Source organism: Solidesulfovibrio alcoholivorans DSM 5433 (assembly GCF_000702665.1).
Classification (GTDB): domain Bacteria; phylum Desulfobacterota; class Desulfovibrionia; order Desulfovibrionales; family Desulfovibrionaceae; genus Solidesulfovibrio; species Solidesulfovibrio alcoholivorans.
Genome location: NZ_JNJA01000004.1, coordinates 1 through 111,404 on the forward strand (window position 1 = coordinate 1; position 111,404 = coordinate 111,404).

Consider the following 111,404-nt stretch of genomic DNA (forward strand, 5'->3'; position numbering starts at 1 on the left):
TTTTTTATTTTAATAAAGTGAAAATCAATGCGGATACCACGGATACCATGCTTTTGTGTGGGGTCCGTATTTTCACCAATAACTGCAAGGGCGCGGGTGCCATGGATACCAAGAATACCATTTTTTTAAATTAAGCAATAAAATAATTATATAAAACAAATTTTGATATTGGAATTGAAAAACTGGCATCCGTGGTATCCATGGCATCCGCAGCCTTATTGCAATTGATTATTCCCCACCCACCCTGGTGTAGTAGCAAAAATTTGGGGTCCGCATCAACAAAAAAAATAAGTTCATGCCAAAACTCAAACTTAAACTATAAAATTTGTTTTACCTCAAAAAAATTAAAGGTATAATGAGTGAAAACCACAACAAATGATCGCAATCCGATACTAGTCTGCCTTATCCGTCATTTGTTTGCATTTTTTGAAATTAATTAAAGGAGGATACTTTATGTCCACAATTGATGATGATTGTTTTGAAGGTCTTATTGAGTTTAGAGTGTTTTTCGATGATGAGGAATTATTTTGTAAATTTTTACACCACTGTATCCAATTCTCAATGGATAATAATGTTGACCATGTGTTTGTTAATGAAGATGGTCGGTTTGTTGCAATTGAATATTCAAAAAATTGCCCAATTTATATCGACGATTTCGACAACAACAATGAAGCTACAAATTGATTTTGTAGTTACTTTGAATCTTGTAGATATTACTGATACTTGTTGAACGATATTTTGCCATTGGTTTTGATATTTCTACTTGATACAGTTTGTATACTATACACTTTAAAAATGTGTCATTGCAAATAAAACCGGCAATGACACATTTTATTTGCTATTTTTCTAATGCAATAATTTTATTCAGATATCGATGACATTGTGTCACACTCCATTTTCCTTCTCCGGTGAATGTTTTGATTCCTATCTTATTCAAATAGTTTGCCATTTTATTTAAAGTAAATTTAGATTCTCTCATCATTGTAAAAATCGGTTGTAATTTTTTAACAAATTCAGTTGATTCTTCTTGTCTTTTTTTGTTGGTTAAACCGATCCTTGGATTCCCAAGTTTTTTACCATTCTTTCGAGCGCGTTCTAATCCCATTTTTATTCTAGAGCTCATTAGTTCTGTTTCAAATTGGGCTATACTGCCAACAATGTTAAGAATTAACCCTGTTATCATTTTGTTTTCATTCGTCAAATGTATGTTTTGTTTTATACATATTAACTCTACTTTTTTCTTTAGTAAAGCTTCAATGATTTCTTGAGTATCCAACATTTTTCTGCTTAAACGAGAAATCTCCGTACAAACTAGCACATCGCCCGTTTTCACTTCATCTAGCAAATTCCAAATTCCTCTCACTCCTAAATCTTTTTTAGCTGATATTTCGAAGGCAATTTCTTTGTATTTAGTAATTTTATTTTTATTGAACCAATCTGCTAAACACAACCTTTGAGTTTCCAAATCTTGCCCACGATTTTTGGTGCTCACCCTCATATATCCATAGTACATCGCTATTTTCCTTCTGATTTTAACATACCACATCAAGTGATTGTGTGTGTAAAAATAATTACAAAAAATATTTTCCCGGAAGTAAACTAAATTTTTAAAAATTTCAGTTGGATTGAATTTTAAAAATATATTTTTGGGATTTGCATCCCTGCCTTAGTGGCTTTTTTAAACAAACATTTTCGGTGGGCTGAAATATAAATTTATAACTTTGTTTCAACTGAAACTTTTTGCCGGATTATTTTAAGGCTACACCTGCCCTTGATCCAAAAAAATCATCATGGATTCCATTTTCTTTGTTTACATTCAAATTTTGTATACTAAAATTATTAAGAAAACGCGCCCAATCTTTCATGCATATTATGTGGATAACTCTAGGAGGGGTAGGAATGAGTCAAAAGCTGTTTGTTTTAGAAAGAATTATTTTTTTTATGTTAGATAAGGTTTTATTTATATTTATCTGCCTTAATCAGATTTTATAACATTTTGTTCGCTTGATTAAGATATGACCAGCCAGGACCTTTCATGCCTTACCCATGCGGAGCTAGCTAACTTACTAAAGCTTGCCCCGGATACAGTTCGAAATATTTGGAGGGACTTCCCTCATTATTTCGTTACGCCCAAAGGTTGGAATACTCCACGGCTTGAGTCTGCTCGTTTCGACTATTTTGAAGTATTAGAGTATTGTAAGGAGAAAAGCCATGGCAATTCGCGATTACAAAGGTCCGGGGGGGAAGTATCGAGTGTACTTCAAGTTCCTGGGAAAACAGTACAGCAAAATTGTACAAACAAAAAACGAAGCAAAAGAATGGGAGGTGCTGGAGAAGAAACGGCTTGCCAAAGAAATCGTAGACCAGAAAGATTTGATGTATTCGCTGGCATCTAAATTATATCTTGATGACTGTTCAATACGCATGCAGCCTGGTACTGTGAGTGAAAAATTGTCACATTATAAGAATTTTGCATTATTTCTTAAAAATGATATTGCTGTTAAAAATGTGTCAATTGAATTAGCAAGAACATTTATTTGTACTGTACAATCTGCAAAAGGAAATAAATCTGCCAACAGAAATTTACGTAATCTTAAAGCCCTTTGGAATTGGCACAAAAGAGAAGGGCGTGTGGTACACAACCCTTGGGACAAGGTGTCCACTTTACCCGAAGAAGAGATTATAAAACAGGTGCCAACACAAGATGAAGTTTTTTCTATTTTGATGGCTGCGCAACCGTGGGAAAAAGATTACCTTCAAATGCTCCTTAAAACAGGTGCGCGTCCTGGTGAAGTTCGTCGTCTACGGTGGGATGAAGTCAATTTTGAGCGTCGCGTCATTTTTTTATGGACCAGAAAGCGTAAAGGCGGACAAAAGACTTTTCGTGCTGTGCCCATGAATGACACTTTATATGAAATTTTAAGCAGAAGATGGAAGGGAAAAGGACATGATACTCACGTATTCATTAATCCTGAAACTGGACACCCGTGGTCAAAACATAACCATCCCATCAAATATATGATGTCTAGACTTTGTGAGAAAGCCGGCATTAGAACATATGATCTTTATAGCCTTCGGCATTACGTCGCCCAACGGTTAGTTGATATGGATAAAGCGTCCCTTGGGGATATTCAAAAACTCCTTGGTCACAGACGAATGACCACGACTGACAATTACCTCAAAAGTTTAGCACCAGACCTCGCTCGGTTAGGCAGGGCACTTGAGGATGAGTTCCCGAGCGATCAAGGTGAAAGTATGCATGAACGGTATGCACAAGGAGCCGAAAAATGAAAAACCCGGGCTCCTTTCGAAGCCCGGGAATATAGGCAGCTGGCGGAGAGGGAGGGATTTGAACCCTCGAACAGGGTTTAAGCCCCGTTACCCGCTTAGCAGGCGAGCGCCTTCGGCCAACTCGGCCACCTCTCCGCAACACGGCTTGATAAACACTTGGCCCCGGCCGGTCAAGAAAAATTCCGCCATGTCGTGCACATCCTTTGCTTCTGACCCTTTACAGAGCGCCTGCCCCGCGGCTATGCTCCCCCCTCGGCATCAGCCAGCCCCCTCAAAAGGAGTCCAGGGCATGAAAAAGTTCGCGCGTATGGAGCGCCTTCCGCCATACGTCTTCGCCACCGTCAACGAACTCAAAATGCAGATGCGGCGGCGCAACGAAGACGTCATCGACCTCGGCATGGGCAACCCCGACCTGCCCACGCCCCCCCATATCGTCGAAAAACTCGTCGAAGCCGCACAGAAGGCCGTCAACCACCGCTATTCGGCATCCCGGGGCATCAAAGGCCTGCGCAACGCCATCTCCGGTTGGTACAAGCGCCGCTTCGACGTGGACATCGATCCCGAAACCGAGGCCGTCGTCACCATGGGCGCCAAGGAAGGCCTGGCCCACCTGGCCCTGGTCATGCTTTCGCCCGGCGACGTCGTTTTCGCCACGGACCCGTCCTATCCCATCCACCCCTATTCCTGCATTATCGCCGGGGCGGACGTGCGGCGCATCCCCATCAGCTGCGACCGCGATTTTATCGAGGACCTGCTCGCGGCCACCAGGCAGACCTGGCCCCAGCCCAAGCTCCTCATCATTTCCTTCCCGCACAACCCGACCACGGCCACGGTCGATGTCGCGTTCTTCCAGCGTATCGTGGATTTCGCCAAGGAACACGACATCATGGTGATCCATGACTTCGCCTACGCCGACTTCGGCTTCGACGGCTACCAGCCGCCGAGCTTTTTGCAGGCCAAGGGGGCCAAGGACGTGGGCGTCGAGTTCTTCTCGCTCACCAAAAGCTACTCCATGGCCGGTTGGCGCGTGGGGTTCTGCTGCGGCAACCCGGAGATGGTGCACGCCCTGACGCGCATCAAGAGCTATCTGGACTACGGCATCTTCCAGCCCATCCAGATCGCCGCCACCGTGGCCTTAAACGGCCCCCAGGAGTGCGTGCGCGAGATCATGGACGTTCACCAGGACCGGCGCGACGCCCTCATCGAAGGTCTCGCCCGGGCCGGCTGGGACGTGCCCGCGCCCAAGGCGACGATGTTCGTCTGGGCCAAGATTCCCGAGCCCTTCGCCCACCTCAAGTCCGTGGAGTTTTCCAAGCTGCTCCTGCGCGAAGCCGGCGTTGCCGTCTCGCCGGGACTGGGTTTCGGCCACTTCGGCGACGACCACGTCCGTTTCGCCCTGGTGGAAAACCGCCACCGCATCAACCAGGCCATGCGTGGCATTAAAAAGGTGCTTTCCGGATGAACGCCGTAAGCGACGCCCCCGTTCGTATCGGTTTGGCCGGATTCGGCACGGTCGGATCCGGCCTCGTGACCATTCTGGAGCGAAACGCCGACTGGATCAGGCGGCGTCTCGGGCGTGACCTTGTGCTTAAAAAAGTGCTGGTGCGCGACGTCTCCAAGCCGCGCGCCGTGGCCCTGCCCGAGGGCGTCGCCCTGACCGCCGATCCTGACGCTCTCGTCACCGACCCCGAGATCGACATCGTGGTTGAACTGATGGGCGGCATCGACGCGGCCTTTGCGCTCATCCACAAGGCGCTTCATGCCGGCAAGCACGTGGTCACGGCCAACAAGGCCCTGCTCGCGGAGCGCGGGCCGGAACTCTTCGCCCTGGCCGCGCAAAAGGGCCTGGGGCTTTACTACGAGGCCAGCTGCGCCGGGGCCATTCCCATTGTCGAAACGCTCAAGGAATCCCTGGCCGGCAACCGCATCAAGAGCATCATCGGCATTTTAAACGGCACGGCCAACTACATTCTCAGCAGCATGAGCGACAAGGGCCTGCCCTTTGCCGACGCGCTGCGCAAGGCCCAGGAACTGGGGTACGCCGAAGCCGATCCGACGCTCGACATCGAAGGCCTCGACGCCGCGCACAAGCTCATCCTGCTCATCCGCCTGGCCTACGGCCAGAACCTGCCGCTGTCGCGCCTGTTCGTGGAAGGCATCACCCGCGTGACCCCCGAAGACATCCGTTTCGCCGGCGAGTTCGGCTACACCATCAAGCTCATCGGGCAGGTCCACGAGGCCGGCGGCAAGCTCGTGGCCGGCGTGTGTCCCATGCTCGTGCATCAGGACTTCCTGCTGGCAAGCGTCAAAGGGGCCTACAACGCCGTGCGCGTGGAAGGCGACGCAGCCGGTTCGATCCTCCTGCACGGCCGGGGCGCGGGCGACCTGCCCACGGGCAGCGCCGTTCTGGCCGACATCATGGCCCTGTCCCGCGCCGGCATGACGCCCAACAACACCGGCTTTGTCACCGAGCCCCTGCCCGACGCCGATGTCCTCGACCTCGACGACGCCGTGTGCCCGCACTACATCCATTTCACGGTCAAGGACCAGGCCGGGGTCATGGCCGCCATCTCCAAGTCCATGGGCGTGCACGGCGTCAGCATCCGCCAGGCCGTGCAGAAGGGCGAGCCCGAGGACGGCTACGTGCCTATCGTCTTCCTCACCCACGAGGCCCCGGAACGCGCCATCCGCGGCGTTCTCGACGACGCCGCCGATATGGCGTTCATCAAACCGGGGACCGTGCATTTCAGGGTGCTGTAGGGACAAGGAAAAACAAAGAATGCCTCCGGCGGCCAGGAGGGGCCGAGGGCCCCTCCTGGACCACCCCGATAGGGGGGAGGCGAGGGCCGGCGCAAGCCGGTTTTTTTCGGGAAAGCGGAAAGTATGGACGGAAAAAGGATCGAGGTGGCCATTCTGGTCTTCCCGGATGTGGAGCTGCTCGATTTCTGCGGCCCCTACGAGGCGCTTTCCGCCTGCCGTCTCGATGAATCCCGGCGGCGGGAGGAGCCCTCGCCCTTTGCCTTGCGCCTTGTCGGGGCGACGCTTGATCCCGTGGGTTGCGCCAACGGCCCGCGATTCTTGCCCGATGTGACGCGCGCCGACTGCCCCGTGCCGGATGTGCTGCTTGTGCCAGGCGGCTGGGGCGTGCGCGCGGCGCTTGATGACGCGGCCCTCGTCGCCTGGATCGGGGAGACGGGGTGCAAGGCCGGGGTAGTCGCCGGCGTGTGCACGGGGTCCATGCTGCTCGGCAAGGCCGGTCTGCTCGAGGGCAGGCGCGCGACCACGCATTGGCGGTCCCTCGACTGGATGCGCGCCTCCTACCCGGGCGTCACGGTCGTTGCCGACGCGCACGTGGTGGAGGACGGCACGGTCCTGACGAGCGCCGGCATCAGCGCCGGCATCGACCTCGGCCTGCGCCTTGTCGCCCGCTTTTTCGGCGAACCCCTCGCCCTCGCTACGGCCCGCCACCTGGAGTATGCTCCCCCCGTCAACAACAAGCGGAGAGTCTCCCTCTCCCCCCTTTAAAAGTTTTTGAAGAGAGTCCAGAGAGAAACTTTTTTCAAAAAGTTTCTCTCTGGCCGCCGGAGGCATCTCTTGTCCAAATCCAAACTCATTTTCCTCATCGCCGACGGCATGGGCGATCTGCCGATCGAGGCTCTTCATGGGCGTACGCCCATGGAGGCGGCGGCCACGCCCGTCATGGACCGCTTGGCCCGGGAGGGCATGGTCGGGCTTTGCCGCACCGTGCCGCAGGGCATGGCCCCCGGTTCCGACGTGGCCAACATGTCCCTGCTCGGGTTCGACCCGGCCGCCCACCACACCGGGCGCGGGCCCATCGAGGCCGCGGCCCTGGGGCTCGCCCTGGCCGGCGACGACGTGGTTTTCCGGCTCAACACCGTGACGGTGAGCGAATTTTCCGACGACGGGATCATGCGCGATTATTCCGCCGGGCATATCGCCACGGCGGTGTCCACGCAGCTCGTGGAATCCCTGGAGCGGGAGTGCCTGCCCGAGGGGTATGCGCTTTTCCCGGGCGTGCAGTACCGCCACCTGCTCGTGGCCCGGGGCGCGGCGGACAAGGCCGAGGCCACGCTCGCCGTGCGTCCGCCCCACGACATCACCGACCAGGGCATCGCGCAGGACATGGCGCAGTTTCGTCGCGCGCCGGCCTTGTGGGACTTCGTACGCCGGGCCGCTACGGTGCTTGCCGGGTCCGCCAACACGAGCAAGGCTAACGCGGTCTGGCCCTGGGGCCAGGGCAGGGCGCTGACGCTTCCCGATTTCGCCGCGACCTTCGGCCTGCGCGGCGCGGTGGTTTCGGCCGTGGACCTGGTCAAGGGCCTGGGCCGGGCCGCGGGCATGGCCGTGCTGGACGTGCCCGGGGCCACGGGGCTGCTGGACACCAATTACGCGGGCAAGGTGGCGGCGGCGCTTGATTTTCTCAAGGAAGGCGATTTCGTCTTCGTCCACGTCGAAGCCCCGGACGAATGCGGCCACGGCGGCGACGCGGCGGCCAAGACCGAGGCCGTGGCCCGGTTCGACGCGCAGGTGGTCGCGCCCATGGTCGCGGCGCTCGGGGACGACGCGGCCTTCCTCATCGCCTGCGACCACCCCACGCCCATCGCCATCCGCACGCATACCGCCGATCCCGTGCCTTTTCTTTTCTGGAAGCAGGGCGTAACCCCTTCGGGCGCGGCCGCCTTCAGCGAACGGGAGGCCGCGAAAACCGGCCTTGTCGTCGCCCCGGGGCATGCACTTTTGCCAAGGGCCGCCGCCTGGGCCGGAAAGGGCGGCAACTAGGTCCGGCACATGGCGCTTTTCCTCAAACCCGAGGATTTCCCCTCGCCCGACTCCCGTTTGCGGCTGACGGTCTCCTACGGCGAGACCGACCGCATGGGCTACGCCTATTACGGGCACTATCCGCATTGGTTCGAGCGGGGGCGCGGGCATTTCATCCGCGAGCGCGGCATGAGCTACGCCGAGGTGGAAGCGCGCGGCGTGTGGCTGCCCGTGCGCGACCTGGCCGTGCGCTATTTGCGCCCGGCGCATTACGACGACGAAGTGGTGGTGCGTACGGCCGTCAGCGCCTGGGGCCGCGCCTCGATCAGCTTCGCCTACCAGCTTTACGGTCCGCCGCAGGACGGGACGCTCCTCGCCGCCGGCGAAACCCTGCACGCCTGCACGACGCCCGAGGGGCGGCCCATGGCCGTCCCGGACTGGCTGCGCGGGTTTTTTTCCGTCTAACCTTACCCCTTCCCCGCACGCATCATGTTCATCGACATCCATACGCACGCCTACCATCCGAAAATCGCGGACAAGGTCCTGGCCCAGCTTGAAGGGCATTACGGCATCCACCCCGTGGGCACGGGCCAGATCGACGACCTGCTCGCCCGGGCGACCGCCGCGGGCCTGGACAAGGTGGTGGTCCACAACGCGGCCACGGCCCCGGCGCAGGTGGTGCCGGCCAACAACTGGGCCATCCGCATCCACCGGGAAAATCCCCGCGTTATCTCCTTCGGCACGCTGCACCCGGATTTCCCGGATTTCGAGCGCGAACTCGAGCGCCTGTGGCGCAACGGCATCAAGGGCATCAAGTTCCACGCCGACTTCCAGGGCTTCCGCCTGGACGACCACCGCCTGTGGCCCATCTTCGAGGCGCTTTCCGGACGCTTCACGGTCATGCTGCACGTGGGCGACCGGCTGCCGCCCGAGGAGAACAACTCCTGTCCGGCCAAGGTCGCGGCCATCCTGCGCGATTTTCCGCATCTTACGGTCATCGCCGCGCACATGGGCGGCTACCTGCACTGGCAGTACGTGCTCGAGCATCTGGCCGGCAAGGACGTCTATATCGACACGTCGAGCACGTTGGCTTTCATCGACGACAACACGCTCTCGCGCATCGTCGCCGCCCATCCGCGCGAGCGCATCCTTTTCGGCAGCGACTATCCGCTTTTCGACCCGGGCGAGGAGATCGTCCGGCTGCGCAAGCGCTTGGCATTGCGCGATTCCCAGCTCGAAGCCCTCCTTTCCGCCGGAAGCGCACTTTTCCGATAGCAAAAATGTACATTGACTTCCCACCAGGGCTCGTGCTGGAACGGCAGAGCCCCGGCGGTTCGTTGCGGGAGGCTTTCTCCCAGCCGGGCCAAGGAGTTTGCGTATGAGCATTCGGTTGCAGATATTGTGCTCCCTTGGCGTGATGTTCCTTTTAAGCTGTGTCATGTTCGTGCCCACGTGGCGCGTCTACACGGACCAACGCGCCGACGGGGAGACCGTGGCCCTGACGAAGGTGCAGCGGGATAGCGCACACCAGATTGCCAAGGATGCCGTGGTGCAGGCGCGACGCGGCGTATCCGGCAAGGACGCCTCCGGCTGGGACGCTGCGTTTCGCCCCCGGTTCGAGGCACTGGAACGCGCCGAGGCTGTGCTGACCAAGGGCGGGGTTGTCTCCGCCGGCTCCCGTACCTTTCACATCCAGGAACCCGAGGCGGAAGCCGCTGCCCATTACGCGGACGTCAACCGCCTGATCAAGGCTTTCGCCGCCGATGTCGCGGCATTGTCGAGCAACAGCGACGATGCGGCCGTGGAGAAGGTCATGACCTCCTCCGAGGCCCTGACGGCGGCCTTGGACAAAGCGCTCGACACAGTGCTGCGGGAGGACCAGGCCGACCTCGGCAGGCTCATGCTCATCGAGGCGGTCTGTCTGGGTGTGGGCGCGGTGGTTTTCCTGCTGGTGCTGGCCGCGCTTGGCCGTACCCTCAAGCGGCCCCTCGACCGCTTGCGCGCCTTCGCGGCGGCCGTGGCCGGCGGGGATCTCAAGGCCGCGCCCGAAGGCGAGTATCCGCTCGAACTCGGGGAATTGCGCGACGCCCTGGCCCACATGGTGACGGCCCTCGAAGCGAACATGGCCGAGGCTCGCAGCAAGGGAGCCGAAGCCGAGCGGCATGCCGCCGAGGCCGATCAGGCCCTGGAAGCCGCCAAGGTGCAAGAGGCCCGCACCAACGAACTGCTCGCCACCTTGCACGATGCCGCCGGCAAGGCCCGTAATGTATCCGAATCCATGATGGACTCCTCGGGCAGCCTGTTGGCCCAGGCCGAGCAGGTGGCTGGCGGCGCCAGGCATCAGCGCGACCGCATGATCGAAACCGCCACGGCCATGGAAGAGATGAACGCCACGGTGCTCGAAGTGGCCCGCAACGCCTCCTCGGCCGCGGCCAGCGCCGACGAGGCCAAATCCAAGGCCGTCACCGGGGCCGAAGGCGTGCGTTCGGCCGTCGCCTCCATCGAGAACATCCGCCAGCGCATCCTGGAACTCCGGGAGTCCATGACGCTGCTTGGGCAAAAGGCCGACAATATCGGCCACATCATGAACGTCATTTCCGACATCGCGGACCAGACCAACCTGCTCGCGCTCAACGCCGCCATCGAGGCGGCCCGCGCCGGCGACGCCGGGCGCGGCTTCGCCGTGGTTGCCGACGAGGTCCGGAAACTCGCCGAGAAGACCATGACCGCGACCAAGGAGGTCGGCGACGCCGTGGCTTCCATCCAGGGCCAGGCCCGGGAGAATATCGCAGCCGTGGAATCCGCCGCCGCCGGCATCGAGGAGAGCACGCAGGCCGCTGCGTCCTCCGGCCGGTTCATGGACGAGATCGTCGGTATCGTCGAGGCCACGGCCTCCCAGGTCGAATCCATCGCCACCGCCTCGGAAGAGCAGTCCGCCACCTCCGAGGAGATCAACCGGGCGGTGGAAGAGGTCAACCGCATCGCCGAGGACACCGCCTCGGGCATGGAGACCGCCACGGCCGCCCTGTCCGCCCTGTCGTCCCTGGCCGAAGAGCTTGACGACGTCATCCGCCGCATGACCGGGGAGCAGGGGACCGCGCGCCGCGTGCCCGCCGCGCCCCGCGCCGTGGCTGCCGCGTCCAGGCAGCCCTTGCCGTCCGCGCGCCCGGCGGCCAGGTCGCTCCCGGCCGCTGCCCACGCCAAACCCAAGGCCAAGCCCTTGCCCGTCGCTTCCCGTCCGGCCCCGTCCAGGGCGCTGCCTGCCGCAAAGCCCGCCGCGCCCGTGTCCCGGCCCGCGGCGGCCAAGTCGGCTGCCGGCAACGGCGACCCCGCGGCCTGCTCCATCGGCAGCGCCATTTTGCAGTGGGACCAGTCCCTGGCTGTGAACATCGGCGACATCGACGAGCAGCATCAAAAGCTCGTACAGATGATCTGCGACCTGCACGAGGCCATGCGCACGGGCAAGGGCAAGGGGCAGGTGGAGTCGATCTTGCGCGAACTGGAAGAATACGCGGTGGAGCATTTCGGCTTCGAGGAAAAGCTCATGGAGAAGCACAAGTATCCCGGCTACCTCAATCACCGCAAGGAACACGAGAAGTTCGTGGACCAGGTCATCGCCTTCGGCAACGATTTCCGCGCCAACCGGGCCGCCCTGACGACGGAGGTCATGAACTTCCTCAAGAACTGGCTGGTCGGCCACATCAAGGGCACGGACAAGAAATACAGTTCCTTTTTCAACGAGCGCGGCGTGCACTGATCCGCTTGCCGCAAGCAGTTGCAAGGAAAAGCCCGGACCACTGCTCGTGATCCGGGCTTTTTTCGGGCGGCGCGGGGCCGGTTCAGCGGGGCAGGGCCTGGGGTGTTTGCCGGCGCAGGCCGTCGATCAGTGAAGCCAGGCTCGCCGCGGACTGCGAAAGCCGGTCGAGTTCCTCCTTGGCGTCATCCATGCCCTGGGCCGTCTCCTCGGACACGAGGCTGATGTCGGCCAGGGCGCGGTTGATCTCGTCGGACGCCGCGGTCTGCTGGTCCGTGGCCGTGGCGATGAGGCCGATCTCTTCCGTGGTCTTCTCGGTCATGGCCACGATCTGGCGCAGGGACTGGCCCGATTTGCCGGCCAGTTCCGTGGTTGCGGCCACGGCGGCCACGGCCGTGTCCATGCCGGCCACGTTTTCCCGCACGGCCCCGTCGATGGCGGTGACGACAGCGGCCACCTCGCCCGTGGCCTGCATGGTTTTTTCGGCGAGTTTCCGGACCTCGTCGGCGACCACGGCGAAGCCGCGCCCGGCGTCGCCGGCGCGGGCCGCCTCGATGGCGGCGTTGAGCGCGAGCAGGTTGGTCTGGTCCGCGATGTCGGAAATGACGCCCATGATGGTCGCAATGCCCTTGGCTCGCTCGCCCAGGGCGTCGAGTCCCGCCTTGAGCCCCTCGGAAAGCTCCCGCACCCGGTCGATGGAGCGCGTCACCTCGTCCGTGGCGGCAAGGCCCTCGTGCGCGCCTTCGCGCGCGGCCTGGGCGCTTGCGGCGGCGCGCCCGGCGTTTTGCGCCACTTCGAGCACCGTGGCGCTCAGTTCCTCCATGGCCGTGGCCGTGGACGTCGTGCGATCGCGCTGCCGCCCTGCGCCGTCGGAGACCAGCGCCACGCGGTCGGTCAGGGCGTTGCCGGCCCGGGCCACCACATCGGCCAGGTCCTCGAGCTGCGTGGCGGCCTCGGCCATGCCTTCGAGCCTGGCCCGCTCGGCCCGGGCTGTGGCTTCTTCGGCCTCGCGGCGGCTTTGCTCCGCTTCGGCGCTTTTGGCCTCGGCCGCTTGTTTTCCCGCTTCGATGTCGCGGAAAAGGCCGCGCAGCTTCTCGGCCATCTCGACCATGACCGCCATGACGCCGCAGTCGTGGCGCAGGGAGGCGCAGACCGTCCGGACGTTTTCGAAACGTCCGGCCGCCACTTCCCGGGCGATGTCGGCCACGGTTTCGGGTTCGCCGCCGAGCTGGCGCAGGATGCCGCGCGAGACGAACCAGGCCGTGCCAGCGCCGATGCACAGGGAGACGGCCAGCAGGAGGTATTGCAGGCGCAGGTCCGAGATCAGGGCGGTGACCACCGCGGCGACCTGGGCGTCCGTTGCCGCGAACTGGTGTTCCTTGAGCGGGTTGATGCGCTTGGCCAGGGCCGTGGTGCGGGTGTCGAAATCCTCCATCAGCACGTTGCCCGCCGCGCGGCCGTCCTTGATGTAGACCTCGGCCATGCGCACGCCGACCGCGTACATGGCATCGAAATCCGAAGCGATGGCCTCGATCTCGCGCCGCAGGGCGTCGTCGCCCCGCGCGCGGGCGACCTCCTTGAATTTGGCCACGCCGTCGCGAAAGCCCTTGGCCGCCTCCTCGGCCTCGCCGAAGCCGTCCTCCTCGCCGGTGGCCGAAACATCGGTGAGGAACTGCTGCACGTCCACGGACGCGAACTGCATGCGCGCCGCCACGTCCGCCATGGGCAGGGTCTCGTCGTGGATGCGCGCCGCCTGCTGGCGCACCGCGCTTAAGGAGGAGGAGAGCAGCAGCGTGCCCGTGGCCATGGCCGCGAGCACCAGTCCGAAGCCCAGACCGAGCCTGGCGGAGATCTTGAGTTTCATGAACGTCGCCTGCCTGTTGTAAGGGGTGTGCCTGCCCGCCGGCGACTGCTTCGATGCGGCTGGCGGATGCCGACGATTATGGATAGGGTTACAAGGAGCGAGAGGTTGCGGTCAAGAACATGGTGAAATTTGTTGCGACAGGCAGGCGCGGCGACGGGGAAGTCAGCGACATCCTCGTGCCGACCGGTGACGGAACGGTGTTCGTGCGGGCCAGGATCGCCCTGGGCCGCGTGCCGGCCGTGGTCTGCCTGCATGGCCTTGGCGACTCCCATCTGGCCTTCGAGGAGGCCTTCGAGACGCGCTATCTGGACGGGGCGAGCATCGTGACCTGGGACATGGCCGGCCATGGCGCAAGCCCGGCCGGCAGTCGCGACTATTCCATGGAGGCCAGCGCCGCGCGGCTGCGCGCCGTCATCGACCACCTGACCGCCGAGTATGGCCTGCGGCCGTCGCCGCTCATTCTCGTCGGCCATTCCGTGGGCGGCATCCCGGCCATTTATTTCTGCCGTGACGCAGCGCCCGGGGAGGTGGGACGCCTCGTCCTGGCCGAGGCGTCCGTGACCCGGTTCGGCTCCTTCGTCACGGCCCATGCCGAGGCGGCCCGGCTGTCGGGCCGGTTTGCGGAATGGTACAAGGAATTTCGCGAGCAGGTGATCTTCCGGGATTACCTGGGGCGCTATCCCTTCTGCCGCCATTACTACGCGTCGTTGCGCTTTTGCGGCGAGGAGGCGTTTTTGCAGACCGTGCTCGCCGTGCGCCGCGCAGCCAAGGCTAGGCCCGGGAAATGGAGCCACGCCGCGGGCGAGGCCCTGCTGCGCCTGTCCCTGCCCGTGGTCTACGCCCATGGCCGGGGACTCGCACCCGAGACACTGACCTTTTTGCAGGAACACGGCATCCCGACGCGCCCCTTTCCCACGGAGTGCCATTTTCTCATGCAGGCCATGACCGGCGAGTTCTACGGCCTGCTTGGCGAATGCTGCCGCGAGGCCAAGGCGTAAGCGCAGCGGAGCGCAAGGAGGGCTGTTTATGGACGCTTTCCGGTTTGTCCTGACGGACCAGGAGAAGGATTACCTCAAGAATATCGTTCGGCTGCGTATCGCGGCGCGCCTGGCCGGGCGCAAGGCGGGCCTGCCCGAGCCGCCTTCGGAGCTGCTGCGCGAACCGTACGGCGCCTTTGTCACGCTGACGCTTCGCGGCCGGCTTCGCGGCTGCATCGGCCACATCGTCGGCGATGCGCCCCTTTTCGAGACCATCGGCGAGATGGCCGAGGCCGCGGCTTTCGGCGATCCGCGCTTTCCGCCGCTGTCGCGCGAGGAATTCGAACATGTCGCCGTGGAGATTTCGGTCCTAAGCCCCCTGACGCCGTGTCCCGACCCCGCGCTCGTGACCGTGGGCCGCCATGGGCTGCTCGTGCGCCGGGGCGGCCGCTCGGGGCTGCTGTTGCCGCAGGTGCCCGTGGAGTGGGGCTGGGACCGCGAGACGTTCCTTGACCAGACCTGCCGCAAGGCCGGCATGGAGCCCGGCTGCTGGCGCGATCCGGCCACGACCTTGTTCTGGTTCGAAGCGGAAGTGTTTTAAGGGGCAGGGGAAGAGGGAGGGGAAGATGCCTCCGACGGCCAGGAGGGGGTCACCCCCTCCTGGACCTCCCGAAAGGGGGAGAAGGGGGGAGCGCGTTAGGGGGCGATGCGTTTGACGAAGAGGACGCGGTCCTCGCCGGGGCCGTCGTAGTCGCTGTGCACGGAGACGGCGCCCGCGAGCGTGTCGCCCGGTTCGATCGTGAAGCCCATGTGCGTGTGGAAGGCGATGGAATTTTTGTTCGCCGGCGAGGTGAGCAGATGCACCTCCTCGCAGCCGCGCCCGCGCACGGCGTCGTAGAAGCGGGCGTAAAGCGAGCGCGCCAGGCCCTTGCGGCGATGCTGCGGATGGACGCCCATGAAATGGACGTAGGCCTGACGCGGGTCGGTCTGGGAAACAAAGCCGATCAGGAAGGCGACGGCCGCGCCCCCTTCTTCGACGACGAAACTCGTGTCGTGGAAGTGCTTGAAAAAAAGGCGCGGCAGCATGTCCGTCATCTTGCGATTTTCTGCCCACCAGGCGTCGAGCACGGCGATGATGTCGGGATAATCCGATTCCCGCGCATGGCGCGTCCGCATGGGCGACTCCTTTTGCGCGCGTGCGCCGTTACGGCAGGGACGGGGCGCGCGTCCCCTGCGCCTGCCCCGGGTCCCGGGCGGGCAGCCGCGACAGGGCCTCGAGGTAGCGCCGCCTGCCGACGAGGAACAGGTCGTTGTGCCCGGCCCCGGGGATGAGGAGCAGCTCCTTGTCCCTGGCCGGGGAGGCGGCGAAAAGCTGCCGCGCCTCGTTTGGGTCGATGAGGTCGTCCGCCGCGCCATGGATGACGAGCGTCGGCCCGGCGTAGCGCCCGATATGCGCGAGGTTGCCGAAGCCGTCGGCCTCGGTGATGCCGTAGCGCCCCGTATCGACGCCGAGCACGCGCAGCAGCGCCAGCGTTCCGGCGAAGCCGCTTTCGATGACGAGCCCGTCGATCTCCTGCGGCCGCGACGCGGCCAGGGCCAAGGCGCAGGCGCTGCCGAGCGAGCGGCCCATGACGAGGATGCGCGGCGAGGCCAGGGCCTGCGCCAGATGCGCCTTCACGAAAGTAAAAGCCGCCAGGGCGTCGCTTTCGAGCGTCGCGGCCTGTGGCACGCCCTGCGAGCTGCCGTAGCCGCGAAATTCTGCCACCGCCAGATTGAGCCCGATGCCGGCGAGCTGCGGCGCAAGCGCGTCGTAGTCCGAGGCGATCTCGCCGTTGCCGTGAAAAAATAGCAGCGTCGGGAACGCCTTGTCGGCGAGGTGCAGGCGCACGTGCAGTGCGACGCCGTCCGGCGCGGCGGCCATGGCGTCCTCCCCGTTGCCCGCCGGGGCGCGGTCCGGGCGGGGATGGAACAGCCGCGCGGCAATCTCCGGCCTGTCCAAGGCTGTCGTATCGGCCATGAGGGCCTCCGGAACAAAAGCCAGAGCCGCGGCCAACAGCACTGCGGCCAGGGGACGCAATTCTTGGCGCATGCAGGCAACCTGCCTGCATGATTGCAAGAAAGCAAGCTGCTTGGCCATGTCGCCGTTTTCCTTCCCGATCACCGAACCGTTGCCGCACCGCCGCCGCCCGTCGCGCAATTATCCGCGTTTCGGCGTTTTCCTTTTTCGCGAAAAAGCTAGGGAGGGGAGGAGTGGAAAAGCGAAACACGGGCCCGGCCCGATGCCGGGCAATGGGAGGAATGGCCATGAAACATTTCGACGCGACGAGCGATTGCCGGTTGGCCATGAGCAGCATTGGCGTCATGCGCCGGATCGTCAGCGCCGTGCTGCTGGTGTTGTCGGGCTTGCTGTTCGTCTTCGGCGCACGCGAGATGGTTTTGCTCGGTATGATCATCGTCATGCCCGCGTCCTGGGACGAGCACGCCTTCTGGGTCCATACCTACAACCTCTTCATGGCGCTGGAATTCGTCTTCATGATCATCAAATACTTTGAGGAAAACTACCACTTCCCCTTGCGCTACATCCTCTATATCGCCGTGACTTCGGTGTGCCGGTCCATGATGGTAGATCACGGCCAGTTGGTGGCCTGCGCCGGAGCCATCGTGCTTTTGGCCATTGCGTATTGCCTGGTGACGGCGCGAAACGCCCTGGCGGCACGGTTTTTACCAGACGAGGCCACTGCGGCCTGAAACGTCGGCGGATTCCTGAAATATGGGCATTTCTTCGAGAACGATTCCTCATATTTGGGAATCACGAACCGGACGCGGGCGTCTCGGCGACTGCGTCCAGGAAAATGCGACGGTTAGCCTTGGTCTTTCTTGGCACGGTTCTGGCTTTATAAAGGGAAACGGTGCAGGGAAAACGCCGCCGGGGGCGGCTGAAACGGCAAGGGGGATGGTCATGAAGCGGTTGCTGTACGTCGTCGTCGTCGCGGCTTTGGGCGCTCTTGTGTACATTTCCGATCCGCCGGGCCTTCCGGCCGAGCAGGGTGTGGCAGGCGGAGAATCCGTCGCCACGGTCGCTTCTTCCCAGAGCGCGGTGGCGCGGCTGGCCGAAGCCGGCATGGCCATGCGCCGTCATCCCGCGCCCGCGCCCGGTGTAAACGACCCGGCGCCGCAACCGGACAAGCTTTTCGGAAAGTAGTGTGCGCTCCGGCAAGTCCGGCGCGGGTGCGGCCGCGTCGGCAGCCGCAGGGGACGTCCCATGGGCGTCCCTTTTTTATGGTCCGGCCGGGGGCGCGGCCTTGGCGTTGCAGGCGAGAAACGGGCAGAAACGCAGGGCCGCCCCGGTCAGGCGCGTCGCCTCGCCCGTACCTTCGTAGAGCGCAAGCGGCGGATCCAGGCGTAGGCCGGGTTTGCCGCCGCGGCGAGCGAGCAGGAGGAGCTGCCGGGCCGGGGTTTCGCGACGCGCGGCCACGGGCAGGAGGCGTTTGACTTCCAGGCCGGCCGCGCCGAGCGTGGCTACGATGTGTGTGAGGCGCTCGGCCAGGTGAACAAGTGCCAGCGCGCCGCCGGTGCGCAGGGCGTAGGCGGCCGCGGCGGCAAAGGCGGGCAGCCCGCCGTCGGTCGCAAACCGGGCCGCGTCGCGGCCCGGTGTCGCGGCGCGCCTCCCCGAGCCAGGGTCGCGGTAGGGCGGATTGGCCAGGACGAGGTCGAAACCCTGGGCCGGAACGAGGGGCGCGGCGCGGATGTCGCGGACGTTGCAAAGGGCGACCGCAAAACGCGCATCGAAGCCCAGACTTGCCGCATTGGCGTTTGCCGCCGCGATCATGGCCGGGTCCTTGTCCAGGCCGAGCACGGTCGTTGCCGTGTCGTTTCGGGCTAGCAGCAGCCCCAGTCCCGCCGGGCCGCAGCCCGTGCCAAGGTCGAGGACCCGCTCGCCCGGAAGCGTGGCGGCGAAGCTGGCCAGAAGGAGCGCGTCCGCGCCGAAGCGGAACCCCTCCGGGGGCTGGCGCAGGCCGCGCGGGAACAGGCGTCTGGCGTCGTCAATCGAAGCGGCGTCCATGGACTCTCCTTGCGCGCGCCGCTGGCGCGGCGCGAGCCGGCTGCGATTTTATCATGGGAAAACAAGGCTGTTGCGGCTCGGTTGTTGCATTGTCTGCCCGCACATTCCCCCGCCGGCCGGCTCGCGCCGGGCACGGTCCCGCGTTGGAAATCCGTTGTGTTTTCCGCGCGGGGATGGGATACGGAATGTAACGCCACAAAAGGAGGGGAGCATGCGAACGACGTTGCGCTGGGCCATGATTGTGTGCATCGTGTTGGTCGCCAATCTGGTCGTGGCGGACATGTGCGCTTTCGCCCAATGTCCGCCGGGCACGCACTGGTCGAACAAGTACTGGCAATGTATGCCGAACAGGAGGATGCCGCCTCCGCCGCCGCCACCCCCGCCGCTGCCGCCGCAGGGCAGAGGACACGGGTGCAACAGAAGCTACCAGAACTGCATGATGGTGTGCGCCGGCGTGCCGCAGTGCATAAATAACTGCAACGTCGGTTACAACGTCTGCCGGCAACAGCGCGGCTGGTAGCGTTTCTTCGCTGCGGCGACGCTCTTTCCGCAAACGGCCGTCGGGGTGAACGCCCCGGCGGCCGTTTGGTTATCGCTCCTGGGTCTTGCGCGCCCGCATGTTGAGCAGTTCCACCAGCAGGGAGAAGGCCATGGCGAAGTAGATGTAGCCCCGGTCGATGTGCCGGCCCAGGCCCTCGGCGACCAGGAACACGCCGATGAGGATGAGAAAGGACAGGGCGAGCATCTGCACCGTGGGATGGCGCGACACGAAGTGGCTGATGGGGTCCGCGAAAGCCATCATGACCAGCACCGCCGCAATGACCGCCGCGACCATGACGACGATGTTGCCGGACATGCCCACGGCCGTGATGACCGAGTCCAGGGAAAAGACGATGTCGAGCAGCGCGATCTGCGTCACGGCCGCGCCGAAGCCCCGGACTTTCTTGATGTGGGGCTCGCCGTCGCGCGGCGGCTCGATTTTCTCGTGAATCTCGAAGGTCGATTTGGCGATGAGGAAGAGTCCGCCCGCCAGCAGCACGATGTCGCGGCCCGTGACCACGTGGCCGAGGATGGAAAAAAGCGGCGCGGTCAGGCCCATGATCCAGGTGATGCCGAGCAGCAGCGCGATGCGCGTGCCCATGGCGAGCAGCAGGCCGATCTTGCGCGCCCTGGACTGCATTTCGGCCGGCAGGGCGTTGGAAATGATGGCGATGAAGACGATGTTGTCGATGCCAAGGACGATTTCCAGGGCGGAAAGCGTCAGGAAGGCGATCAGGTTTTCCACGGTGAAAAGTGCCATGGCGATGCTCCGTTAGGCGGTTTTGCCGCGCCGCAGCCGCCGGCGCACGAAATCCGTCAGCAGTCTGGCTTCCTCGACGCGAAATAACGAGGCCGCGCCCATGTAGGCCACGGCCCACAGCACGATGCCCGCCAGGGACAGGTACGGCCGGCCGGAGGTGGCGTATGCGCCCGCGCCCACGCCACAACTCAATATTGTGCCGATGACCGTGGTGCGGCCGGGGCGAAACCACGAACCGCCAAGTTTTTTACGCAGGACCACGCCGAGCACGGCCACGTTGACCCAGGAGGAGACGGACGTTGCCAGGGCGAGGCCCACGTGGGCCATGGAGCCCATGAGCGCCCAGCCGGTCGCGACGTAGACCACGAGGCACAGCGCGGCGGTGATGGCCGGGGTGCGGGTGTCGGCCAGGGCGAAATAGGCGGAATAGAGCGGCCGCACGCAGGCGAAGGCGGGAAGCCCCACGCCATAGGCGACAAGCGCCGCGGCCGTGGCGGCCACGGCGTGCTCGCCGAACGCGCCCCGGCCGAAGAGCACGCGCACCATGGGGTCGGCCAGGGCGATGAGCCCGGCCGCGGCCGGCAGGCAGATGAAAAGCGTCAGGCGCAGCGAGGCGTTGAGCGTATCGGTGAATTCACCGGTCTTGCCCGACGAGGCGAGCTTGGACAGGCTCGGCAAGGCCACGGTGCCCACGGCCACGCCGAAGACGCCCAGCGGAAACTGCACGAGCCGGTCGGCGTAGTAGAGGTAGGAGATGCTGCCGGTTTGCAGGTAGGAGGCGAGCAGCGTCCCGAGCACGATGTTGAGCTGGTAGACGGCCGCGCCGAAGGCCGTGGGCAGCATGAGCAGGCCCATGCGCACGACGCCCTTGTCGCGAAGGCTGAAGGGGCCGCGCCAGGTGAAGCCGAATTTGCGCATCTGCGGCTGCTGCATGAAGACCTGGCCCAGGCCGCCGATGACCACGGCCCAGGCGAGCGTGTGGGGGACGTCGAGGTGAAAGAGCCAGGCCACGCCCGCGCCGGCGATGATGATGGTGTTGAGCTCCGAGGTCGCCAGCGCCGGGGCCAGGAAGTGGCCGAAGGAATTGAGCACGCCCATGCACAGCGCCACGGCCGAGATCTCGATGATGTAGGGGAAGACGATGCGCGTGAGCTCGACCGTGAGGTCGAACAGTTTGGGGTCATCGGTGAACCCCGGGGTGATGAGCGCGGTCAGGGGCCGGGCGAAGACGATGGCGAGCGTGGTGAGGACGCCGAGGATGATGAGCAGCCAGACCATGGCCGCGCGGGGCATGGCGAAGGCGCGCGCGTCGCCTTCCTCCTCGCGCAGCTTGGTGAAGACCGGCACGAAGGCCATGGTCATGGAGCCCTCGGCGAACAGCCGGCGCATCATGTTGGGCAGGCGGTAGGCCACGTAGAAGGCGTCGGCGGCGATGCCGGCGCCGAGCACGTAGGCCAGGATCATGTCCCGGAAAAATCCGAGGATGCGGGAAAGTAGCGTCGCGCCGCCGACGATGGAGGCGTCCTTGGCGATCTGTCTTACGTGTTGCGACATGGGGAGGGAGTACTCACTTTTGGCAGCGGGGGCAAAAGGTCGAGGTCCGGCCGGCCACCTTGATGGAGACGAGGGTCCGCCCGCAGGCGGGACAGGGCTCGCCGGCCTTGCCGTAGACGGAAAATTCGTTCTGGAAGCCGCCCTCGACCCCGTCCGGCGTGCGGTAGTCGCGGATGGTGCTGCCCCCGGCGGCGATGGCCCGGGCGAGCACGGCCTGGATGGCGGCGAGGAGCGCTTCGCGTTTTTTCGGGGCGACGGCGCGGCAGGGCGTTTCGGGATGGATGCCGGCGGCGAAAAGCGACTCGTCGGCGTAGATGTTGCCGATGCCGGCAATAAGCGTCTGGTCGAGCAGCGCGGCCTTGATGCGCGTGCCGCGGCGACGAAGCGCCGCGTCAAACGCCTCGGGCGTCATGTCCCAGGGCTCGGGGCCGAGGGAGGCGTAGAAATCCCAGCCCGCCAGGGCCTCGGGAAAAAGCGCCCGGGCCGTGCCGAAGCGTCGCAGGTCGGAAAAAACCAGCGTGCTGTCATCCGAGAGCCGCACGAGCAGCCGCGCCCGCTCGGGAACCGGGGCGGCGGCCTTGGCGATGTGGAAGCGGCCCGTCATGCGCAGGTGGAAGGCCAGCAGCGCGGGCGACGCGTCCGGGGCTTCGGGGAGTGGCGACAGGTTGACGAACAGGAGCTTGGCCCGGCGCGTGACCGCGGTAATGGTGCGGCCGGTTGCGATTTTGGCGAAGGCGGCCCTGGTGCGCGGCCCGGCGAGCACCGTGGGGTCGGGCGCGTCCACGCCGAGAATGGTGCGCCCGACGAGGCCCGGCGCAAGGGCGCGGGCGATGGTTTCCACCTCGGGCAGCTCGGGCATGGGTTATTTCCCGGGCGAGGCCGGCGCGCCAAGGGGGATGGAAATATCCAGGGTCTCGCCGGCGCGGGAGACGGTCAGGCGCAACGGTTCGCCGGCCTTGGCCGCCTCGATGGCCGCGGTATGGAGCGTGGGGAGGCCCGTCGCCGCGTGCGTTCCCGCGGCGGTGACGGCGTCGCCGGCGAGCAGGCCCGCCCTGGCGGCGGGGGAGTCCGGGGCCACGGCAGTCACGAGGAGCCCGGCGTCGGGGCGGCCCTGTCCCGGGGCTTCGTGGGAAAGGGTCATGCCGAGCCGGCTTTTGTGCATGGCCGGGCAGGCGTAGAAAAATCCGGCCAGGGCCGCGTCCGGGGCGTCGCCGCCGCGGTGGGGCATGACCGTGACGATGCGCGCCTTGGGATCGTAGGCGGCAAGCCGCCTGGCGATGCCCCAGCCGCGCTCCACGTGGCCGCCGCCGGCGATGACGACCACGGGCCGGCCGGTGACGGCGCGGGCGTAGAGGGCGCGCTGCGCCATCTGCGTGTCCCACAGGCTTTGCACGGTGACGAAATCGGCGAAGCGGTCGCGCCCGGCGTCCGTTTGCGGCATAGCCGACTTGCGGCCCTCGGTCATGGCCGCTTTGGCGGCCTTTTCGAACATGGCGCTGTGGCTGGCGAAGAGTTCGCGCAACTCTTCCACCTGGGCCGGGTCCGGCGGCAGGAGTTGCCCGGGCAGCGTGGCGCGCTGCGCCGGGGGCAGGGCGTCGAGGCCCGTGCGGCCGACCGTGCGCGCCAGTCCCTGAGGGGCGTTTAAAGCGAAGACGGGGAGGCGGTATTCCCGGGCGGCCTCGAAAATCGGCGCGTAGAGCGCGAAGGGGTAGCCCCAGGTGTGTTGCCAGTCGAGCGCCCTGGGCAGGTCGGCCACGGCCAGCTTGCCGGCATGGAAGGCGTCGAGCGCCGGTTGCCGGTCGGCCGGGATCATCTCGAAGCCGACGGCCGGACGCACGCCGGCGGCGGCCAGGCGGCGCACGACGGCGGCCTGCGCCTCGTGGTCGCAGGGGTTGGGGTGCTCCTCGCCAAGGAGAATGTAGTCGGCGCGGGCGAAGTCGGCGGCAAACGCGGCCGGGGAAAGCGGCGCGCCCGAGGCGGCAAGGAGCGTCTCGGGGGAAACGGGCGCGGCCGCGTCGTGGGGCGTCTTCCCGGCGCAGCCGGGTAGCGTCGGCGCGAGCAGGGCGGCCAAAGCGAATGCGGCCAGGGCGCGGGAAATCTCCCGGCCCCGGCCGCGGCGGGTCGCGGCGCGTGTGCGGTGCGGCGCGTGCATAGGCGTTTTACGACGTGGCGGCAGGCGAGCCGGCTAGTCCCACTTGCGCTTGTCCTCGATGGGCCGGATCTGCGGCGGCAGGGTGCCGGGCGCGACCACCGTGAGGCTCGGGCGCAGCTTGATCTTCTCGCGGAACTTGTGCAGCAGGTCTTCCTCGCGCTTGAAGTTGGAGGCCTCGACGATGAGGTTCATCTCGTCGATGCCGCCGGGGTTGGTGACCTCGATCTGCCAGCGCTTGATCTCCTCGAAGCGGGTGATGACTTGCTCGACCTGATGCGGGTAGACGAACATGCCCTTGATGCGGGCGGTGGTGTCCACGCGGCCGACGATGGAGCCCAGGCGCGGCGAGGTGCGGCCGCACGGGCAGGGCGCGCGCTCGATGTAGGACAGGTCGCCGGTGGCCAGGCGGATCAGCGGATAGGTCTTGTTGAAGGCCGTGACCACGATCTCGCCCACCTCGCCGTCCTTGAGGGGAATGCCCGTGTCAGGGTGGCAGATCTCGACGAAGGCGCGGTTGGCGATGTGCAGGCCGGTCTTGTGGAAGCATTCGTAGCCCACGCAGCCGACGTCCGCCGTGCCGTAGCCCTGGCGCATGATGATGTCGAACTTCTTCTCCAGGTTGGCGCGCAGCTTCTCGGAGAATTTCTCGCCCGTGACGAAGGCCACTTCCATGTACAGGTCTTTGCGCAGATTGAGCCCCATCTCCTCGCCCTTCTGGGCCAGGTGCATGAGGTAGCTCGGCGTGCCGACGTAGCCCGTGGCGCGCAGCTTCTGCATGATCTCGAGCTGGGTGGCGGAGTTGCCGGGGCCGGCGGGCATCACGGCGCAGCCCAGGTTCTTGAGCGGCTCCTCGAACATGAGGCCGGCCGGGGTCAGATGATAGTTGAAGGTCACCTGCACGAGGTCGCCGGAGCGGAAGCCGCAGGCGTAAAAGCCCTCGGTCCAGCCCCAGTAGTCGTCCTCGCGGTCCTCGGGGTCGAAGATGGGGCCGGGGGACAGGAAGATGCGGCGCAGTTCGCCCATGTCCTTGGTCAAAAGCCCTCCCAGGCGCGGTCCCATGGACTGGAGAAAGATCAGTTCTTTCTTCTTGAGGATGGGAATGTGCTTGAGGTCCGAGAGGGTCTTGAATTTGGAAGCCTGGAACTGGGCCCGGTCGAAGCGTTTCTTGACGTCCTCGGAATACCGGTAGGCGTAGGACAGCAGATCCTTGATCTGGATCTGGTAGTACTGCCGGCGTTCGGATTCGTCGAGCACTTCCCGGCGGGAATAGATGCCCTCGGTTCGGTCCTTACGGGTCATGACGGGTCTCTCCTTTGGAGGCAAAATCCCGTGGCGGGAAAAAGAGAGGCTTTATAGCCTAGGCTTGTTCGGATTTCAAGTTGCTTGTGGAGCGGCTCCGCGCAAGGGCTTGGGAGACGGCATCCAGGAGCCGTTGCCGGGTGACGGGCTTGAGGATGTGCCCGCTTATGCCCGCGGCGCGCCATTTCTCGTGCTCTTCTGCCGAGGTCGCCGTGGACAGGCCGAGGATGGGAACGTCCGCCGGGGTCGCGGCGCCCGCGCCCGCGCGGATGCGCCCGGCCAATTCCAGGCCGCCGCCCTCGGGCAGTTGCATGTCCATGAGCACCATGTCCACGCGCGAACCGGCGAGGACGTCGAGCAGCTTGAGGGCGGAGTCGGCCACGAGCGCCACGTAGCCCTGGTCTTCCAGGATGCTGCGCATGAGCAGCTGGCTTACGGGTTCGTCCTCGGCGCAGGCGATGACCGCGCCCTGGCAGGCGAAGAACGTGGGCCGGACCGGTTCGGACAGGCGCAGCTGGGCGGTGAAGGTGAATTCGCTGCCTTCCCCGGGGGCGCTGGCGAGGCTCAATCTTCCGCCCATCTTTTCGACGATTTCCTTGGAAATGGACAGTCCGAGTCCTGTGGCGGCGTGGCGTTTGTTCAGGAAATTCTCGCCGATGGCGAAACGTTCGAAAATGAGCTGCTGCTTTTCCGCAGGGATGCCGACGCCGGTGTCGCGCACGCGGCAGCGCAGGGCGACGTCTTCTTGCCCCTTTGGCGACGCGTCCCGGGCGATGTGGACGCGCACCGAGCCCTCCTGGGTGAATTTGACGGCGTTGCCGATGAGGTTGAGCAGCACTTGGCGCAGCCGGGCGAGGTCGCCGGAGAGGGCGTCCGGGACGTCGTCGTCGACGGTGGCGGAAAATGTAAGCCCCCGGCGCGCGGCATCCTCGGCGCAGGCGGAAAAAAGCGGGGCCAGACCCCGGCGCAGGAAAAACGGCTCGTCGGCCAGCTCCAGCCGCCCTGTGGCGATGTTGTTCATCTCCAGCAGGTCGTTGACCACGCCGAGGAGCTGGTTGGAGGCGTCCATGGCCAGTTCCAGGAACTGGCGCTGGCGGTCGGGCAGCTCGCCCTGGAGCAGCAGCGACAGCATGCCCATGATGCCGTTTAGGGGCGTGCGCAACTCATGGCTCATGTTGGCGAGGAAAGTCTCTTTGACCGCGCCGGCCGCGGCGGCCGTGCCGGCGAAGGCGGCGAATTCCCGGTAGAAGTTTTTGAGCAGTCCGTGGCGGTCGGCGGGCACGCAGGGCAGCACGGCCAGGGCGGCGTCCGCGGCCATGGAGCGCTGCGCAAGCGCCTGCCGCTCCTGCGGGGTCTTGAAATAGGGGCCGATGGTCAACAGGCCCGTGCGCCCCTGGCCGAGGGGCAGGGCGAAGCGGCGCACGGTCAGGCCCAGGGGGCAGAGGACCGTCGGCGCGCTCCCGTCCATGGGCAGCGCCGCCTCCTCATGCAGCAGGGGACAAGGGCCGTGCTCGGCGAATTCCCGGTGCAGGACGATGTGGGCCTCGCGCCCGGGATCGGGCCAGGCCGGCGCGTCAAGCGAGGTCTGCACCGCCGTCGGCACGCCGAGCAGAAGCGTCAGGGGGTCGAGCAGGCGCTTGAGCGCGCGAGGGGCTTCGGCGTTGAACGCACGATGGGGCATGGTAGTAAGCATTAGCCCTTGCCCTGGCCGAGGTCAATCGGCGGGTTCTTTTTCGTGCGTCGTTTCCGAATCGTCCGGGGCGTCGCACTCCGGGATGACCAGACCCGCCGGCGCCGGCGGCAGCGGAGCGGGGCGGCGGTAGACGTCCGTGCCGGCGTGGCGGGCGAAGACCAGGAACCCCGTATGCGCGACCATGCGGTCCTCGGGGCGCAGGCGCTCGGGCACGGGCTTGTAGCGGCGCACCAGGATCTCGAGCACCTCGACGTCCTCGAAGGGCGACGATTCCAGGGCCGCCAACAGTTCGCTGATCTGGTTGACCGTGGGCAGCAGAAATCCCACCGGCGCACCCGGCCGCACCACCACGGCGGCCCCGTCCAGGTAGTCCCAGGGCGTGCGCACGTCGAGGAAGAGCGCGTCGGCACCGGTCGGGTCGGTTGCGGGGTCGCCGGGAATGCGGCATTCTGGAATAAAGCCCGTGGCGATATCGTGATGGAAGCGGCTGACCTGGCCCGACAGGCCCACGGCGTCGAGATTTTCCCCGGACAGGTCGTAGAATTCCTGCCGCCGCTCGAAGGTGTAGACCCGGCCCGTCTCGCCCACATGCCAGGCCAGGGCCAGCGTCAACCCCCCGGAGCCGCTGCCGGCTTCCACGACCCGCACGCCAGGGCCGATGCCGAGCTTGAGCAGGATATAGCCGATTTCCTTGGGGTACATGATCTGGGTCGAGCGCTTGACGCCCTTGACCAGGTCGTAGGTGGAGGGGCGCAGGATGCGGAAGGCGTGGCCGAGGTGCGTGGTCACCGCGCCGCCGCAGCCGGCCTGGGCCACGTCGGCGAAGCGGATCATGCCTTCCTGGGTGTGCAGCACGAGGTCCGGCTCGAAACGCCGCAGATATCGCTTGCCCTTGGGAGAGACCAGAAGTATCAAATCGCCCTGTTTCACGGTATGCTCCGGTTCGCTTGATGACGGCCCTTGTCCCCGCGCGGGGCCGGCCTGTCAAGCCGCTGCGACGCGACAAGGAGGATCGCGCCACGGACGCCCTACGCTATGTTTTCGGTCCCGTTGCCTCGGGCCGCCTCGGATTGTCGCTGGGTCTCGACCTGCTCGGCGCAAGGATTTGCACGTTCGACTGCCTGTACTGCGAGGCCGGTCCGACCGATGCGCTGACCGTGGCCCGCAAGCCCTACGTCCCGGCGGCGAAGATCCTCGCGGAGCTTGCGGACTGGAAGGCCGACGGCAACGATGCCCCCGACGTCGTCACGCTGGGCGGGCTCGGCGAGCCGACGCTCAACAGCGAATGCGACGCCGTCATCGCCGGAGCCAAGGAAATTTTTCCCGACGTCCCCGTGGCCGTGCTGACCAATTCGAGCCTGCTGTCCGACCCGGACGTGCGGGCCGCGTGCAATCTGGCCGACATCGTCCTGCCGTCCATGGACACATTGGTAACGGCCGAATACGCGCGCCTCAACCGCCCCCACGCAGCCGTGGGCCTGGACGCGCTGCGTCAGGGCCTGCTCGATTTTCGCGCCGGCTACCAGGGGTCCCTATTTCTTGAAGTGCTGCTCGCTGCCGGCGTCAACGATTCCGAGGAGAACCTCGAAGCGTTGCGGACGTTTTGCCGGGAGCTTGCCCCCACCCGGGTCGATGTCGTCACCCTCTCGCGCCCGGGAGCCCATGCCGGGGCCACGGCCGTTTCCAAGGCCGTGCTGGCCCGGTTTCGCGAGGCCCTTTGTCCCGCCGCGCAATCTCTTGTCGCGGCAGCGGATGGCCGGGATGCTTCGCGGACGTCCGGGACGGGCGAGGGCCATGGCCCCGCCGCCCTGGCGGCCCGCCGGCCGGACGCCCTCGCCGCGGCCATTGCCGCCTCGGTGCGTCGTCGCCCCCAGACGGTCGCCGTGTTGGCCGCCGCCCTGGGGCAACCCCGTGATGCCGTGCAGGCGGCCCTCGACGCCCTGGAACAGGGCGGCGCGGTGCGCCGGCGGCAGGAAGGACGGGAAATTTTCTATTCCGGCTAGCCGGAAAACACTTTTCGCCCCGGCGCGACCGCGCCGGCGGCAGGGAGCTTTTTGCCCATGAGCAGAGGAAACAAACGCAAACAGAAGATGTTCATCAGCGTGCTGCCCGGAGAGCAGGTCGAAGTGGCCGTGGCCGAAGACGGCATGCTGATCGAATACTACGTGGAGATGGTCCACCAGGCCAAGACGCGGGGCCATATCTACAAGGGCAAGATCCATAATATCGATCCCGCCCTTCAGGCCGCGTTCATAAATTACGGCGCGGAACGCAACGGCTTTTTGCAGATCGACGAGGTCCATCCCGAATATTACCAGGTCGTCCACACCGGCGAGCGCCGCCCCAAATATCCGCCCATCCAGAAGGCGCTCAAAAAGGGCCAGGAGCTGCTCGTCCAGGTCGTCAAGGAACCCACGGGCCACAAGGGCGCGTTCCTGACCACCTACCTGTCGCTGCCGGGCCGCTATTTCGTGCTCACCCCGGGCCGCGAGCAGCGCGGCGTGTCGCGCAAGATCGAGGACGAGACCGAGCGCAAGCGCCTCAAGGAGGCCATTTCCGGGCTCAAGCTCGACGAGGGCCTCGGCATCATCGTGCGCACCGCCGCCCTGTCCCAGTCCAAGACGTCGCTCGAGCGCGACCTCTCCTACCTCAAGCGCCTGTGGAAGGACGTGCGCCAGCGCGGCACCACCGCCGACAACCCGAGCCTGATCTACCAGGAGCTTGATCTCTCCTCCCGGGCCGTGCGCGACTACCTCACCGACGAAGTGGGCGAAATCTGGGTGGACGAGCCCGAAACGGCCGACCGCGTGGCCGAAATGGCCGCGCTGGTCTATCCGCGCCGCCCCGGCATCGTCAAACAGCACACGGACATGGACGTGCCCCTTTGGGACCGCTTCAACCTGCGCAAGCAGATCGAGCAGCTCTACGGCCGCGAGGTGACCCTGCCGAGCGGAGGCGTGCTGGTCTTCGACCACGCCGAGGCCCTGACCGCCGTGGACATCAACTCCGGCAAGATCGGCGGCGAATCGAATTTCCGCGAGATGGCGCTCAAGACCAATGTCGAGGCGGCCGAGGAAGCGGCGCGCCAGCTGCGCCTGCGCGACATCGGCGGCCAGGTGGTCATCGACTTCATCGAGATGAAGGACCGCAAGCACGTGGCCGAGGTGGAAAAGACCCTGCGCGCGGCGTTTAAAAACGACCGGGCGCGCACGGACGTGGGCCGCATTTCGCGCTTCGGGCTGCTCGAAATCGTGCGCCAGCGCCTGGGCTCCTCGGCCCTTTCCATCACCTCCGAGCCCTGCCCCTTCTGCCGGGGTTCGGGACAGCGCCGCAACCACGAATGGCAGGCGCTGACCGTGCTCAAGGACATCTACCGCCAGATGCGTAAGGATTCCGGCCAGGAGACCGTCACGGCCAGGGTGGGCGAGGAACTGGCCCTGTACCTGCTCAACCACAAGCGGACCCGGCTTACGGCCATGGAAGAGGAATTCAAGAAGACGATCGTCATCGCTCCGCTGTAGCGCCATGGGCAAACGGATTCTGCTGCATATCTGCTGCGGTCCCTGCGCCATCGCGCCCATCCTGCGCCTCAAGGAGGCCGGCTGCACGGTCATTGGGCTTTTTTTCAACCCCAACGTCCAGCCGGCCATGGAATACGTCCGGCGGCGCGAGGGCGCGGCCAAGGTGGGCGGCATTCTGGACGTGGACGTGCGCTTCGACGCCTACGATCCGCTGCCGCACATGCGCCGCTCCCTGGCCGATCCGGCAGGGCGCTGCGCCCCGTGCTGGGAGGAGCGCCTTGATCGGGCCGCGGCCACGGCGGCTGCGCTCGGCTGCGACGCCTTCTCCTCGTCGCTGCTCTACAGCAAATACCAGGACCACGCCCTGCTTGCTTCCCTCGGCGAAGCCCGGGCCGCGGCCCACGGCATTCCATTCCACTACCAGGATTTCCGCGTCCACTGGGACGAGGGCGTGGCCTTGTCGCGCCAGTGGGAAATCTACCGCCAGCCGTACTGCGGCTGCGTGCTGAGCGAACTCGACCGCTACGCCAAGAAACTGCGCCAACCCCCGGGAGTGGGGTAGGGCAGCGCGGGAAGCGGGAAGAAGAAAAAGGGAAGAAGGAAGAATGCCTCCGGCGGCCAGGAGGGGCCGAGGGCCCCTCCTGGACCACCCCGAAAGGGGGGAAGGTGGTCTTGCTTTTGTGGATTCCCTTTGATTCTAATCCCCTGAGCGTGGATCCGAGGGCGCAATCATCACGCACTCCAATCGCTAAGGGAGTCCAGGGGGCGGCAGCCCTTTGGACGCCGGAGGCTTTCCCTTGACTACTTTCACGCTCGCTCCTCCCCTCCTTCTTGCCCTGGCCGTCGCCCTGGATCTGCTGCTCGGCGATCCGCCGCGGCTGCCGCATCCCGTGCGGGCCATCGGCGCGGCCTATGCCGGCTGCGACCGGTTGGCGGACCGGTGGGGGGGGCGCGGCCGCGCGTTTGGCGCGGCCTGCGTCGTCGCTGTGACGGTGGCAAACGCCGGGGTTGTCCTTTTGTTGACGCGCCTGCCGGCCGCGGGCTGGGTTTGTGGCGTGTATTTCGCCTGGGCCGGCCTGGCCCTGGGGCAGCTTCTGCGCGAGGGACGCCGGGCGGCACGATTCTTGGAACAAAATAAGGTCGAAGCCGCGCGAGACGTGGTGGCGGGGCTGGTCAGCCGCGACGTGTCCGTGCTGGACGCCGACGGGTTGTGGCGCGCCCTGGCCGAGTCCGTGGCGGAAAACGCCAACGACGCCTTTGTCGCGCCGCTTTTCTGGCTGGCCCTTGGCGGGCCGGCCGGGCTTTGGGCCTACAAGGCCGTGAGCACCGCGGACTCCATGTGGGGCTACCGCACACCGCGTTACGCACGGCTCGGCAACTTCGCGGCCCGGGCCGACGATGTCCTGGCCTGGCTGCCGGCCCGGCTGACCGTCGCGGCGATGTGGCTTGCGGCCCGGCTCTGCGGCTTTGGCAAGGACGTCGCTTTTGCCGACGTGCGGCGGGATGCGAAAAAGAGCGCCAGCCCCAATGCCGGCTGGCCCATGGCTGCGGCGGCGTGGCTGTGTGGCGCGGGCATGGGCGGGGAGGCCGTGTATTTCGGCGTGCGCGTACGCAAACCCGCAATGGGGCCGGTTGGGCAGCGCTGGAATGCCGCCCGTTACAGGTGTCTCGGCCGCTTGGTGCTGTTGTCCGGCCTAATTGTTGCGATGACAATTATTGTAATAACCGGCTTGATCCCACAATGTTGATACAGACGGTGATATTTGTTGCATCCGCCTCCATTGTCCCATTCAAGGCTTTCGGGAATGCCAGTAAGCAAAAGATGATTTTCTGTTGACGCGTTCGTGGCGATGGTGCTAAATATTAAAGTACGATTTTTTCAGGAGGGCAGAAGTATGGGATTCGAAGGCACTGTGAAGTGGTTCAGTGACAAGAAGGGGTACGGCTTCATCACGCGCGAGGGCGAGGACGACGTTTTCGTCCATTATTCGTCCATTGAAGGGGAGGGGTTCCGCACCCTGCGCGAGGGGGAGACCGTCCAGTTCGACATCATCCAGGGCGAGCGGGGTCCCAAGGCCACGAATGTGGTCAAACCCGCCTAGCAGCTGGCGAAAACGCATAAATAAAGCCCCGTCGCGTGCTCGCGGCGGGGCTTTTTGCTGGGCAATCCTGAGCGCTCAGGCTCAGCCGAGTTCCCTGGAACGGTCCCGTGAGGCCACGGCCGCGTCGATGATGGCCGCGCGCACGGCCATGCGGTCGAGGTGCATGAGTCCTTCGATGGTGGTCCCGGCCGGGGAAGTCACCATTTCGCGCAGCACGCTCGGGTGCAGGCCGGACTGGGCCGCGAGCTTGGCCGTTCCCGCGAACAGCCCGATGACGATGTCCGTGGCCTTGTCCCGGGGAAATCCCATGTACACGCCGGATTCGATGAGCGCTTCCATGAAGTGGAGCACGTAGGCCGGGCCGGAGCCGGCAAGGCCCGTGAAGGCGTCGAAGAATCTCTCTTCCAGGACGTAGGTGCGCCCGAGCTTGGCGAAAAGCTCTCCGACGAAAGCCTTCTGCCCGGCGGCGAGCGCCGGGTCGTCCAGGCACAGGGCGAACTGGCCCGCGCCAACCAGCGCCGGGGTGTTGGGCATGATGCGCACCACCGGACAGCGCCCGCCGGTGAGCTCCTTGAGCCGCGCCACGGTCACGCCGGCGACGATGGAGCACACCGTGGTTTCCGGGCGCAGCGCCAGGACGAGGGCCTGCATGGCCCCGGTCAGGTACTGCGGCTTGACGCAAAGGACGATGTAGTCGCTGCCCGCCGCCAGGGCTTCGGGCGACGCTGCCTTCTGCGCAAGTCCCTTTGCGGCCAGGGCGTCCGTTTTGGCCGCGTCCACGTCGTAGGCCAGGGCCGAAACGCCGGGAACGGCGGCGAGGCCGCCGATGATGGCCGCGCCCATGTTCCCCGCGCCGAGAAAACCGATGACGGCGGCCATGGCCCTAACCCACCATTTCCAGGGCGCTGAAAAAGTAGGACGTCTCGAAGGCGGCGGTTTCCGGGGCGTCGGAGCCGTGGACGGAGTTCTTCTCGATGTCCAGGGCGTAGGTCTTGCGGATGGTGCCTTCCTCGGCGTTGGCCGGGTTGGTCGCGCCCATGAGCTTGCGGTAGCGGGCGATGGCGTCGTCGCCTTCGAGGATGGAGACGACCACGGGGCCGGAGATCATGAACTCCACGAGGCTGCCGAAGAAAGGCCGTTCCTTGTGCACGGCGTAGAAGCCCTCGGCTTGCGCCTTGGACAGCTGGATCATCTTCGTGGCCACGACCTTGAGTCCCGCGTCCTGGATCATTTTGAGGATGGCCCCGGACAGGTTGCGGGAAACGGCATCGGGCTTGATGATGGAAAGAGTGCGCTCCATGCGTGTTGCTCCTTGCTGGTTATGGGGTGGAAATCGGGCGCGAGAAATCGTTGCGGCCCGGCGAGGCGGGGATTACCGCGAAACGGCCGCCTTGGCAAAGGGGAATCGCCCGGCGCGCGGCGCTTAAATGCCGGCGATGACCCGAAGGATCGCGTCCCGGTCCACCATGCCGAGCAGCCGGAAATCGTCGTCCACGACCACGAGGCGCTTGCAGCGGCAGGACAGCATTTTTTGCAGCACGTCCATGAGCGCCGCGTCCTCGGGCACGGTGTTGACGTTGCGCTCCATGACCTCGGCCGCCGTGCCCGAGGGGCAGGCCGCCTCCCCCTCGTCGCCGCCGAGGCCGAACAGGGCTTGCAGGATGCCTTTCTTGCGCCCGGGCCCGCAGCGCGAAAGCAGGTCGCCGTCCACCACGATGCCGAGCACCTTCCCGCTGGCGTCCGTCACCACCACTCGGCGCAGCGGCGAGGTCAGGATCTTCGCCACGATTTCGGACAGGGGCGCGTCGGACGCGGCCGTGGGCACGTCGCTGAACATCACGTCGCGCGCGAGCTGGAAAAGCCCGGCCGTGAAGCGTGGCAGGGCCTGGGCCGCCGGGGCGAGCGACGCCGCCGAGCGCAGGATGTCGGCACGGCTGACGATGCCCACGAGCTCGCCGGCTTCGTCCACGGCCGGCAGCCGCTTGAGCCCTTTCTTGATCATGAGCCGGGCCGCCTCGCGCAGGCCGGCCTTCTGGTCGATGGTCGCCACGGGCGCGGTCATGACGTCGGCGGCGGTGCGGCCGGAAAGTTTGCCGCGCTCCTCACGGCGGGCGTCCTCGGGCAGGGATTGCTGCAGGGAGAGCCGGGCGTCGAGGCCCCCGCGCGTAAGCAGGTCGCCGCCGGTGACGATGCCGGCCACGCGGCCCTCGGCGTCGAGGACCGGCACGGCCTTGACCCCGCGCGCAAGCAGCAGGTCCACGACCTCGGGCAGCGGCGTGTCAAGCTTCACCGTGGCCACGTCCGCGGCCATGACCTCATGCACGCGCACCGGGCAATGGAAATGGGCGCGCATGCCCTGGCGGGTGATGCAGCCGCCTTTGGCCGCGGCCTCGATGCGCGGCAGAAGCGCCTCGATGCGTTCCGGCCGGTCCACGATCTCGACCACCATGGGCAGGTCCTCGGACAGGCGAAGCAGCTTGGCCGTGTGCACCAGGCTGCCGGCCCCGAAGCCGAGCACGCCGCGCAGGACCGTGGCCCCGGCCGCGCCGTGGCGTCGCGCGAGCTCTACCAGCACCTCATAGGCCGGCCGGCCGTCGATGCGGTCGGATTCGCCGCAATAGATCCGCAACAGTTCGACTTCGGTGAATTCCGCCATGACGAGTTCCTTATCGGGACGCGTTCGCGCGCCCCGGACTACAGCATGCGGCCGAGCATCAGCCCGGCGAAAAGCGCCCCGAAGCCGACCACGGTCTGGAAGCCGACGTTGGCCAGGGCCGCGAGGTAGCGGCCGTCTTCCAGGTAGCCGCCGCTCTCGAAGATGAACGTGGAAAAGGTGGTGAACGCGCCCATGAACCCGGTCAGGATGATGGCCCGGGTTTCCGCACGGATGAGCATGCGGCCTTCGCCCATCTCCCAGACGAGGCCGAACAGGAAGCAGCCCAGGATATTGACCATTGCCGTGCCCCAGGGAAAGTTTCGGCCGAAGTGGTCGTAGACGAAGCCGGACATCCAGTAGCGGGTCAGGGTGCCGGCCGCGCCGGCCAGGGCGATGAGACCGAGTTTTTGCAGCATGGCGCCTCTCCCGGGGCGGCGATCGCGACACCAGGGCGGGGCTGGCGTCGCGGCCGATTGGCCCGGGCGTCTCGCGGCGTCGGGCATGCGAACCTGCGTCTTTTTCTCGTGCGCTTCATAGCCCAAGGCGCATTTCGGGTAAAGCGGGCGGTTGACATGGGTAATCCTCTCATTATGGTATGAAATTGTCCGGCGATGCGAAAAGTGGGGGATGCCCCCTTTTCCCGGACCGGGATGCGGCATACATACGGATACGCGCCGCCGGCGGCATGCCGGGGCAAGCGCATGGAGGACGCCATCATGTGGGAATACACCGACAAGGTCAGGGATCATTTTCTGCATCCCCGCAACGTGGGCGAGCTTGCCGACGCCAATGCCGTGGGCGAGGTGGGGTCGCTGGCCTGCGGCGACGCGCTCAAACTCTTCCTCAAGATCAACGACGCCGGCGTCATCGAGGACGCGACCTTCCAGACCTTCGGCTGCGCCTCGGCCATCGCCTCGAGTTCCGTGCTCACGGAACTGCTCAAGGGCAAGACCGTCGAAGAGGCGAGAGCGCTCACCAACAAGGATATCGCGGAATTTCTGGGCGGGCTGCCCAAGGAAAAGATGCATTGCTCGGTCATGGGCCAGGAAGCCCTGGAAGCGGCCCTGGCCAACTACCTGGGCGAGAAGGCTCCCGCGCACGAGCCCGAGGGCGAGCTCGTGTGCAAGTGCTTCGGCGTCTACGAGGGCCAGATCCGTCGCGCCGTGCGCGAAAACGGCCTGACCACCGTGGAAGAGGTCACGGACTTCACCAAGGCCGGCGGCGGTTGCGGCGACTGCCTGGAAAAGCTCAAGGCCATCCTCGACGACGAGCTCGGCCGTCCCGCGTCCGAGGCTCCGGCCCCCGAACCTGCGCCGGCCAAGGCGCTCACCAACCTCGAACGCATGCGCCGCGTGACCCGGGTCATGGACGAAGAGATCCGCCCCAACCTCAAAAAGGACGGCGGCGACATCGAACTCGTGGACATCGACGGCAAGACGGTGCTCGTGTCCCTGCACGGGGCCTGCAAGGGCTGCCCGGTCAGCAACGTGACGCTGACGGAATTCGTGCAGAAGCGGTTGCAGGAGCTTGTGGAACCCGACATCACGGTCAGGGAGGCGGGCAAATGAATCCGGTCTATCTCGACAACAACGCCACCACCATGGTGGCCCCGGAAGTGGTGGAGGCGATGCTGCCCTATCTCGGCCAGTGGTACGGCAACCCGTCGAGCATGCACTCCTTCGGCGGCCATGTGGGCACCAAGCTCAAGGAAGCCCGCGCCGACGTGGCCGGCGTCCTCGGCTGCGCACCCGAAGAGATCATCTTCACCTCCTGCGGCTCGGAATCCGACAACACGGCCATCCTAAGCGCCCTGGCCGCCAATCCGGACAAGCGCCACATGGTCACGACCCGGGTGGAGCATCCGGCCGTGCTGAGCCTGGCCAGGCATCTGGAAGAAAAGGACTACGAGGTCACCTCCCTGGGCGTGGACGAAAAGGGCCGCCTCGATCTCGACGAACTGGCCAGGGCCATCCGCAAGGATACGGCGCTCGTTTCCGTCATGTACGCCAACAACGAGACCGGCACGATCTTCCCCATCCCGGAGATCGCGGCGCTGTGCAAGGCCCGCGGCGTGCTTTTCCATACCGACGCCGTCCAGGCCGTGGGCAAGGTGGACATCGACCTGTCCAAGCTCCCCGTGGACATGCTGGCGCTCTCCGGCCACAAGCTCCACGCGCCCAAGGGCGTGGGCGTGCTCTACGTGCGCCGGGGCACCCCGTTTCGGCCGTTTCTCATCGGCGGGCACCAGGAGCGCGGCCGTCGCGCCGGCACGGAAAATACCGCCGGCATCATCGCGCTGGCCACGGCCATGAAGCTCGCCAAGGCGAATATCGCGGCGGAAAATACGCGTGTGCGGGCGCTGCGCGACCGCCTGGAAAGCGGCATCCTGGCGAGCGTCCCGGACACCATCGTCAATGGCGACACCGAACACCGGCTGCCCAACACCGCGAGCATCGCATTCAAGTACGTGGAAGGCGAAGCCATCCTGCTCATGCTCGACCAGTTCGGCATCTGCGCCAGTTCCGGCTCGGCCTGCACTTCCGGCAGCCTCGAACCGTCCCACGTGCTGCGGGCCATGGGCGTGCCCTTCACCTTCGCCCACGGCTCCATCCGCTTCAGCCTCTCGCGCTACACCAGCGAGGCCGATGTCGATCTCGTGCTCGAAACCCTGCCCGGCGTCATCGACACCCTGCGGCGCATGTCGCCCTTCCGCGAGGATTCCCCGCCCAAGGCGTGTACGTGTTGAGATGAGGTGAAGATGCCTCCGGCGGCCGGGGGGGATCATCCCCCCCGGCCCCCCTGAGCGGGGGAGCGGGAAAGGGGTGGAGGCATGGCCGGCCGCATTTAGGAACAGAGCCGCCCGTCGGGGATTCCCGGCGGGCGGGGGCTTGTTTGGGTCGAGTGATCAGTTGGTCGGCGTGCCGGGAGAAGGCGGCACGTAGTAGTAATAGCCCGGGGGCAGGGGCTGGCCCGGGGTCGGGGCGGGAACGGGATAATAGGAGCCCGGGGCCGGGGGCGTCGCCGGGGGCTGGGTCTCGGGCGACGCCAGCCCTTCCCGCACGATGGTGCGGGCGTCCTGGTTCACGTCAGGGCCGGGCGTGAGCATGTTGTTGCCCGTGATGCCGGGCGCGACCTGCCAGGATTTCTCCCAATGCCCGCTGCGCGAGGGGTAGTAGCGCGCCCCGTCGCAACGGCCGGCGCAGGCCGGGCAGGAACGGTTGCACAGCGCCGACGGCGAAAAGCCGGTCATGGTGCCGCTGTCCACGACGCAGACTTGCCGCCCGGCCGGATCGACGCACTGGAAAAGCCCGACGGCCGCAGCCTGCCCAGGCAGGCCGAGCAGCACGGCGACCAGCGCCGCGGCAGGGAAAATTCGCGATAAGGACATACACGCCTCCTTGTTACGCGCTTGCCGTCCCTATAGCCCTTTCTCCCCCTGATGCACCACTGAAAAAACAATCCCGCTGTCCTTCCGCCCCGCATTCTCTCCGGGTTTCCCCCTTTCGGGAGGTCCAGGAGGGGCCGTCGCCCCTCCTGGCCGCCGAAGGCATTCCCCCCCGAAATATCAACAGGCGACGACGCTGACGGCGAGGCCGCCTTCGGCGGTTTCCTTGTATTTGCGGTTCATGTCGAGGCCCGTGGCGCGCATGGCGGCGATGGCCTGGTCGAGGCCCACCTTGTGGTGCGCGGGCATTTCGTCCGAGGCGATGCAGTAGGCGGCGTAGGCCTTGACCGCGCCCATGGCGTTGCGCTCGATGCAGGGGATCTGCACGTAGCCGCCGACCGGGTCGCAGGTCATGCCCAGGTGGTGTTCGAGCGCCGTTTCCGCCGCGTTTTCCACCACGCGCACGCCGTAGCCCATGGCATGGGCGAGCATGGCCGCGGCCATGGCCGAGGCCACGCCGATTTCGGCCTGGCAGCCGCCTTCCGCGCCGGCGATGGTGGCGTTGTGCTTGGCAAGAAAGCCCACGGCCGCGGCCGCGAGCAGGCCTTCGCGGATGGAATGCTCGGGCAGTTCCAGCGCGGTGCGCATGAAGCGGGCCGTGGCCGGGATGATGCCCGCCGCGCCGCAGGTCGGCGCGGTGACGACGATGTGCCCGGCGGCGTTTTCCTCGGCCGCGGCAAAGGCGTAGGCCATGAGTTTGGTCAGCGCGCTGTCGTGGGGCGGGCGGCGGTTGCGGCTGCCGCGCGCGAAAAGCCGCGCCGCCTTGCGTTTGAGCTTGAGCGGCCCCGGCAGCACGCCCGAAGCGGCGAGCCCCGCGTCCACCGAGGCGTCCATGGCCGCGAGCACGGCGTCAAGGCGGGCCAGGATTTCGTTTGGCCGGTCGCCGGTCAGGGCCGCCTCGTTTTCCAGCATGAGCCGGTGCAGCCCGATGTCCTCTTCGCGCACGATGCGCCGGATATCGGCCATGCTGGCGTAGGGGTAGGCCGGCTCGCCGCGTGCGGGGAGCTGTTGCCCCGCGTACTGGATGAAGCCGCCGCCGATGGAGGCGTAGCGGCGTTCGAGCAGCGGCGGGGCGTCGGGATCCTCGCCGCGAAGGCGCAGAGCCAGGGTGTTGCTGCACGGCAGGTCGCACACGACAGGCCCCATGACCACGTCCGCGGCGCTGATGGAAAGGGTTTTCGGGCCGAGGTCCAGGGGGTGCGCCCGCTCCGGCGCGTGTGCCAGTGCGTCGAGGAACTGCGGCGGGCAATGCCTGGGATCCTGGCCGAGCAGCCCGGCCAGCACGGCCCGGTCCGTGCCGTGGCCCCGGCCCGTGGCGGCGAGGCTGCCGTAGAGTTCGACCTCGATGCGCGTCCCAGCGGCCAGGATATCCGGCGGCTGGCGGCGCAGCAGGGCAAGGAAGTCGCCGCCCGCGAGCATCGGCCCGATGGTGTGGGAGCTCGACGGCCCGGGGCCGATCTTGAACAGGTCGAAAATGCTCAGGTCGATGGCGGCCACGTCCGTCTCCTTGGCGGGGCAGGGCGGTCGGCTCAGGCGAGGCGTTCGATGTCCGCGCCGACGGCGCGCAGTTTGACCTCCACGGCCTCGTAGCCCCGGTCGAGGTGGTAGACGCGCTGGATGAGCGTCTCGCCCCGGGCGGCCAGGCCCGCGAGCACGAGCGAAGCGCTGGCCCGCAGGTCCGAGGCCATGACCGGCGCGCCGGTCAGGTTCTTCACGCCCCGGATGAAGGCATGCTGGGCCGAGATGCGGATCTGCGCGCCCAGGCGCACGAGTTCCTGGACGTGCATGAAGCGGTTTTCGAAAATGGTCTCGCGGATCGAGCCCGCGCCCATGGCCACGCACATAAGCGCCATGATCTGCGCCTGCACGTCCGTGGGAAAGCCCGGATAGGGCTGTGTGGCGAGGTCCACGCCCACGAGCTGCTCGCGGCGGCGCACCAGCACGCCGGCGTTGGTGGCCTCCACCTGCACGCCCATCTCGCGCAGTTTGGACACCACGGCGTCGAGCTCCATGAACGGGCAGTGCTCCAGGCGCAGTTCGCCGTCGGTGATGGCCGCGGCCATCATGTACGTGGCGGCCTCGATGCGGTCGGGCATGATGGCGTAGCGGCCGCCGCCCAGGCGCGGCACGCCTTCGATGGTGATGACCGAGGTGCCGTGGCCGCTGATTTTCGCGCCCATGGCGTTGAGGAAATCGGCCAGGTCGGCCACTTCGGGCTCGCGCGCGGCGTTTTCGAGGATGGTCGTGCCTTCGGCCAGGCTCGCGGCCATGAGCAGGTTTTCCGTGCCGCCCACGGTGGGGAAGTCGAAGACGATGCGCGCGCCCTTGAGCCCGTCGCAGCGGCCGTCGATGTAGCCGGCCTCCAGGCTGAAGGCCGCGCCCATTTTTTCCAGGGCGGTCAGGTGCAGATCGACGGGTCGCGCGCCGATGGCGCAGCCGCCGGGGAGCGCCACGCGGGCATGGCCGGTGCGGGCGAGCAGGGGGCCGAGCACCAGCACCGAGGCGCGCATGGTGCGCACGAGGTCGTAAGGGGCTTCGGGATTCAGCGCCTTACTCGGCTCCAGGGTCACGACGTTGTCCGTGAACGTGGACGGGCAGCCGAGGATGTCGAGGAGTTTGAGCGTGGTCTGGATGTCGCGCAGGCGCGGCACGTTGGTGATGACGGTCGGTTCGGTCAGAAGCGGCGCGGCGAGCAGGATGGGCAGGGCGGCGTTTTTGGAGCCGCTGATGCGCACGACGCCGTGAAGGGGCTTTCCGCCCCGGATGAGCAGCTTGTCCATGGAGAATCCTTGGGCAGCCTTGCCGGGTCGGGCAAGGCGGATTTCGCCGGAAGGGCGTTGCGGACGATACCGCGGGGGCGGGCTTTGGGCAAGCGGGACAAAAAAATGTTGACGGGCCGGGCCGGGAGGTCTAAAGGATTCGTTCTCCAGTGGTGACTGTAGCTCAGTTGGTAGAGTCCCAGGTTGTGGCCCTGGTTGCCGTGGGTTCGAGTCCCATCAGTCACCCCACGAAATTTCCTTGCAAAAGGCCCGGTTAAACGCCGGGCCTTTTGTTTTTTCAATGGGTGGCGCGATGACGTGCTTGCGAGGATTTACATTTTTGTTGACATTCTGCCGGCATCATATATATACTATTATTCCTGTTGCTTGAAGGAGAGAATATGCATAAAATCGACCCAAATGAATGTCAGTTTTGCGGTGCGTGTCAAGGGGTCTGCCCTGCCGAGGCCATTACCCACCCCTCTGGGAAAAATTATTATGAGATAACCGATGCCTGTATTGATTGCGGCGCATGTGAAGCCGAATGTGGCTTCAATGCGATCAGTGCCGAGGAATAAGTAAACGTATTGATCCGGCTGTTTTCGAAACGACCGGTCAGATTGAAAACGGCGCCTGGGCTTCTCCTAGGCGCCGTTTTCACTTGGCGAGTGAAAGTCCAAAGGGATAGCGATGTTACTTCCCGAGTTAGGGGGCTGGCTTCAAGAAAACGGCTGCGCTCCTTGAGGGCGAGGGCGGCTACCTGATTTCCGGGCCTTCCTCCTTGGGCTCGAGAAGTGTGGCGAAAAGCGCTTGCAGATGCGCGGCAAGGCCTGGCGTTTGCGCATCGGCCAGCGCCGGCAGGGCGATGACGCGGCCCATGAGCAGAAAACCCACGACGACCGAAAGAAAAAGCGCCGCGCGCTCCCCGACAGCCTCCCCGGGCAAAACCTCGACCAGGGGCCGCAGGTGCCGCCGGGCGCTTTCGCGCAGGATCGCGGCGGCCTGCGGGTTGGACGCCGAACGGATGAGCAGGAGAATGCCGTCCAGGGGGCTGTGCTCCCGCGTGCTCGGGGCCACGACCTCGGCGGCGATGACCTGGGACAGCCGCGCCATGTCGCCGCCGGATTTCGCGATCTCGGTGCGCAAAATGCCGGGGACCGCGAGCGTAGATTCGACCACTTCCTCGAACAGCTTTTCCTTGGAACCGAAATAACGGTTGACGAGCATCGCCGTCACGCCCGCATTCTGTGCGATTTCCCGCACGCCCACGCCATCGTAGCCGCAGCGAGTGAACGCCTGCCTGGCCGAGTCCAGAATGGCCTGCCGCGTCGCGCTTGCGTTGCGGCGCGGTTTCGCGGCGTTTTGCGGCGTCTCCTGCGCGGTGTCGCGGTGTTCCATCGCCAAGCCTCCCCTGCGGTCCCCGTCGCCCTGCGGCGGACAGGCGGTTCCGGCAGCGTCGCACGGATGCTTGCGACAAGGCAAACAATCCCTTGCCGTGTGTTGTCTACAACTGTAGACAAGCGCTCCAAACAAGTCTACACCCGCAGACCGAGCGGGCGGCCGTACGGCGACGACTGCGAGATTCGGTATATTTATTCAAGAGTTAAAAAAAAGCGCAGCGCGACCGGTCGGTCCGGGCGTGCGCCGGAAACGGCGGACGTTCTCCCCGCTCACGGCAGTCGCGTCGCCAACACACATCCCCGTGCGCGGGGCCACGGCCTTGTCATGATCCAATTTTCCCTTGCGGCGCGGGAATCCGTCAAAACGGGCCTTGCCATGTCCCTGGCCTGCGGCTGCGCCATGGCGCTTGGCTGGTCCAACCCTTATTGGGCCTGCATCGCCGTGGCCGTGGTCAGCCTGCCGACGGTGGGCGAGTCCTTGCAAAAATGCGTGCAGCGCCTTTGGGGGACCGTTGCCGCCGGCGTCGTCGCACTTGGTTGCCTGCGCTTTTTCCCCAGGAGCGCTGGCCCTTCGTCGCCTGCATCGCGGGCTACGTCGGCCTGTGCGCGTACAGGATCACGACGTCGCGGGCGGTCTATTTCTGGTTCTTGAGCGGCTACGTCAGTCTGCTCATCGCCTCGGCCGTCATCGGCACGAGCGCGCAGCAGGCCTTCGACACCGCCGTGCTGCGGTTGCAGGAAACGGGGCTCGGCATCCTGTCGTATGCGCTGGTTTCGGTCTTTCTCTGGCCCCAGCGCAGCGCGCCGGACCTGGACGCCGCCGTCAAAAGCCTGCTCGGCGTGCAGGCGAAGAGCGCGCACCTTTCCTTTGCCCTGCTGCGCGGCAACGCTCCGGACGAGCCGGTGGAGAAGTGGCTGGGCCTTGGCGACCAGTTGCTGGGGCAGTTGCGTCGCCGCCTGGACGCCGCCGCGATGGAGCGGTTCTCGGTCCGCGAGCTGCGCGGCTGGTGGATGCAGGCGCTTAGGGCGCTTGAGGCCATGCAGTCTGCCCTGCGCATGTGGCGGGAGAGCTTCCCGGAACTGCGCCATATCGACGATCTGGACGCCGTGATTCCGGATCTTGCGCGCATGCAGGAAACCATGCGCGCCCGCTTCCTCGGGCTTCAGGCCATCCTGGAGGGCGCGACGCCGGAGCGGGAAGCGGCCTGCCCCTGGCGTCCGGACGCGCAGCGCCTTGTTGCGCTCACCCATCTGCAACGCGCCGCCGTGCTGACCCTGTTTGCGGCCCTTGCCCGCGTGGAAGCCACGAGCCGCAACCTCGCGGACGGCCTGCTCGCCCTCAAGGGACGCCGCTTCGGGCGCGAGCTGCCGCCGGCCGCCGCACGGCCGGGGGGCGCGCACAGGGCCGATGCCGACAGCTACGCGGTCCTGGCGCGGGGCATGGCCGCCGTCTGGGTCGCCGCGTTTCTCTGGATTTACATCGATCCGCCGGGACACTTGGCCTTTGTCGTCTTTGTCGGGCTGTTCACGCTCATGGGCGTCCTGGCTCCCCAGATGGACTGGCCAAAATTTCTGTTCGTGAACCTCGTCGGCGTGGGCATCGCCGCCGTGCTCTACGTCTGGGTCATGCCTACGCTCTCCCGCTCCTGGGAATTTCTGGCCCTGCTCTCCGGCCTGACCGCGGGCATCTCGTACATGTCCTGGCATCCCCGGCTGACGGCGCTCAAACTGGCAGGCGTCGTGCCATTTATCATGATGACCAACATCCAGAACCGCCAGACCTACGATTTCGCCCTGTTCGTCCACAATGCCACGGCGATGGTTTTCGGCATCCTCGTCGCTGCGGCCATGTCCCATTTCCCGTTCACGTCGCGGCCGGAACGGATGTTCGTGCGCGTGCTGCGCCGTTTTTTCCGGCAGGCGGAGTCGTTCCTGTCCCTTTGCGCCGACGCGCCGCCGCGCGCCGGGGGAAAACGCCGCCTCGGCGATGGCCTGGAGTCGTTGCGGCTTTCCGCGGGCAAGCTCGGAGGCTGGGCCAACTCGGTCAGGGAGGCGGAGCTTGGCCCGGGGGCCAAGGCGCGGGCCGCCGCCCTGGTCGCGAGCCTCAATTCCATTGTCCACGCTTTCCAGCTGCTCGCGGAAGTGCGCGCCAACGCCGCGCAGGACACGGAGGCCGTAAGCCGGGACTTCCGGTCCTGGCACGAGGCGCTGCTTGAGGCCGTGCGGCACTGGGGCCGTGCCCCGCGCATGGCGGCGTCCGAATCCGTCGCCCTGAGGCGCCTGCGGGACGCCTACGGCGCGAGCGAACACGGCATCGAGGTCGCTTTAGGGACCGCGACGGAAGAGTTTTCGCCCGGGGACCATGTCGGCGCGTACCGCCTGCTCGGCGGCTACCGCGGGGCCCATCGCGCGCTGCTCGACCATGCCGTGCTGTCGGCGGATTTCGATTGGGCGCGATGGCAGGAAAACCGCTTTTGACCTTAACCCTGGGAGTGTTCCATGTTGGCCGCACCAAGCGAAATCAGCATTTGCGGCGTGTATATGCCGCCCTTGCTACTCTCCGGCGTGCTGGGGCTGTTGGCTGCGACCGGCATTGCCCGGCAGTTGACCAAACGCCGTTTGTCGCGGCATTTCGCCGCGCCTCCCCTGGTTTTCGTCGCGCTGGTGATCCTGTGCGCCGGCCTCATCGAAACCTTCTTGATCGCGGGATAAGTTCCATGAAACGTGCGCTTCGCATCGGCCTCACGTCCGTCGTCGTCCTTGCCGCCCTCGCCATGGTCGGCTTCAAATACCTGCAATACGTCCGCAACCCCTGGACCCGCGACGGCCGGGTCCGCGCCGACGTCGTTCAGATCACGCCGCGCATCTCCGGCCCCATCGTGGAGATCCCCATTCACGACAACCAGTTCGTCCACAAGGGTGACCTGCTTTTTCGCATCGACCCCAGGACCTTTCAGGCGGCCTACGACCAGGCCCAAGCCAATCTCGACAAGACGCGGGACCAGTTGCGCAACCTGGCGCAACAGGTGAAAAGCGCGGAAGCCGCCTTGCTGCAAAGTGAAACCGCCGTGAACAACGCCGGATACGGCGTCACGGGTGCCAAGGCGCATTACGACGAGCAGGAAAGGGATCTGAACCGCTACCGGGCGCTCGTGGACAGCGGCAGTATCGCGCGGCGGGATTTCGACCAGATGCAGGAAAGCTACGTCACGGGCAAGGCGAGCTTCAACCAGGCCCGGTCACAGCTCGACAAGGCCCACGCCGCCAGGACCCAGGCCGAGGCCGAACTGGCCCGGGCCCGGGCCGCGCTCGGCGCGCCCGGCGAGGATAACGCCCAGCTGCGCGAAGCCCTGGCCCAATGCGAGCAGGCCCGGCTCAATCTCGAGTTCACCCGCGTCACGGCTTCCGTGGACGGCTTCGTGACCAACCTGAACCTGCGCATCGGCAGCCAAGCCGTGGCCAACCAGCCCTTGCTCGCCCTGGTCGACGCCGACAGTTATTGGGTCGCCGGCTATTTTCGCGAGAGCGCCATCGCCGCCATCAAAAGCGGCGACAACGCCGTGGTGACGCTCATGACCTATCCCGACGCGCCGCTGGCAGGCGTCGTCGAGAGCGTGGGCCATGGCGTGGCCCAGGCCGACGGCGCGTCCGGCCAGGATCTGCTGCCCGCTGTCAGCCCGACCTTCGAATGGATCAGGCTCGCCCAGCGTGTTCCGGTCCGAGTGCGCATCGTCGCCAAGCCGGAAAACGTCGTCCTGCGCGTCGGCACCACCGCTTCCGTGCTCGTCATCACCCGCTAGCGCGACTTCCGCGCAATGCCCACGCATAAGACCCGGTTCATCCCCGGGTCTTATGCGTTATCGCGTCTGCTCCCGGCATGCGTCCGGAGGAGCGACCTGCGCCGAAGCTTCCCCCCGCGCAGGCCGCCGACGGGGAGCAGGCCCTGCGCCTGCTCGACCGGCACGCCTACGCGGCCGTGCTCATGGACGTGCAGATGCCGGTGATGGACGGGCTGGAGTTCCCTTCGGCCCTCGTTGACACCAACCCACGGAAAACGTAGAGAATGAAACAAGGCTCCTGTCAGGCTATTTCCCAACGCCGAGGTAGGTAAATGGCAAAAAAACTCTCGTTCGCCTGCACCCTCCTGACGCTTCTCTGCGCCGCGGCCTTGTTGTCCGGATGCAGCGAGCTGGTTCTGCTCAACCCCAAAGGCCCCATCGGCGAAGCGGAGCGTTTTCTCATCCTGGCCGCCTTTGTCCTCATGCTGCTCGTCGTTGTCCCGGTCATCGTCATGTCCGTCTGGTTCCCCCTCAAGTACCGGGCTTCCAACACCAAGGCCGCGTACGAACCCGAGTGGAGCCATTCGAACAAGATCGAAGCCGTGATGTGGTGCATTCCCCTTGTGATCGTCCTGGCGCTGTCCGTCCTGGTCTGGCGCTACACGCACCGCCTCGACCCGTACAAGCCCATCGACCCGGCCGCCGAGCAGTTCCGGGTGGACGTGGTCAGCCTCGACTGGAAATGGCTGTTCATCTACCCCAAACAGGGCATCGCCGTGGTCAACGAGCTAGTGTTCCCGGCGCGCACGCCGCTCAGTTTCCAGCTCACCTCCGACACGGTCATGACCTCCTTTTTCATCCCCCAGCTCGGCAGCCAGATCTATGCCATGGCCGGCATGCGCACGCGCCTGCACCTGCTCGCCGACACGCCCGGCGTCTACGCCGGCCAGAACCAGCAGTTCAGCGGCGCGGGCTACCCGACCATGTCCTTCGCCGCCAAGGCCGTGACCCCGGAGGCGTTCGACGCCTGGGTGGAGCAGGTGAAACGCTCGCCCCAAACCCTCGACGCCACCCGGTTCGAGGCGCTGCGCAAGCCGAGCAGCGGCGACCCCGTGACCTATTTTTCCTCGGTTTCGCCCGACATGTTCGAATACATCCTCAATCTCTACAGTCCCCTGGACAAGACCCCCGGCGGCGGGCACGGCCAGGGCCACACCATGCACGGCCAGCAGTAAGGCGACACGGAGGAGTGACGCGATGTTTGGAAAACTGAGCCTTTCCGCGATTCCCTACCATGATCCCATCGTCATGGGCGCGGTGGTCGGGTCCGTGCTGGCGGCCCTCGCCGTGCTCGGGCTCATCACCTATTTCCGGTTTTGGCCCACGCTGTGGCGGGAGTGGCTCACCACCGTGGACCACAAGAAGATCGGGATCATGTACATCATCCTTGCGCTCGTCATGTTGCTGCGCGGTTTTTCCGACGCGCTCATGATGCGCGCCCAGCAGGCCATGGCCGTGGGCGCGTCCCAGGGCTTCCTGCCGCCGGACCACTTCAACCAGGTATTCAGCGCCCACGGCACGATCATGATTCTTTTCATGGCCATGCCGTTTCTTTCGGGGCTCGTGAACATCGTCGTGCCGCAGCAGATCGGGGCCCGCGACGTGGCCTTTCCCTTTCTCAATGCCGTGAGCCTCTGGCTGACCGTGGCCGGGGCCCTGCTCGTCATGGTTTCCCTCGGCGTCGGCGAATTCTCCAAGGCCGGCTGGTCCGGCTATTCGCCCCTGACCGAACTGGAATACAGCCCGGACACGGGCGTGGACTACTGGATCTGGGCGCTGCAGATCGCGGGCCTCGGAACGCTGCTTAGCGGCATCAACTTCCTCGTCACGGTGCTCACCATGCGCGCGCCGGGCATGACGCTCATGCGCATGCCGCTTTTCACCTGGACCTCGGTCTTCACCAACGTGCTCATCATCTTCTCCTTCCCGGTGCTGACCGTGGCCCTGGCACTGGTCTCCATGGACCGCTATCTCGGCATGCACTTTTTCTCCAACGACTTCGGCGGCAACATGATGATGTACGCCAACCTGTTCTGGACCTGGGGCCATCCCGAGGTCTACATCGTCATCCTGCCGGCCTTCGGCGTCTTTTCCGAAGTGGTGAGCACCTTTTCCCGAAAGCGCCTGTTCGGCTACCCGTCGCTGGTCTACGCCACGGCGGCCATCATGTTCCTGTCCTTCGCGGTCTGGGTGCACCACTTCTTCACCATGGGCGCGAGCGCCGGCGTCAACATCGCGTTCGGCATCTCCACCATGCTCATTGCCATCCCCACGGGCGTCAAGGTCTTCAACTGGCTGCTCACCATGTACAAGGGCCGGGTCACGATCACCACGCCCATGCTCTGGACCCTCGGCTTCCTGACCACCTTCGTCCTCGGCGGCCTGGCCGGGGTGCTGCTCGCGATGCCGCCCGCGGACTACGTGCTGCACAACAGCCTGTTCCTCATCGCCCACTTCCACAACATGCTCGTGCCGGGCACGCTCTTCGGCTTCCTCGCCGGCTACGCCTACTGGTTTCCCAAGGCCGTCGGCTTCCGCCTGGACGAGACCTGGGGCAAGCTCTCCTTCTGGTGCTGGCTCGTGGGCTTCTACCTTGCCTTCGTGCCACTCTACATCCTGGGCTTCATGGGCATGCCGCGCCGCATGCAGCACTACGACAACCCGGCCTGGCAGCCGTACCTCATCGTCGCGGCGCTTGGCACGCTGCTCGTGGCCGCGGGCATCGGCTGCATGCTGATCCAGCTGTTCGTGAGCTTCAAAAACCGCAAGGCGTTGCGCGACGTGACCGGCGATCCCTGGGACGGCCGCACCCTGGAGTGGGCCACGGCCTCGCCGCCGGCGCCCTACAACTTCGCCGTGATCCCCACCGTGCACGGCCTCGACGCCTTTTGGGACATGAAGCGAAGCGGCGAGGCCTACAAGCGGCCCGAGGCCTACCAGGACATCGAGATGCCGAAAAACTGCGCCCACGGTTTCCTGCTTGGCATCCTGGCCTTCCTCTTCGGCTTCGCCATGATCTGGCACATCTGGTGGCTGGCCGGGGCGGGCTTTCTGGGGCTCCTTCTCGTGGTCGTCGTCCGCTCCATGGATGACGACACCACGGAGATCATCCCCGCGGCCGAGGTGGCGCGCATCGAGGACCTGCACTTTGCGCGGATGGCCGCTGCCGGCCGTTCCTGAGGCTTGACGACACGAATCTTGACGCGAACGCATCGCTGGAGGTGAACGCCATGGCGGCGACTGCCGTACATTCCGGCCCGACCGTTGCCGGGCATCCCGAACACCACGACATGGAGGCCATCCGGTCGCTCGGGTTCTGGATGTACCTGATGAGCGACCTGATCATTTTCGCGGCGCTGTTCGCGACGTATGTGGTGCTGTCGCACAACTTCGCCGGCGGCCCCACGGGGAAGGAACTGTTCGACCTCTCCTTCGTGCTGATCGAAACCATGCTGCTACTGTGCAGCAGCGCGGCCTACGGGCTCGCCATGACGGCCATGCACGCCGGCGATGCGCGCCGGGTGCTCTTGGGCCTCGGGCTCACCTTCCTGCTCGGGCTCGGCTTTTTGTCCATGGAGGTCCACGAGTTCGCCAAATTCATCCACGAAGGGGCCGGGCCGCAGCGTAGCGCCTTCCTCTCCGCCTTCTTCACCCTGGTCGGCACGCACGGCGCGCATGTGACCTTTGGCATGGTCTGGATTGTCGTCATGCTGGCCCAGGTGTCGCGCAAGGGGCTGACCGCGCCGGTAGCGGGGCGGCTCACGCGCCTGGGCATGTTCTGGCACTTTCTCGACGTCGTCTGGATCGGCGTCTTTTCCGTGGTCTACCTCATGGGGGTGCTGCAATGAGCGCGCAACCTGGCGGCGGCCGGGCCGGGACCGGCCTGGCCCGCGCCTATTACATCGGCTTTTCCCTGTCGCTCGTGCTCACGATCGTGCCGTTTATCGCGGTCATGACCGGCGCGCTCTCCCACGGAGCCGCGGTTTTCTGCGTCTTCGCCGCCGCGACCCTGCAGATGCTCGTGCAACTGCGCTTTTTTCTGCACGTGGACGGGTCGCGGGCCATGCACTGGCAGTTCATGTCCCTGCTTTTCACCTTCTTTATCGTTTTCCTCTTTGTGGGGGGCTCGATCTGGATCATGCACAGCCTGCATTACCGGATGTGAGACCGTCTGTCGTGCTGCGGCCGTATCTGCTTCTTGCCAAGCCCAGGATCGTCTGCGCCAATCTGGTCGCGGCGTGCGGCGGTTTTTTCCTCGCCGGCGGCGGCGGGGCAGGGCTTTTTCTCGTGGCAATGGCCGGAATCGCGCTGGTCGTGGCTTCGGGTTGCGTGTGCAACAACTGCATCGACCGCGACATCGACCGGGAAATGGCGCGCACGCGGGAAAGGCCGTTGCCGGCGGGCGCGGTCTCGCCGGCGGCGGCCTGGGTGTACGGCGCGCTCCTCGGCCTTGCGGGCGGCCTCGTATTGTGGCTTGGGACGAACGCGCTGTGCCTGGGGATCGTTGCGGCGGGGTTCGTCGTCTACGTCGGGGTTTACAGCCTGCTGCTCAAGCGGCGGCATTCGCTGCTTGCGACCCTGCTCGGGAGCCTTGCCGGCGCGGCCCCGCCCGTGGCCGCCTACTGCGCCGCCAGGGGCCGCTTCGACGGCGGCGCGGCGCTGCTGCTCGCGATCTTCAGCCTGTGGCAGATTCCCCACGCCCACGCCATCGCCCTCTACCGCCGGGACGAGTACGCGGCGGCGGGCGTGCCGGTGGTGTCGCTTACGCGCGGCGCGCCGGCGACGCGGCGGCTGCTCGTCGGCCACATCGCGGCCTTCGTCCTGGTCGCGCCGCTTTTGACCGTGGGCGGCTATGCCGGGTACGCCTACTTCACGGCGGCCACGGTCGCGGGGCTCGCCTGGCTGGCCCTGGCCCTGGCCGGGCCGTCCTCGCCGGACGCCGCGCGCGCCTGGGCCGGGAAACTCGTCTTCGCGTCCATCGGCGTCATTTTCCTGCTGAGCGTCCTGATGGCCTGCGACGCCGCGTAGCGCGCGGCCCTTGAAAAATAGGGGAGTATTTTTCAAGAAAAAATAAGTTCTCAAGGACATCGTCCTCGAAAGGGCAGGCGCTTGCTTCGCGGGCGCGACACGAGGCGTCGCACGGCCGCACGGGGTCACTCCGCCTGGCCGAGCAGGCAGGGCTCCTCGTTTTCGTTGACGAGCGCGGGGCCGAGCTCGGCGGCCACGGCCTTGGACACGAACACCGTGGTCTTGACCCAGGTGCAGCGCGTGAACGTGGAGTCGGCGAAAACCGCCGCCGTGTTCGTACGGCACAGGTCCTCCAGCACGACGAAGTCGCACAGCTGGAAGACGCACTCGGACAGGTTGATGTGGCTCGCGAACCGCACCGCGCCCGGGCCGCGCAGTTCGCAGCCGACGAAGGTCTTGCCCGCGTTCTTGAGCGGCGGCGGGCAGTAGAAGCCCTCGATGCGCAGCTTCTCGCCCTCGAAGCGGTCCCTGAGGTCGAGGTCCGTCTGGGTGTCCAGGGAAATGATGCGCAGCCGACGCGCCTTGTCCACGGCGGCGATGGCCAGCACCACCACCAGGGCCACGCCGGAAAAAAGCAGCGACGTCAGGATGCCGACCACGAGCCACACGCCCACCACGTTCGGTTTGAGGACGTTGGTGAGAAACGCCGCGAGTAGCAGGCACACGACCGTGGCGACGAGGAAGATGGCCACGGCGTGCTTGATGAAAAACTGCGTGAACGCGTCCCGGGTCCCCTGCTGCTTTTCCATCTGGTCCTCCAACTCCGGCAGATAGTTCAGGGTATTGCACTTGCCGCAGGGCAAGTCAATTCCCCGGACATTTGCGTGTCAGGCCCGGGCCGTCGGCAGTTCGTCCCAGACCGTGGTGTAGCGCGGCGAGCGCGCGGCCTGGTGCATCTGCCACGGCTGTTTCAGGCCGCAGGCGGCAAGGCGCACGGCGTCGCGGCCGAAACGCGCGTTGACCGCGTCCATGGCGGCCATGAGCCGCTCGCCCCTGGCGTCCCTTTCCGGCGCGGGGGCGAGCAGGGACAGCTGGCGGCCCCCGGTTTTCTCCAGGCCCGAGAGCATCACCCCGACCTTCTTGTAGCGGTAGCCGGGCCGGAAAAGCGTTTTGAGCACCGTGAGGGCGACGCGCAGGATGTCGCCCGTGTGGGCGGTGGCTGCGGGCAGGGCCGAGAATGCGCTGCCGGAGTACTGCGGCGCGCCCTTGACGAAGGTGTTGGTCTGCACCCAGGCCGTGACGCCGTTTGCGACGAGGCCGCAGGCGCGCAGGCGCTGCGCCGCCCGGGTCACGTGCATGGCCAGGGCCTCGCGCATCTCGGAGGCTTCGACCACCGGCCGCCCGAACGAGCGGGACGAGACCACGGATTTGCGCGCCGCCGCCGCCGTTTCCAGGTCGAGGCAGGACTGGCCTTGCAGCTCGAGCTGCGTGTGCACCCCGCCTACGGTCATCCGCTTTTTGACGAAATCCCGGGGCAGCTCGCAAAACCGCCCGGCCGTGAACACCCCGTAGCGGGCCAGCATGGCCGTGTGCCGGCGGCCGATGCCCCAGACGTCCTCGATGGGAAAGTCCGCAAGGACAGCGTCGCGATCGGGGCAGGCCGCGAAATCGAACACCCCGCCGTGGGCCGGATCTTTCTTGGCGATGCGGTTGGCGACCTTGGCCAGTGTTTTCGTCGGCCCGATGCCGATGGAGACCGGGATGCCCGTCCACACGCCGACCGTCTCCCGGATGCGGTGGGCGTAGGCCGCGACGTCGCCGGGCAGGCCCGTCAGGTCGAGGAAGGCCTCGTCGATGGAATAGACTTCGAGCGCGGGCGCAAACCGCGCCAGAGTGGCCATGACCCGCGCCGAGAGGTCGCCGTAGAGCGCGTAGTTGGAGGAAAAGACCGCTACGTCGTGGCGCTCGAAGAGCTCCCGGCACTGGAAGGCCGGTCTGCCCATGGGGATGCCTGCGGCCTTGGCCTCGGCGGAACCGGAGATCACGCAGCCGTCGTTGTTGGAAAGCACCACGATCGGCCGCCCGGCCAGGGCGGGCACGAAGACGCGCTCGCAGGAGGCATAGAAGGAATTGCAGTCCACAAGGGCGAAGCAGGGCATGGTCAGCCCGCCTTGTGGATGACGTAGGTGACCACGCCCCAGACCGTGAGGGACGCCTCGGGCGGGACCTCGAGCGGCGCGTAGTCGGGGTTGTCCGGGACCAGGAACAGCCGGCCGTTTTTGCGGCACAGGCGCTTGACCGTGAGTTCGCCGTCCAGGGCGGCGACGACGATGCTGCCGTTTCGGGGCTGCGCCGCCCGGTCCACGACGAGCAGGTCGTCCGTGGCGATGCCGGCGTCGCGCATGGAGTCGCCCTGGGCGCGCACGAAGAAGGTGGCGGCGGGATTGCGGACGAGGAGCTCGTTGAGGTCGAGCCTCTTGTCCACGTAGTCTTCGGCGGGCGAGGGAAAGCCTGCCGCCACGGGGGAGAGGTAGAGCGGCAGGGGGAGCCGGGTCCGGACCGCAGCGGGAATGCCGGGAAAAAACGTGCGCATGGCCCGGGAAATACGATGCGCGGGGCTTTTTGTCTATAAAAATAAACTAAATGGTATCGATATAAACAATCCCGCAAGACGCGACGCCGCCAAGGCGGCCGAAGCGGACGCTTGCGGGCTGCCGTCTGCAGCGACACGGCGGCGGACCGCCTGCGCCGTGCCGTTGCGTCACGTGCCGCGTTGGCGACGCGTTTACTTATTGAGGAGCAACAAGATGTCGGGTGCAGGGGTGGCGAGCGATGCCCCGGTGGCCGGAGCGCCGACGCCGACCACCCAGTAGCCCACGCTCGTTTGCATGTCCGGCGTCAACACGGTGTTGACCAGGGGACCGCTGCCGAAGCGGTCGCTGTAGGGGACCCCGTAGACGGTGTTGTTCGAAGTGGTCCAGATCACGCTGGCGTAGCGGTTGTAATGGGTCGGGTCGCTCTGGATCTGGGAGAAGCCCACCAACGGGTCCATCTGCCACCAATCCTGGCTCGGGAGGGTGCCGATCGCGGCGGTCGTGCCCTCGAACGTGACCTGGTAGGTGCTGCCGAAGTAGCCGCCGAGCAATCCCGTGGTCAGTTCCCCGAGGGCCATGTTCAAGGTGGTCAGGTACGCCTGGAGGTCCTGGAGCGATGCGTTCGTGCTCGGGTTTTCGGCGAGGCTTGGATCCCCCAGGGTGTTCATGCAGAAGGTCTGGAAGTTGTCCCAGTCCGGGCCAAGGGTTATCGCCGTGTTGTTCAGTATCCACTTGGCGGAATCTTGCGGGTCTACGACCGGGCTCCCGGACTGTCCGTAAATGGCGGCGTTGTAGTCGGCGATCCCGTTCGTGCCGGTCGTTGGGGAGATGGTGATGCTGACGTTGGTCCATGCGCCACCGGCGGGCAGGGCGGGATTGGGGCTCGTCACCGAAGCGGGATTGCTCACCGCGGCCGTAAGCTTGCCGCTGGCGGTGATGGTGCCGTCGCTGGCGGTCGTGGCCTGCATGTCGATGCCGAACGTGTACGTCTGGGTCGAGGCCCAGGTGGCATTGCCGGCGCCGAAGGCGTTGGCGCGTTGTAGCGTGGTCGTGGTGGAGGTCAGGGACTGGGCGTAGGGGACGAACGAAGGCCAGGGATTGACCACCTGCGCGTTGCCGGGATCGAAGATGGAGGGGCCGATGTAGCGGATCAATTTGCCGGACGAGTCCTTCAGCACGGCCGCCCCGCTGGCTCCGGCCCTGACCAGGAGGCCCGCGATCTGGTTTGCGGTCCAGTTGCCGTAACCGGTGCTTTGCAGCACGGGCCCGGAGGGGGCCTGCAAGGGATTGCTCTGGTAACTCTTGATGCTCAGCGGGGCCGTGAAGGCGTCGATGTTCGTCAGATTGCCCTGGTCGCCGCTGCCGCCGTTCATCGTCATCTCGAACTGCTGGAACCGTTGCGGCGTCGTGAACACGGAGGGCGCGGTCGTGAGGTAGTTGGTCCCGCCGCTCGGGTCGTCGTAGAACAGGTAGTAGACGCAGCTGATGGACTTGTTGACGGTCAGGCCGCCGCTCCCGATGGCCGAGAGCTTGACCGGGGTCGACATCAGGTTCGTGACGGTCTGGGGCGGGTCGTCCGTGGTCTGGTGCGTACCGTAGGTGATGGCGGACTGGCCGCTGTTATAGGTGGCCTGCAAGGCGTTGCCCGTGCCGGCGTTGGGGTCCTGGATCTGGAGCCAGACGTCGCCGGAATATTTGCTGGTGTCGAAGAGCACGGTCAGGGAGGCCAGGGCGACGCCGGCCCAGGACAACACGATGAAGCAGCACAGGACGAACACCGGCAGCGCGTTGCACATGGCCCGTTCGTTCCAGGGAAAAAGACAGCCCGGAATCGTGGTTGCCTGGTGCGTCATGGTGCATCTCCTGTGTGCCGTTTCGAGGGGGGCGACGATACCGCCGTTATCGGCAACCCGTGGAAAAGGTTAAGGGCGCGGAAGGGTTTTGTCTCCGTCCGGCCATCTCCATGGGGGCATCCATTCTTCCCGGCACGTTAATCCGGGTCGTCTTGCCGGCAACATGTGCCATATCGGCGGCCCGGAACGCGTGCGCTGCCCCGCCGTGCCCGCTGAACCCGATTGTCGTTGCCAGAGGGGACAAGGCTTGGCATAACCAATTGCAAACATTGAAGGGACGTTCGCCGGTAAAGAGTGAGACATGGGGTGCGATATTTGGGGCATTCCTTGTCGCGGCTTGGAATCATATGGAGGAGGACTTATGATCAGGCATTGTTGGTCTGTGTTGTGCCAGAATATAATAACAGATTCCGAGACAAATATTGTGAGCTATGTCATGACGATTGACAATGTCATTGCGCCAGAATTTCCTGTGGTGCTACCGTTTCTTGCCATCGGAACGTCATGGGAAAAGGATACTGGCGGCGATGTTGTTGAAAATTTTTCCATAAGGATTTCGCATGTCAGCCCAGAGGGGAAAGTATCCCCTTTTATCGAGACGGGTAATATTTCCATGCATAGCTATCGGCATCGTATGAATTTCGTATTGAATGGGGCATCTTTTGATCGTGCCGGGACGCATCATTTTAATATTGAAGCAAGAATCAACGATATGTGGGCTTGTGTGGCTTCTTTGCCTGTCTTCGTATCGCTTTCTCGGCGCAATGACGCCTCTGCTGTTTTGAACGCCGTTAAACAGTAATGCATCGGATATCCGGTTCAGGAGGGGGCCGAACGGCCCAAAAGGACGAAGCCGGACCTTGTGAGCCCGGCTTCGCCTTGAAATTTTTGGTCTTTTGGATCGCAGCGGATCGTGTTGGAAGTTTTTTTGGCGGAGTCAACCGCATTTGCTGGGTAATATGCTGATTTGAAGGGATAAAACCGCCTCGGTTCGATTCGGTTATCCGGAAAATTATCCGGTTTTGGAGAATGCTGGAACTGGACGAGGGCCTGCGACCAGACCTCTTCATACTTTTCGGGGACTGGTGAAGCGCCTCGATCTATTTCATATGCCTTGGCGTCGTGCCTCTCGTGGCGTCCGTCAAAATGTCGCAAAAAACATCGCATCGTGTCCGCCCAGGCCTGCAAAGGCGCAAAAGACGGCCGTTGGTCGCCGGGGAATCTCTTTCTCACGCCGGACCAGCAGGGGCGCATCGCCATGGCCCGCCAGGACTACGCCAGGGCCGTCGCCGTTTTCGCGGACCCCATGCAGCGGGGGACCGCCCTCTACCGCGCCGGCAACTTCAAGGGGGCAGCCGCCGCCTTCGGCCAGGACGACAGCGCCGCGGCGCTCTACAACCGGGCCAATGCCCTGGTCATGCTCGGCAACTACGACGAGGCCATGGCCGGCTACCGCAAGGCCCTGGATCTCAGGCTCGGCTGGAAGGAGGCAAGCGACAACTTCGAACTGGCCATGGAGCGCGAAAAGCGGCTGCATCCGCCCAACGAAGGAGACGAAGGCACCGGAGGGTATCTGCCGCCGGACAAGATCGTTTTCGACAAGCAGGCGGCCAACGCGCCGCAGGATCAGAAAGAGACGGTCGCCGGCGGACCGCAGCAACTCACAGATGCACAATTGCGCGCCATGTGGCTGCGCCAGGTGCAGACCCGGCCGGCGGATTTCCTGCGCGCCAAATTCGCGTACCAGGCGGCGCAGCAGGGGCCGGGAAACGGGCGCCATGAGCCGGCGCAGCGCACGCCTTGGCCTGCTCCTGCTGGCCGTCGTGCTGGCGGCGACGCCGCTCTGTTTCGCGGCCGGCCAGCCGGTGCTGCTGCAAAGCGAACTGCGGCAACCGGACACGATCTGGGTCGGCCAGCGCCTGGCCATGAACGTCACCCTTTTTACGACCACGTCCTTTGCCGGGGTGCCCCGTTTCGATCTGCCCAAGGATGCCGGCCTGGCGATCCTCGCGGACGATGCCCATCCGCTGCTGGGCACGAAGACCATCGACGGCGTCTCCTATATCTCCAAGCAATACGCCATTTCCGTTTTCCCCCTGCGCTCCGGCACGCTCACCTTGCCCGCTTTCCCGGTGGAATTCGGGTATCAGGGCGACGCGGGCCAGGAATCGGACGCGACCCTTTCCACCACCGCCGCGCAGATCACGGCCCTGGCCGTACCCGGCGCGGATGCGCAACTCCCCCTCGTGACCGCCACGGATTTCAAGGTCGATGACCGGTGGACGCCGAATCCCGACAAGGCCGCCGTGGGCGACGCCTTCACCCGGACCACCACCTTGCGGGCGACCGGCGTGCCCGGCATGGCGTTGCCTCCCTTGTAGATGCAGGCGTTCGACGGCCTGGCCATGTATGCCGGACATCCCCAGGTCGCCACCGACACCGCGCGCGGGGATTTTATCGGGAAGCGCGTGGAGACGTTCTCCCTGGTCTGCCAGAAGGTCGGGACGTACACCCTGCCGGAGCTGCGGATTCAGTGGTGGAACCCGACCGGCACGGGCCAACGGGAAAACCGCGAAAGCGCTTTTTCGACAATTCGAACGGGCCGCCGCTTCCCATGCAGCGGCGGAAACCATGCAGACGTTGACCCTGTGGTTCGATGCGGCAGGGGGCTGCGACGACTCTTGCAATGTTTCGGTCTTCGTCGAGCGCTATGGAAACAAAGAGCTTGAGCGGCAATTCGCCGCTTTGGAAGCGAATTTGTACGGCAGGGAAAAAGAAAACTGGTCAGGCAATATTCTCTTTGCGCAGATGGCTGCGGCGCGGGATAAATACCTCCGCCGTCGACCCCTCCCGCGGAGGAATTCGCATGCCCTCGGGCCACTCAATCCTTGATCCGTTTTGAATCGTCTTGGATTTGTAATAGCAAGATATGCGGCGAGTGGCTTGAAGATGGCCGTTGCCATAGTGAAGAGTAGCACGGATTGGCAGTGTGCCAACTGCGCAGGAACAGCGGTGCTGCGAGGCGGGCAAGGAAGGCAAGCACGGGACATGTCCGGCTCCCCTGACGCGGAGCCGCAGGGGAAGGGCGCATTCCCGGAGACGCCGCCACCGCGTCGCGCCCGGATCCGGACCGAAAAAAAGGGACGCCGCTCCCCTGCGGCAGCGGCGTCCCGGATAAGGCTATTCCTCCGGCGCTTCGGCGGCCGCGGCTTCGGCCGCTGCCACCTCTTCCGGATCGGGGGCGATGTGGTCGCGCCAGTAGATCAGGCGCTGGCAGTTGGGGCAGCTCAGGATCTGAATGCCCTTTTGCAGCTCGATGAAGGACTGGGGCGGGATGGAGATGTGGCAGCCCGAGCAGATGCCGCCGTCCACGTGCACGATGACCGGGTTTTTCAGGCGCGAACGGATGAATTCGTAGCGCTGCAAAATGGGCTTGGGCACGGCGGTGCAGGCTTCGGCGCGGCGGGCGTCGAGTTCGGCGAGGCGCGCCTTGGCTACGGCGATGCGTTCGTCCAGGCTCTGGCGGGCGACGGCCAGTTCGGCGTCGAGTTCGGTTGTCTGCTCGTCGATGGACTTGAGCTCCAGGTTCTGACGGGCCAGTTCCTCGGCGACGGTGATCTTTTCCTCTTCGCGGCCGCGGTTCTGCTTCTCAAGGTTGTCCATCTCGCGCATCATCGCGTGATACTCCTTGGAGTTGCCGACCTGCATCATCTTGCTCTTGCTCTTTTTGAGCCGCATGGAATCGGTTTCGATCTCGCCTTCCAGCCGCTTTTGCTGGTCGGTCAGGTACTTGAGCTTGTCGCGAATGATCGCGGCGTTGTCTTCGATTTCCTGGCGGCTCTTTTCCAGTTCGGTTATGCGCAGGGGGGCCTTTTTGAGCTCGTCCTGGAGCAGGACGATCTCGTCATCCACTTTCTGCAAGACCACCAGCTGTTCGATCTGTTTCAGATACATGGGGTTCTCCGCATGGTTATTCGGTTCCCCGGGGCGAGGTCCCTTGGGGGACGTACGCCGAAAACGGGTCGTTTCCGGGGAAAAAGCGCACGGCAGGGCCCATGGGCCCGAGGGTTGCGGCAAGGTCCTCGGCGAAGCGGCGCAGCATCACCTCTTCGAGGCTGAAGTGGCCCACATCGAGGACGCATTTGCCCGGTGGCACGGCCAGGGTCTGATGGTACTTGAGGTCGCCGGTGAGGTACACGTCCGCGCCGGCGGCGAAGGCGCGTCCGGCCATGTCCGCGCCGGAGCCGGGGCAATAGGCCAGCGTGGCGACGGTTTCCGGTTCCTCGCCGGCCATGGGGAAAAAGCTGCGCGGCAAGAGCGTCGCCAGCCGGCCGAGGAGCGTGCCGAAGGGCAGGGGCTCGGGCAGCGTGCCGACGCAGCCGTAGCCGTAGGTTTCCGCAGGCGAGGCCAGTTCCGTGAGGGAAAAAAGCACGGCGTCCGGGCTGGCCGCGGCCACGGCGTCGCAGGCGCGGGCCTGCATGCGCCGGGGAAAGACCGCTTCGAGCCGGCCCGGCGCGGGCGGGGCAAGGGTCACGCCCGGGAGCGCCTCCAGGGCGTTTCGCACGGTTTCGGGCGCGGCGACGTTCCAGCACGCGGCGAGATGGGGCCTTTTGCCGGCCGGTTCCAGCACGCGGCGGTCCGTGAGCCCGAGCGCTTCGGCGAGCCAGGCGGGCGGGCCGTCCACGGCCGTGTCCAGGGAGGTGTGCGCGGCGTAGAGCCAAGCTCTGCTCGACAGGACCATGGCCAGGATGCGGTGGTAATCGTCCACGCGGTCGGGCAGGCGCGGTGAAAGGGTCAGGGGGTGGTGGACGAGCAGCACCTGTGCGCCCCAGGTCAGGGCCTCGGCGACGAAGGCGGGCGTCGGGTCCAGGGCCACGGCGAGCTTGTCGCAGGTCTCCCGCGTGCCGGCGATCTGCACGCCGCTGCGGTCCCAGGAGGCGGCCCGGCCGGGATCGGCCGTGGCCTCGATGGCTGCAAGGAGGTCGGTTACGCGCATGACGCAGGAGGGGAGGCTTGCATCGTGGCCTGGGCCCGAAAGCGCCAGTGCCGGGTTGTCGCATGCGCCGTGGCGGCGGTGGGGGCGGTCTGAATGGCCATGTATCCTTCGTGGTGGGCCCACCAGGATTCGAACCTGGGACCTGCCGGTTATGAGCCGGTGGCTCTACCAACTGAGCTATAGGCCCATGCCGTATTCGCGAACTTGATTTTATAAGCCGCGCATGCACGGTTTGTCAAGGGTGCGGCGCGCCGGAGCCCTACGCCCCGGCCTTTTCCGCCAGTTCCTTGACGTGCGCGATAGCCGCGCGACCGGCCTTGGCTCCTTCGCCCACGGCCACGCTGATCTGCATGAAATGCCCGACGCAGTCGCCGGCCGCGAACACCCCGGGCACGTTCGTCTTCTGTTCGTGGTCCGCCTCGATGAACGCCCCGCGCGTCGTCACGCCGAGCGTCTTGGCGAAATCCAGGGCCGAGGCCTGGCCCATGGCCACGAAAAGCCCTTCCGCCGCCACTTCGCCGCCGTCCTCGAGCACGGCGGCGGTCATGGCCGGTTCTCCGGTCAGGCGCACGATTTTCGCCGCGGAAACCGGGATGCCGGCCGCTTCGAGCTTGGCCGCGAACCCGTTGCCCATGGCCGTCTCCTTGCCCTGGGTGTAGATGGCGATGTCCTTGGTGAAATTGGTCAGCTCCAGCGCCTGGTTGGCGGCGTAGTTGCCCTCGCCGACCACCACGACCTTGCGGCCCCGGAAGAAGAAGCCGTCGCAACTCACGCAATACGAGACGCCCTTGCCCTCGTAGTCGGCGATGTTGGCGATGCCCGGGCGCACCCGGGCCACGCCAGCGGCGATGACCACGGCCTTGGCTTCGTATTCGTTCTTGTCCGTGACGATGTGGAACGCGCCGTCGTCGCCCGCGTGCACGGCCAGCACCCGTTCGCAGGCCAGGCGCGCGCCGAAGCGTTCGGCTTGGCGTACGCCGCGGCTGATGAGTTCGCGGCCGGAGATGGTCTCGGGAAAGCCGAAATAATTGTCGATGTCGTAATCGCCGGCGATCTTGGGTTCGCAGCCGGCGACCAGGGTGTCCATGCCGGCCCGAGCCGTGTAGATGGCGGCGGAAAGCCCGGCCGGACCCGAGCCGATGATCAGGCATTGCGTGTGTTGCATGTGCGTTCTCCAGAAAGGCGGATCGGGCGTGGAAAGCCCTGTGCGGGCGAACATAGCAACAAAGCCGGCCCGGGGACAAGCGGCCCAGCGGGAGAGCGGCCGGTTTCGCCGCGGCGTTGTCATCACGCTCCGGCTGGGCTAAGGGGGTAGGCCAGTACCCGGGAAACGGGGCAAGGAGTTCGTTTCATGGACGCAGGATACGGACGCGGGGAGGCGCTTGCGCGCCTGACGTCGTTTTTTCGCAATGTTCCGGTCATGCTGCATTCCATCGACGGGACCGGACGTCTGCTGACGGTCAATGCCTGCTGGCTGGAAACGCTCGGCTACACGGAGCAGGAGGTGGTGGGCCGCAATTTCGCCGACTTCCTCCTGCCCGAATCCCGCGAGCCCTTCCGGGCGACGCTGGCGGGCATGGTCGCGCAGGAACGCCAGATGGAACGGGCCTACCGGATGGTGGCCCGGGATGGCCGGATCGTGGACGTGGTTGTGTCCGGCGTCGGGGAATGCGACGCCTCAGGCTGTTTCGTCCGTTTTCTGGCCGTGGTCACGGACGTCACGGAAAAGCGTCGCGGCGAAGCCGCGCTCGCCGCGAGCGAAGCGCTTTTCCGCATGGCCTTCGAGGGGGCCAACGAGGGCCTTTGCATCGTGGACGTCAGCGGGCGTTTCCTGCGCGTCAACGAGGCGTTGTGCGAGTTTTTCGGCCTCGACCGGGAACGGCTCCTGACCATGAGCATAAACGACCTTGCCCATCCCGACGACCGCGGCGTCAGCCCCCGGTACATCGCCCTGGCCCTGAGCGGCAGGCGGGAGCATTTCCGTTTCGAGAAGCGCTACATTCACGCCACGGGCCGGCGGATCTGGGGCCGCGTCTCGGCCCGGCTCGTGCGCGACGCCGAAGGCCGGCCCGACTATTTCATCTCCCACGTCCTTAACGTGACCGACTCCCGGCGCGCCGCCGAGGAACGCGCCCTGCACACGCGGACCCTGGAAGCCCTGCTGCGCCTGGGGCGCATGCGCGAGGGCTCGCTGCAAGCCCTCGGCGCTTCGGCGTTGTCCATGGCCGTGTCCCTGACCGGCAGTCGGGCGGGGCTTTGCGCCGTGTACGACCCCAAACACAAGGGCCTGGAGCTGCTTGCCGCCGATCCCGCGGCCCTGGCCGCCTTCGGCCTGCCGCCGGACATCGCCTCCTTCCATCAGGCCTGCGTCGGCATCGATTCCGACGACTGGGACGCGCTGTTGCCCGTGGTCGGCAACATGACGGCCGGCGAAGGCGAGGGCCTGTCCGGACCGGTTCCCCTGCGGCGGCACATCGTCGTGCCGGTGGCGGACGGCGAGGCGTCGCGGCTGCTGTTGGCTGTCATCGACAAACCCGAGCCATATGCCGAAACCGATGTCGGCCGGTTGCGCCTGCTGGGGGAGGGGATGCTCGCCCACCTCAAGAATCACGGCCGCGAGTGCGATCTGGAACGGGCGCGCAGCCAGGCCGAGGCCGCCAACCGGGCCAAGAGCGGGTTTCTCGCCAACATGAGCCACGAAATCCGCACGCCGCTTTCGGGCATCATCGGCCTGACGCAGATGACGCTCGGCATGGCGCCGCGGCCGGAAGTGCGGGAAAACCTGGAGATGATCCTCGATTCCTCGCGCTCGCTTCTTGGTATCGTCAACGATATCCTGGATTTTTCCAAGATCGAGGCCGGCAAGATGGAGTTCTCGCCGGTGGATTTCGACCTGCGCGAGACACTCGACCGCACCATGAAGCCGTTTCATTTCTCGGCGCGGCAAAAAGGGCTCAAGCTGTCGCTGCGCATCGATCCCCACTTGCCCGAAACCCTGCACGGCGATCCGGACAGGCTCATGCAGGTGGTGCGCAACCTGGTCGGCAACGCGCTCAAGTTCACGGACAAGGGCGAAGTGGCCGTGTCCGTGCGCCTGGACCGGTCGGGCGATCCCATGCGCGTGGTCTGCGCCGTGCGCGACACCGGCATCGGCATCCCGCCCGAGCGGATGCCCGCGCTGTTCCAGGTTTTTTCCCAGATCGAGCAGTCCCGCTCCAAGCTCTACGGCGGCACGGGACTGGGGCTGGCCATCAGCCGGCGGCTGGTGGAGATGATGGGTGGGACCATCGGCGTCGAAAGCACGCCCGGCATGGGCAGCGTGTTTACCTTCACGGTCTCCCTGCGCCCGGCCCAGGAGGTGCGGCGGGAGCCGGCGCAAGGGGATGCGGTCGAGGGGACCGGGAGTTTCGCCGGGTTGCGGGTGCTCCTGGCCGAGGACAACCAAGTCAACAGGCTCTTTTTACGCCATTTTCTGGTCGAGGCCGGCTGCGAGGTGTGCATTGCCGGCTCGGGCGGCGAAGCGCTCGCCCTTTTAGGGGAAACGGCCGTGGATGTGGTGCTCATGGACATCCAGATGCCCGAGATGGACGGCGCAGAAGCCACGCGGCGCATCCGGGCCGGCGAGGTCGGAGAGGCGGCGCGGCATCTCCCCATCGTGGCCCTGACCGCCTACAGCATGAAGGGGGACCGCGAACGCTTCCTGTCTGTGGGCCTCGACGATTACGTGTCCAAGCCCGTGGACGTGGACGAGCTGTTTGCGGTCATGCGCCGGGTGCTGACGCGGAAGGCGACCGGGACGCGCTGCGTCGAGGCCGCTCCCAGCGAGCCCATGGACATGGGATATTACGAACAGCGCGGCAAGCGCGAGTTCGCCAGGGAAATCAGCCGGCTTTTCCTGGAGGAAAGCCCGGCCGTGGCGGCGTCGCTGGCGGCAGCCCTGGAGCGTGGCGACTGGAAGGTGGTTGCCGACCAGGCCCACACCCTGCTCGGCATGGCCGTGCCGCTACGCGCCCGGGGCCTGGCCGGCGACGCACGCAGGCTCCAGGAGGCCGCCCTGGCCGGGAACGCCGCCGCTTCCCGCGAGGCGGTCGACGCCGTGTTGGCGATCCTGGACGAAGTGCAACGCGCCATCCGTGAACTTCTCACCAGCCAGCCGAACGAAAGCTGCACCCCGTAGGTTTTCAAACTGCGCGGCTGCCGTGCGAGAGTTCCGGCACGCTCCTCCCCGCCGGGGGTGGTCCAGGAGGGGCCCCTCGGCCCCTCCTGGCCGCCGGAGGCATCCGTTTTTCCCTTATCCCGCCATATCCATGCAAAAGGCCGCGCCGCTGTCGCCGCCGCCGACCAGCCGCCGGCCGTCGGCCGACCAGGACAGGCAGGTGACGCGCCGGTTTTCCAGCACGAGCAGGGGGGCCGCGCCCTTGCGCTCGGGGCTGCCGAGAAAGACCACGCCGCCGTCGAAGCCGCCGGCCACGAGCGGCAGCGCCGGATGGGCGGCCACGGCCCCGAGCAGGCCGTGCTCGAACGCGCCGAACACGAGCGCCTCGCGCGCGGCCGGGTCCGTGGCGGCGTCCACGGGCCAACCCACGAACGCCTGCTCGCCGCCGGTCCACAGCGTGTTGCCGTCCGGGGAAAAGGACAGGCAGCGCACCTTGGCCGGATAGCCTTCCAGCAGATAGCCGGCGGCTTGTTCCAGGTCGTAGACGCGCACGCTCTTGTCCTGGGTGGCGCAGGCCATTTTCGTGCCGTCCGGCGAAAAGACCAGGGTCAGGTTGGACCCGGGACCGTCGAAGGCGTTGCCGGGCGCGCCCGGACGCGGCGGCGCCCAGACCCGCACGCCGTCGTTGTGCGCGGCGGCGAGCGCGCGTCCGTCGGGGCTTGCGGCCAGGCCTCCGACGGTCGCGGGCAGTTCCGGCAGCACGGAAGGGGTGAGCGTTTCGCCGTCGAAAAGGACTACGGCCTTGCCGCACGAGACGGCGAGCACCCTGCCATCGGCGCTTGCGGCCGCGTGCTCGATCCACTGTCCGGGAAAGGCGGCCAGTTCCGCGGTCTCGCCGTCCGGGCGCGTGAGCATCGCCCGGCCGTCGTCGCCGCCGGTGAGAAAGCCCTGGGGCGCGGCGGCCAGGCACTGGGCCGCGCCGGCATGCACCGTGACGCGGTGGGTTTCGCCCGTGGCCGTGTCGAAAAGGACGAGACTGCCGTCGCCCAGGGCATAGGCGGCCGTACCGCCGTCGGGGCTTACGGCGCAGCCGCTGACGAAGGCGTCGAGGGACGCGGTGAAAAGGCCCGGAAGGTGGGCGTCTGGGGAAAAACTCACGGATGACCTCCCTTGGCCGTGCAGGCGGCCAGGCCTTTTTCGAGGATATTGCGGTCGAGCCCCCGGCCGATGAACACGGCGCGGCTCTCCCGGGCCTCGCCGTCCTTAAACGGCGCGCCCCAGGCGGTTTCGAGATACATGTGCACGCCCTGGAAGATGAAGCGCTGCGCCGTGCCGGCCACGGCCATGATGCCCTTGCAGCGGTAGATGTCCTGGCCGTGTTCGCGCAGGAGCGTGGCCAGGAAGTCGCCGAGCTCTTCCGGATCAAGCGGCGCGTCCACGGTGAGGCTTATGCTCGCGATGCCGTGGTCGTGTTCGTGGGCGTGGCCCGGCGCGCCTGCCAGGGCGGGGTTGCCGAAAAGCAGTTGGCCGATGTCGAAGGCCTTGCGGTCAAGCAGTTTGCCCACGGGCACGTCGCAGCGCGTGGCGCGCACGATCTCGGCCGTGTCGTTCAAGCGGCGCACCGTGGCCTCGATGGCGGCCATGGCGGGGGCGTCCACGAGGTCGGCCTTGTTGAGGATGACGAGGTCGGCGTAGACCGCCTGTTCCAGGGCCTGCCGGTTCTCCGCGACATGGCGGGGAAAATGGACCGCGTCAACGACCGTCGTGACCGAATCCAGGGCGAAGGCGTCGCGGGTGTCCTCGTCCATGGCGAAGGTCTGGATGATGGACGCCGGGTCGGCCAGGCCGGTGGTTTCGAGGAGCACGCCGTCGAACGCGCCCCGCCGCCTGGCCAGACCGCCGAGCACGCGGATGAGATCCCCGCGCACCGAGCAGCAGATGCAGCCGTTGTTCATCAGATAGATCTCCTCGTCCGAGGAGACGATCAGTTCGTTGTCGATGCCGATCTCGCCGAACTCGTTGACGATGACGGCGAATTTGCGGCCGTGGTCCTCGGAGAGGACACGGTTGAGCAGCGTGGTCTTGCCGGCGCCGAGAAAGCCGGTGAGCACGGTGACGGGTATGGATGGCATGATGCGGCTACCCCCAAGGTCTAAATCGGCCCCGGGGGTAGCATCAATCGGCGCAAAGGGCCAGGGGGCGGACGCCCCCGGCGCGCCTAGTGCCGGCGGGAGTAGGCTTCCTCGAAATCGATCCATTCACGGCCGCGGGACAGGGCGCGCTCCTCGGTGTTGCCGGCCGTGCCCAGATGGGACACGAGGCCCGAGGGGGAGCGGATGTCCGCGCTGAAGGTGGCGCAGTAATCGCCGCCGGGCGTGAGTTCGATCCGGTAACCCTTGTAGGTGCTGGTCAGTCGTTCCATAGTGTCCTCCTGCTTCGAGGCAGGGCTCTCTTTCCTCTCTTGAAAGAGATAATCATTATCGTCTTGTGGGCAATGGGGATGGGGATATGGCATTGCGCAGCAAGGTCCGGCCTTGCCGCGAACCACCATTCCGTTTCCGAGCGGCAATCAGGCCGTTGCCCCAAACAAGGCAACGCCGCCGTATGCCATCACACGGGAGTCCAGAGGGCGAAAGCCCTGTTCGCGCCACCGGAGGCGTAACTTCCTCCAGTCCCCTTTCTTGCTGACTTTCCAAATTTGAAAAAAAGAACGCCGCCCCGTGGAGAGCTGGGGCGGCGTGTGGTCCACGTCGGGAGAGGGGTGCCGGCGCGGACCGGATTCAGGCAACCCGGGCGGCCGGTTTGCGGCCGGTCAGCCGGGGATTGGCGTCGTTACTCTTCGACCTTGCCGATGGTGGTCACACAGCAGATCTTGTCCCAGGCATAATAGCTGTTGCGTGTTTCCTCGCCGATCTTCTGGGTGACGCGCACGAACTCGTCGCCCAGGAAAAGCGTGGCTCCCTCGAAAACGGTTCCCTCGTTCACCTGGATTTTCACACCCTTGCGCAGCTTGCGCGAGAGGGTGCCATGCACCGGGGACGAGGCGTATTCGAAGACTTTTTCCAGGGTCTGCTTTTCCATAGAGACTCCTTTTTCACAAAAAAAGCAAAATTTGACACCGGTACCACTTAACGCTTCTGGAGCAAAAAGCAACGACAAAAATGGCGGGTCACAGAAATGGAAAACATATTCCAATGGATAACAATTTATTTCAGCAAATTATGATGTTGCGAGCAGCCGGCTTGGCGCAGAGGAAAACACGTGATTCCCGGGAGGATGGAACGCCATCCGCTGGGGCGGCAGGAAACGGCCAATAGTGTAAGATCGTTCGGGCCGAAATATCCGGAAAGGGCGGGCGTCAGGCGTCGGCGCACGCGTCGCCGAAGCCAAGCGCCGTGGCAAGGAGCCGGAAAAACGGCTCGCGAGCATGCCGCTCCAGCCACGGCGTATGGCCGCAGCGGGGCAGGGGCACGCAGCGGAAATGCGCAAGGTCGGCCAGGGGCTCGCAGACGCCGGCAACGGGATGGGGATCGTGCTCGCCGTGGATGGCGAGGACCGGGCAGCGCAGGCTGCGCGCGCGGCGCAGCAGTTCGCCGCTTGCGCGCAGGGCGGCGGCCTCGGGCCAGACCGCGGCGAAGATCGCGGCCTGCGCGTCATCCCTGGGAAGGGGCGCGGCCTTCGTCTCGGCCGCCTCGGGGGGAAGGGGATCGTAGGCGTCGGCGCGGGCGAAGAGGCTGCCCAGGCGGGCCAGCCCGGCGTCGTCCAATGCCGCGCCGCGGCCCAGCAGGGCCTGGGCTTCCCGGCCCTCTTCGGGGCGCAGGCGGGCCAGTCGCGTCTGCAGGATGGTTGCGGCGTGCTGGTCCGTAAACGGGGCGCTCGCGACGAGAATCAGCTCGCGCACGATGTCGGGATGGCGCGCGGCGCAGCAGACGCCAAGCCAGGCTCCCCAGGAGTGGCCGACCAGCGCGACCGGAAGCGTCGCCGCCGCGCGCAGGCACGCGGCGAGCTCGGCGATTTGTCCGTCCACGGAGGCGGCCGTCTGCAACGGCTCGAGCACGCCCGCCAAGCGCGAGACGCGCCGGGCCACCGGGGCCATCTCGCCGGCAGCCCCGGGGCCGCCGTGCAAAACCGCGATCCGGTAGGGCGGCCGGCCATGACGCCTGAGATTTACCACAACGCTTCCCGTCATGGCGCGACACATATACCGGCCCGGCGGTCGTGGCCGGACCGGGCGCGGGACGCGGCTACTCGGCCTTGCCCTCGGGGCGCATGGACAGCACCGGGACCTTGGCGGTCTTGATGACCTTTTCGGCCACGGAGCCGAACAGGATCTTGTCGATGCCCTTGCGGCCGTGGGTGCCGAGCACGATCAGGTCCGCGCCCACTTCCTCGGCGACGCTGACGATCTCCTCGGCCGCGTAGCCGGACACGACGCGGCTCTCCACCGTGACGCCCTGGAAGTATTCCTTGATGAAGGAGTCCATGGTGTCGGTGGCGCCGCTGACGATGCCGGTGACGAAGTCGTCGATGTAGCTGGCCTGGACGTGGAACTCCACGTACTGGGTCAGCGACGGGGCCACGTACAGGGCCACGATGCGCGCGCCGCAGGCCTGGGCCAGGGTGCGGGCGTATTCGGCCACCTTGGGGCTGACTTCGGAAAAATCCAGGGCGCAGACGATGGTCTTGATCTGGACCATGGTATTGCTCCTCGAAGGGTTGGGGTTGCGGGCGGCTTTCATCCTACCACGCCCCGGCCGGGAGCGAAAGATGCTTTTTTATGGCGGCGTGTTAGCCGCGGCGACGCACGCGCAGTTGGCGGTAGCGCTCGATGGGGTCGGCGACCAGCCGGTTGAGCGCAAGACTGAAAAGGACGGTGGCGCAAAGGGCCACGAGCGGCAGGTGTTTTTTGCCGATAAAATACTCGGCCACCATGATGACGGTCCAGTGCGAGATGTAGATGGGATAGGACAGTTCGCCGATGGCCCGGTCGAAGCGCATTTTTTTCGTGAGCAGAAACAGGAACGGGATGGCGGCGATGGTGGCGGCGTAGAGGTAGAATTCCTTGCCCTTGGCCCCGGGCAGGAACTGGTAGCCGACGATGCCCGCCAGATAGAGCGCGGCCACGGCCCACAACGTACGCCGGGGGATGGGCACGGCCTTGAGCCTGGCGTAGAGCCGGTAGGCGAGGATGCCGCAGAGGAAAAAGCCGCATTCCACCGGGAAAAAACGCTGCTTCCAGGGATCGAAGGGGAACCCCTCGAGGTAGACCCAGGCGCGAAGGGCCATGCTGCCGGCGATGCATGCGATGAGAAAGGCGCTCGAGCGGCGCACGAGCCAGGGCGCGAGCATGTAGAAGACGAGCTCCAGGGAAACGGTCCAGGCTTGCGGGATGAGCAGGAAAAACCAGGCCGGCGTGGCGCGGTACAAGGCGTCCCAGGCAAAGGCCAGGGTGCCGTTTGCCGGGGTAAGGTGGGTGAAAAAGAGCAGATCCTGGCCGAGGATGGTCAGGTTGGCCCCGGCCAGCGCCGCCACGGTCGCCGGCGAGAGCCGTGGCAGCCACGTCTGCCACGGGCCGAGCAGCAAGGCGGTGTGCAGCCCGAACTTGAAAACCAGCGAAACCGCGAGCGACAGGAACAGCACCACCCAGTAGAGCGGAAACAGGCGCAGGAAGCGGTTGGTGTAGAAAAGCCGGCAACGGCCCGGGCCGGTGTATTTCTCGGACAGGATCAGGGCCATGTAAAAGCCCGAGATGATGAAGAAGACCTTGATCGCCATGTAGGCGTCGGTGAACACCAGGCCGTAGAGGGGGCCGGTGTGGTTGATGACCACGGTCGCGGCCAGGAGGAATCGCACCAGACCCATGCTGTTGTCGCACCTTGAAGGCCCGGGCCGCGCCGCCGGCGGTCCCGGGCCTCGATTTCGCTATCCCCTGAGGGCCTTGGTCAGCTTTTCCTTGTCGTCGCTGAAGAGCTTGTAGTTGATGGCGTCTTCCATGGCCTGGAAGCTCGCCTCGATGACGTTGTGCGACACGCCCACCGTCACCCAGCGTTTCTGGGTGTCGCCGGATTCCACGAGCACGCGCACGTGGGAGGCCGTGCCGCAGCCGCCCTTGCCGCAGTTCTCGTCCGCGGCGGTGCCGGAGAGCACACGGACCTTGAAGTCGAGCAGGCGCATCTCGGCCAGGCGCGGATAAAAGCCGCGCAGGGCCTTGCGGATGGACTTGTCCAGGGCGTTTATGGGGCCGCGCCCCGTGGCCGCGGTGTGCTTGACCCGGCCGCCCACCTTGATCATCACCGTGGCTTCGGTCAGGGGCTCCATGCACTCGTAGGCGTTGTCGTCGAGCACCCGGTAACGCGTGACGGTGAAATAACTGCGCGCCCGGCCGAGCACGCGGTTGAGGAGCAGCTCGTAGGAGGCCTCGGCCGCGGTGTATTCGTAGCCGAGCGCCTCGCGTTCCTTGATGGTGGTGAGGAGTTCGAGCACGAAGGGATCGTTCTTGTCCAGCTCGAAGCCGAATTCCCGCGCCTTGTAGAGGATGTTGCTCTGGCCCGAGAGGTCGGACAGCAGCACCCGGCGCTCGTTGCCCACGGCCTCGGGCGTGATGTGCTCGTAGGTCAGCGGGTTTTTCACCACGGCCGAGACGTGCACGCCCCCCTTGTGCGCGAACGCTCCGCTGCCGACGTAGGGCTGGTTGGAGGGCGGCTGCTGGTTGACCATCTCCGAGACGAAATGCGCCGTGGGCGTGAGGAGCGCGAGCTTGCCCTCGGGCAGGCAGTCGAGGCCACGCTTGAGCACGAGCGAGGGGATGATGGAGCAGAGGTTGGCGTTGCCGCAGCGCTCGCCGTAGCCGTTGATGGTGCCCTGCACCTGCACGGCCCCGAGTTCCACGCCCTCGATGGAGTTGGCCACGGCCACGCCCGAGTCGTTGTGGGCGTGGACGCCGAAGCGCGCATCGGGCAGCGCGGCAATGGCCGCGGCCATGATCGCCCGGAAGTCCGAGGGCAGGGTGCCGCCGTTGGTGTCGCAAAGGACCAGCACGTCGGCTCCGGCCTCGTGGGCGCGCTTGAGCACCGCCAGGGCGTAATCGGGGTCGGCCCTGTAGCCGTCGAAAAAGTGCTCGGCATCGAAGAAGAGCTCCCGGAAATGCCGGCGCAGGAAGCGCAGGGAATCGCCCACGAGGTCGAGGTTGCGCGGCAGGGTCGTGCCCAGGGCCTCGGTGACGTGGATGTTCCAGCTTTTGCCGAAAATGGTGGCCACGGGCGCGCCGGATTCCACGAGCGCCTTGAGGTTGGGGTCGGCTTCGGCCGTGCCGCGATGGTTGTGGGTGCTGCCGAAGGCGGCGATGCTCGCGGTCTTCAGGCTGTAGTTCTGGATTTCCTGGAAAAAGCGCTTGTCCGTGGGGTTCGATCCCGGCCAGCCGCCCTCGATGTAGGCCAGGCCCAACTCGTCGAGCTTGAGCGCGATGCGCAGCTTGTCCTCGGTGGTGAGGTTGATGTCCTCGGCCTGGGTGCCGTCGCGAAGGGTCGTATCGTAGCAAAGCACGCGTGCCATGATGTGTCCTGGAGCGCCGCCGGGCCGCCTTGGTGAGGATGCGGCCGGGGCCTGGGGTTGCCCGCGCTGCGACGGATGCCGTCGCGGCGCGGGCGCGGGTTGCATGCAGGCGGAAGAAAATCCGCCTAGGCGCAGGCCTTGGTCGGCGCTTCGGACAGGCCGAAGGCGTCGTGCAGGGTGCGCACCGCCAGTTCGAGATACTTTTCCTCGATCAGGCAGGTAATCTTAATCTCGGAAGTGGAAATCATGAGGATATTGATGTTCTCTTTTTTGAGCAGCGTGAACATCGTCGAGGCCACGCCCGAATGGCTGCGCATGCCCACGCCGATGACCGAGACCTTGCACACGTGCACGTCGTGCTGGATCTCCTCGGCCCCGATGTCCGGGCGCAGCTTGTCCAGGATGGACATGGTCGTGTCGAGGTTGGCGCGGGAAATGGTGAAGGTCATGTCCGTGCGGCCGTCGCGCCCGGTGTTCTGGATGATCATGTCCACGATGATGCCGGCTTCGGCGATGGGGCCGAAGATGGCCGCGGCCACGCCGGGGCGGTCCATGACGTTTCTGACCGTGATGCGGCACTGGTCCTTGTCGTAGGCGATTCCCGAAACCAGGACGTCTTCCATTTCCGTATCCTCCGAAGTGACCAGCGTGCCCGGATCGTCGCTGAAGGTCGAGCGGACCCGGACCGGCACATTGAATTTCTTGGCGAATTCCACAGAGCGGATCTGCAGGACCTTGGCTCCCTGGCTGGAGAGCTCGAGCATCTCGTCGTAGGTGATGCGGTCGAGCTTGCGCGCGGTGCGGCAGAGGTTGGGATCGGTGGTGTAGACGCCGTTGACGTCGGTGTAGATCTCGCAGACCTCGGCATCCAGGGCGGCGGCCAGGGCCACACCCGTGGTGTCGGAGCCGCCGCGGCCAAGGGTCGTCACGCGGCCGTGGCAGTCCACGCCCTGGAAGCCCGCGACCACCAGCAGGTCGTAGTCCTCCAGCATGGCCTTGATCCGCGCCGCGTCGATCTCCATGATCCGGGCCCGGGTGAAATTGGAATTGGTGGTGATGGGAATCTGGTGCCCGAGCAGCGAGCGGGCGCGCAGGCCCGCCTCCTTGGCGAGCATGGTGAAAAGCGCGACAGAGGCCTGTTCGCCCGTGGTCACCAGCACGTCGAGTTCGGCCGGGTCGGGGTTATGGGAAAACTCCCTGGCCTGGGCGAGCAGCCTGTTGGTCTCGCCGGACATGGCCGAAAGGGCCACCACCATCTTGTAGCCCAGGGCGTGGGACTTGCGCACGCGGTCGAGGACCAGGCGCATGCGCTCCAGCCCCTTGACCGACGTGCCGCCGTATTTCTGCACCATAATCCGCATGATGGGTTCCTCCAGATAAGGCGACCGGGCGAACCGTCCCGGTCCGACGTCACAAGCCGCAAGCCGGCAGGGCGCCGGCCAGTGCAGCCAGGGCGGCCCGCCCCCGCGCGCCGATTCCCGCTACCCGGCAGCGCCGGCCGGTCGCGGCCGGCTCCCAGTCGATCTCCAGCCGGTCGGCGGGCAGGGCCAGGGCAGGCAGGTATTCGGCCCACTCCACGATCACCAGGGCCTCGCCCGCGGCCCCGGATTCCAGATGCTCCTCGACGCAAGGGTCGCCGCCGGGAATCCGGTACAGGTCCACGTGGCGGATCTCCGGCCGTGTGGGGTAGATATTGACGATATTGAAACTCGGGCTCGCGACTTCCGCGTCCCCGCCGCCGGGCAATTCCCCGGCCAGTCCCCGGACCAGCGTGGTTTTGCCCGAACCGAGGCCGCCGCGCAAGAGCAGCGCGACACGCGTTTGCGACGAAACCGCGACCTTCGCCAGGGCGCGGCCCAAGGCCAGGGTGGACGCTTCGTCCGGGAGCGTCAGGAAAAGAGATTGGCTCGGGTCCATCGGGCCGGGCTACTTCTTTTCCAGAAGCGTGCCCAGGATGTCGCGCATGCCGATGATGCCGACCACCTTGCCGGCATCGACCACCGGCACGGTGTGGAACCCCTTGTCGGTCATGAGCGAGGCGACCTCGTCGATGTCGGTCTCCGGCGAAACGACGGTGGGATGCCGCGTCATGGCATGGGCGGCGGTCAGGGCCGACATCTTTTCCACTTCCCGGTCCAGGTCCTTCATGGAGCCCAGGGGAATGAACCCGTCGAGCAGGGAAAAGACCGAGGGCAGGGACAGCTTCTTCTGCTGCGCCACGAGGTCGGCCTGGCAGAGGATGCCGGTGAGCGCGCCGGAAGCGTCGAGCACGGGCACGCCGTTGTAGCCTTCGTCGAACAAGAGCTTGGCCGCGACGCTTATTTCCGTGTCCTCGGCGATGGTGACGACGTTTTTGGTCATCACGTCCTTGGCTTTGAGCATGGTCACTCCGTGATCGCCCGGGGCAGCATGTCGGCGATTTCCGATGCCAGATTGCCCCGTCTGGGGTAGGCGGCGGCAAGGCGCGCGCCGCCGAGCCCATGCCAATACACCGCAAGGCAGGCGGCAAGCAAGGGGGTATGGGGACCCGCCAAAAGCGCGGCGGCAAGCCCCGAAAGCACGTCGCCCGAGCCGCCCACGGCCAGGTTGGGGGCGATGACCGGCGACACCGCCGCCGTGCCGTCCGGCGCGGCAACCACCGTGGCCGGCCCCTTGAGCACGGCGACGCAGCCGTACTTCGCGGCAAGCGCACGGGCGCTTTCCAGCCTGTCCGCTTCCACTTCGGGAATGGACGCGCCCAAAAGCCGCGCCGCTTCGCCGGGGTGCGGCGTGATGACCGTCTCGGCGGAAATCTTCGCGGCAAGTTCCGGGCGCTGCGCCAGGAAATACAGGCCGTCGGCGTCGAGCACCAGCCGGCAGGGCAGGGGCAGCAGGGCGTCGAGAAAATCCCCCGTGTCCCCGTGCCGGCCAAGCCCCGGCCCCAGGGCCACGGCCCCGGCTCCCTTGCAGAAATTCCGCACCGCTTCGGCCTCGGCCGCACCGAAATGGCCGGCCGTGCCCATGGGCATGGTCATCACGTCCGGAAAACCGGCTTTGAGCGCCACCTCGGCCGCGCCCGGACAGGCGACGCTCACCAGTCCCGCGCCGCTGCGCAGCGCCCCGAGCGCCGCCAGAAGCGGCGCACCGGTCAGTCCCCGGCTGCCGCCGACCACCACCACGCGTCCGGCGCTGCCCTTATGCAGTACAGGCGACACCGGCCCCAGCGCCTGCAAAATGCCCGGGGCGATGCGATGCGCCCGGCAGGGATGACGCTCCTTGACCACCGGCGGAATGCCGATCTCGCGCACGAGCAGCTTTCCCACGTACGGCGCGGCCTCGGCCGCCGCGAGCCCGGTCTTGGCCGCCTCGAACGTCACCGTCGCCCTCGCCCGCACCGCCACTGGCGACGGCCTGCCCGTCGCCCCGGAAAGGCCCGACGGAATGTCCAGCGCAAACACATACGCCCTGTCGGGCAGTTCGTTGACCGCCTCCACCACGCGAACAAGCTCCGGGCGCAACTCCCCGGAAAACCCCGTGCCGAGCAGCCCGTCCACCACGATGTCCGGCACGTCCCTCCAATCCACCCGCGTAAGCGGCAGCATGGGCAGCGCGAGCTTCGCCGCAAGCCTGGCGTTGTACCCGGCCGCGCCCTTGTATCGCCCGCGCGGCCGCGCCAGCGCAATGCGCACCTGCGCGCCGCGCCCGGCCAGATGCCGCGCCAAAGCCACCGCGTCGCCGCCGTTGTTGCCGGGACCGGCCAGCAACAACACCGACGCGCCGCGCACGTCGCCCACTTCGCCAACAAGCGCATGCATCGCCTCGCGGCTGGCGTTTTCCATCAGCGCGAGGAACGACATGCCGCACTCGGCCACGCTCGCCGCATCCCAGGCGGCGATTTCGGCAGGGGTGGGGAGGGGGTCAAAATAACAGGAATCAAGTAACATGCTTGTTTCCTTGTTGAGATAATGTTAAATTTAAGTGGGCTGAATGTAATTGCTGCCAGCTCTACTCGATAATATGATCGATCATCTCGTTTTCTTTTCTGGTCGGATAGAATTTTTTCTTTTCTGGTATCCCGTAAAATATTGTGCCATGGATTCCATGGCACACTTTCTTGTTGATTTTGCGGGACCAAATTTTTGAAAAAATTTCTGCTGAAAGTCTTTCTCCAAGTCTTTCATAGAGCTCATCGTTGAATTCTATGTCGGTGTCATTTGGAAAAATAGCCCTGAATTCAGATTCTGTCGCTGAAAAAATGTCATAAGTACAATTTATGGCACCATCGATTATTTGGATGTTCTTCATTTATGCTTTTTTCCTCTTCCGCCATTTCCCGCATCCGCTGGCCTGTTCCAGTACGACGACGGCTGCTGCGGTGGTGCGTTCGTGGGTGATGGTGACGTGCCAAGAGGTGGCGCCGAGGGTTTGGGCGCGTTGCTCGGCGGGGCCGTGGAGGGTGAGGGTGGGGCGGCCGAGGGGGTCGGGGAGGATTTCGAGGTGCCGGAAGGTGATGCCTTGTGCGAAGCCGGTGCCGAGGGCTTTGCTGGCGGCTTCCTTGGCGGCGAAGAGGCCGGCCACGCGATTGAGGGGATGTGGCGGCAGGGTGGCGCGTTCGGCCGGGGTGAGGATGCGGTCGAGGAAGCGGTCGCCGAAGCGTTCGAGGCTTGCGGCGATGCGCGGCAGTTCCACGAGGTCCAGGCCCAGGCCCAGGATCATGGCGGGGATTCCTCATGTCGTGTCCACAAAAGAGGGTATACTCGTTTTGCGGACAACATCTTGGTATAATTAGTTTTTTAAAAAAATGACGTATCTTTTAAGGGGACGCAACTCTAGTCGGGGAATCCGGCGATGATGCCGGCCATGGTTGTGACGGCTTCGCTGATGCCGGTCATGATGGCGCGAGCGATGATGCTGTGGCCGATGGAGTATTCGCTGATGCCGCTGACGTGGGCGAAGGCGTATATATTGTCGTAGTCGAGGCCGTGGCCCAGGTTGACGCCGAGGCCGGCCTGGCGGGCCATGGGGATGGCGGCGAGCAGGCGTTTGAGTTCGGTTTGCCGGGCGAAGGCGGTGGCGGCGTCGGAGTATGCGCCGGTGTGCAGTTCGACGTAGGCCGCGCCGGTGGCGACGGCGGCTTCGATCTGGGCGGGTTCGGGGTCGATGAAAAGCGAAGTGGGGATGCCGGCGGTTTTGAGGGCGGCGACGAATTCGCCGAGTTCCTCTTCGCGGCCGGCGACGCCGAGGCCGCCTTCGGTGGTGAGTTCCTGGCGTTTTTCGGGCACGAGGCAGACCATGTGGGGCCGAAGTTCCAGGGCGATGCCGCGCATTTCGTCGGTGGCGGCCATTTCCAGGTGCAGGCGGGTTTTCACGGTTTGTCGCAGGAGGCGGACATCGCGGTCCTGGATATGGCGGCGGTCCTCGCGCAGATGGACGATGATGGCGCGCGCGCCGGCCAGTTCGGCCATGGCGGCGGCGGCCACGGGGTCGGGGCTGGCGGCGAGGCGTGCCTGGCGGACGGTGGCCACATGATCGACGTTGACCGCAAGTAGGGGCATGACGGACTCCTTTGAGAACGTCTTTATACGGTATTCCTTTTACAAATTGGAGGCAACGGGGCCGGGAACAGACGGGATTGTTGACAAACGTCCGACCAATCCGTAAGTGCGATTCCACCTGTCGATGACGGGGCAAGGCCGCCTACGGCGATGCATGCCCCCTCCCCGGACAAGCCCTCCGCAGCCCGGGGAAAAAACCCTAACAACGAGAACACGTTTATGAATCTTTGTATCGTAGGCACCGGTTATGTTGGTCTGGTGAGCGCCGCCTGCTTCGCCGAAATGGGTAACGACGTCTGCTGCGTGGACATCAACCCCACCATCGTCGAGAATCTGCGTCAGGGCAAGATCCACATCTACGAGCCGGGACTCGATGAACTGGTCAAGCGCAACGTGGCCGAAGGCCGTCTGCGCTTCACCACCAAGGTGGCCGAGGGCATGGAGAACGCGCTGTTCGTGTTCATCACCGTCGGCACGCCCCCCCGTGAGGACGGCTCCTGCGACCTGTCCTTCGTCTACCAGGTGGCCCGGGACATCGGCGCCGGTATGACCGATTACAAGATCGTGGTGGACAAATCCACCGTGCCCGTCGGCACCGCCGACGAAGTGCGCAGGCTGATCGGCGAGGAGTTGAAAAAGCGTGGCGAAGCCATCGAATTCGACGTGGTTTCCAACCCCGAGTTCCTCAAGGAAGGCGACGCGATCAACGATTTCTTCAAGCCCGACCGGGTGGTGGTCGGCACGGACAACGTGCGCACGGGCGAGCTCCTGAAGGCCCTGTACGCGCCCTATGCCCGCAACCGCGAGAAGGTCATCGTCATGGGCGTGCGCTCGGCCGAGATGACCAAGTACGCCGCCAACTGCATGCTGGCCACCAAGATTTCGTTCATCAACGAAGTCGCCAACATCTGCGAGCGGGTCGGGGCCGACGTGCGCGAAGTGCGCATGGGCATCGGTTCGGACAGCCGCATCGGCTACCAGTTCATCTACCCGGGCATGGGCTACGGCGGATCGTGCTTCCCCAAGGACGTCAAGGCGCTCATCGACACCTCCCGCCAGTACAAGTTCGAGCCCGAGCTGCTGGCTGCCGTGGACGAGGTCAACAAGCGCCAGAAGCACACCCTGGCGAAGAAGATCGACGCCTACTTCGAGCCGCAGGGCGGCGTGAAGGGCAAGACGCTGGCGCTTTGGGGCCTGGCGTTCAAGGCCAACACCGACGACGTGCGCGAGGCTTCCTCGTTCGAGCTCATCAAGGACCTGACGGGCAAGGGCATGAAGATCGTGGCCTTCGACCCGGTCGCCGGTCCCAACACCCGCGAGGCCTTCAAGGGCAACGACCTGCTGACCGTCGTGGACGAGCAGTACGCGGCCCTGGAAAAGGCCGACTGCCTGGCCGTGGTCACGGAGTGGAACCAGTTCCGCAACCCGGATTTCGGCCGCATCAAGAAGATGCTCAAGGCCCCGTTGATCTTCGACGGCCGCAACCTCTACTCCCCGCAGCTGCTGGCCGACCTCGGCATGGTCTACTTCTGCATCGGCCGCCCGGCTCCCAAAGTCTAGGCGTCCGGTTTCTCACGGATTCCATGGAGGGCGGGCAACCGCCCTCTTTTTTTGGGGGAAAGAGCACCCACGCCAACGCTCTCCGCTGGCATGGGCGCGTTTGCCCTGCCGGCCGGGAGGCCGGCAGGGTTTTCATGGCAGGTGATGTTGCGGGAAGCGGCGCGCCGCAGGGCTGCGCCCTGGCGGCTAGAGCCAGTCGAGGCCGATGACGTGGACGGAAAGCGGGCCGTGCACGCCGCGCACATAGACGAATTCGATGTCGCCCGTGCTGGAGACGCCGGTCACGCAGTTGACCGCGCTCGGCATGGGCGCGCCGGCGAGGCGGTCGGCGAGGGCCGGCAGGTCGGGCAGAAGGCGCGAGCGCGCCACGAGGGCCACGTGCAGGCGCGGCACCAGCGCCGCGCAGCGCGGCATGGTCGGCCCGGCCGTCAGGATCAGGCTGCCCGTCGCGCCCAGGGCGTAGGCCGCGCCGGTGATGCCCATGTCCACCGCGGCCAGTCCCGGACAGGCCCGCTCGGGCAGGTCCGCCGGGGCAAGGACCGTCGCGCCCGCGCCTTCGATGGCGGCCACCGCGCCGACGGCTGTTAGGTCGGCATGCTCCCAGGCCACGGCGGTCTTGACGCCGTGCCGGGCCATGGTCCCAATGAGGGCTGCCCGAGCCTCTTCCGGGGTTTTCGCCAACTCGAACGTCGGGCCAAGGGCGGTCAGCGCCTTGGCGAAGACGTTGAAATCCGCCGCCGCGGCGTCGGCCCGGCGCAGGGGCAATGCCGTGGCGCGCCGGGGGAAACCGGACGGGCCGGCCCCATGCACGGCGGCGCGCAGCCGCCCGAGAATCGCCATTTTCGCGCACGCGTTCATGACCGGCCTCCCTGCGTCTTGCCGCCGCGCGCCGCGCGGAAGCGCCGGGCGAAGGGCCGGACGAAGCCCGGGAAGCGCCGGCCGCGCAGGAACCGCCCCACGGGCGAATCCGGCGCGAGCCTGGCTGTTTTGGACAACGTGGGGTCCACGGTGCGGGCCACGGCGGCCGCGCCGTCGAACAGCCAGGGATGGCGCGCCAGGGCGGCGAAGGCCTTGGCCGCGGGGTCCGGGGTCGCGGCGGCCAGCCGGCGGCGCAGTTCCTGGAGCAGGGCGGGGTGGTCGATGCCGGCCGGGCAGGCCGCGGCGCAGGCGGCGCAGTGGGTGCAGGCAAACGGCTGGCGCGGGTCGCCGGCGGCACCGGTGAGGACACACGAAAGCACCGAGCCCATGGGGCCGGGGTAGACGCCGCCGTAGGCGTGGCCGCCGACGGCCTGGTAGACCGGGCAGACGTTTAAGCAGGCACCGCAGCGGATGCAGCGCAGTATGTCGCGCAGCACCGGGTCGCCGAGCACGGCCGAGCGGCCGTTGTCCAGGATGACCAGATGCATTTCCCTGGGGCCGTCGCATTCGCCGTCGCGGCGCGCGCCGGTAAAAAAGGACAGGTGCACGGGCAGCGTCTGCCCCGTGGCCGAGGGCGGCAGGATGTCGAGGATGGCGGCCGCGTCGGCGAGCGTCTCCACCACCTTTTCGAGCGTCATGAGCGCCACGTGCACGGGCGGGCAGGAAGCGGAGAAGCGGATGTTCCCCTCGTTTTCGAGCACCGTGACCGTGCCGGTCGCGGCGATGGCGATGTTGCAGCCGGTGATGCCGGCGTCGGCGGCGAGGAATTTCTCCCGCAAGCTGTCGCGGGCGATGCGCGTCATCTCCGGGATGTCGCTGCTCGTGCGGCCGAATTTCGCCGCGAAAAGCGCCGCGACCTGCTCCTTGGACACGTGCAGGGCCGGGGCCAGGATGTGCGAGGGCTTCTGGCCGGCGAGCTGGATGATGTATTCGCCGAGGTCCGTCTCCACGGCGGTGATGCCGGCGGCGGCCAGGGCGTCGTTGAGCCCGATCTCCTCGCTGACCATGGACTTGCCCTTGACCACGAGCTTCGCGCCGCTGGCCGTGAGGACGTCCGTGACGATGGCGGCCGCCTGGGGCGCGTCCTCGGCGTAATGGACCGTGCCCCCGGCCGCGCGCACGCTTTTTTCCAGCTTTTCGAGCAGGTCGGGCAGCGTCGCCAGGGTCTTTTCGCGCACGGCCACGGCCCGGGCCCGGCGTTCGGTGAAATCGGGCATGGCGTTGACCGAACGCTCGCGCAACAGGTCGATGTGGTGGATGGCCTTGTCCAGGATGGCGCGGGACTCGCGGTCGGCCAGGGCCTTGGACGACGCCTCGCGGAAATCGTGCTTCTTGTACGCGCTCATGCCGCTTCCCCCGCGAGCACTTCGGCCAGGTGCAGGGGGCGCACCGCCGCGCCGCGCTTGGCCAGGGCCGAACTGATGTTGAGCAGGCAGCTCGGTTCGGCGGTGATCACGGCCTGGGCTCCGGTTTCCAGGATGTCCTCGATCTTCTTGTCGAGAATCGCCTGGCTCACTTCCGGGTAGTCGATGCTGAACCCGCCGCCGAAACCGCAGCAGCGCTCGGGATGGGGCAGGGGCACGAGTTCCAGGCCCGCAACCCCGGCGAGCAGGCGTTCGGTGTGGCTCCCCACACCCAGCACCCGCGCGCTCTGGCAGGAGGCGTGCAGCGTCGCCCGCAGCGGCAGGGACGCCCCGAGTTCGGGACAGTCCAGGACATCGACCAGGAACTCGCCGAGTTCGTAGGTCTTTTGGGCCACGCGCGCGGCACGGCCGCGAAAGGGGTCGTCCGCGGCGAAAAGTTCCGGATAGCGCCGCACCATGGCCACGCACGAGGCCGACGGCCCGACCACGGCCGGGGCGTCCTCGAAAATCTCCACGAAGCGCCGGGCCAGGGGCCTGACTGCGTCCGGCAGGCCGCGCTTGTAGGCGAACTGGCCGCAGCAGGTCTGCCCGGAGGGCAGCCGCGGCGTCACGCCGGCGCGGGAAAGCGCCCTGGCCGTGGCCTCGCCCACCCGGGGCAGGACATGGGCCACGAGGCAGGGGATAAACAGAAAGGCATCCACGAAAAACCTCCTTACGGGCGGGGCGTGAACTTACGCCCGTTCCCGCGAGGGTCAAGCCCCCGGTCCCGGCGCGGCTTTACAGGGCGTTTCGCCCGGGATAAAAGAACTCCTTACTCAAGAAAAGGAAGCCGCATGACCCCACCCGAGACCGCCACCATTTCCTACGACGGCAAAAGCATCGAACTCCCCGTGATAAATGGCGATCATGTCGAAAAAGCCCTGGACGTGCGCAAGCTGCGCGCCCAGACCGGCTGGATCACCGTCGATCCCGGCTATGCCAATACGGCCGTGTGCAAAAGCGCCATCACCCATATCGACGGCGAAAAGGGCGTGGTGCTCTACCGTGGCTACGACCTCGACGAGCTCACGCAGAAATCCACCTTCGTGGAGACGGCCATGCTCGTCATGTTCGGCGAACTGCCGACCAGGGCCGAGCGCGAGGCCTTCCGCGTCATGCTGCGCGACCAGGAACTCCTCCACGAAGACCTTTTGAGCCATCTCGACGGCTTTCCGCCCAACGGCCACCCCATGGCCATCCTCTCGGCCATGATCAACGCCATGGGCAGCTATTACCCCGAGCTCTACGACATCAGCTCCCAGAACGACTTCCGCCTGGCCGCGGCCAAGATCATGAGCAAGGTGCGCACCATCGCCGCCTTCAGCTTCCGCAAATCCCAGGGCATGCCGCTCAACTACCCCAATCCGAACCTGGATTACTGCCGCAACTTCCTGCACATGATGTTTTCGGTGCCGTTTTGGATCTACGAGGCCCCGGACCCGGTCGTTAGGGCGCTCAGCATCTTCATGATGTGCCACGCCGACCAGGCGCTCGACACGTCGTGCGCCACGGTGCGCATGGTGGGCTCGAGCCAGGCCAACCTGTTCGCCTCGGTCTCCGCGGGCATCTGCGCCCTCTGGGGCCGCCACCACGGCGGGGCCAGCTCGGCGGCCATCCGCATGTTCGAGGACGTGGTGGCCGGGCGCACCACCGTGACGCGCATCATCGAGGCGGCCAAGTCCCGTTCGGGCCGGCTCATGGGCTTCGGCCAGCGGGTCTTCCATGTCGAGGACCCGCGCGCCCGCATCATCAAGGCCACCTACGAAAAACTCATCGCCACGGGCTACGCCAAGCGCGATGCCTTCCACGACATCGCCCAGGAGATCGAGGAACGCGCCGGCTCTGAGGAGTACTTCGCCTCGCGCCACTTGCTGCCCAATACCAATTTTTATTCGAGCCTGTTGCTGCGGGCCATCAACTTTCCGCCCAACATGTTTCCGGTCATCACGGCCATCGGCAACATGCCCGGCTGGATCGCCCATTGGAAGGAGGAGACGCAGTCCCCCGACCAGCGCATCCACCGGCCGCGGCAGATCTACACCGGCCGCAAGCGCCATGCCTACACGCCCATGGAAAAACGCGCCGCGCGTCCCTAACCCCAACCCCGGTCGCCCCATGCCCCTTCGCACTGCCCTGCTCGTTTGCGGGCTGGCCTGCTGGCTTTGCCTGTGCGCCGCAGCCCCCAGTCCCGCCCAGTCCCCGGCCGCGCCCGCCGCCGCCGCGCCTGCTCAAACCGACAAGTCGGCCAAGGACGAGGCTCCGGCCAAGGTTGACGCGCCCGCCAAGACTGATGCGTCGGCCAAGGCCGATGCGCCCGCCAAGGCCGATGCGCCCGCCAAGGCCGACAAGCCGGCGAAATCCGATGCCCCGGCCAAAGCGGATAAACCCGCCGCCAAGGCGCAGCCCGAAAAGCCGAAGGCCGATGCACCCGCCGAGGCCGACGCGCCCAAGGACTGGCAGGTGCTGCTGTCGATCCACCAGGAGTCGCTGGTGCAGCAGGCCGCGCGGTTTAAGTCCATGGAAGGGCTGTTGCCTAAAAACGTGCGCCGCTTCCGCGCGGAGCTTTCCGCCCTGGCGGGCAAGCTCGACGAGCTCAACCTGATCATGAGCCTTTCCGGTGGCAACCCCTGGGAGATGCGCGCCGTTTTAAGCGACATGGCGCGCCTGCGCCGGGCCGTGGACACGCTCATGGCCCCTTTCCAGGACAGCCGCGAGGAACTCGACAAGATCGCCACGCGTCTGGACTCCCTCAAGGAGGATTTCGCCAAGCGCCTGGACGACGATCCCGAGCCGCCCATCGCCGACGCCATCAACTACTACCTGCGCTACATCAAGGGCGTGGGGGCGAGCCTCAATTCCGTGCGCACCGCCCTCAACAAGGAACTCGGCCCGGCCAAGGATTTCCTGGAGTCCCTCGGGCAAAGCGAGGAGGCGCTCAAAAAGCGCATCCCGCAGGCCTGGAAGCAATACTACTTCACGCCCTCGGCCGAGATTTTCGCGGTCAAGACCTGGCTCGGCCTGCCGGACCAGGCGCTGCTGTGGCTGCGTTCCAACGGCTCCATGGCGGCCTCGATCTTCAAGGGCACGGACAGCCAGCGCGCCCTGTCCTCGATGATCCGCTTCGGCGTGGGCCTCGTGCTGCTGCTCGCCGCTGACGCCGTGGCCTGCCTGCGGCTGCGCAAACGCTTTCCGGGCAGCCTCTTCGTCAAGCGGGCGCACCGCGTCTGGCTGCTCGTGGGGCTTAGCCTCATTGCGCGCTGGGTCTCGGCGGACGCGCCGCTTTTGATGCAGGAAGTGCTCAACGCCTTCTCGGAGATGTTGCTGGCCGCGGCGCTGGCCGTTTTTTCCTGGCTGCTGCGCTTTGCCGAGACCGACGTGGAGAAGATTCCGCCCAATCCGCTGCGCGCGCTGTGGCTGCTTTTCTGCCTGGGGCTCGCGCTCCAGATCGCCGATCCGCCCGAACCGGCCATGACCGCGATCTGGCTGGCCTTCCTGCTTGTTTTCTTCCAGTCCTCGCGGCGCGGCAAGACGAGTGCGACCGGGCTCGTGGCTTTCGCCATAAGGCGCGTCACGCCGCCGCTCGTCCTCGTGTTGTGCCTGACCGCGGTCCTGGGCTGGCAGCACCTGTCGTTTCTGTGCCTGTCCGGCTGGTTTTTGCTGCTCGCCGCGTTGCAGACCGGGCTCGCCCTGGCCGGCTTCCTGACCCGCTGGCAGGCCGGGGCCGAGGACAAGGGGGCGTCCGTGGTCACGCGGGCTCTGGCCACGAGCCTGGGCTATCCCCTGATTTCCTTGTCGCTTTTCTTCATAGTCCTCTACTGGTTCTCCACGGAGCTCGGCGGGCCGGACATGTTCGTAACGGCTGTGTCCTTCACCGTGACCGTAGGCACCCTGAACCTCACCCTGGGGCGGCTGGCGCTCATTCTGACGGGCTTTTTCGTGACCCGTTCCCTGCTTTTTTTTGTGCGCACCTTCCTGCGGGACCTGCCGCGCCGCAGCCCGGGCATCGACACCGGGGTGTGCGACGTGCTGGAGACCACGTCGCAGTATCTGCTCTGGGGCGTCTACACCCTGGTTTCGCTTTTCATGCTCGGCTTTTCCTTCACGAGCCTGGCCGTGATCGCCGGCGGCCTGTCCGTGGGCATCGGCTTCGGCTTGCAAAACATCGTCAACAACTTCATCGCCGGCCTCATCCTGCTCTTCGGCCGTTCCATCCAGGCCGGCGACACCATCCAGATCGACAGCACCTGGGGCAAGGTGTCCAAGGTCAACATCCGCAACACCGTGGTGCGCACCTTCCAGAACGCCACGCTGTTCGTGCCCAACTCCGACCTCATTTCCGGCAAGCTCATCAACTGGACCCACCGCGACCCGACCATGCGCCGGGACATCAGCGTGGGCGTGGCCTACGGCACGGATACGGACAAGGTCCGCGACATCCTGCTGGAGGTGGCCAAGGCCCAGCCCCATGTGCTGCGCAATCCCCAGCCCGTGGTGCAGTTCTCGGCCTTTGGCGACAGCTCCCTCGATTTTCTGCTCATGGTCTGGGTGGAGAACGTGTCCTTCGGCATGGAAACGGAATCGAACATCCGCTTCGATCTCAACCGGCGCTTCCGCGAGGAGGGCATCGAGATTCCTTTCCCGCAACGCGAAGTGCGCATCGTCGGTGGCTGCGACGACCCGACGGCCCTGGCCGCCGCAGCCGCCGGCGGCGACGACTGAGGCGGGCGGCCTGCGGCCAGGGCCGTGCCCCGGGGAGGGGCGTCCCGCTTTTCGCGGGACAGCCGGCCGAAGCTTTGCTATCAAGGCGAAAAGGGAACGCCATGAGACGCTACGCCATCGCCTGCGCCTGCCTGGTCCTGCTCGTCCCGGTTTCGGGCGCGGGCTGCCGGAAACAGGCCGTCCCCCCGACCATGCCGCAAACGATGAGTCCCGTGCCCGGCTCCGGGGCGAGCGCCGAGGAAGTGGAGCGGTATCAGTTGGAAGAGGAAAAGCGCGCGCTCATGGAGCAGTACGGGGACAACCTCGCGCGCATCCAGCAGATCAACGCCCGACTCATCGAGCTCAACATCGCGATTAACCGCCAGAAGCATCCGTGAGGCGCGACCCCGCCGGCACGGCGCTTCGGCCCCGCAAGCCCGCTTGAGGAACTACGCACCCATGTTCGGACGCAACACCAAGAGAAAGCCGCGCCATGACGCCATCACCGCGTTTCTCGGCGCGGGCACGCAGTACCACGGCCAGTTCCGGTTCCAGGGGGTCGTGCGCATCGACGGCGGCGTCATCGGCGACATCGTTTCCGACGGCGTGCTCGTGCTCGGCGAGCAGGGCCATGTCGAGGGCACCATCCGGGTGGCCGAACTCGTGGCCAACGGCAGCATCGTCGGCGACGTGGAGGCGACCCGGCGCGTCACGCTGCACAAGCGCTCGAACCTCGACGGCAACCTCGTGGCCCCGGCCATCGTCATCGAGGAAGGTGCGGTGGTCAACGGCCTCGTGCGCATGACTTCGCCCGAGGAGCGTCTTCTCGTTTCCGGCGTTCCGCCTGCGGCCATAAGTCAGGCCCCGGACGCGGACCCGGCCGGCCAGGTCGGAAAATAGGGATTGCCAAAACCTCCCGCGCCGTTTACACGGCAAAAACGCCTCGTGCGCGCAAGGAGTCCCGCCCCATGGGCCAGTTTTTCCCCAATGCCGGCCAGTTTCCCCTGGAAGACCAGATCAAGAATCTCGGCGACGACGAGCTGCTCGATTTCTGGGAAGAAACCCAGTATCTTGAGCGTATGCTCGTGGAAGACGACGAAACCGAAAACGACCATTCCGTGGAATACGAACGCGTGATCCTGCAGGAACTCATGCTGCGTTCCTGCCGCCGCACCCTGGCGGCCGGGCGCTAGACCCGCCGCGACCGATTCCCTTCCCGCCTTTTTTCGCCAAGACAGGGCCGTAGTCCCGTCGTGTGCGCCTCGTCGGCGCGCGGCGCGTGTTGCCTGCATTTGCCCCCGGCGACATGCCGTCGCCGGGGGCAAGGCGTTGCTATTGGTGCTCGCCCCAGGCGGCCAGGGCGGCGTTGTCGGGATGGGCCTCGCGCAGGCGGCGCAGTTCCTCGCCCACGCGGCGCTGCTGTCCCAGGCGGGAAAGTTCTTCCAGCAGCACGATGTCCGGCGAGACGTCGCCGGGCGCGGCCGCCTGGCGCATCGCCGCGACCTGCTCCTCCACGGCGGCGAGTTCCGCCCGTTCCTCGTCGCTGAGAGTCTTGTCCTCGGGCACGGCCACCTCGCGGGTCTTCACCTGTGCCGTGGCCTGTTCGCCGGCTTCGCTTAAAATCGACGAGGCCGCGCCGCCGGCAGGGCGGGCGCGAAGCGGCAGCTTTTCCACGGCGGGCGGCGCGGCGCTGTCCGCGCTCTGGCCGCCGGCGGCGGTGATGACCACCGTGGCCGGTCCGGTCCAGGTCTCGCGCACGCCCTTCTGGAGAAAGGCGAGCTGGGCTTCGGCCCCGCGGGCGAGGTCGATGCGTTCGCCTTCGCGCAGCCGCGTGAAGACTTCCAGGGGCTTTTTCCCGCCGTCGGCCGGGGACAGCGTCGCCTGCCCGGACAGGGCCGCGACGAGGCAGACCAGGCGCGGGGCCTCGGCCAGGGCCGGGCCGGCCCATGCGGTCGCGGCGAGGAAGATGCCGAGAAGGAATGCAAACCGTTTCATGACCGCTCCTTTTTTACTTCGAATCGGATATGCCGAGGATCTCCAGGGCCGGCACGGGTTCGCTCTTGCCCTTGACCCGGGCGTTTTCGCTTCTGCCTGTTGCCACGCCCGGTCCGGCCATGTCCACCACGGTCCGGCTGGCCACCACCGGCGCGCCCATGACCTTGGTGAAGCCTTCCAGGCGCGAGGCCGTGTTGACGGTGTCGCCGATGACGGTAAAATCCAGGCGCTGGCGGGAGCCGATGTTGCCGACGACCGCCGGGCCCGCATGCAGGCCCACGCCGATGCGGAATTCCCAGTCGCCGAGTTTGGGGAAGCGCCTGCGCATCCAGCCCTCGAATTCCTTAGCGGCATCAACCATGCCAAGGGCCGTGGCCAGGGCCTGCCGGGCATGATGGGGATCGGCCAGGGGCGCGCCGAACACGGCCATCACCGCGTCGCCGATGAATTTGTCGATCATGCCGCCGTGGGCGAGGATGATGTCGCAGACCTTGGAAAAATAGGCGTTTAAGAGTTCGACCACTTCCTGCGCCGAGAGCTTTTCACTTAATGTCGTGAAATTGCGGATATCCGAGAACAGGATCGTGACCGTGGCCAGGGACCCGCCCGGCGCGGGCGGCTGGCCGCTTTCCAGGATGCCGGCGATGGCCGCCTCGGACACGTATTTGCCGAAGGCGTGGCGGATGTGGGCCTTTTCCCGTTCGCCGCGCGTCAGGCGCACGGCGTTGGCCCCGGCCCAGATGAGCGCCGTGCCCAGCTCGCAGCCGGCCAGGGGGAAGAGCCAGCCGCGCAGGAACAGCAGGTAGCCAAGGCCGAAGGAGAGCAGCATGCAGCCGAGCGCGGCCAGGGCCGACGGCCCGGGATGCAGCCGCGCGCAGGCCAGGGCGCAAAGCCCCAGGAACGGCAGCCAGCCCGCCGCGGCGAAACCCTTGCCGACCACGGACAGGGCGCGCCCGGAAAGCAGCGCCTCCACGATGTTGGCGTGGATTTCCGGCCCGGGCATGAATTCCTTGGGCGTGCCGAAAAGCGGCAGGGAATAGGGCGAGGCCAGGCGGTCGTGCGCGCCGTGGATGTCGATGCCGAGGATGACCACCTTGCCGGCCAGGGCTTTCACTTCGGGGTCGTTGGCCGCGTCCGGGGCGAGCAGCCGGGCGAAGCTCAGGTGCCGAAACGTCTCCGGTGGCCCGTAAAAGGGGATGGGGCGCGGGGTGAGCGCGCTTGTGGCGTCGATCCCCTTGAGCCCCGGGGCGTGGGGATCGGCCTTGCGCGCCAGGGCGGCGGCAAAGGACAGGCGCGGCTCGCCCTCGGCGAAAAGCGCCGGGGCGAAGCGGCGCACCACGCCATCGCGGTCGAGCGGTACGTTGGTGAGCCCGAGGTCCGCCTCGTGCCCGGGCAGGGCGACCAGGTAGTCCGTGGCCGGCAGGCTGAAGGCCGCCTCGCCGGATTCGGTGGACACGCTCGCGGCCAGGATGACTTTGCCCTTGACCAGTTCCAGCATGAACTGCCGGTCGAAGTCGCGGCTGGCCTCGGCGCCGATCATGTCCATCCAGGTGACCGGGGACAGCGCCGGCTGGATGTCCATGCCGACGGCCGCCACGCCGACCTGGCGCAGCACGGCCAGCACCTTGGCGTAAAGCGGCCCCCAGAAGACCAGCGGCCGGTCGGGTTCGGCGGCGAGCGCCTCGTCGTCGAGCAGGGCCACGGCGACGTGCTGCGGATCGCGGCGCTTGCCCGCGAGCACGTGCCACAGGTCGGAAGTCCAGGCGTCCAGGCGTCTGCCCGGCTCCGTGGTTTCGAAAAAGAGCCCCGCGCCGAGGGCGGCGAGGATCAGGCAGGTGTAGAAGACGGGTTTGAAGCGCATGGTGGTTCCGCGCGGGCAGGCCGTTTGCGACGTCGGCCCGGGACGGGCCGGCGGGAGGCGTCGTCGCGCCGACGGCGCATGACGTCACTGAAAACGCGCGTGGCGTCAAGCCCCGCGGCGATGCCGCGCCGGGAGCGGCATGGGGACGCCTGCCCGGGGATGCGCCCGGCGCGCGAATGCGCTATGTTCCCCCCCGTCCGGCCGGACGCGCCGCCGCGCCCGCGCCGGAAAAACGTCGCCAAGGAGAACGCGATGCGCATCGCCGCCGATATGACCGAACTCGTCGGGGCCACGCCCATGGTCTGGCTGACCCGGCTGGCCGAGGGCTGCGTGGCCCGGGTCGCCGCCAAGCTCGAATCCTTCAACCCCTGCTCGTCGGTCAAGGACCGTATCGGCGTGGCCATGATCCGGGCCGCCGAACGCGAGGGGAAAATCGCCCCGGGCGCGGTTATCGTCGAGCCGACCTCGGGCAATACGGGCGTGGGGCTCGCGTTCATGTGCGCCGTGCGCGGCTACAAGCTCATGCTCACCATGCCCGAATCCATGAGCGTGGAGCGGCGGGCGCTGTTGCGCGGCTTCGGGGCCGAGCTGGTCCTGACCCCGGCGGCCCAGGGCATGAAGGGGGCCGTGGAAAAGGCGCAGGCGCTGGTGGCCGAGCTGCCCGGGGCGTTCATGCCCATGCAGTTTTCCAACCCGGCCAATCCCGAGGCCCATGCCCGCACCACGGGGCCGGAAATCTGGGAAGACACCGACGGCCTGGTGGACGTGTTCGTGGCCGGCGTCGGCACGGGCGGGACGCTGACGGGCGTGGCCCGGGCGCTCAAGGCCAAAAAGCCCGCGGTGCGGGCCGTGGCCGTGGAGCCGGCCTCCTCGCCGGTGCTCTCCGGCGGCAAGCCCGGCATGCACGCCATCCAGGGCATCGGGGCCGGGTTCGTGCCGGAGGTGCTGGACATGGGCATTGTGGACGAGGTCTTTCCCGTGAAAAACGAGGACGCCCTGGTGACGGCGCGCCGGCTCCTGCGCGAGGAGGGCATCCTGTGCGGCATTTCCTCCGGGGCCAACGCCTTCGCCGCGCTGGAGATCGCCAAGCGGCCGGAAAACGCCGGCAAGATCGTGGTCTTCATCGTCTGCGACACGGGCGAGCGCTACCTGTCCACGCCGCTTTTCGCCGAGGAGGGCTGAGCGCCGTGTCCGAAACCAGACGTCCCAGGGGCAGGAAGCATACGCCCGTGGAGTGGGTGGCGGAAATGCTGTGCGCGGAGGCCTCCTACGAGAAGGTCTACCACCGCCCGCTGCACGACGAGCCCATGCCCGCGATTCCCGTGCTCGCCGAGCTCATGCAGCGCCTGCGTGCGGTGATCTTTCCGGGCTATTTCGGCCACTCCGACATCACCCCGGAAAACATGCGCTTCCACATCGGGGCCAACCTCGACGCCATCTACCGGCTGCTCACGGACCAGGTGCGGCGGGGCTACTGCTTCTTCTGCGAACTCAACGGCGCGGGCAACTGCCAGGAATGCGAGGACCGGGCGAGAACGCTTGCCGGCGAGTTCCTCATGCGTCTGCCGGACATTCGCGAATGCCTCGCCGAGGACGCCCAGGCCGCCTACGAGGGCGACCCGGCCTCGCGATCGCCCGGCGAGACCATCTTCTGCTACCCGAGCCTCACGGCGCTCACCCACCACCGTGTGGCCCACGAACTCTTCCGCCTCGGCGTGGACCTCATTCCGCGCATCATCAGCGAAATGGCCCATTCGGCCACGGGCATCGACATCCATCCCGGCGCGACCATCGGTCGGCGGTTTTTCATCGACCACGGCACGGGCACGGTCATCGGCGAGACTTGCATCATCGGCGACGGCGTGCGCCTGTACCAGGGCGTGACGCTCGGGGCCAAGAGCTTCCCCAAGGACGAGCAGGGCAAGCTCGTCAAGGGCATCGCGCGCCACCCCATCGTGGAGGACAATGTGACGGTCTACGCCGGCGCGACCGTGCTTGGCCGCGTCACCATAGGCAAGGGGTCGGTCATCGGCGGCAACGTCTGGGTGACGACCGACGTGCCGCCCTATTCGCGTCTGATCCAGCAGCATCCCGGCGGCGCTGTCATCACCGACGGCGGCGGCATCTGAGCCGGAACGGGCGAAGGGGAAAAAAACGAAGCCGCCCCGCTGGTCCGTGACAGCGGGGCGGCTTTTGTATGGGTGTCCATCCAAGCGGTTGGCGAACCGGTTCGGTTAGGGCAGCAGGTGGTCCTCACAGGGCTCGCCCTTTTCCAGAGCGTCGAGGATGTCGTCCACCTTGTCCTCGCTGTCGACCCCGCGGTACCACCAGTTCTCGGGCATCACCACCACGATCGGGCCTTCCTCGCACTGCTTCATGCAACCGGTGCTGACGATGCGGGCGTCGATGTCCCGGTCGAGGACGCCTTCCTCGAAGTAGCCGAGGAGGTTGTGCGAGCCTTTCTTGTGGCAGATGCCCTTGGCTTCGCCCTTGACGCGAAAGCTCGCGCAGACGTTGATCAGGTACCTGGGCTTCTCGATGGCCATGCGTCACGTCTCCCTTGATGTTGCGGTTCCGGTTACATCTGCAGTTCGAAGCGGGTTTCGGGGGCGTCGCGGTCCTGGCGATCCATGAGCAGGCCCAGGATCTTGTCCAAGAGGCGCAGGGCGCCGGAGTAGCCGACGGACGGGAAGTACTGGTGTCCCACACGGTCGAGGATCGGGAAGCCGTGGCGCACGAGCGGGATGTCCTCGTCGCGGGCGATGTACTTCATGTAGGTGTTGCCGATGAGCAGGTCGACCGGGTCGTTCTTGATCCACTGGTGCAGCAGGTACATGTCGGCCTGTTCGCCGTTCTTGAACTTGCAGTCGTAGGGCACGTCCTTGAGCAGCTCGGTCATGCGCTCTTCAAAGTACTTCCCGGCGGTGCCCGAGACGGTGTAGGCCGGAATCATGCCCAGGGTGACGCAGAATTCCACCAGCGCCAGCACCTGGTCCGGATCGCCGGCGATGGCGACTTTCTTGCCATAGAGGTACTGGGTGTAGTCGGAGATGACGTCCACGACCTGGCCGCGTTCGAAGTTGATGGCTTCGGGCACGGTCTTGCCGGAGATCTTGCGCAGGGCGTCCACGTAGCGGTCCGTGGCGAGCAGGCCGATGGGCAGGCCGAGGACGGTGCCCGGGACCTTGAACTCGGAGTCCAGGTAGTTGACGGCGTCGGTGGTGGCCCAGCGGCCCAGGCCGATGCTGGCCTTGGCGTCGCCCATGGTGGCGATGTCCGCGGGCGTGGCACCGGCGTTGGGATACATCTCGTAATGGCCGGTGAGCGGGCCGTTGAGCACGCCGTTGGTGTCGGGCGCCATGACGATCTCGATGCCCATCATGGCGGCCAGACGGCGCATCTCGGCCATGTCCGAGGGTTCGCAGAAGCCCGGGATGATGTTGATCTTGCCCGTGGGCGTCCCGGTCTTTTTGACGAAGCCCTTGATGATGCCCTTGACCATGTTCGCGTAGCCGGTGACGTGGGTGCCGACGTAGCTCGGGGTGCTCGCGTAGACGATGTACTTGCCTTCCGGCACCTTGCCGTCGTCCTTGGCCTTCTGCGAGATCTGGAGCAGGTCGTCGCCGATGGTTTCGGAGAGGCAGGTGGTGTGGATGGCGATGACGTCGGGATCGTACACCGTGAAGATGTTGTCGATGGCCGAGATCAGGTTCGACTGGCCGCCGAAGACCGAGGAGCCTTCGGTGAACGACGAGGTGCCGGCGATCACGGGTTCCTTGTAGTGGCGGGTCAGGGCCGAGCGGTGGTAGGCGCAGCATCCCTGGGAGCCGTGGCTGTGGGGGAAGCAGCCCTTGACGCCGAGGGCGGCGTACATCGCGCCCACGGGCTGGCAGGTCTTGGCCGGGTTGACGGTGAGCGCCTTGCGTTCCTTGATCTCGCCGGTGGTGTGTCTAAGCAGTGCCATGATGCATTCCTTTCTCGTGAAAAGCGGTCTTACTGGGCCACGTAGCTGGCTTCGAGTTCGGGACCGTCGGTCTGCCAGGGGGCCTTCATCAGCTGCCAGACCTTGGTGTTCACCATACGGTCGATGTCGTGGTACCAGTTGATGGCACCCTTGAAGCCGGCGTAGGGGCCGCCCATGTCGTAGTTGTGCAACTGCTTGAGCGGCACGCCCATCTTCTGGATGATGTACTTTTCCTTGATGCCGGCGCAGAAGATGTCGGGCTTCATGATCTCGATGATCTTCTCGGTCTCGTAGTGGTTGATGTCGTCGATGATCATCGAGTCCTTTTTCATCCCGCCGATCATGCCTTCATAGCCCTTGAACTCCAGGCCCTTGGCCTTGAGCGCCTCGATCTGCTCGGGGGTCTTGCGGGGCTGGTAGCGGGTCGGATCGGGCGCGATCTCCAACTCCTCGATGTTGCGGGAGTCGGCGTCGACCTTGATGTTGGGCAGCACGTGGCGGCCTTCGTAGTCGTCGCGGTGGGCGAACTCGTAGCCCGCGCCAAGGATCTCCATGCCGAGCTCGCCGAAGAGCTCCTGGTAGTGGTGGGCGCGGGAGCCGCCGACGAAGAGCATGGCGGTCTTGCCTTCGGTGCGCGGACGGACCTCGTCCACGACCTTCTTGACCTCGAGCATCTCCTCTTCGATGACCTTCTCGACGCGGTCGATGAGTTCCTGGTCCTCGAAGTAGGCGGCCATGCGGCGCAGCGACTTGGCCGTGGCCGCGGCACCGATGAAGTTGATCTTGATCCAGGGGATGCCGAACTTGGTTTCCATCATCTCGGCCACGTAGTTGAGCGAACGGTGGCACATGACGGTGTTGAGGTCGGCCTTGTGGGCGATGCGGAAGGAATCCACCGTGGAGTTGCCGGAAAACGTGGCGATCAGGGTGAAGCCGCACTTTTCCAGGATGCGCTCGATCTCGAACGCGTCGCCGCCGATGTTGTACTCGCCGAGGATGTTGACCTTGAACTTGCCCTCGACAGGCGTTTCGTCATCGGTGCCGATGATGTGCTTCATGATCTGGTTGTTGGCGATGTGGTGGCCGGCGGACTGGGACACGCCCTTGTAGCCTTCGCAGGAGTTGGCGAAGACGGTGATGCCGAGCTTTTCCTGCATCTGCCGGGCCACGGCGTGGATATCGTCGCCGATCAGGCCCACCGGGCAGGTGGAGAAGATCGAAACGGCCCGGGGATGGAAGTTGTCGTAGGCTTCCTGGATGGCTGCGGCGAGCTTCTTCATGCCGCCGAACACGATGTCGTGCTCGGTCATGTCCGTGGAGAAGGCATAGGGGATGTAGTTGTCCCCGTCGGGGCCGGCGTCGGTCTGGTTGCGGCGGGTGAGCCAGGAATAGAAGCCGCAGCCGATAGGGCCATGGGTCAGGTTGACGATGTCCCGGGAGGGCCCGAGGACCACGCCCTTGCAGCCGGCATAGGTGCAGCCGCGCTGGGTGATGATGCCCGGAATGGTGCGGACGTTGGCCTGGATTTCAGGGATATCGCCGCCCTCGGCGCCCGGGGTCATGGCCTTGGCCCGCTTGCGCGCGACCTTGGTGGGCATCCTGGCGATCAATTCCTTTTTGATCTCTTCGACATTGGTGGGCTTGGTGCTCATCTCGATGCTACCTCATTAGCTCTGTAACGGTCCGGGGACGTCCGCCGCGCTCGCGCTAGACGATGGCCGCGTCGCCTTCTTCGCCGGTCCGGACACGGATGGAATCGGAGACGGGCATCACGAAGATCTTGCCGTCGCCGGCCTGGCCGGTCTTGTTGACGGAAATCAGCACATCCACTGCCGGCTGCACTTTGTCGTCGGGCACCACCAGGGAGATGATGCGCTTGGGGTAGAGGCGGCCTTTGGTGCCGAGCAGGGCGATAGCCTCCTCGTTGCCGGCGGCCGCGCCTTCGAGCACCGCCTGGTTGACCAGGCCCTTGCCGCGGCCGTAGCCCTCGCGGGCCACGAAGGCCGGGATGCCGGCATCGGCGAGGGCCTTCTTGGTCTGGTTCATCTTGTTCATGCGGATAACCGCCATGATCTCCTTCATGATGCCCCTCCTTAGGATTCCTTCACACCGGAGGAGATGGTGTACATCTCGTCCACGGGGCTGATGAAGATTTTGCCGTCGCCGAAGGCGCCCTTGGCGCCGGTGCGCGCGCTTTCCATGATCGTCTTGACCACGAATTCCTTGTCCTTGTCGTCCACGACGCAGATCAACATGACTTTCGGAATCTCGTCGTACTGGATCTCGCCGATCTTGATGCCGCGCTGCTTGCCGCGCCCGGCCACGTTGAACTTGGTCACGGCCGGGAAGCCGGCATCCATCAGGGCTGCAAGGACGTCATCGCATTTCTCGGGACGAACGATGGCTCTCACCATGGTCTGCATGTCGAAGCTCCTTAAAGTCGTGTGCGCAATGGCGGTGGAAGGTTGCGAGGGTCGAGCCTAGTTGGAGATGCCGAAGTCGATGAGCAGCTTTTCCAGGGTGTTGATCTCGATCGGCTTGGGGATGACGAACATGTCGTTGGCGTCGATCTTTTTCGCCAGGGCGCGGTATTCGTCGGCCTGCGGGTGCTCGGGCGAGTAGTCGATGACGGTCTTGCGGTTGATCTCGGCGCGCTGCACCTGGTTTTCACGAGGCATGAAGTGGATCATCTGGGTGCCGAGCTGCCGGCACAGTTCCTCGATCATTTCCTTTTCCTGGTCGACCTTGCGGCTGTTGCAGATGATGCCGCCCAGGCGCACGCCGCCGGTGTCGGCGTACTTCACGATGCCCTTGCAGATGTTGTTGGCCGCGTACATGGCCATCATCTCGCCGGAACAGACGATGTAGATCTCTTCGGCCTTGCCGTCGCGGATGGGCATGGCGAAACCGCCGCAGACGACGTCGCCGAGGACGTCGTAGAAGACGTAGTCGAGGTGCTTTTCTTCCTCGTAGGCGCCGAGCTGTTCGAGCAGGTTGATGGAGGTGATGATGCCGCGGCCGGCGCAGCCGACGCCGGGCTCGGGGCCGCCGGACTCGGTGCACATCGTGCCGCCGTAGCCTTCCTTGAGGATATCGTCGAGATCGACGTCTTCGCCTTCCTCACGCAGGGTGTCGAGGACGGTCTTCTGGGCCAGGCCGTGCAGGAGCAGGCGGGTGGAGTCGGCCTTGGGGTCGCAACCGACGACCATGACCTTCTTGCCCATTTCCGCGAGACCCGCGACGGTGTTCTGCGTGGTGGTGGACTTGCCGATGCCGCCCTTGCCGTAGATAGCGATCTTACGCATTTTGTCATGCCTCCAGCTGCAAAAGTAAGATGACTCTCTCTTAGGCAAGAGTCATGCCACTGGGGGTAAGTCGTGATGCGAAGATGGTATTATGCTGTTTTTTATGAATTTAATGAAAAACGGCAACGGGCGGTCCGGGAACGGACACACGCGAAGCACAAAATTGTCGCTTGATTTGCGACAAAAATGTTTCGGTTCTTCGAAAGGAGGAACGCGCCGCAGGGCGGCAGGGGGGAACGCGCCGTCTCAGTAGCGGATCAGGCCGTCGCGCAGCAACGTGCGTGCCGCGTCCACCGCGGCCGCGTCAAAGGCCGCGTCCTGGCGCGCGAACACGTCGAAGGCGGCCTCCACGCCGAGGGCGGGCCGGTAGGGCCTGTTTGAGGCCATGGCGTCCAGGACGTCGGCCACGCACAGAATGCGCGCCTCGATGCCGATTTCCGGGCCGTCCAGGCCCCGGGGGTAGCCCGTGCCGTCCAGGCGCTCGTGGTGGCACAGGACGATCTCGGCCACGGGCCAGGGGAAGTCGATTTCCTTGAGGATCTCGTAGCCGGCCTGGGCGTGCTGCTGCATGAACTCCCATTCCAGGCCCGTGAGCCGGCCGGGCTTGCACAGATAGCGCACCGGCACCACGATCTTGCCGATGTCGTGCAGTTGGCCGGCCACGCGGATGCAGGCCACGGCATCGTCGGAGAGCCCCATGGTCCGGGCCATGCCCTCGGCCAGCCGGGCCACGTTGTCCTGGTGGCCGGCGGTGTAGGGGTCGCGGAAACGGACGGTCTTGGACAGGGCGGTCACGGTCTGGTGGAACAGCCGGCGCGTGCGCGAAAGGCTGCGGCGCAACTGCTCCTGGGACTGGCGGCGCTCGCTGACGTCGACCATGGAGCCTTCGTGGAGCACGACCTGGCCGTGGGCGTCGCGCACGGCCCGCGCCTGGATCGAGACCCAGATGCGCGAGCCGTCGGCGCGTTGCAGTTGCGCTTCCAGGTTGCGCACGGCGTCTTCGCTTTCCAGGGCGCGGCGCAGGGCGTCGTGGTCGGCGGGATTGCAGAAAAGGTGCGAGGCGGCCTCGCCGTCCCCGGTCATGGCCTCGGCAGAAGGGAAGGCGAGCATGCGGCGCAGGGCGTCGTTGACCGTGACGAAGCGCCCGGCGGGCGTCATCTGAAACAGTCCTTCCACGGCATGCTCGAAAATGGCCCGGTATTTCTCCTCGGCCTCGCTTAATGCCCAGCTCGTGCTCTTTTCCGCCGTGATGTCACGCAGGTAGCCGAAATAATAGATTTCGCCCGTCGGGGTCACGACCTTGCGCGCGGATTCCTCCACCCATTGCACGAACCCGTCGCGACCGATGGCCTGGTATTGCCGCCCCGTGACCATGCCCGTTCGTGCCAGTTCCGCCAGCAGGGTCGCGCGCGCGTCCGTGTCCAGGTAGTGTTGGTCCGGGCAGTCGGCCATGGCCACAAGGTAGTCCCCGGGGGCGTCGTAGCCGAAAAGCAGGGCCATGGCCTTGTTGACTTCGAGAAAGGCGCCGTTCTCGCCGCGCAGGTACACGGCCAGCGGCGCGTCGTGGAACAGCACGGCGGCCACGTCCACGGGAGCGGCGGCGTCGGGGGAAGGGCAGGGGGAGGTGGAGGTCGGCACGCGCAAGCCTTCTTGGCGTTTCAGGACAGAAAACGCCGCACCAGGGCGACGAGGCTGCCCGGGTCGAAGGGCTTGACGATCCAGCCGGTCGCGCCGGCGGCCACGGCGCGCTGGCGCATGTCGCGCTGCGACTCGGTGGTCAGGACGATGACGGGGGTGAACTTGGTGTCCGGCCGGCGGCGCAACTGTCCCAAAAGCTCCAGCCCGCCCATGCCGGGCATGTTGATGTCCGTGATGACCATGTCCACGCCGTCTGCGACCTTGTCCAGGGCATCGGTGCCATCCACGGCTTCGACGATGTCGTAGCCCGCGCCGCCCAGGGTCCGCGACACCAGGGAGCGCACGCTTTGCGCGTCGTCTACGGTTAAAATGCGTTTCGGCGTCATCGCCACTCCTTGCCGGGCCGGGTCGTAGGCCTTATTGTTTCCGACAATATGGAGCAACGCCTTCCTTGGCAAGCCTTGCCCAAGGTTCCAGCCCAAGCTTTTCCGAAGCCCTCCGTCCGGCCGCGGACGGCGGCCTTGTCGCGTGGACAGGCCCGGCGCGGCTGTGTTATGGCCTTAACCCCTACAACACGCGGGCCACTTGATCCCCCGCCCGCCCCCTGGAGGACTCCAGTTTGAACAGTTTCGCGAAAAACCTGATGCTTTGGGCGGCCATATCCCTGGTCATGGTCGTCTTGTTCAATCTGTTCAACCAGCCGCAGACGCAAAGCGCCAAGCTCTCCTACTCCGATTTCATGCAGAAGGTGAACGCCGGGGACGTCGTCTCCGTGAAGATCCAGGGACCGAAGATCTCCGGGGTGACCACCGGTGGCGGCAAGTTCATGACCTACGCCCCGGAAGACCCCACCCTCGTCTCCACCCTCATGCAGAAAAAGGTCGAGGTCATGGCCGAACCGGACGAGGAATCGCCCTGGTACATGACCCTGCTCGTCTCCTGGTTCCCCATGCTGCTGCTCGTCGGCGTGTGGATCTTCTTCATGCGCCAGATGCAGAACGGCGGTGGCCGCGCCATGAACTTCGGCCGCTCCCGCGCGCGCATGATCACCCAGGAGTCCACGCGCGTCACCTTCGAGGACGTGGCCGGCGTGGACGAGGCCAAGGAGGAGCTGACCGAGGTCGTGCAGTTTCTGTCCGACCCGAAGAAATTCACGCGCCTGGGCGGGCGCATCCCCAAGGGCGTGCTGCTCGTGGGCTCGCCCGGCACCGGCAAGACGCTCCTCGCCCGCGCCGTGGCCGGCGAGGCCGGGGTGCCCTTTTTCTCCATCTCCGGCTCGGACTTCGTGGAGATGTTCGTCGGCGTCGGCGCGGCGCGCGTGCGCGACCTGTTCATGCAGGGCAAAAAGAACGCCCCGTGCCTGATCTTCATCGACGAGATCGACGCCGTGGGCCGCCAGCGCGGCGCGGGTCTCGGCGGCGGCCACGACGAGCGCGAGCAGACCCTCAACCAGTTGCTCGTCGAGATGGACGGCTTCGAATCCAACGAGGGTGTCATCCTCATCGCCGCCACCAACCGTCCCGACGTGCTCGACCCGGCGCTGTTGCGCCCCGGCCGCTTCGACCGCCAGGTCGTGGTGCCGACCCCGGACGTGCGCGGCCGCCGGCGCATCCTCGAGGTCCACTCGCGCCGCTCGCCGCTGTCCCCGGACGTCAACCTCGACGTCCTGGCCCGCGGCACGCCCGGCTTTTCCGGCGCGGACCTGGAAAACCTCGTCAACGAGGCCGCCCTGCAAGCCGCCAAGGTCAACAAGAACCAGGTGGATATGGCCGACTTCGAGCACGCCAAGGACAAGGTGCTCATGGGCAAGGAGCGCCGCAGCCTCATCCTCTCCGACGAGGAGAAGCGCACCACCGCCTACCACGAGGCCGGGCACGCCCTGGTCGCCAGGAAGCTCCCCGGCACCGACCCCGTGCACAAGGTCTCCATCATCCCGCGCGGCATGGCGCTCGGCATCACCATGCAGCTGCCCACGGACGACCGGCACAACTACTCCCGCGACTACCTGCAAAACAATCTGGCCGTGCTCATGGGCGGCCGCGTGGCCGAGGAGCTCGTGCTCGACCAGATGACCACGGGCGCGGGCAACGACATCGAACGCGCCACGAACATGGCCCGCAAGATGGTTTGCTCCTGGGGCATGAGCGAGGTGCTCGGGCCATTGTCCTACGGCGAGCGCGACAACGAGATTTTTCTCGGCAAGGATCTCGTGCACCACAAGAACTTCAGCGAGGAGACCTCGCGCCAGATCGACGCCGAGGTGCGCAAGATCGTGGAAGCGGCCTACCGCCGGGCGCGCTCCATCCTGGAAGCCGAACGCGATGGCCTGGAGGCCGTGGCCCGGGCCCTGCTCGAACGGGAAACCATCACCGGCGACGATATCGACCGGCTGCTGCGGGGGGAAACGCTCCCCCCGCCCGAAACCCCGGCCACGACCACGGGCGCGGCGACCGGGGCGGACTCCGCCGCCGCGCCGGGGAGCACGCCAGGGAACGCTTCTGGCGACGCCGGCCCGGCAGGGCAGCCGGCTCCCGGCCAGACGACGGACCAGGCGACGGGCCAGGGCACGGGGACGCCTGAAACCGGCACGGCCCCACGGTCCCATGACGAGTTCACCCTGGAGCCCGACGACGACGCCAAGAACCCCGGGGACGCCGGACATGGCAAATAGCCCGGCCGCCGTCTGGCGGCTCGGGCGGGGCATGCGCCTTGCCTGCGACGCCTCGCGCATCGCCGGCATCGTCAACGTCACCCCCGATTCCTTCTACGACGGCGGCCGCCATGCCGATGCGGCCGCCGCCGTGGCCCACGGCCTGTCCCTGGCCGCGGGCGGCGCGGACATGCTCGACGTCGGCGGCGAATCCACCCGCCCCGGGGCCGCGCCCGTATCCCTCGAGGAAGAGCTGCGCCGCGTCCTGCCCGTGGTTACCGGTCTTGTCGCCGCGCGGCCGGACATTCCCGTGGCCGTGGACACGTACAAGGCCGGCTGCGCCGCTGCGGCGCTCGACGCCGGGGCCGTGGCCGTCAACGACGTCTCGGCCTGCGCCTTCGACCCCGGTCTGCAAGACGTCGTGGCGCAGTACAGGCCCGGCTACGTGCTCATGCACAGCCAGGGCCGCCCGGCCACCATGCAGGACGATCCCCGCTACGGCGACGTGGTGGAGGACATCCTGGCCTTTTTCGAGGAACGGATGGCGCAGCTCGTGCGTGCCGGCCTGCCCGAGGAGCACATCGTCCTCGACCCGGGCATCGGCTTCGGCAAGCGCACGGAGCACAACCTCGACATCCTGCGCCGCCTGAACCGCTTCACGAGCCTCGGCCGGCCGCTCTACCTCGGGATATCCAACAAATCCGTGTTCGGGGCGGTGCTTGCGCTGCCCGTCGAAAAGCGCGACATGGCCACGGCCGTGCTGTCGGCGCTGTGCGCCGGGCGCGGCGCGCGCATCCACCGCGTGCACGACGTCGCCGGCGTGGCCACGGCCCTGCGCCTGGCCGCCGCCGTCGCCGCCTGAGGCCCAGCCGCCCGGCGACGCCCCGGACCTTCTCCCACCCGAACCCCGGATTGCGCGACGCCATGACGCTGCCGTTTCTCGACAATCTCCGTATCACCTGGGTCGAGGTCCTGGACATCGCCCTGGTCACCTTCATCTTTTACCGCGGCCTCATCCTCATTCACGGCACGCGGGCCGTGTCCGTGCTCCACGGCTTCCTGCTCATCTGCATCCTCTACTACCTGTCCGGGGAGTTCGGGCTCAACACCCTGCACTGGCTTTTGACCAACTTTCTCGGCTCGGTCTTCCTGGTGCTCATCATCCTGTTCCAGGCCGATATCCGCAAGGCGCTCTCGAGCGTCGGGGCCTGGGGCTTTTTCCGCCCGAACCGCCGCGAGGCCATGAACGAGGCGGCCCTTGACGAATGCATCCTGGCCGTGTTCCAGATGGCGCGCACGCGCACCGGGGCGCTGATCGTGTTCGAGCGCCGGGTGCCGCTTGGCGACTGGATCGCGCGCGGGGTGGAGCTTTCGGCGCGCATGAGCAAGGAGCTGCTCGGCACCATCTTTTTCCCCGACACGCCGCTGCACGACGGCGCGGTTATCGTCCAGGGCGAGACCATCGCCGCCGCGGGCTGCATCCTGCCGCTCATTGCCGGCGTGCCGCTCGACGCGTCGCTCGGCACGCGCCACCGCGCCGCCCTCGGCATCACCGAGGAGACCGACGCCCTGGCCGTGGTCGTGTCCGAGGAGCGGGGCGTGGTGTCCGTGGCCGACGGCGGCAAGCTCATTTCCCCGGTGGACGAGCGCACGCTCAAAAACATCCTTTGGAACCTCTTTTCCAAACGTCCATGAAACCCAACTGGCAATACCTCCTCCTGGCCTTCGCCATGGCCGTGTTCTGCTGGTACCTGACCGCGGGCCGGGAAAAGGTGGACACCTGGATGCCCATGCGCGTGGAGATGACCGGCGCGCCCGAGGGCCTTTACATCAAGAACGGGCTCGTCAGCACGGTGGACGTGCTCGTGCGCGGTCCCAAGGGCGTGGCGCGCAAGATCGAGGAGCGCCAGCTCGTCTACACCCTGGACCTCGGCAAGATCGTGCCCGGCGAGAACCGCATCCAGTTCGACCCCAAGAACATTCCCCTGCCCAAGGTCTACGAGGTGGTGGAGATCCGCCCCTCGCGCCTGGAACTCGACGTCGTGGCGCGTGCCGTCAAGACCGTGCCTGTCAAGGTCGTGACCCGGGCCGCGACCAAGGACGGCTACAGCATGAGCGGTGTGCGGGCCGTGCCGGAGACAGTGCGCGTTTCCGGGCCGGTCGCGAAGCTCGAAAAGCTGACCGAGATCCACACCCAGCCCGTGAACGTGCCGTCCCCGCCGCCGCCGCACCTCGACGAGCAGGTCTCCCTGGACCTGCCCGAGGAAGTGGACGCCTCGCCGGCCACGGTCCGGGTGACCATGAACCTCGCCGCCAAGGAGTCGGAAGTGACGCTGCGCGCGCCGCTTTCCCTCAAACCCCCCAGGAACAGGACCGTGGAGGTGTCGCCGGACGTGGTGACGCTGCGCATCAAGGGGCCGGCGGCCATTTTGTCGGACAAGGACTTTCCGGGGCTCGTCGAGGCCACCCTGGAGTTGAAGCCGGATATCGAACCGGGTAAATACGTCGCATCATATCGGGTGAAGATGCCGCAAGGCTGCGAACTGATCGAGGCCAAACCCGACAAGGTGGGCCTGACGGTGAAATAGGCCGGGCGACCCGGCTAGGAGTATGCATGGAGAAGAAGCTTTTCGGAACGGACGGGCTGCGCGGCAGGGTCAACGACCACCCCATGACCCCGGAAATCGTCATGCGCCTGGGCCTGGCCGCGGGGCAGGTGCTGCGAAACGGCGGCCGCCGCCACAAGGTGCTCATCGGCAAGGACACCCGCCTTTCCGGATACATCTACGAATACGCGCTCACTTCGGGCTTTTGCGCCGCGGGCATGGACGTCATCCTTGTCGGCCCGTTGCCCACGCCCGCCATTTCCTTCCTCACACGCGACATGCGCGTGGATGTGGGCGTGGTCATTTCCGCCTCCCACAACCCCTTCACGGACAACGGCATCAAATTTTTTGACCACATGGGCTTCAAGCTCCCCGACGCCGTGGAGGATCGGATCGCCGCCCTGGTCGAGGGCTGCGGCCGCGAGTGGGCCCTGCCGGCTCCCGAAGAGGTGGGCCGCGCCTCGAAGATCCAGGACAGCACGGGCCGCTATATCGTGTTTCTCAAAAACTCCGTGCCGCTCGACGTCAGCTTCGAGGGCATGAAAATCGCGCTCGACTGCGCCAACGGCGCGGCATTTCGCGTCGCGCCCCTGGTCTTCGAGGAGCTCGGGGCCAAGGTCTACAAGATGGGCGTCGATCCCGACGGCACCAACATCAACCGGGGCGTGGGCTCGCTTTATCCAGAACTCGTGGCCAAAAAGGTCGTGGAGACCGGGGCCGACATCGGCATTGCCCTCGACGGCGACGCGGACCGGGTCATCGTGTCCGACGAAAAGGGCCGCATCCTCGACGGCGACCAGATCATGGCCATCTGCGCCCTGGACCTCATGGAAAGCGGCCAGTTGCCGGGCAATCTCCTCGTGGCCACGGTCATGAGCAACATGGCGCTCGAGGTCTTCATGACTTCGCGCGGCGGCAGGCTCATGCGCACGCCCGTGGGCGACCGCTACGTGGTCGAGGCCATGCGTGCCAACGGCGCGGTGCTCGGCGGCGAGCAGTCCGGCCATCTGATCTTTCTCAACCACAGCACCACCGGCGACGGCACCCTGGCCGCGCTCCAGCTCATGCGCATCATGGCCCGGCGCGGCAAGCCCTTGTCCGAGTTGGCCACACTGCTGTCGCCCTATCCGCAAAAGCTCGTCAACGTCCCTGTGGCCAGAAAGATTCCCTTCAAGGACGCCCCGGCCATCGAAAAGGCCACGGCCGAGTGCGAGCGGACCCTGGCCGGGCGGGGCAGGGTGCTGTTGCGTTATTCCGGCACCGAATCCCTGGCCCGGGTCATGGTCGAGGCCGAGGACGCGGCCCTGGTGGAACGTCTGTGCCAGAGCCTTGCCGAGACCGTCGCCAACGCCCTGCGCTGACCTGTCACCTGACCGAAACACCTTTTGGTGCTGGACTTGTTTGTGTAAAGGAATTAACGTCGGTTGGTGATGCGGGGGCCTCCCGGAGAGGCTTTCCGGCATCGACGGGAAGGTCAGAAGCGGACGGTCGGACGCACGGGCGCGGTCCGCCGTTTCCGAATCATACGGGGCAGTGCGCGCATCCCAAGGAGAAGAGCATGGAAATCAAGAAGGTGGTCATTCCCGTTGCCGGATGGGGCACGCGGTCCTTGCCGGCCACGAAAAACATCCCCAAGGAAATGCTGCCCGTCTACAACAAACCCGTGGTGCAGTACGTGGTCGAAGAGGCGCAGGCCTCGGGGTTGCAGGACGTCGTCTTCGTCACCAACCGCAACAAGACCATCATCGAGGACCACTTCGACTACAACCTGACCCTGGAAGACCTGCTTGAGCGCACCGGCAAGAAGGACATGCTCAAGATGGTGCGGGAAGTGGCCGAGATGGTCAACATCATCTCCGTGCGCCAGAAGAAGCAGCTCGGCCTCGGCCATGCCGTGCTGTGCGCCCGCGAAGTCTGCAAGAACGATCCTTTCGCCGTCATGGTCGGCGACGATCTCATGTTCAGCATGGAGCCGGGCATCAAGCAATTGCTCACCGTGGCCATGACCGAGCACATGCCCGTCATCGGCGTCATGGAAGTGCCGCCGCACATGGTCTCGCGTTACGGCATCATCGACGGCGAGGAATTCGCGCCGGGCATGTACCGCGTGCGTAACCTCGTGGAAAAGCCCAAGGTCAACGAAGCGCCTTCCCGGCTTGCCATCGTCGGCCGCTACGTGCTGTTCCCGGACATCTTCTACCACCTGGAGAAGGTCACCCCCGGGCACGGCGGCGAGATCCAGCTCACCGACGGCCTCAAGGGCCTGGCCGGCAACAACCGCCTGCTCGCCGTCAAGATCCAGGGCCAGCGCTTCGACGCCGGCGACTGGGTGGATTTTCTCACGGCCAACATCTATTTCGCCCTGCACGACGAGGCCCTGCGCGAAGCGCTGGTGCCGCGCCTGCGCGAACTGCTGCCCTTTGGGGAATAAGCACGCATCCGGGGCGTTCGCCCCTTCGCGCCGCATTGCTATTCGCCCGGGAGGCGCGCCTCCCGGGCGAATTGCGTATCTGCCATGAGCCACGTCCTTGCCGTCGTCCTGACTTCGCCCCCCTATGCCATCCTGTCCTACGTGCTGCCGCCGGGCTTTGAACCGGAGGATTTCCCTCCGGGGCTGTGCCTGCTCGTGCCCATGGGCGGGACCGTGCGCGCCGGCATGGTCTGGGAGGCGGGCGTCCCGCCGCCGGCAGGTGTCGCGTTGCGGCCCGCGCTGTTCCCCCTGGAGCGTGCGCCCGCCTGCGATGCCGATTATCTGGAACTCGTGCGCAATCTCGCCAGCCGGCATCTGGCCACGCCCGGCCGCATCCTCGCCACGCTCCTTCCCCGCGGCATGCGCACTTCCCGCGTGGAATTCGTCGTGCACGAAGCCGGGCTGCCGCGGCGGCTGACGGCCAAGGGCCTTTGGAAGCTGCCCGAGGCGGACAGGGCGGCCCTGGCCGGGGCCTGGCGGCGTGGCGAGGTCCGCTGCCGGCTGGCAGGCGATGCGGCCGATCCGCTGTGCGCGCTCGCCACCGATCCGCCCTGGCCGGTGCGCCCCGGCGCGGCCCGCCAGCTCGCGATCCTCGACGCCCTGTGCGACGTCGGCCCCATGCCCCTTTCGGACCTGAAAAAACGCTGCGGCGACGGCACGCTCCCCATCCTGCGCCGGCTGTGCGCCCTGGGCCTCGTGCGTCTGGACGCCGGGGAAGGGGCGTTGCTGCCCGATGCGACGGAAGTGGGTGAGACGGCGGCTCCGGCGGCCGGACTGGCCGGCCTGCCGCCCCTGACCGGCGAACAGGAGACGGCGCTTGCGGCCCTGGCCCCGGCACTCGCCGCGCCGGACGGCGCGGCGCGGCTCGTTTTCGGCGTCACCGGCAGCGGCAAGACGCGGCTCTACATGGAGCTTGCGGCGCGCACCCTGGCCCGGGGCAAGCGGGTCGTGCTGCTCGCGCCCGAGGTGGCCCTGGCCGCGCGGCTGCACAAGGCCGCCGCGAACGCCTTTCCCGGGCACGCTCCCTTGCTCTACCACGGCTACCAGCCGCCTGCGGCGCGCGAGACCGCCTTCCGCCGCGCCGCCGGGGCCGACGCGCCCATGCTCGTTGCCGGCACGCGCTCGGCCCTGTTCCTGCCGCTGCGCGACATTGGCCTCATCATCCTCGACGAGGAGCACGACGGCGCGTTCAAACAGGAAGACCGGCTGCCGTACCAGGCCAAGGAAGTGGCGTTTTTCCGCGCCAACCGCGCCGGGGCCCTGCTCGTGCTCGGTTCGGCCACCCCGGACGTCAAAACCTTCTACGCCGCCAGGGAAGGCCATGTGCCCATGGTGCGCCTGTCCCGCCGGGTGGGCGCGGGCGGCATGCCGTCGGTCGCGCTCGTGGACATGCGCGCTGTGCCGAAGCTCACGGCCGCGCCCGGGACGCGCGAAACCGGCGACCGCGCGGGCGTGCTCACCGAGGAGGCCGCTGCCGCCCTGGCCGAAACCGTGGCCGGCGGCGACCAAGCCATGATCCTGATCAACCGCCGGGGCTATGCGCCGCTGCTTTTCTGCCTGGACTGCGAAACGCCCGTGCGCTGTCCGCACTGCGAGTTGTCGCTGACCTACCACAAGGACCGGGAACGGCTGGTCTGCCACTACTGCGGCCACAGCCGGCCCCATCCCGCGCCGTGCCCGTCCTGCGGCGGCACGAATTTCCTGCCCATGGGCGTGGGCGCGGAAATGCTCGAGGAGCAGCTGGCCGGGGTGCTGCCCGCGGGCGCGGGCGTCGCCCGCCTGGACCGCGACATCGCCCGGCGGCCCGAGCGGGCCGAGGCCATTCTCGACGATTTCTCCTCGGGCAGGGCGCGGGTGCTGGTGGGCACGCAGATGCTCTCCAAGGGCCACCATTTCCCGGATGTGACCCTGGTCGTGGCCGCCGACGCGGACCTTGGCCGGGCGTTGCCCGATTACCGGGCGTCCGAGCGCACGTTTCAGCTGTTGACCCAGCTTGCGGGCCGGGCCGGCCGGGGCGGGCGGCCGGGAAGGGTGCTCATCCAGACCCGGACGCCGGGCGACCCCTTTTTCGCCCATGTCGTCTCCGGAGATTTCGAGGCGTTTTACGAGCTGGAGCTTTCCCGCAGGCGGCGCTTGTGTTATCCGCCATTTACGAGGCTGGGGTTGGCACGCCTGAGTTTCCCCCGCGAGTACGAGGAAGGTTTCGCCGCGGTCGCCGCCGTGGGGCAGGCCATGCGCCAGGCCGCCGCGCCGCTTGGCGTGCGGGTGCTCGGGCCGGCTCCCGCGCCGCTGGCCCTCGTGGCCGGGCGCAGGCGTTTTCACTGCCTGCTCAAGTCGCCGGACTGGCCTGCGGCGCGCCGGGTGTTCGCCGCCGGGCGGGAGGCGCTCCCGGCCCCGGGGCAGGTGCGGTTCGTGCTGGACCTGGACCCCGTGGACATGCTGTAGCAGATGTGCATCCGCTGGCGCGGCGGCGCGTTTGAAACCCGTGACCCCAACACACATGAGCCCGTCATGATGCAGCGCTCTGAAAAGCAACGCAGCGGGAATCTGATCAGCCTCCATCCCTGGCGCATTACCCTTTGCTATGCCGTCGCCGGGCTGTTGTGGATCATCTTTTCCGATCGCCTGACGGAATCCTTGTTTCGCGACACCCCGGACATGCTGATGCGCGTGTCGTCCCTGAAAGGAACGGCCTTCATTCTGGTCACGGCGGCTTTTCTGCATCTGCTGTTGCACCGCCATGTCGTGGCGTATGGCAAGAAGGCCCAGGAACTCCAGGAGAGCCTGGCCTGTAACAACCTTGTCGTGGAAAATGCGCCGGACGCCATCCTGATCCATGACGGTGAAAGATTCACCTTCGTCAACACCGAGGCGGTCAGGCTTTTCGGCGCGGCTGCGGCGGAGGATATCGTCGGCCGCAAGGTGCTCGATTGCGTGCATCCGGATTACCGGGAATCGGTCGCCGAGCGGATGCGGTTGTCCATCGAGGGCAAGCGATCGGCGCAACTCAAGGAGCAGCGCTACCTGCGCCTGGACGGTTCGGCCATCGACGTCGAGGTGTCCGGCGTTCCCTTCCCTCTTGCCGACCGCCCCGGCGCGCTGGTGTTCGTGCGCGACATCGGCCCGCGCAAGGCCGCCGAGCGCGACCTGCGCGAAAGCGAGGCCAAGTACCGCTTGCTCGCGGACAATGCCCATGACCTGATCTTTACTTTCGACGCCAACTGGCGGCCGACGTTCGTCAGCCCGTCGGTGGAGCGCCTGCGCGGCATGAGCGTGGAGGAGGTCATGGGGCAACGTTTCGAGGAGATGCTGCTGCCGGAATCGGCCGCCAGGGCACGGGAGGCGGCGGCGCGGTTGGCGCACCGTGCGGGACCGGACGAACGCTGCGTCGCCACCCTGGAACTGGAGCTGCGGCGCAAGGACGGCGGCTCCGTCTGGGTGGAGTGCGTGGTGCGTGCGCTCTATGACGCGGCCGGGGTATTCCAGGGCGTTCTCGGCGCCGGCCGGGACATCACGGAGCGGCGGCGCATCGAGGTCGATCTGCGGCGCTCCCGGGAGTTCGTGACCATGATTCTCGAAGCCATTCCGGACCCGGTGTTCGTCAAGGACAGCCGGCATCGCTTTGTTACGGTAAACCAGGCGCTGTGCACCATGCTGGGTAAGCCGGCGCAGGAGATCGTCGGGAAAAGCGATTATGATTTCGTCGCGGCCGTAGAGGCCGACGTGTTCATCTCACGCGACAACCTCGTCCTGGAAAGCGGCAAGGTGGACCTGTTCGAGGAGCGCCTGACGGATCCCCTCGGGGTGGGGCACGTTCTCGTCACGCGCAAGGGACTTTTCGTCGACGCCACAGGCGCGCGCTTCATCGTCGGCGTCATCAGGGACGTCACCGAGGACAAGCGCAACGAACAGCGTCTGCGCGATTCGTTGCTGGAAAAGGAAGTGCTGCTCAAGGAAGTGCACCACCGGGTCAAGAACAACCTGCAGGTCATTTCCAGCCTGCTCTTCCTGCAAAAGGACGTCATCGAGGACCCGGAAATCCAGATGCTTTTCGAAGAAAGCCGCAACCGCATCGCCTCCATGGCGCTCATCCACGAGGAACTCTACCGTTCCGGCGACCTGGCCCGGGTGGACCTCAAGGAATACCTGGAGCGGCTGACCCCGAAGCTGGTGCAGTCCCTGCGCGGCGACAAGGGCATCGGTTTCACACTGGAACTGGCGGAATGCCCCGTGACC

At 65.7% G+C, this 111,404-nt stretch carries 105 protein-coding genes, 3 tRNA genes and 2 pseudogenes (1 of these 110 running past the window's edge); 52 read left to right on the forward strand and 58 right to left on the reverse strand.

Features of this window, described 5'->3' with window-relative positions:
* Positions 1-453 precede the first annotated feature (453 nt).
* Positions 454-684, forward strand: coding sequence for a hypothetical protein (locus tag Q368_RS0108425; protein WP_156955666.1), 231 nt, complete (start codon positions 454-456; stop codon positions 682-684).
* A 154-nt stretch (positions 685-838) separates the two neighbouring features.
* Here Q368_RS0108425 and Q368_RS24455 read toward each other — a convergent pair whose 3' ends face one another.
* On the reverse strand, positions 839-1,546 hold the full coding sequence (locus Q368_RS24455) for a recombinase family protein (protein WP_084158716.1): 708 nt from the start codon (positions 1,544-1,546) through the stop codon (positions 839-841).
* A gap of 665 nt (positions 1,547-2,211) precedes the next feature.
* Here Q368_RS24455 and Q368_RS24460 point away from each other — a divergent pair.
* Positions 2,212-3,291, forward strand: coding sequence for a tyrosine-type recombinase/integrase (locus Q368_RS24460; protein ID WP_084158717.1), 1,080 nt, complete (start codon positions 2,212-2,214; stop codon positions 3,289-3,291).
* A gap of 40 nt (positions 3,292-3,331) precedes the next feature.
* Here the strand turns inward: Q368_RS24460 and Q368_RS0108430 are convergent.
* Positions 3,332-3,426: transfer RNA gene (locus Q368_RS0108430), tRNA-Ser, on the reverse strand.
* Positions 3,427-3,580: 154 nt separating this feature from the next.
* Here Q368_RS0108430 and Q368_RS0108435 point away from each other — a divergent pair.
* The 7 genes from Q368_RS0108435 (at position 3,581) to Q368_RS27275 (ending at position 11,827) form a co-directional block, all read left to right on the forward strand.
* Positions 3,581-4,753, forward strand: coding sequence for an aminotransferase class I/II-fold pyridoxal phosphate-dependent enzyme (locus Q368_RS0108435; RefSeq protein ID WP_029458624.1), 1,173 nt, complete (start codon positions 3,581-3,583; stop codon positions 4,751-4,753).
* Positions 4,750-6,051, forward strand: a complete 1,302-nt coding sequence (locus tag Q368_RS0108440) for a homoserine dehydrogenase (protein WP_029458626.1) — start codon at positions 4,750-4,752, stop codon at positions 6,049-6,051. Before Q368_RS0108435 ends, Q368_RS0108440 begins: the two co-directional genes overlap by 4 nt.
* Positions 6,052-6,174: 123 nt before the next feature.
* Entirely contained in the window at positions 6,175-6,816 is a 642-nt protein-coding gene (locus Q368_RS0108445) for a DJ-1/PfpI family protein (RefSeq protein WP_029458627.1), read from the forward strand.
* 69 nt (positions 6,817-6,885) lie between these two features.
* Complete coding sequence (locus Q368_RS0108450; protein WP_281174619.1) at positions 6,886-8,091, forward strand: cofactor-independent phosphoglycerate mutase; 1,206 nt, start codon at positions 6,886-6,888, stop codon at positions 8,089-8,091.
* 9 nt (positions 8,092-8,100) lie between these two features.
* Positions 8,101-8,535 carry an acyl-CoA thioesterase gene (locus tag Q368_RS0108455; protein ID WP_029458629.1) on the forward strand — a complete coding sequence of 145 codons (435 nt, stop codon included), beginning with the start codon at positions 8,101-8,103 and terminating at the stop codon, positions 8,533-8,535.
* A gap of 24 nt (positions 8,536-8,559) precedes the next feature.
* A complete protein-coding gene (locus Q368_RS0108460; protein WP_029458630.1) occupies positions 8,560-9,345 on the forward strand; it encodes an amidohydrolase family protein in 786 nt (261 codons plus the stop codon).
* A 103-nt stretch (positions 9,346-9,448) separates the two neighbouring features.
* A complete protein-coding gene (locus tag Q368_RS27275) occupies positions 9,449-11,827 on the forward strand; it encodes a bacteriohemerythrin (protein ID WP_029458631.1) in 2,379 nt (792 codons plus the stop codon).
* A gap of 82 nt (positions 11,828-11,909) precedes the next feature.
* Here Q368_RS27275 and Q368_RS0108470 read toward each other — a convergent pair whose 3' ends face one another.
* On the reverse strand, positions 11,910-13,688 hold the full coding sequence (locus tag Q368_RS0108470) for a methyl-accepting chemotaxis protein (protein WP_043785440.1): 1,779 nt from the start codon (positions 13,686-13,688) through the stop codon (positions 11,910-11,912).
* A 119-nt stretch (positions 13,689-13,807) separates the two neighbouring features.
* Between Q368_RS0108470 and Q368_RS0108475 the strand changes: the two genes are divergently transcribed.
* The gene (locus tag Q368_RS0108475; RefSeq protein WP_029458634.1) at positions 13,808-14,686 is read left to right on the forward strand and encodes an alpha/beta fold hydrolase; all 879 of its coding nucleotides are present in this window, start codon (positions 13,808-13,810) and stop codon (positions 14,684-14,686) included.
* A 28-nt stretch (positions 14,687-14,714) separates the two neighbouring features.
* Positions 14,715-15,266 carry an AmmeMemoRadiSam system protein A gene (amrA, locus tag Q368_RS0108480; RefSeq protein WP_029458635.1) on the forward strand — a complete coding sequence of 184 codons (552 nt, stop codon included), beginning with the start codon at positions 14,715-14,717 and terminating at the stop codon, positions 15,264-15,266.
* A gap of 95 nt (positions 15,267-15,361) precedes the next feature.
* Here the strand turns inward: amrA and Q368_RS0108485 are convergent.
* Positions 15,362-15,850 (reverse strand): annotated as a pseudogene (locus Q368_RS0108485) (N-acetyltransferase family protein); the annotation flags it as partial.
* Between the two features lie 19 nt (positions 15,851-15,869).
* Positions 15,870-16,754, reverse strand: a complete 885-nt coding sequence (locus Q368_RS0108490; RefSeq protein WP_162179634.1) for an alpha/beta hydrolase — start codon at positions 16,752-16,754, stop codon at positions 15,870-15,872.
* 215 nt (positions 16,755-16,969) lie between these two features.
* Between Q368_RS0108490 and Q368_RS0108495 the strand changes: the two genes are divergently transcribed.
* A complete protein-coding gene (locus Q368_RS0108495) occupies positions 16,970-17,413 on the forward strand; it encodes a phosphate-starvation-inducible protein PsiE (RefSeq protein WP_029458638.1) in 444 nt (147 codons plus the stop codon).
* Positions 17,414-17,624: 211 nt separating this feature from the next.
* Positions 17,625-17,867, forward strand: coding sequence for a hypothetical protein (locus tag Q368_RS23065; RefSeq protein ID WP_156955669.1), 243 nt, complete (start codon positions 17,625-17,627; stop codon positions 17,865-17,867).
* 75 nt (positions 17,868-17,942) lie between these two features.
* Here Q368_RS23065 and Q368_RS0108505 read toward each other — a convergent pair whose 3' ends face one another.
* The gene (locus Q368_RS0108505) at positions 17,943-18,728 is read right to left on the reverse strand and encodes a tRNA1(Val) (adenine(37)-N6)-methyltransferase (RefSeq protein WP_029458639.1); all 786 of its coding nucleotides are present in this window, start codon (positions 18,726-18,728) and stop codon (positions 17,943-17,945) included.
* Positions 18,729-18,939: 211 nt separating this feature from the next.
* Between Q368_RS0108505 and Q368_RS24465 the strand changes: the two genes are divergently transcribed.
* Positions 18,940-19,248 carry a hypothetical protein gene (locus Q368_RS24465; RefSeq protein WP_084158718.1) on the forward strand — a complete coding sequence of 103 codons (309 nt, stop codon included), beginning with the start codon at positions 18,940-18,942 and terminating at the stop codon, positions 19,246-19,248.
* A gap of 69 nt (positions 19,249-19,317) precedes the next feature.
* Here Q368_RS24465 and Q368_RS0108510 read toward each other — a convergent pair whose 3' ends face one another.
* Genes Q368_RS0108510 through Q368_RS0108540 form a run of 7 tightly spaced genes read right to left on the reverse strand, consistent with a single transcriptional unit; the run spans position 19,318 to position 27,656 of the window.
* A complete protein-coding gene (locus Q368_RS0108510) occupies positions 19,318-20,028 on the reverse strand; it encodes a TerC family protein (RefSeq protein ID WP_029458640.1) in 711 nt (236 codons plus the stop codon).
* A gap of 12 nt (positions 20,029-20,040) precedes the next feature.
* The gene (murJ, locus tag Q368_RS0108515) at positions 20,041-21,582 is read right to left on the reverse strand and encodes a murein biosynthesis integral membrane protein MurJ (protein WP_029458642.1); all 1,542 of its coding nucleotides are present in this window, start codon (positions 21,580-21,582) and stop codon (positions 20,041-20,043) included.
* Between the two features lie 13 nt (positions 21,583-21,595).
* Complete coding sequence (gene mutM / locus Q368_RS0108520) at positions 21,596-22,441, reverse strand: bifunctional DNA-formamidopyrimidine glycosylase/DNA-(apurinic or apyrimidinic site) lyase (RefSeq protein WP_029458643.1); 846 nt, start codon at positions 22,439-22,441, stop codon at positions 21,596-21,598.
* A 3-nt stretch (positions 22,442-22,444) separates the two neighbouring features.
* Positions 22,445-23,734 (reverse strand): ChaN family lipoprotein, encoded by a 1,290-nt coding sequence (locus Q368_RS0108525; RefSeq protein ID WP_043785446.1) that lies wholly within the window; start codon positions 23,732-23,734, stop codon positions 22,445-22,447.
* Positions 23,735-23,767: 33 nt separating this feature from the next.
* On the reverse strand, positions 23,768-25,033 hold the full coding sequence (locus Q368_RS0108530) for a phenylacetate--CoA ligase family protein (protein ID WP_029458645.1): 1,266 nt from the start codon (positions 25,031-25,033) through the stop codon (positions 23,768-23,770).
* Between the two features lie 58 nt (positions 25,034-25,091).
* Entirely contained in the window at positions 25,092-26,726 is a 1,635-nt protein-coding gene (locus Q368_RS0108535) for an ATP-binding protein (protein WP_245611303.1), read from the reverse strand.
* 21 nt (positions 26,727-26,747) lie between these two features.
* Positions 26,748-27,656 (reverse strand): tRNA (adenine-N1)-methyltransferase, encoded by a 909-nt coding sequence (locus Q368_RS0108540; protein WP_029458647.1) that lies wholly within the window; start codon positions 27,654-27,656, stop codon positions 26,748-26,750.
* A 20-nt stretch (positions 27,657-27,676) separates the two neighbouring features.
* Between Q368_RS0108540 and Q368_RS0108545 the strand changes: the two genes are divergently transcribed.
* The 5 genes from Q368_RS0108545 (at position 27,677) to Q368_RS0108565 (ending at position 32,349) form a co-directional block, all read left to right on the forward strand.
* Complete coding sequence (locus tag Q368_RS0108545; RefSeq protein WP_052360082.1) at positions 27,677-28,729, forward strand: radical SAM protein; 1,053 nt, start codon at positions 27,677-27,679, stop codon at positions 28,727-28,729.
* Positions 28,730-28,786: 57 nt separating this feature from the next.
* Positions 28,787-30,247, forward strand: a complete 1,461-nt coding sequence (locus Q368_RS0108550; RefSeq protein WP_029458650.1) for an Rne/Rng family ribonuclease — start codon at positions 28,787-28,789, stop codon at positions 30,245-30,247.
* 4 nt (positions 30,248-30,251) lie between these two features.
* Positions 30,252-30,809, forward strand: a complete 558-nt coding sequence (locus Q368_RS0108555) for an epoxyqueuosine reductase QueH (protein ID WP_029458651.1) — start codon at positions 30,252-30,254, stop codon at positions 30,807-30,809.
* A gap of 235 nt (positions 30,810-31,044) precedes the next feature.
* Positions 31,045-31,995 carry an adenosylcobinamide-phosphate synthase CbiB gene (gene cbiB / locus Q368_RS0108560; RefSeq protein WP_029458652.1) on the forward strand — a complete coding sequence of 317 codons (951 nt, stop codon included), beginning with the start codon at positions 31,045-31,047 and terminating at the stop codon, positions 31,993-31,995.
* A gap of 147 nt (positions 31,996-32,142) precedes the next feature.
* Entirely contained in the window at positions 32,143-32,349 is a 207-nt protein-coding gene (locus Q368_RS0108565; RefSeq protein WP_029458653.1) for a cold shock domain-containing protein, read from the forward strand.
* An 81-nt stretch (positions 32,350-32,430) separates the two neighbouring features.
* Here Q368_RS0108565 and proC read toward each other — a convergent pair whose 3' ends face one another.
* From proC to Q368_RS0108585, 4 genes are all read right to left on the reverse strand, one after another.
* Positions 32,431-33,228: a pyrroline-5-carboxylate reductase gene (gene proC / locus Q368_RS0108570; RefSeq protein ID WP_029458654.1), complete on the reverse strand. Its 798-nt coding sequence runs from the start codon at positions 33,226-33,228 to the stop codon at positions 32,431-32,433.
* A gap of 4 nt (positions 33,229-33,232) precedes the next feature.
* The gene (gene ndk / locus Q368_RS0108575; protein WP_029458655.1) at positions 33,233-33,649 is read right to left on the reverse strand and encodes a nucleoside-diphosphate kinase; all 417 of its coding nucleotides are present in this window, start codon (positions 33,647-33,649) and stop codon (positions 33,233-33,235) included.
* A 123-nt stretch (positions 33,650-33,772) separates the two neighbouring features.
* Positions 33,773-35,005, reverse strand: a complete 1,233-nt coding sequence (locus Q368_RS0108580; RefSeq protein WP_029458656.1) for a DUF190 domain-containing protein — start codon at positions 35,003-35,005, stop codon at positions 33,773-33,775.
* 38 nt (positions 35,006-35,043) lie between these two features.
* Positions 35,044-35,421, reverse strand: coding sequence for a fluoride efflux transporter FluC (locus Q368_RS0108585; RefSeq protein WP_029458657.1), 378 nt, complete (start codon positions 35,419-35,421; stop codon positions 35,044-35,046).
* 300 nt (positions 35,422-35,721) lie between these two features.
* On the opposite strand from Q368_RS0108585, the gene nifU reads away from it, so the two are divergent.
* Both nifU and nifS read left to right on the forward strand, forming a co-directional pair.
* On the forward strand, positions 35,722-36,573 hold the full coding sequence (gene nifU, locus Q368_RS0108590; RefSeq protein WP_029458658.1) for a Fe-S cluster assembly protein NifU: 852 nt from the start codon (positions 35,722-35,724) through the stop codon (positions 36,571-36,573).
* Positions 36,570-37,751, forward strand: coding sequence for a cysteine desulfurase NifS (nifS, locus tag Q368_RS0108595; RefSeq protein ID WP_029458659.1), 1,182 nt, complete (start codon positions 36,570-36,572; stop codon positions 37,749-37,751). Before nifU ends, nifS begins: the two co-directional genes overlap by 4 nt.
* Positions 37,752-37,910: 159 nt before the next feature.
* Here nifS and Q368_RS0108600 read toward each other — a convergent pair whose 3' ends face one another.
* The 3 genes from Q368_RS0108600 to murA form a co-directional block, all read right to left on the reverse strand.
* A complete protein-coding gene (locus Q368_RS0108600) occupies positions 37,911-38,393 on the reverse strand; it encodes a hypothetical protein (RefSeq protein ID WP_052360083.1) in 483 nt (160 codons plus the stop codon).
* A 177-nt stretch (positions 38,394-38,570) separates the two neighbouring features.
* On the reverse strand, positions 38,571-39,947 hold the full coding sequence (locus Q368_RS0108605) for an L-serine ammonia-lyase (protein WP_029458661.1): 1,377 nt from the start codon (positions 39,945-39,947) through the stop codon (positions 38,571-38,573).
* A gap of 32 nt (positions 39,948-39,979) precedes the next feature.
* Positions 39,980-41,230, reverse strand: a complete 1,251-nt coding sequence (gene murA, locus Q368_RS0108610; RefSeq protein ID WP_029458662.1) for a UDP-N-acetylglucosamine 1-carboxyvinyltransferase — start codon at positions 41,228-41,230, stop codon at positions 39,980-39,982.
* 152 nt (positions 41,231-41,382) lie between these two features.
* On the opposite strand from murA, the gene Q368_RS0108615 reads away from it, so the two are divergent.
* Positions 41,383-41,458, forward strand: a tRNA-His gene (locus Q368_RS0108615).
* A gap of 152 nt (positions 41,459-41,610) precedes the next feature.
* Positions 41,611-41,787 (forward strand): ATP-binding protein, encoded by a 177-nt coding sequence (locus Q368_RS24470; RefSeq protein WP_084158719.1) that lies wholly within the window; start codon positions 41,611-41,613, stop codon positions 41,785-41,787.
* Between the two features lie 178 nt (positions 41,788-41,965).
* Here the strand turns inward: Q368_RS24470 and Q368_RS0108620 are convergent, their stop codons facing one another.
* The gene (locus Q368_RS0108620; RefSeq protein WP_043785451.1) at positions 41,966-42,607 is read right to left on the reverse strand and encodes a TetR/AcrR family transcriptional regulator; all 642 of its coding nucleotides are present in this window, start codon (positions 42,605-42,607) and stop codon (positions 41,966-41,968) included.
* Positions 42,608-43,009: 402 nt separating this feature from the next.
* Here Q368_RS0108620 and Q368_RS0108625 point away from each other — a divergent pair.
* From Q368_RS0108625 to cyoE, 9 genes and pseudogenes are all read left to right on the forward strand, one after another.
* Positions 43,010-45,087: pseudogene (locus tag Q368_RS0108625) on the forward strand (FUSC family protein).
* Between the two features lie 21 nt (positions 45,088-45,108).
* Positions 45,109-45,321: a DUF1656 domain-containing protein gene (locus Q368_RS0108630; protein WP_029458665.1), complete on the forward strand. Its 213-nt coding sequence runs from the start codon at positions 45,109-45,111 to the stop codon at positions 45,319-45,321.
* Positions 45,322-45,326: 5 nt separating this feature from the next.
* Positions 45,327-46,409, forward strand: coding sequence for an HlyD family secretion protein (locus tag Q368_RS0108635; RefSeq protein ID WP_029458666.1), 1,083 nt, complete (start codon positions 45,327-45,329; stop codon positions 46,407-46,409).
* 77 nt (positions 46,410-46,486) lie between these two features.
* Positions 46,487-46,669: a response regulator gene (locus Q368_RS0108640; protein ID WP_029458667.1), complete on the forward strand. Its 183-nt coding sequence runs from the start codon at positions 46,487-46,489 to the stop codon at positions 46,667-46,669.
* A gap of 51 nt (positions 46,670-46,720) precedes the next feature.
* Positions 46,721-47,623 carry a ubiquinol oxidase subunit II gene (cyoA, locus tag Q368_RS0108645; protein ID WP_029458668.1) on the forward strand — a complete coding sequence of 301 codons (903 nt, stop codon included), beginning with the start codon at positions 46,721-46,723 and terminating at the stop codon, positions 47,621-47,623.
* 22 nt (positions 47,624-47,645) lie between these two features.
* On the forward strand, positions 47,646-49,628 hold the full coding sequence (cyoB, locus tag Q368_RS0108650) for a cytochrome o ubiquinol oxidase subunit I (protein WP_029458669.1): 1,983 nt from the start codon (positions 47,646-47,648) through the stop codon (positions 49,626-49,628).
* A 50-nt stretch (positions 49,629-49,678) separates the two neighbouring features.
* Positions 49,679-50,296: a cytochrome o ubiquinol oxidase subunit III gene (gene cyoC / locus Q368_RS0108655; protein WP_029458670.1), complete on the forward strand. Its 618-nt coding sequence runs from the start codon at positions 49,679-49,681 to the stop codon at positions 50,294-50,296.
* Entirely contained in the window at positions 50,293-50,613 is a 321-nt protein-coding gene (cyoD, locus tag Q368_RS0108660; protein ID WP_029458671.1) for a cytochrome o ubiquinol oxidase subunit IV, read from the forward strand. The genes cyoC and cyoD overlap by 4 nt, the downstream gene beginning before the upstream one ends.
* Positions 50,610-51,476, forward strand: a complete 867-nt coding sequence (cyoE, locus tag Q368_RS0108665) for a heme o synthase (protein WP_245611304.1) — start codon at positions 50,610-50,612, stop codon at positions 51,474-51,476. Before cyoD ends, cyoE begins: the two co-directional genes overlap by 4 nt.
* A gap of 125 nt (positions 51,477-51,601) precedes the next feature.
* On the opposite strand, the gene Q368_RS0108670 is transcribed toward cyoE, so the two are convergent.
* The 4 genes from Q368_RS0108670 to Q368_RS0108685 form a co-directional block, all read right to left on the reverse strand.
* Complete coding sequence (locus Q368_RS0108670) at positions 51,602-52,279, reverse strand: hypothetical protein (RefSeq protein WP_156955671.1); 678 nt, start codon at positions 52,277-52,279, stop codon at positions 51,602-51,604.
* Between the two features lie 24 nt (positions 52,280-52,303).
* On the reverse strand, positions 52,304-53,575 hold the full coding sequence (locus Q368_RS0108675) for a Y-family DNA polymerase (RefSeq protein WP_029458674.1): 1,272 nt from the start codon (positions 53,573-53,575) through the stop codon (positions 52,304-52,306).
* Positions 53,576-53,577: 2 nt separating this feature from the next.
* The gene (locus Q368_RS0108680) at positions 53,578-54,009 is read right to left on the reverse strand and encodes a LexA family protein (RefSeq protein ID WP_052360084.1); all 432 of its coding nucleotides are present in this window, start codon (positions 54,007-54,009) and stop codon (positions 53,578-53,580) included.
* A gap of 192 nt (positions 54,010-54,201) precedes the next feature.
* Positions 54,202-55,863 carry a hypothetical protein gene (locus Q368_RS0108685; RefSeq protein WP_029458676.1) on the reverse strand — a complete coding sequence of 554 codons (1,662 nt, stop codon included), beginning with the start codon at positions 55,861-55,863 and terminating at the stop codon, positions 54,202-54,204.
* Between the two features lie 361 nt (positions 55,864-56,224).
* Between Q368_RS0108685 and Q368_RS25600 the strand changes: the two genes are divergently transcribed.
* Positions 56,225-56,665 carry a DUF6941 family protein gene (locus tag Q368_RS25600; RefSeq protein WP_156955672.1) on the forward strand — a complete coding sequence of 147 codons (441 nt, stop codon included), beginning with the start codon at positions 56,225-56,227 and terminating at the stop codon, positions 56,663-56,665.
* Positions 56,666-57,004: 339 nt separating this feature from the next.
* Here the strand turns inward: Q368_RS25600 and Q368_RS26450 are convergent, their stop codons facing one another.
* Positions 57,005-57,643, reverse strand: a complete 639-nt coding sequence (locus Q368_RS26450; RefSeq protein ID WP_029458677.1) for a hypothetical protein — start codon at positions 57,641-57,643, stop codon at positions 57,005-57,007.
* On the opposite strand from Q368_RS26450, the gene Q368_RS26455 reads away from it, so the two are divergent.
* Both Q368_RS26455 and Q368_RS27530 read left to right on the forward strand, forming a co-directional pair.
* Positions 57,642-58,244 (forward strand): BatD family protein, encoded by a 603-nt coding sequence (locus Q368_RS26455; RefSeq protein ID WP_029458678.1) that lies wholly within the window; start codon positions 57,642-57,644, stop codon positions 58,242-58,244. The two genes, Q368_RS26450 and Q368_RS26455, sit on opposite strands and share 2 nt — an antisense overlap.
* A gap of 28 nt (positions 58,245-58,272) precedes the next feature.
* A complete protein-coding gene (locus Q368_RS27530; protein WP_483852539.1) occupies positions 58,273-58,755 on the forward strand; it encodes a BatD family protein in 483 nt (160 codons plus the stop codon).
* Positions 58,756-59,043: 288 nt separating this feature from the next.
* Here the strand turns inward: Q368_RS27530 and Q368_RS0108700 are convergent, their stop codons facing one another.
* From Q368_RS0108700 to Q368_RS0108715, 4 genes are all read right to left on the reverse strand, one after another.
* The gene (locus Q368_RS0108700) at positions 59,044-59,817 is read right to left on the reverse strand and encodes a zinc ribbon domain-containing protein (RefSeq protein ID WP_029458679.1); all 774 of its coding nucleotides are present in this window, start codon (positions 59,815-59,817) and stop codon (positions 59,044-59,046) included.
* Positions 59,818-59,833: 16 nt separating this feature from the next.
* Entirely contained in the window at positions 59,834-60,859 is a 1,026-nt protein-coding gene (locus Q368_RS0108705; protein WP_029458680.1) for a Nif3-like dinuclear metal center hexameric protein, read from the reverse strand.
* 111 nt (positions 60,860-60,970) lie between these two features.
* Positions 60,971-61,046, reverse strand: a tRNA-Ile gene (locus Q368_RS0108710).
* 72 nt (positions 61,047-61,118) lie between these two features.
* Positions 61,119-62,024, reverse strand: coding sequence for an NAD(P)/FAD-dependent oxidoreductase (locus tag Q368_RS0108715; protein WP_029458681.1), 906 nt, complete (start codon positions 62,022-62,024; stop codon positions 61,119-61,121).
* Between the two features lie 186 nt (positions 62,025-62,210).
* On the opposite strand from Q368_RS0108715, the gene Q368_RS0108720 reads away from it, so the two are divergent.
* Positions 62,211-65,036 (forward strand): PAS domain S-box protein, encoded by a 2,826-nt coding sequence (locus Q368_RS0108720; RefSeq protein ID WP_029458682.1) that lies wholly within the window; start codon positions 62,211-62,213, stop codon positions 65,034-65,036.
* A gap of 114 nt (positions 65,037-65,150) precedes the next feature.
* Here the strand turns inward: Q368_RS0108720 and Q368_RS0108725 are convergent, their stop codons facing one another.
* The 15 genes from Q368_RS0108725 to Q368_RS0108790 form a co-directional block, all read right to left on the reverse strand.
* Positions 65,151-66,173, reverse strand: coding sequence for a WD40 repeat domain-containing protein (locus tag Q368_RS0108725; protein ID WP_029458683.1), 1,023 nt, complete (start codon positions 66,171-66,173; stop codon positions 65,151-65,153).
* Positions 66,170-67,147 (reverse strand): CobW family GTP-binding protein, encoded by a 978-nt coding sequence (locus Q368_RS0108730; RefSeq protein ID WP_029458684.1) that lies wholly within the window; start codon positions 67,145-67,147, stop codon positions 66,170-66,172. Before Q368_RS0108730 ends, Q368_RS0108725 begins: the two co-directional genes overlap by 4 nt.
* Positions 67,148-67,233: 86 nt before the next feature.
* Entirely contained in the window at positions 67,234-67,437 is a 204-nt protein-coding gene (locus Q368_RS0108735) for a hypothetical protein (RefSeq protein ID WP_029458685.1), read from the reverse strand.
* A 410-nt stretch (positions 67,438-67,847) separates the two neighbouring features.
* Positions 67,848-68,096, reverse strand: coding sequence for a hypothetical protein (locus Q368_RS0108740; protein ID WP_029458686.1), 249 nt, complete (start codon positions 68,094-68,096; stop codon positions 67,848-67,850).
* A 277-nt stretch (positions 68,097-68,373) separates the two neighbouring features.
* Complete coding sequence (locus Q368_RS0108745) at positions 68,374-69,189, reverse strand: alpha/beta fold hydrolase (RefSeq protein WP_245611305.1); 816 nt, start codon at positions 69,187-69,189, stop codon at positions 68,374-68,376.
* Positions 69,190-69,259: 70 nt separating this feature from the next.
* The gene (locus tag Q368_RS0108750; protein ID WP_029458688.1) at positions 69,260-69,712 is read right to left on the reverse strand and encodes a universal stress protein; all 453 of its coding nucleotides are present in this window, start codon (positions 69,710-69,712) and stop codon (positions 69,260-69,262) included.
* Between the two features lie 91 nt (positions 69,713-69,803).
* Positions 69,804-70,877, reverse strand: coding sequence for an acyltransferase family protein (locus Q368_RS0108755; protein WP_029458689.1), 1,074 nt, complete (start codon positions 70,875-70,877; stop codon positions 69,804-69,806).
* A 60-nt stretch (positions 70,878-70,937) separates the two neighbouring features.
* Entirely contained in the window at positions 70,938-72,566 is a 1,629-nt protein-coding gene (gene cimA / locus Q368_RS0108760) for a citramalate synthase (protein ID WP_029458690.1), read from the reverse strand.
* A 125-nt stretch (positions 72,567-72,691) separates the two neighbouring features.
* Positions 72,692-73,927: an aspartate kinase gene (locus tag Q368_RS0108765; RefSeq protein WP_029458691.1), complete on the reverse strand. Its 1,236-nt coding sequence runs from the start codon at positions 73,925-73,927 to the stop codon at positions 72,692-72,694.
* A gap of 49 nt (positions 73,928-73,976) precedes the next feature.
* Positions 73,977-74,483 (reverse strand): tRNA (adenosine(37)-N6)-threonylcarbamoyltransferase complex ATPase subunit type 1 TsaE, encoded by a 507-nt coding sequence (gene tsaE / locus Q368_RS0108770; protein WP_029458692.1) that lies wholly within the window; start codon positions 74,481-74,483, stop codon positions 73,977-73,979.
* Between the two features lie 9 nt (positions 74,484-74,492).
* Positions 74,493-74,948 carry a CBS domain-containing protein gene (locus Q368_RS0108775; protein ID WP_029458693.1) on the reverse strand — a complete coding sequence of 152 codons (456 nt, stop codon included), beginning with the start codon at positions 74,946-74,948 and terminating at the stop codon, positions 74,493-74,495.
* A gap of 2 nt (positions 74,949-74,950) precedes the next feature.
* Positions 74,951-76,489: a bifunctional ADP-dependent NAD(P)H-hydrate dehydratase/NAD(P)H-hydrate epimerase gene (locus Q368_RS0108780; RefSeq protein WP_029458694.1), complete on the reverse strand. Its 1,539-nt coding sequence runs from the start codon at positions 76,487-76,489 to the stop codon at positions 74,951-74,953.
* A gap of 61 nt (positions 76,490-76,550) precedes the next feature.
* Positions 76,551-76,850: a hypothetical protein gene (locus tag Q368_RS24485; protein WP_084158722.1), complete on the reverse strand. Its 300-nt coding sequence runs from the start codon at positions 76,848-76,850 to the stop codon at positions 76,551-76,553.
* Positions 76,851-77,261 carry a holo-[acyl-carrier-protein] synthase gene (locus Q368_RS0108785; RefSeq protein ID WP_052360085.1) on the reverse strand — a complete coding sequence of 137 codons (411 nt, stop codon included), beginning with the start codon at positions 77,259-77,261 and terminating at the stop codon, positions 76,851-76,853.
* A gap of 113 nt (positions 77,262-77,374) precedes the next feature.
* Positions 77,375-78,100 (reverse strand): pyridoxine 5'-phosphate synthase, encoded by a 726-nt coding sequence (locus Q368_RS0108790; protein ID WP_029458696.1) that lies wholly within the window; start codon positions 78,098-78,100, stop codon positions 77,375-77,377.
* Between the two features lie 219 nt (positions 78,101-78,319).
* Here Q368_RS0108790 and Q368_RS0108795 point away from each other — a divergent pair, with 219 nt between their 5' ends.
* Positions 78,320-79,660 (forward strand): UDP-glucose dehydrogenase family protein, encoded by a 1,341-nt coding sequence (locus Q368_RS0108795; protein WP_029458697.1) that lies wholly within the window; start codon positions 78,320-78,322, stop codon positions 79,658-79,660.
* A 186-nt stretch (positions 79,661-79,846) separates the two neighbouring features.
* Here Q368_RS0108795 and Q368_RS0108800 read toward each other — a convergent pair whose 3' ends face one another.
* Genes Q368_RS0108800 through Q368_RS0108810 form a run of 3 tightly spaced genes read right to left on the reverse strand, consistent with a single transcriptional unit; the run spans position 79,847 to position 82,643 of the window.
* Complete coding sequence (locus tag Q368_RS0108800) at positions 79,847-80,518, reverse strand: LutC/YkgG family protein (RefSeq protein WP_029458698.1); 672 nt, start codon at positions 80,516-80,518, stop codon at positions 79,847-79,849.
* Positions 80,515-81,924: an LUD domain-containing protein gene (locus tag Q368_RS0108805; RefSeq protein ID WP_029458699.1), complete on the reverse strand. Its 1,410-nt coding sequence runs from the start codon at positions 81,922-81,924 to the stop codon at positions 80,515-80,517. Before Q368_RS0108805 ends, Q368_RS0108800 begins: the two co-directional genes overlap by 4 nt.
* Entirely contained in the window at positions 81,921-82,643 is a 723-nt protein-coding gene (locus tag Q368_RS0108810; RefSeq protein WP_029458700.1) for a (Fe-S)-binding protein, read from the reverse strand. The genes Q368_RS0108805 and Q368_RS0108810 overlap by 4 nt, the downstream gene beginning before the upstream one ends.
* A gap of 132 nt (positions 82,644-82,775) precedes the next feature.
* On the opposite strand from Q368_RS0108810, the gene Q368_RS0108815 reads away from it, so the two are divergent.
* From Q368_RS0108815 to Q368_RS0108835, 5 genes are all read left to right on the forward strand, one after another.
* A complete protein-coding gene (locus Q368_RS0108815; RefSeq protein ID WP_029458701.1) occupies positions 82,776-84,077 on the forward strand; it encodes a citrate/2-methylcitrate synthase in 1,302 nt (433 codons plus the stop codon).
* 19 nt (positions 84,078-84,096) lie between these two features.
* Entirely contained in the window at positions 84,097-86,700 is a 2,604-nt protein-coding gene (locus Q368_RS0108820; protein WP_029458702.1) for a mechanosensitive ion channel family protein, read from the forward strand.
* Positions 86,701-86,801: 101 nt separating this feature from the next.
* Positions 86,802-87,077, forward strand: coding sequence for a hypothetical protein (locus tag Q368_RS0108825; protein WP_029458703.1), 276 nt, complete (start codon positions 86,802-86,804; stop codon positions 87,075-87,077).
* 61 nt (positions 87,078-87,138) lie between these two features.
* Positions 87,139-87,579, forward strand: a complete 441-nt coding sequence (locus Q368_RS0108830) for a bactofilin family protein (RefSeq protein WP_052360086.1) — start codon at positions 87,139-87,141, stop codon at positions 87,577-87,579.
* A gap of 68 nt (positions 87,580-87,647) precedes the next feature.
* A complete protein-coding gene (locus Q368_RS0108835; RefSeq protein WP_029458705.1) occupies positions 87,648-87,872 on the forward strand; it encodes a hypothetical protein in 225 nt (74 codons plus the stop codon).
* Positions 87,873-88,011: 139 nt separating this feature from the next.
* Here the strand turns inward: Q368_RS0108835 and Q368_RS0108840 are convergent, their stop codons facing one another.
* Both Q368_RS0108840 and Q368_RS0108845 read right to left on the reverse strand, forming a co-directional pair.
* A complete protein-coding gene (locus Q368_RS0108840; RefSeq protein ID WP_029458706.1) occupies positions 88,012-88,674 on the reverse strand; it encodes a FecR family protein in 663 nt (220 codons plus the stop codon).
* A gap of 13 nt (positions 88,675-88,687) precedes the next feature.
* On the reverse strand, positions 88,688-90,535 hold the full coding sequence (locus tag Q368_RS0108845; RefSeq protein ID WP_029458707.1) for an adenylate/guanylate cyclase domain-containing protein: 1,848 nt from the start codon (positions 90,533-90,535) through the stop codon (positions 88,688-88,690).
* Positions 90,536-90,787: 252 nt separating this feature from the next.
* Between Q368_RS0108845 and cysK the strand changes: the two genes are divergently transcribed.
* Positions 90,788-91,717 carry a cysteine synthase A gene (cysK, locus tag Q368_RS0108850; protein WP_029458708.1) on the forward strand — a complete coding sequence of 310 codons (930 nt, stop codon included), beginning with the start codon at positions 90,788-90,790 and terminating at the stop codon, positions 91,715-91,717.
* Positions 91,718-91,782: 65 nt separating this feature from the next.
* Positions 91,783-92,664: a serine O-acetyltransferase EpsC gene (gene epsC, locus Q368_RS0108855; protein WP_084158733.1), complete on the forward strand. Its 882-nt coding sequence runs from the start codon at positions 91,783-91,785 to the stop codon at positions 92,662-92,664.
* Positions 92,665-92,769: 105 nt separating this feature from the next.
* Here epsC and Q368_RS0108860 read toward each other — a convergent pair whose 3' ends face one another.
* The 8 genes from Q368_RS0108860 to Q368_RS0108895 form a co-directional block, all read right to left on the reverse strand.
* Positions 92,770-93,081 carry a (2Fe-2S) ferredoxin domain-containing protein gene (locus Q368_RS0108860; protein ID WP_029458710.1) on the reverse strand — a complete coding sequence of 104 codons (312 nt, stop codon included), beginning with the start codon at positions 93,079-93,081 and terminating at the stop codon, positions 92,770-92,772.
* A gap of 32 nt (positions 93,082-93,113) precedes the next feature.
* Positions 93,114-94,499 carry a nitrogenase molybdenum-iron protein subunit beta gene (nifK, locus tag Q368_RS0108865; protein ID WP_029458711.1) on the reverse strand — a complete coding sequence of 462 codons (1,386 nt, stop codon included), beginning with the start codon at positions 94,497-94,499 and terminating at the stop codon, positions 93,114-93,116.
* A 29-nt stretch (positions 94,500-94,528) separates the two neighbouring features.
* Positions 94,529-96,151 carry a nitrogenase molybdenum-iron protein alpha chain gene (gene nifD / locus Q368_RS0108870; RefSeq protein WP_029458712.1) on the reverse strand — a complete coding sequence of 541 codons (1,623 nt, stop codon included), beginning with the start codon at positions 96,149-96,151 and terminating at the stop codon, positions 94,529-94,531.
* 55 nt (positions 96,152-96,206) lie between these two features.
* Positions 96,207-96,581 carry a P-II family nitrogen regulator gene (locus Q368_RS0108875; protein ID WP_029458713.1) on the reverse strand — a complete coding sequence of 125 codons (375 nt, stop codon included), beginning with the start codon at positions 96,579-96,581 and terminating at the stop codon, positions 96,207-96,209.
* An 11-nt stretch (positions 96,582-96,592) separates the two neighbouring features.
* A complete protein-coding gene (locus tag Q368_RS0108880) occupies positions 96,593-96,922 on the reverse strand; it encodes a P-II family nitrogen regulator (RefSeq protein ID WP_029458714.1) in 330 nt (109 codons plus the stop codon).
* A 57-nt stretch (positions 96,923-96,979) separates the two neighbouring features.
* The gene (gene nifH / locus Q368_RS0108885; RefSeq protein ID WP_029458715.1) at positions 96,980-97,804 is read right to left on the reverse strand and encodes a nitrogenase iron protein; all 825 of its coding nucleotides are present in this window, start codon (positions 97,802-97,804) and stop codon (positions 96,980-96,982) included.
* A gap of 246 nt (positions 97,805-98,050) precedes the next feature.
* Complete coding sequence (locus Q368_RS0108890) at positions 98,051-99,442, reverse strand: HD domain-containing phosphohydrolase (protein ID WP_029458716.1); 1,392 nt, start codon at positions 99,440-99,442, stop codon at positions 98,051-98,053.
* Between the two features lie 20 nt (positions 99,443-99,462).
* Entirely contained in the window at positions 99,463-99,828 is a 366-nt protein-coding gene (locus Q368_RS0108895; protein ID WP_029458717.1) for a response regulator, read from the reverse strand.
* Positions 99,829-100,061: 233 nt separating this feature from the next.
* On the opposite strand from Q368_RS0108895, the gene ftsH reads away from it, so the two are divergent.
* The 8 genes from ftsH to Q368_RS0108935 all read left to right on the forward strand — a co-directional run.
* A complete protein-coding gene (gene ftsH / locus Q368_RS0108900) occupies positions 100,062-102,113 on the forward strand; it encodes an ATP-dependent zinc metalloprotease FtsH (RefSeq protein ID WP_029458718.1) in 2,052 nt (683 codons plus the stop codon).
* Complete coding sequence (folP, locus tag Q368_RS0108905; protein ID WP_029458719.1) at positions 102,103-102,954, forward strand: dihydropteroate synthase; 852 nt, start codon at positions 102,103-102,105, stop codon at positions 102,952-102,954. The genes ftsH and folP overlap by 11 nt, the downstream gene beginning before the upstream one ends.
* A gap of 62 nt (positions 102,955-103,016) precedes the next feature.
* Positions 103,017-103,787 carry a diadenylate cyclase CdaA gene (cdaA, locus tag Q368_RS0108910; protein WP_029458720.1) on the forward strand — a complete coding sequence of 257 codons (771 nt, stop codon included), beginning with the start codon at positions 103,017-103,019 and terminating at the stop codon, positions 103,785-103,787.
* Complete coding sequence (locus Q368_RS0108915) at positions 103,784-104,680, forward strand: CdaR family protein (RefSeq protein WP_029458721.1); 897 nt, start codon at positions 103,784-103,786, stop codon at positions 104,678-104,680. The genes cdaA and Q368_RS0108915 overlap by 4 nt, the downstream gene beginning before the upstream one ends.
* A 26-nt stretch (positions 104,681-104,706) precedes the next feature.
* Positions 104,707-106,059, forward strand: a complete 1,353-nt coding sequence (gene glmM / locus Q368_RS0108920; RefSeq protein WP_029458722.1) for a phosphoglucosamine mutase — start codon at positions 104,707-104,709, stop codon at positions 106,057-106,059.
* Positions 106,060-106,256: 197 nt separating this feature from the next.
* Positions 106,257-107,129: a UTP--glucose-1-phosphate uridylyltransferase GalU gene (galU, locus tag Q368_RS0108925; RefSeq protein WP_029458723.1), complete on the forward strand. Its 873-nt coding sequence runs from the start codon at positions 106,257-106,259 to the stop codon at positions 107,127-107,129.
* An 84-nt stretch (positions 107,130-107,213) separates the two neighbouring features.
* On the forward strand, positions 107,214-109,613 hold the full coding sequence (priA, locus tag Q368_RS0108930) for a replication restart helicase PriA (protein WP_029458724.1): 2,400 nt from the start codon (positions 107,214-107,216) through the stop codon (positions 109,611-109,613).
* Positions 109,614-109,679: 66 nt separating this feature from the next.
* Positions 109,680-111,404, forward strand: the 5' portion of a protein-coding gene (locus Q368_RS0108935; protein WP_029458725.1) for a PAS domain S-box protein. It continues 312 nt past the right edge of the window; only the first 1,725 of its 2,037 coding nucleotides appear in the window; it begins with the start codon at positions 109,680-109,682; its stop codon lies beyond the right edge, outside the window.

Bases quoted from the DNA above. Each gene is read 5' to 3' on its own strand.
- Q368_RS0108425 (WP_156955666.1), top strand. From the start codon at position 454: ATGTCCACAATTGATGATGATTGTTTTGAAGGTCTTATTGAGTTTAGA.
- Q368_RS24455 (WP_084158716.1), bottom strand. From the start codon at position 1,546: ATGTGGTATGTTAAAATCAGAAGGAAAATAGCGATGTACTATGGATAT.
- Q368_RS24460 (WP_084158717.1), top strand. From the start codon at position 2,212: ATGGCAATTCGCGATTACAAAGGTCCGGGGGGGAAGTATCGAGTGTAC.
- Q368_RS0108435 (WP_029458624.1), top strand. From the start codon at position 3,581: ATGAAAAAGTTCGCGCGTATGGAGCGCCTTCCGCCATACGTCTTCGCC.
- Q368_RS0108440 (WP_029458626.1), top strand. From the start codon at position 4,750: ATGAACGCCGTAAGCGACGCCCCCGTTCGTATCGGTTTGGCCGGATTC.
- Q368_RS0108445 (WP_029458627.1), top strand. From the start codon at position 6,175: ATGGACGGAAAAAGGATCGAGGTGGCCATTCTGGTCTTCCCGGATGTG.
- Q368_RS0108455 (WP_029458629.1), top strand. From the start codon at position 8,101: ATGGCGCTTTTCCTCAAACCCGAGGATTTCCCCTCGCCCGACTCCCGT.
- Q368_RS0108460 (WP_029458630.1), top strand. From the start codon at position 8,560: ATGTTCATCGACATCCATACGCACGCCTACCATCCGAAAATCGCGGAC.
- Q368_RS27275 (WP_029458631.1), top strand. From the start codon at position 9,449: ATGAGCATTCGGTTGCAGATATTGTGCTCCCTTGGCGTGATGTTCCTT.
- Q368_RS0108470 (WP_043785440.1), bottom strand. From the start codon at position 13,688: ATGAAACTCAAGATCTCCGCCAGGCTCGGTCTGGGCTTCGGACTGGTG.
- Q368_RS0108475 (WP_029458634.1), top strand. From the start codon at position 13,808: ATGGTGAAATTTGTTGCGACAGGCAGGCGCGGCGACGGGGAAGTCAGC.
- amrA (WP_029458635.1), top strand. From the start codon at position 14,715: ATGGACGCTTTCCGGTTTGTCCTGACGGACCAGGAGAAGGATTACCTC.
- Q368_RS0108490 (WP_162179634.1), bottom strand. From the start codon at position 16,754: ATGCGCCAAGAATTGCGTCCCCTGGCCGCAGTGCTGTTGGCCGCGGCT.
- Q368_RS0108495 (WP_029458638.1), top strand. From the start codon at position 16,970: ATGAAACATTTCGACGCGACGAGCGATTGCCGGTTGGCCATGAGCAGC.
- Q368_RS23065 (WP_156955669.1), top strand. From the start codon at position 17,625: ATGAAGCGGTTGCTGTACGTCGTCGTCGTCGCGGCTTTGGGCGCTCTT.
- Q368_RS0108505 (WP_029458639.1), bottom strand. From the start codon at position 18,728: ATGGACGCCGCTTCGATTGACGACGCCAGACGCCTGTTCCCGCGCGGC.
- Q368_RS24465 (WP_084158718.1), top strand. From the start codon at position 18,940: ATGCGAACGACGTTGCGCTGGGCCATGATTGTGTGCATCGTGTTGGTC.
- Q368_RS0108510 (WP_029458640.1), bottom strand. From the start codon at position 20,028: ATGGCACTTTTCACCGTGGAAAACCTGATCGCCTTCCTGACGCTTTCC.
- murJ (WP_029458642.1), bottom strand. From the start codon at position 21,582: ATGTCGCAACACGTAAGACAGATCGCCAAGGACGCCTCCATCGTCGGC.
- mutM (WP_029458643.1), bottom strand. From the start codon at position 22,441: ATGCCCGAGCTGCCCGAGGTGGAAACCATCGCCCGCGCCCTTGCGCCG.
- Q368_RS0108525 (WP_043785446.1), bottom strand. From the start codon at position 23,734: ATGCACGCGCCGCACCGCACACGCGCCGCGACCCGCCGCGGCCGGGGC.
- Q368_RS0108530 (WP_029458645.1), bottom strand. From the start codon at position 25,033: ATGACCCGTAAGGACCGAACCGAGGGCATCTATTCCCGCCGGGAAGTG.
- Q368_RS0108535 (WP_245611303.1), bottom strand. From the start codon at position 26,726: ATGCTTACTACCATGCCCCATCGTGCGTTCAACGCCGAAGCCCCTCGC.
- Q368_RS0108545 (WP_052360082.1), top strand. From the start codon at position 27,677: ATGACGGCCCTTGTCCCCGCGCGGGGCCGGCCTGTCAAGCCGCTGCGA.
- Q368_RS0108550 (WP_029458650.1), top strand. From the start codon at position 28,787: ATGAGCAGAGGAAACAAACGCAAACAGAAGATGTTCATCAGCGTGCTG.
- Q368_RS0108555 (WP_029458651.1), top strand. From the start codon at position 30,252: ATGGGCAAACGGATTCTGCTGCATATCTGCTGCGGTCCCTGCGCCATC.
- Q368_RS0108565 (WP_029458653.1), top strand. From the start codon at position 32,143: ATGGGATTCGAAGGCACTGTGAAGTGGTTCAGTGACAAGAAGGGGTAC.
- proC (WP_029458654.1), bottom strand. From the start codon at position 33,228: ATGGCCGCCGTCATCGGTTTTCTCGGCGCGGGGAACATGGGCGCGGCC.
- ndk (WP_029458655.1), bottom strand. From the start codon at position 33,649: ATGGAGCGCACTCTTTCCATCATCAAGCCCGATGCCGTTTCCCGCAAC.
- Q368_RS0108580 (WP_029458656.1), bottom strand. From the start codon at position 35,005: ATGGCGGAATTCACCGAAGTCGAACTGTTGCGGATCTATTGCGGCGAA.
- Q368_RS0108585 (WP_029458657.1), bottom strand. From the start codon at position 35,421: ATGCTGCAAAAACTCGGTCTCATCGCCCTGGCCGGCGCGGCCGGCACC.
- nifU (WP_029458658.1), top strand. From the start codon at position 35,722: ATGTGGGAATACACCGACAAGGTCAGGGATCATTTTCTGCATCCCCGC.
- nifS (WP_029458659.1), top strand. From the start codon at position 36,570: ATGAATCCGGTCTATCTCGACAACAACGCCACCACCATGGTGGCCCCG.
- Q368_RS0108600 (WP_052360083.1), bottom strand. From the start codon at position 38,393: ATGTCCTTATCGCGAATTTTCCCTGCCGCGGCGCTGGTCGCCGTGCTG.
- murA (WP_029458662.1), bottom strand. From the start codon at position 41,230: ATGGACAAGCTGCTCATCCGGGGCGGAAAGCCCCTTCACGGCGTCGTG.
- Q368_RS24470 (WP_084158719.1), top strand. From the start codon at position 41,611: ATGCATAAAATCGACCCAAATGAATGTCAGTTTTGCGGTGCGTGTCAA.
- Q368_RS0108620 (WP_043785451.1), bottom strand. From the start codon at position 42,607: ATGGAACACCGCGACACCGCGCAGGAGACGCCGCAAAACGCCGCGAAA.
- Q368_RS0108630 (WP_029458665.1), top strand. From the start codon at position 45,109: ATGTTGGCCGCACCAAGCGAAATCAGCATTTGCGGCGTGTATATGCCG.
- Q368_RS0108635 (WP_029458666.1), top strand. From the start codon at position 45,327: ATGAAACGTGCGCTTCGCATCGGCCTCACGTCCGTCGTCGTCCTTGCC.
- Q368_RS0108640 (WP_029458667.1), top strand. From the start codon at position 46,487: ATGCGTCCGGAGGAGCGACCTGCGCCGAAGCTTCCCCCCGCGCAGGCC.
- cyoA (WP_029458668.1), top strand. From the start codon at position 46,721: ATGGCAAAAAAACTCTCGTTCGCCTGCACCCTCCTGACGCTTCTCTGC.
- cyoB (WP_029458669.1), top strand. From the start codon at position 47,646: ATGTTTGGAAAACTGAGCCTTTCCGCGATTCCCTACCATGATCCCATC.
- cyoC (WP_029458670.1), top strand. From the start codon at position 49,679: ATGGCGGCGACTGCCGTACATTCCGGCCCGACCGTTGCCGGGCATCCC.
- cyoD (WP_029458671.1), top strand. From the start codon at position 50,293: ATGAGCGCGCAACCTGGCGGCGGCCGGGCCGGGACCGGCCTGGCCCGC.
- Q368_RS0108675 (WP_029458674.1), bottom strand. From the start codon at position 53,575: ATGCCCTGCTTCGCCCTTGTGGACTGCAATTCCTTCTATGCCTCCTGC.
- Q368_RS0108680 (WP_052360084.1), bottom strand. From the start codon at position 54,009: ATGCGCACGTTTTTTCCCGGCATTCCCGCTGCGGTCCGGACCCGGCTC.
- Q368_RS0108685 (WP_029458676.1), bottom strand. From the start codon at position 55,863: ATGACGCACCAGGCAACCACGATTCCGGGCTGTCTTTTTCCCTGGAAC.
- Q368_RS25600 (WP_156955672.1), top strand. From the start codon at position 56,225: ATGATCAGGCATTGTTGGTCTGTGTTGTGCCAGAATATAATAACAGAT.
- Q368_RS26455 (WP_029458678.1), top strand. From the start codon at position 57,642: ATGAGCCGGCGCAGCGCACGCCTTGGCCTGCTCCTGCTGGCCGTCGTG.
- Q368_RS26450 (WP_029458677.1), bottom strand. From the start codon at position 57,643: ATGGCGCCCGTTTCCCGGCCCCTGCTGCGCCGCCTGGTACGCGAATTT.
- Q368_RS27530 (WP_483852539.1), top strand. From the start codon at position 58,273: ATGCCGGACATCCCCAGGTCGCCACCGACACCGCGCGCGGGGATTTTA.
- Q368_RS0108700 (WP_029458679.1), bottom strand. From the start codon at position 59,817: ATGTATCTGAAACAGATCGAACAGCTGGTGGTCTTGCAGAAAGTGGAT.
- Q368_RS0108705 (WP_029458680.1), bottom strand. From the start codon at position 60,859: ATGCGCGTAACCGACCTCCTTGCAGCCATCGAGGCCACGGCCGATCCC.
- Q368_RS0108715 (WP_029458681.1), bottom strand. From the start codon at position 62,024: ATGCAACACACGCAATGCCTGATCATCGGCTCGGGTCCGGCCGGGCTT.
- Q368_RS0108720 (WP_029458682.1), top strand. From the start codon at position 62,211: ATGGACGCAGGATACGGACGCGGGGAGGCGCTTGCGCGCCTGACGTCG.
- Q368_RS0108730 (WP_029458684.1), bottom strand. From the start codon at position 67,147: ATGCCATCCATACCCGTCACCGTGCTCACCGGCTTTCTCGGCGCCGGC.
- Q368_RS0108735 (WP_029458685.1), bottom strand. From the start codon at position 67,437: ATGGAACGACTGACCAGCACCTACAAGGGTTACCGGATCGAACTCACG.
- Q368_RS0108740 (WP_029458686.1), bottom strand. From the start codon at position 68,096: ATGGAAAAGCAGACCCTGGAAAAAGTCTTCGAATACGCCTCGTCCCCG.
- Q368_RS0108750 (WP_029458688.1), bottom strand. From the start codon at position 69,712: ATGGTCCAGATCAAGACCATCGTCTGCGCCCTGGATTTTTCCGAAGTC.
- Q368_RS0108755 (WP_029458689.1), bottom strand. From the start codon at position 70,877: ATGGGTCTGGTGCGATTCCTCCTGGCCGCGACCGTGGTCATCAACCAC.
- cimA (WP_029458690.1), bottom strand. From the start codon at position 72,566: ATGGCACGCGTGCTTTGCTACGATACGACCCTTCGCGACGGCACCCAG.
- Q368_RS0108765 (WP_029458691.1), bottom strand. From the start codon at position 73,927: ATGCGGATTATGGTGCAGAAATACGGCGGCACGTCGGTCAAGGGGCTG.
- tsaE (WP_029458692.1), bottom strand. From the start codon at position 74,483: ATGGACCCGAGCCAATCTCTTTTCCTGACGCTCCCGGACGAAGCGTCC.
- Q368_RS0108775 (WP_029458693.1), bottom strand. From the start codon at position 74,948: ATGCTCAAAGCCAAGGACGTGATGACCAAAAACGTCGTCACCATCGCC.
- Q368_RS0108780 (WP_029458694.1), bottom strand. From the start codon at position 76,489: ATGTTACTTGATTCCTGTTATTTTGACCCCCTCCCCACCCCTGCCGAA.
- Q368_RS24485 (WP_084158722.1), bottom strand. From the start codon at position 76,850: ATGAAGAACATCCAAATAATCGATGGTGCCATAAATTGTACTTATGAC.
- Q368_RS0108785 (WP_052360085.1), bottom strand. From the start codon at position 77,261: ATGATCCTGGGCCTGGGCCTGGACCTCGTGGAACTGCCGCGCATCGCC.
- Q368_RS0108790 (WP_029458696.1), bottom strand. From the start codon at position 78,100: ATGCCCCTACTTGCGGTCAACGTCGATCATGTGGCCACCGTCCGCCAG.
- Q368_RS0108795 (WP_029458697.1), top strand. From the start codon at position 78,320: ATGAATCTTTGTATCGTAGGCACCGGTTATGTTGGTCTGGTGAGCGCC.
- Q368_RS0108800 (WP_029458698.1), bottom strand. From the start codon at position 80,518: ATGAACGCGTGCGCGAAAATGGCGATTCTCGGGCGGCTGCGCGCCGCC.
- Q368_RS0108805 (WP_029458699.1), bottom strand. From the start codon at position 81,924: ATGAGCGCGTACAAGAAGCACGATTTCCGCGAGGCGTCGTCCAAGGCC.
- Q368_RS0108815 (WP_029458701.1), top strand. From the start codon at position 82,776: ATGACCCCACCCGAGACCGCCACCATTTCCTACGACGGCAAAAGCATC.
- Q368_RS0108820 (WP_029458702.1), top strand. From the start codon at position 84,097: ATGCCCCTTCGCACTGCCCTGCTCGTTTGCGGGCTGGCCTGCTGGCTT.
- Q368_RS0108825 (WP_029458703.1), top strand. From the start codon at position 86,802: ATGAGACGCTACGCCATCGCCTGCGCCTGCCTGGTCCTGCTCGTCCCG.
- Q368_RS0108830 (WP_052360086.1), top strand. From the start codon at position 87,139: ATGTTCGGACGCAACACCAAGAGAAAGCCGCGCCATGACGCCATCACC.
- Q368_RS0108835 (WP_029458705.1), top strand. From the start codon at position 87,648: ATGGGCCAGTTTTTCCCCAATGCCGGCCAGTTTCCCCTGGAAGACCAG.
- Q368_RS0108840 (WP_029458706.1), bottom strand. From the start codon at position 88,674: ATGAAACGGTTTGCATTCCTTCTCGGCATCTTCCTCGCCGCGACCGCA.
- Q368_RS0108845 (WP_029458707.1), bottom strand. From the start codon at position 90,535: ATGCGCTTCAAACCCGTCTTCTACACCTGCCTGATCCTCGCCGCCCTC.
- cysK (WP_029458708.1), top strand. From the start codon at position 90,788: ATGCGCATCGCCGCCGATATGACCGAACTCGTCGGGGCCACGCCCATG.
- epsC (WP_084158733.1), top strand. From the start codon at position 91,783: ATGCTGTGCGCGGAGGCCTCCTACGAGAAGGTCTACCACCGCCCGCTG.
- Q368_RS0108860 (WP_029458710.1), bottom strand. From the start codon at position 93,081: ATGGCCATCGAGAAGCCCAGGTACCTGATCAACGTCTGCGCGAGCTTT.
- nifK (WP_029458711.1), bottom strand. From the start codon at position 94,499: ATGGCACTGCTTAGACACACCACCGGCGAGATCAAGGAACGCAAGGCG.
- nifD (WP_029458712.1), bottom strand. From the start codon at position 96,151: ATGAGCACCAAGCCCACCAATGTCGAAGAGATCAAAAAGGAATTGATC.
- Q368_RS0108875 (WP_029458713.1), bottom strand. From the start codon at position 96,581: ATGAAGGAGATCATGGCGGTTATCCGCATGAACAAGATGAACCAGACC.
- Q368_RS0108880 (WP_029458714.1), bottom strand. From the start codon at position 96,922: ATGCAGACCATGGTGAGAGCCATCGTTCGTCCCGAGAAATGCGATGAC.
- nifH (WP_029458715.1), bottom strand. From the start codon at position 97,804: ATGCGTAAGATCGCTATCTACGGCAAGGGCGGCATCGGCAAGTCCACC.
- Q368_RS0108895 (WP_029458717.1), bottom strand. From the start codon at position 99,828: ATGACGCCGAAACGCATTTTAACCGTAGACGACGCGCAAAGCGTGCGC.
- folP (WP_029458719.1), top strand. From the start codon at position 102,103: ATGGCAAATAGCCCGGCCGCCGTCTGGCGGCTCGGGCGGGGCATGCGC.
- cdaA (WP_029458720.1), top strand. From the start codon at position 103,017: ATGACGCTGCCGTTTCTCGACAATCTCCGTATCACCTGGGTCGAGGTC.
- Q368_RS0108915 (WP_029458721.1), top strand. From the start codon at position 103,784: ATGAAACCCAACTGGCAATACCTCCTCCTGGCCTTCGCCATGGCCGTG.
- glmM (WP_029458722.1), top strand. From the start codon at position 104,707: ATGGAGAAGAAGCTTTTCGGAACGGACGGGCTGCGCGGCAGGGTCAAC.
- galU (WP_029458723.1), top strand. From the start codon at position 106,257: ATGGAAATCAAGAAGGTGGTCATTCCCGTTGCCGGATGGGGCACGCGG.
- priA (WP_029458724.1), top strand. From the start codon at position 107,214: ATGAGCCACGTCCTTGCCGTCGTCCTGACTTCGCCCCCCTATGCCATC.